The organism is Pseudomonas sp. Y3 TE3536 (assembly GCF_053629175.1).
This window is the reverse complement of sequence record NZ_JBRJHU010000001.1, coordinates 5,900,154-6,009,474: the sequence shown is the minus strand read 5'-3', so window position 1 is coordinate 6,009,474 and position 109,321 is coordinate 5,900,154. Positions and strand designations below refer to the sequence as shown.

Below are 109,321 nucleotides of genomic sequence, written 5' to 3'. Positions count from 1 at the left end.
CCGGCTCCATCGGGTTCAGGCGCTGGCCTTCAAGGGGGGGGTGGCGGCAGCCTGTTGCACCAAGGGCAGCACTTCCTGGCCGATGCGCAAGGCTTCTTCCAGGTGCGGGTTGCTGGCCAGAATGAACGTGCTGAAACCCGCATCACGGTATTCGGCCAGGCGCTCGGCGATGTTCTGGTGGCTGCCCACCAAGCCCACGGTCGGGCCGGGCTTGGCCTTGGCGAAGCCGGCCCACAGGTTGCGCGCCAGGATCAGTTCGTCGAAGCCTTGCAAGCCTTGGTGATAGGCCGCCTGGCGAGCGCCGCCGACCGAGTCGGAGCCGGTCACGAAGCCCTTGGCCGAGGCGCTGGCCTTGCCTTCCAGGCGCTCGAACTGCTGGCGCAATTCCCGCCACGCCTGTTCCTCGGTCTCACGGGCGAACAGGTCGACGCGCAGGCCGAAGCGCACGGTGCGCCCTTGTTTGTCGGCCAGTTCCCTGACCCGCTCGATGTGCGGTTTGAGCGTGTCGATCGGCTCGGCCCAGTTGAGGTACACATCGGCGTGGCGCGCCGCCACGTCCAGCGCTGCATCGGAAAACCCGGAGAAGTACACGCCCGGTTTGCGCTCGTGTTGCAGGCCGGGTGGCAGGCTGCCGTTTTCCAGGCGATAGATGTCGCCGTCGTAGGAAAATTTGTCCTGCGCCCACAGGCCCTGGATCACGTCGAGGAACTCACCGGTGCGCTTGTAGCGCAGGTCATGTTCGAGGAAGTCGCCGTTGGCCCGCTGGCTGGCCGGGTTGCCGCCGGTGATGATGTTCCAGTCCAGCCTGCCGCCGCTGAGGTTTTGCAGGATCGCGGCCTGCTGGGCGGCATAGGCGGGCAAGGTCCAGGTGGCCTGGAACGCGATCAGAAAGCGTATGCGGCGGGTTTCGCGGGCCAGCGCTGCGGCAGCGATCCACGGCTCGGGGCCGGTGGGCAGCAAGGCACCCTCGAAACCTGCCAGCTCGGCGGCCTTGGCCACCTGGGCGATGTAGTCGATGTAGGTAAAGCCGTCGCTTTCGCCGTTGGGCAGGCGACCGGGGGCGATGTTGCCGGGGCGGTGCTGCGGGTTGCCACGGTTGTGGCGGTCGGTGGACAACTGCGGGCCATCGGTGCCCAAGGGCAGGCGCCAGAAAAATTCGGTGGTCATGGGGGCTCCTGAAGGGGAGGTTGTGCGGATGGGGAGGGTGGTGCAACGGCTGTGCCATGCGTGGCGTTGGGCTTGTGCGGCGGGGGCTTGCGGTGCAGGAGAGGGGCGGGGTGCTGCTGTGGCAGCAACCGGGAAGCAGTGGATGCTGGGAGAGCAGCATGGGGGCTGAGGGGAGGGGGGCAGGGCTTGGGGTTTGCGGTGCCTGGGAGATCGAGCGCCGCCCGCGCGGCGCATCGCGAGCAACGCTCGCTCCTACGTTTGTTTCGGGCCAATCATTCCTGGGGCAAACGCGCGCGACCGCCTTGGCGCATGGCTCGGTATCGCGTCGAAAAAACAAGGCGTTCGCGCGCGCCTGTCACAGGCGTTATTGGCCGAAAACAAACGTAGGAGCGAGCGTTGCTCGCGATGCGCCGCGCGGGCGGCGCTCGATCTCCCAGGCGCTGCACCTCCCAAACCTTACACCTGGCGGCGCTCGATCTATCAGGCGCCGCACCTCCCAAGCCTTACACCTGGCACGACTCGCCCCTCTCGGCCACAACCTCCCCGGCACTGCGCAGGTAGGCCTCATACAACGCCGCATAAGCCCCACCCCGGTCAATCAGCTCGGCATGCGCCCCTTGCTCCACCACCTGCCCATGGCGGACCACGGCGATGCGGTCGGCATCGCGGATGGTCGCCAGGCGGTGGGCGATGATGATCGCCGTGCGCCCTTGGCACAGCCGCCGCAAGGCCTGCTGGATACGCCGCTCGGTGTGCACATCCACCGCCGAGGTGGCCTCGTCGAGCACCAGTACCGCCGGGTCGGCCAGGTAGGCGCGCACCAGGCACACCAGTTGCCGTTGGCCATGGCTCAGGTGCGCGCCCAGGGGCCCGACTTCGGTGTGGTAGCGCTGCGGCAGGCGCTCGAGCACTTCGTCTGCCCCCAGTTCGCGGGCGGCTGCCACCAGGCGTGCATCGTCGGCACCAGGTGCTGCCAGGCGCAGGTTGTCGAGGATGCTGCCGCTGAACAGCACGTTGTCCTGCAGCACCACGCCGACGTTGCGCCGCAGGTCACGCTGGGCCAGTTCGCGCAGGTCGATGCCGTCCAGTTTCACGGCGCCGCGTTGCACTTCGTAGAAACGCGTCAGCAACTGCACCAAGGTACTTTTGCCATGCCCGGACGGGCCGACGATGGCCAACACTTCACCGGCGCGGATGTGCAGGTCGAGGCCATCGATCACCGGGCGCGGGCCGTTTGGGGTGTAGGCGAAGCCCACCTGTTCGAAGTCCACCTGGCCGCGTGCCCTGGCCAGCGGGCGGGGTGATGGCGGGTCGAGTACCTGTGGGCGAGTGTCGAGCAGCAGGAAGATCCGCTGCGCCGACGCACTGCCGGTGGCATAGCGCTCGAACAGGTCCGACAGCTCCTGCAGTGGCCCCAGGAACAGGAACACGTAGAACAGGCTCTCGGCCACCTGGCCGACAGTGACCTTGCCTTCGGCCAGGCCGTGGGCGCCTACCAGCAGCAATACGGCCATGCCTGCCGTGCTCAACAGTGCCGTGAACGGCGCGAACCAGCCGGCGCGCAGGCTGCCGCGGATCAGGGCCTGGTTGAAGTCCTCGAGCATACGCCGGTAGCGCGCCTGGTTTTTTTGCTCTTGGCCACATTGCTGAATCAAGCGCACGCCGCTGACGCTCTCGACCAGGTGCGCGGTGAAGCGGCTGCGCTGTTCGGCGACCTTGGCCCAGTTGCGTTGCGACACCCGTTTGAAGCACCAGGTGGCCAACGCCAGCAGTGGCACCGTGGCGGCCAGGCTGTAGAAGAAGCTCGGCTCGATGCGCCACAGCATCACCGCCGCCAGGCCGCAGCGCAGCAGGGCGCCGAGCAGCTCTGGCGGGCCTTGCACCAACAACGGTTCGAGCGCATCGACATCGCGGTCAACGCGAGAAATGATGCGCCCGGCGCGGGTCTGGTCGAAGTAGCTCACCGACAGCGCCTGCACGTGGGCAAACACCTTCACCCGCAGGTCGTTGAGCACGCGGATCGCCGCCCGCCCGGCAATGAACTGCGACACGCCTGCCAGCAGGAAGCGCCCCAGCCAGCTGGCCGCCAGGCCCAGGCCCAGCCACAGCACCAGGCGTTCGTCCAGCAACCAATGATCAGCGCTGGCCACCAACCCCTTGTCGAGCAGCTCGCGAACGAACCAGGGCCGCAGGAACACGGTGAACACCAGCAGCAGTTCGATGCCGATCACCGCCAGAATCTGCCGGCGAATGGGCCGCAGCAGCGGCAACAGGCGGTGGAACATGCCACGGTCCAGGGCCTGGCGCGCCAGGTGCTGCTCGATCTCGATATCGCTGGGGGCCTTGTTGGGTGCATTACTCATGGTCGATCCCCAGCAGGTCGCGGTAGTGGGCATTGTTCGCGCTCAGCTCGGCATGGGTGCCACTGGCGCTGATGCGGCCGTTTTCCAACATCAGTACCCGGTCGGCCAACAGCAGGGTCGAAAGGCGGCTGGTGATCAGCAGCAAAGTCGGCCCCTGGCCCGTGTCGCCGCGCAGGCGGCGGATGTTGTGCAGCACCTGGCGCTCACCCAGGGCATCCAGGGCGCTGGTGGCGTCGTCCAGGCACAGGATGTCTGGCGCACCGAGCAGTGCGCGGGCCAGGCACAGGCGCTGGCGCTGGCCGCCGGAGAGGGTCACGCCACGGTCGCCCAGCGGCGTGTCGAGGCCATGGGGCAAGCGTTCGAGTACATCGTCTGCCGCCGCCAGGCGCAGCCCTTCGCGCAACTCAGCGGCGCTGGCATCGGCTGCCGCCAGGCGCAGGTTGGCCGCCAGGCTGTCAGAGAACAGGAAGCTTTCTTGCGGCAACACCTGGACGCGTCGGCGCAGGTCGGCCAGGTCGAGCGCGCGCACATCCTGCCAGCCCACGGCGTCACTGCCGACCAGCACGGCGCCGCCTTGCACGTCGGCCAGGCGCGGCAGCAGGCTGGCCAGCAGGCTCTTGCCGGTGCCCGTGGCGCCGACCAGTGCCACCACCTCGCCGGGCTGCAGGGTCAGCGAGCAGTCCTGCAAAATGGCGCGCTCGCCCGTGGGGGCGCAGACGCGCACCTGGGCCAGTTTCAGGCCCAATGGCCCAGGGGGCAGGGTCGCCTGGCCGCCAAGGATCGCCGGTTGCTCGTCCAGCAGTTGCCAGATGCGCTCGGCACTGGCGCGGGCATCGGCGAAGGTCTGCATGACCCGGCCGATGCCTTCGATACGGAACACCAGCGTGGTGGCCACCAGCAGCGAAGTGACCAGCTCGCCGATGCCCAGCGCGCCCGCCGCCACGCGATGGGCGCCGTACACCAGGATCCACACATGCCCCAGCGCCACCACCGCCTGTGGCAGCGGGATGCGTGAGCTGGCATAGGCCAGGGCCGCGCGTGCGTGGCCGGTGAACACGCCAACCTGGTGGGCGAACCGCTCGATGCGCTGGCCCTCCAGGCCGAACGCTTTGATCACGCGCACGCCACCGATGCCTTCTGCCAAGTCCTGGCTGACCTGGTCGTAGGCAGCGCCCACGGCGCGATCGAGCGTAACCAGGCGATCGGTCTGCACGACGAACAGCCACAGCCCGGCCCCGGTCAACAGCAGCGGCACCAGGCCGAGCAGTGGGTCATACCAGCTCAGCAGCCCCACGGCTGCCATCACCACCAACGGCGTTTCGATGATCTGTCGCCAGAAGGTGATCAGCGCATCGCGCACCTTGTCGGCGTCGCGGGTGGTGCGGGTAACCAGTTCACCCATGCCGTGGCGCCAGTGGTAGCCCAGGTGCAGGCGCTGGACCTGCGTGAGGATGCGTTCGCGCAGGCGCGTCAGCAGCGCCTGGCTAAGCACCAGCGACAGCACCGCGGCGGCGTATTGCAGCACACCACGGCCCAGGGCGATGGCCAGCAGCAGCCATAGCCAGTGCCAGGCCACGGCGGCATCCAGGCCGCCCTCGGGCAGGCGCACCACGGCGCGGCCAGCGCTGACATCGTCGATCGCGTGGCCGATCAGCCATTGCTGCCAGACCAGGCCAAGGTTGCCGGCGATGTACAAGGCGGTCACGAGGGCGAAGCGCCAGGGCATTTCACGGTAGATGGCCAGGGCGCGAAGAAGAGGGTGGTTCATGTAGAGGCTCGGTACTGGGGCTGCTACGCAGCCCATCGCAGGCAAGCCAGCTCCCACAGGTACGGTGGCGTGGCTTGGTGTGTGGGCGCTGGCTTGCCTGCGATGGGCCGCGCAGCGGCCCCCAGGGTTAGGTTCAACGGCGCGTTGCGCCCTGGGTTTCCTTGGCATTGAGCACGGCGGTGTACTCCCCTGGGTCGGCGCCATTGAGGTAGTAGTTGCCGACGTTGTGCAGCCGCCAGCGAATGGGGTCATGGGTGGTGTGCACCCGGGCGTTGCGCCAGAAGCGGTCGAGGTTCCACTTGCTCAACGAGGCACTGGCCCCGAGCAGAGAAAACAGGTCGCTGGAGATCTTCAGTGACGCCGCATCGGAGTGGGCGCGGGCAGTGGCCACCGAGAGAATCAGTTCATCCTGCAGGGCTTTGTCCTCCGGGTCGCGCTCATGCGCGTCGAACACCCGTGCGGCATCGCGCAGTACCGACTCGGCACCGCGCAGCGCCACGGCGTACTCGCCAATCTGGCGAATCACGTGCGGCTCGTCACTGGCGCGGTCCACGCCACTTTCCACCCAGGCCCGGGCATGCTCGCGCAGGTAGTCGACGCCTGCCTGCAGCGCGCCGGCGGCGATGCCGGTGTCGATGGCGGCATGAAGAATCTGCGGGAAGGTCAGCCCTGTGCGCTTCATCGGGCCGGTGCGCCGCGACAGGTAACGCTCGTCCAGCACGATCTCGTCGAAGTTGACCGTGCCGCTCACCGAGTTCTGCTGGCCGAAGGCCTGCCAGTCATCGACCAGGGTCAGCCCAGGGGTGTCGCGGTGCAGCAGCACACCGACGCCGCCGTCTTCGCTGGCGGCCGTCAGCGAGATCCAGTCGGCCAGGTAAGAGCCGGTGGAGTAGAACTTGCTGCCATTGAGCACCAGCTTGCCATCGGCGCGGCGCTCGACCCGGGTTTTCAGGGCGAACTTGTTCTTGCCGCCCACCTCGGCCAAGGCATTGCCGAAACGCTTGCCGGCCAGTACGTCGGCGATCAGGCGGTCGCGCACGTCGTCGGCGTAGCTGGTGAAGATGCCGCGCAGCATCACGTTGTGGATCTGCAGCAGTTGGCCGACACCGCCGTCGGCGGTGGAGATCAGGCGCACGGTTTCGACGATGGTTTGCACCGAGGCGCCAAGGCCGCCGAATTCGGCTGGTACGGCGATGGCGGTGAGACCGCTGCTGGACAGCAGGTCGGCCTGGCGGCGCGGCAGCTGGCCGTTGTTGCTGGGGTCGGCGGCGAGCACGGCGATTTGCGCGGCGACCTCTCGGGCGGCGGCGATGGCTTCGTCTTCGCTGGTCAGGCGGTGGATAGGGCTGGGTTCGATGGCGCTCATGGGTCGTCTCGCAAGGGTCTTCAAGGGCCAGTGCGCCTGCTTCGCGGGCAAGCCCGCTCCTACAGGTGAAGTGCCGGTTTCAATGGCAATGAAGGACCTGTGGGAGCGGGCTTGCCCGCGAATGGCTGCACCGCGGTCCCATAGCCTTGAGCAAGTTCTTTGCCATGACTCACCAGGCCCCGTGTTGCTTGGCTTCGGGCCGCGCCTGCTGCCCCAGCAACAGCCCGCCTGCTGATCTGGCAGCACCCCGCCCGCAATCCTGCTCCGTGCCCAGCACTCAACGCCTGTAAACGACACTCAAGTCCCCGTAAATCAAGGCCTCCAGCGGTTGGCACGCACGCTGCAATAGCGCTTTCACGACGCCCAAGGAGCCACCCCATGACACTCGCTACTGCCGCAACGCAAACCGACGACCCCACTGCCCTGGACCGCATCTGGTTTACCCGCTGCCCGGTGCCCACCGCTTCGGGCATCGCCTACAAGCTGGGCTGGCTGGACGAAGAATTCGCCCGCGACGGCCTGCCGGTCTCGACCCTGCAGGAAACCCGTCAGCTCGGCCATCACCACTACGATCACCAGCTCCCGGGGCTGTTTCGCGAAGGCGGCAACGTGCCGGCCTTGGCCGCCCGTGCAGCAGGCTCACCGAGCCGGCTGATCGGCCTGACCTGGATCGAGGAATGGCAGACCATCCTGGTGCGCCCGGACTCAGGCATCCGCAACGCCGCCGACCTGCGCGGTAAGCGCCTGGCACTGCCGGCCTGGGGTGACAGCCGCCCCGGTAGCATCGCCCGGGCCATGAGCCTGCACGGCTACAAAGGCGCCCTGGCCTCGGCCGGCCTGCACTTGGACGACGTGCAACTGGTGGAAGTGGCGCTGCTCGACCAGGCCAGCGCCGCCACCCCGCAGCTGGGCCTGCAGCGCCTGTGGTCGGGCCTGGATTACCTGGCGCGCGGTGAGGTCGATGCCGTCTACGTCAAGGGCGCGGCCGCTGCCGATGCGGCGCGTCGCCTGGGCCTGGTGGTGGGCGTCGATCTCGACCTGCTAGCCGACCCGCGCCACCGCATCAACAACGGCACGCCAAGGCCGATCACCGTGCACCAGAGCCTGCTCGACAACCACTTCGAGCTGGTTGCGCGCTTCCTGGCCCAGACCCTGCGCGCTGCCGAATGGGCGGCCGGCAACCGCGATGCGCTCAACAGCTTCCTCGAGGACGAGACCCGCGCCGGCAGCCAAGGTGTTGCCGAAGCCTATCGCGGCGCGTTCCACACCACCTTGGCGCCGGACCTGTTCGAGCAACGCCTGGCGTTTCTGGGCACGCAAAAGGACTTTCTCTACCTGCATGGCTTCCTCGAAGCCGACTTCAGCATCGCCGACTGGGTCGACCCACGGCCCCTGCAGGCTGCCCATGAACTGCTGGCCCAGCGCCGCGCCTGACTTTGCATCCGCCTCCGGAGATTGAACATGACCGTACTGATCAACGAACGCCCCGTCACTGCCGAACTGCACGCTTTCATCGACCAGGTGGTCGCCGAAGCCGAAGCGGCGTTTACCGTATTCCGCGAGACCAACACCATCACCGCCAATGGCACTGTCGGCTTCATCGAGCGTGTGCCCGGTGAAGACCTGCTGGTGTCCGTCAACTACGGCGGCCCGTGGAACCACCGCAAACCGCTGCAGGCGACCGTGACCGACTTCTCCGGCAACGTGATCGTCGGCAAGGGCAAAGGCGGGCTGGGGCGCTACACCAAACTGTTCCAGACCCACGCTGACATCACCACGATCTCGCATGTGCACAGCCCGTACCTCGGCGCCTGGGCCCAGACCCACCGTACTTTGCCGTTCCACTATGTGCCGGTGCAGCGCTATCAGCTGGCGCGGGAGCTACCGGTGTACATCGACCGGCGCCAGGCCGAGGTGGACTTCATCCTCGACAAGATCGCCGAAAACCCGTTCAACCTGGCCATTCTCGAAGCCAATGGCGGCTCCACGGTGTGGGGTAAGCAGGGGCTGCGTGCGACGGCCGAGTTCATCCTGCTGTTGGAAGAAGGCGCGCAGATTCAGCTGCTGGCCGATGCGCTGGGCGGTTCGCGGCCGTACGGGCCAGGGGTGCTGACGCAGCAGTGGAAGATGAGTGGGTTGTACGAGCGCGCTACCGAGCTGGGGCTGGTGCCGGGTATCGATCGGCGCAGCTGATTCGCAGTTCCAAGCCCACCACGCCCTCCTTTGTAGGAGCAGCCTTGTGCTGCGAAGAGGCCAGTCCAGGCGCAGCAACTGTACCTGCGGGCCGGCCTCTTCGCAGCACAAGGCTGCTCCTACAGGGGGACGAGTGACAGCTCGATATTTCACTTCAAGCAAGGACCACTCCCATGGCAGTAAAAATCCTCTGGTACCTCACCACCCCCGACGGCCCCTATCCCTGGGAGCCCGAAGGCCGCTGGAAAATCGACTTCGAGCACCTCAAGCAACTGGCCATCGCCGCCGATCGCCTGGGCTTCTACGGCTCGCTGCTCGGCTCCAGCCCCAACGAAAGCCTTGCGGTATCAGCCGCCCTGATCGACGCGACGTCACGCCTGCGCTTTCTGGTCGCGCAACACCCAGGCGAGCTGTCGCCTGCGGTGTTGGCCAAGTGGGCACTGACCTTCGACCAGTTTTCCAGCGGCCGCTTGCTGTTCAATGTGGTCAACGGCAACGACGCCGGCTTGGCCACGCTGGGCGTGCATTACCCACACGATGAACGTTACGACTTCAGCCTGGAGTACTGGCGCGCGTTCCAGGGCTTTTACGCGGGTGAAACGGCAGGCTACGACGGCCGTTACGTCAAGCTCTCGCCACGCTCACCTGCGGCTGCCAGCCACCCCTTGGGCGGTTGGCACCCACCCAAGCAAAAGCCTGGCATCCCGCTGTGGGGCGCGGGCACATCGGCGCCAGGCGTGGCCCATTCGGTGCAGTTACTCGACGTCTACCTGAGCTTTGCCGATACCCCGCAAAAGCTCGGCGACAAGTTCCGCAGGGTGGCCGCCGAGGCAGCAAAAATCGGCCGCGAGCTGACCTACGGCACACGCCTGCAAGTCATCGTGCGCGAGACCGAAGAAGAAGCCTGGGCGCATGCCGAACGCCTGCTGCAGCGCACTTCGCTGGCCACCGCCCGCGCGGCCATCGAGCGTCAATTGCCGGCAGGGCAGACCCTGGACACCTACGTTAGCGACGACCCGCGCATTCAGCGCAACCTCGACAGCATTCGCGCCGGGCGCCTGCCCACTGCCCGCGAGCTGGAGATCTACCCCAACGTCTGGCTGGGCCCCAGCCTGTTCGGCTTCAACATCCTTGGCCCGGCTGCGGGTACCTACCTGGTCGGCAGCGCCGAACAGGTGGCCGAGCGCATCCGCGAGTACGAAGCCCAAGGCACGTCGGCGTTCATCCTGTCGGGCTTCCCGCTGATCGACGAAGCCCACCGGGTGGCCGACCTGCTGTTCCCGCTGCTCGACCTGGACCACGGGTTCGAGGTGCCGCGCCTGAGCGCCCGCACTAAGCCGACCGTGGCCCAACCGGCGTAAGGAGAGGGTGATGAGTGAGTTTTCGCGCCGGGTGTTTCTCGGCAACAGCCTGGCCGTCGGGGGCGGCCTGCTGCTCGGCGGCGGGCTGCTCAGCGGCTGCGATAGTGGCGCGCCCGCTGCCACGGCTGGCGGTATCGCATTACCCGCCACGCCGGTGCGCGGTGGGCGGTTGCGCGTGGGCATCATCGACGGAGACCAGGCGGGCAACCTCGATGCGCACAAGCCGGTGGGCGGCGGCATCATCCGCGGCTGGGCGCTGTACGCCAAGTTCTGGGAATGGAACCCGGATGTCAGCACACGGCTGGCCTTGGCCGAGTTCGCCGAGCCGAATGCCGATGCCAGCGCCTGGACCATCCGCCTCAAGCCGGGGCTGGAATTTCACCATGGCAAAAGCATCACCGCCGACGACATGCTGTTCTCGATCCTGCGTTTGACCGACCCGCAGTTGGCCTCGCCGTTTGCCGGGCTGGTCGGCGCCATCGACCGTCAGGCGCTGCGCAAGCTGGATGCGCGCACGATCGAGATCCGCTTCAAGCAGGGGCAAAGCTTCTATCCCTTGGATGAAACGCTGATCAGTTTCGGCGGCATCGTGCCGACCGATTATCATCCGTTGACCAACCCGGTCGGCGCCGGGCCCTACAAGCTCAAAAGCTTCATCCCTGGCCAACGCTCGCTCTACACCCGCTTCGAAAACTACTACAAACCCAACCGTCCTTATGCGGATGAGCTGGAGATCATCGAATTCAAGGACCAGGTCTCGCGTGCGGCGGCTTTGCGCGCAGGGCAGATCGACGTGGCCAGCGGGGTGCAGGCCGAGCACAGTGCCTTGCTCAAGGCTGACCCGCGCCTGCGCTTGTACGCCTCGCCCAGCACCTCGTTCACCGGTTTCAACCTGAACCTGGCCAAGGCGCCATTCCAGGACGTACGTGTGCGCCAGGCGTTCCGGCTGCTCGCCGACCGGCAAGAGCTGGTGGCGCGTGGGCTCAATGGTTTCGGCCGTATCGCCAACGACCTGTATTCGCCACACGACCCGACCTACAACCACACGATCGCCCAGCGCCCGTACGACCTTGATCAGGCCCGTTCACTGCTGCGCCAGGCCGGGCAGGACGACTTGCGTGTCGAGTTGACCACCACACCAGGCCCAGGGGTGAACGCGGCGTTGGTGTTTGCCCAGCAGGCGCAGAAGGCGGGGGTGCAGGTCAAGGTCAACCAGGTCGACGGCTCGGTGTTCAATGGCCCACAGCGCGAGCAGTGGCAGCTGTCCCCGGGTTCGACGCCGGCCCGCGGTTTCCTCGCCTCGGCGCTGCACAACGATGCGCCGCAAGCCATCTACAACCGCAGCAATTTTCACGACCCACGGTTTACCGAACTGTACGGCCAGGCGCTGGCGCAGCCCGACCTGGAGCGGCGCAAGGCCTTGGTACATGAGGCCCAGGTAATCCAACACGAACGTGGCGGGCTGTTGATCTGGGGCTTCTCGGACGTGCTCGATGCAGCGTCCGCCAAGGTCGGCGGGCTCGCCCCCGAACAGACCACCTTCGCCTCCTGGCGCTTCGACGAACTCTGGTTGAACCATGCCTGATCACGCTCACCGTTCCCCACGTACGCCGGCCTGGTTGGCTTGGTTCATTGGCCGTCTCGGCTACGGCCTGCTGACCGCCTGGGTCATCAGCCTGGTGGTGTTCATCGCCACCCAGGCGCTGCCCTCGGACCCGGCGCGGGTCATCCTTGGCCCCGATGCGCCACTGGACAGCATCGTGACCTTGCAGCGCCAGCTGGGCCTCGACCAGCCGATCCTGGTGCAGTACCTGCGTTGGCTGGGGGCGGCATTGCGCGGTGACCTGGGCCTCTCGCTGGACTCGCAGGTGCCGGTGGCACAGCTGCTGTTCGGGCGGCTCGGCCACACCCTGGCCTTGCTGGCCGGCGTGCTGGCGCTGGTGGTGCCACTGGCGCTGACCCTGGGCGTGAGCCTGGCGCTGCGCCGTGACCGGCCGCTGGACCGCTGGGGGTTGTCGGCCTTGATCCTGTTGAAGGCTACGCCGAGCTTTCTATTGGCCATCGGCCTGGTGCTGTTGTTTTCCATGCCCGGCATGGGCTGGCTGCCGGCGGTGTCGATCCTCGACCCGCAATTGCCCTTGTGGCGGCAGTTGCCATCGTTGGTGCTGCCGGTGGTTGCCCTGAGCCTGTCGGCGCTGCCTTACCTGACACGCATGGTCCGCGCCTCGATGATCGAGGCGCTGGAGTCCGACTACGTGGTGGCCGCACGCTTGCGCGGTATACCGGAGCGGCGCATCGTCTGGCGCCATACCTTGCCCAACGCCCTGACCCCGGCCATCCAGGGCGTGGCGCTGACCCTGCGCACGCTGGTCGGCGGCGCGCTGTTGGCCGAAGTGATCTTCAGCTACCCGGGCATCGGCACGGCCCTCAATGCGGCGATCCAAATGCGCGACCTGCCGATGATCCAGGGCGTGGTGCTGGTCATCACCCTGGCTGTGGTGCTGATCAACCTGCTGGCCGACCTGCTGACTGTTCTGCTCACCCCCAAGCTGCGCACTGCGCGCCGGGTCAAGATGATCCGCCGCAACCGGCGCGGCATTCGCCCGTGGTGGCGACGCGCACGCCGTACACCTGCCCAGGAGGCAACCCATGACTGAGACCCGCTGGCTGGCCGACCCGCAGGTGCGGCGCGGCGCCGTGATTACCGCGCTGGTGATGTTGCTGGCGCTGCTGGGCCCCTGGCTTGCGCCGCATGCGCCGACGGCCATGGTCGGGCCGGTGTATGGGCCGCCGACTGCCGGTGCGCCGCTGGGGCATGATTTTCTTGGCCACGACTTGTTGTCTCGCTTGCTCAGCGGGGGCGTGTCGGTGCTGTGGATGTCGGTGGCGGCGGCCACCCTTGCGCTGGTGGTCGGCGGCAGCCTTGGGTTGTTGGCCGGTTTTTCGCGCCGCCGCCTGGACCAGGCGATCAGTTGGGCGGCGGATGTCTCGCTGGCTTTTCCGGACCTGATTCTGGTGCTGCTGATCGTCTCGATGCTCGGCCGTGCGCCGTGGCTGATCGTGTTGACCGTGGCCATCGCGTTTACCCCAGGGGTCGTGCGCCTGGCGCGTGGCAGCGCGGTGGCGGTGGCGGGCCAGGAGTTCGTCGAGGCGGCGCAGATGATGGGCTACTCACGTTGGCGCATCCTGTTCAGCGAAATCCTGCCGAACATCCTGACGCCGCTGCTGGTGCATTTCGGCAACATGCTGACCTGGGCGGTGGGCATGCTCTCGGGCTTGAGCTTCCTGGGTTATGGCGTAGCGCCGCCGGCGGCGGACTGGGGGCTGATGATCAACGAAAACCAGGCCGGCCTGCTGGTGCAGCCCTGGGCAGTATTGGCACCGGCGCTGCTGATTGCCGTGTTCGCCTATGGCACCAACATTCTGGCGGAAGGTATCGGCCGGGTCAGTGCACGTATTGGGGAGAAGCAACCATGACGGCGGCGTTGAAAGTCGACAGCGACGTGTTGCGAGTCAGCGACCTGCGGGTGGAACTGGCCGGGCAGGTCGATGTGCTGGCCGATGTCTCGTTCAGCCTGGCGGCGGGAGAGATCGTGGGGTTGGTGGGCGAGTCCGGTTCGGGCAAGACCACCCTGGCCACGGCCTTGCTGTGCCATGCGCGGCAAGGTGCGCGGATTACCGGCGGGCGCATTGCGGTGGCGGGGCAGGCGGTGTTGGAGCTTGAGGGCGAAGCCTTGCGCCTGGCGCGGGGCGGGTTGGTGGGCTACGTCGCCCAGGACCCGGCCACAGCGCTGAACCCGGCTCTGCGCATAGGCGCCTTGTTGCGTGAAACCGTGTTGGCGCATCAGCCCAAGCTGACTGCACATGCATTGCAGCAACGCATCAATGAGACCCTGGTGGATGTCGGCCTGCCAGACGACCCAGCCTTTCTGCGGCGTTTTCCTCATCAGTTGTCCGGGGGGCAGCAACAGCGGGTGATGCTGGCACTGGCGTTTGTCCTGCGGCCGAAACTGATCGTGCTCGACGAGCCGACCACGGCGCTCGATGTGACCACCCAGGCGCATGTGCTGGAAACCCTCAAGCGCCTGTGCCGGGGGCACGGTGTGGCGGCGTTGTACGTGACGCACGACCTGGCCGTGGTGCGCGACCTGGTTGACCGGGTGATGGTGATGTATGCCGGGCGGCTGGTGGAAGTGGCGGGGCGCGAAACCTTGTTCAAAGCACCGGCACACCCTTACACCCGTGCCTTGCTCGCGGCCATTCCTGATATTGCCCGACGCCAGCCGCTGCAAGCCATTGGCGGCCATGCGCCGGCGCCGGGGCAGCGGCCTGCGGGCTGCGCGTTTGCCCCTCGTTGTGCCAGGCGACGTGCCGAATGTGCGGTGATCGAGCCTTCGCTGCTGGCGTTCGAGGGCGGTCAGCAAGTCGCTTGCCTGGCGCCCTACCGTGAGCCGCTGCCCCTCGGCGAGCAGGGTGTCGAGGTAGCAGCGGTGCCTAGTGCAGAGGTGTTGCTGGAGGTGCAGGGGCTGGATGTGGCTTACGACCGCCAAGTGCTGTTCGATGTTTCACTGCAGGTAGCGCAAGGCGAATGCCTGGCGCTGGTGGGCGAGTCCGGCTCGGGCAAGACCAGCCTGGCCAGGGCCATCGCAGGGTTGGGCGAGAACGTTCAAGGGCAACTGCGTTACGGCGGCGAGCCGCTGGCGTTCACCGCGCGTCAACGGGATGCGCGGCTGCGTCACCAGATCCAGTACGTGTTCCAGAACCCCTATCGGGCGTTGAACCCTCGGCAGACGATCGCGCAGACCCTCAGCGCGCCCTTGGCGCATTTCTTCGCTGTACGTGGCGATGAGGCGCGTCATCGGGTCGAAGCGGTACTGGCGCGGGTGTCGCTGCCGGCGCGTGTGGCCGATCTGTATCCGCACAGCCTGTCAGGGGGAGAACGGCAGCGCGTGGCGATTGCCCGGGCGTTGATCTGTGAGCCACGGCTGTTGGTTTGCGACGAGATTACCTCGGCGCTGGATGTGTCGGTGCAGGCGTCGATCCTCGCATTGCTGCGGCGTTTGCAGCGTGAAGGGCTGACCGTGTTGTTCGTCACCCACGACTTGGGCGTGGTGCGGGCGATAGCCGACCGGGTGTTGGTGTTGCGCCAGGGCAGGGTGGTGGAAGAGGGGGCGGCTGAGCAGGTGCTTGGGCGGCCGGTTGATGCCTATACCCGGACCTTGGTGGCGCATTCGCCTAGCCTGTCAGTAGGTTGAATTCTGCTGACGCGATCTCTGTAGGAGCGGCCTTGCGTCGCGAAAGGGCTGCGCAGCAGCCCCACGATCTAAGCATCGACGCCTAGATTGCTGGGGCCGCTTCGCGGCCCTTTCGCGACACAAGGCCGCTCCTACAGTAACGGTGCGCACAGGTTGGGGTATCACCCGACAAATCGCGCCTGCCGCCGCCGCACTTCCTCGCGCACCGCCGGAATCACCCAGCGCCCGTAATCCACCGTGTCGTACAACGGGTCATACCCGCGGTTGAGGAAGGTGCTCACCCCCAAATCGACATAATCCAGCAACGCCTGGGCCACGGTCTCCGGCGTGCCCACCAGCGCGGTGGTATCGCCATAAGCCCCCACCGCCGTCGCCGTCGGCATCCACAATGCCCGGTCATGCCGGTCCGCCCGGGCGGCGGCGGCGAGCAGGCGTTCGGAACCGGTGCCCTTGATGCGCTTCTGCCAGGGGCTGTCCGCCGCAAACTGCGGGTTGGCCTTGATCTGCGCGAGGATCTGCTCCGCGCGCTGCCAGGCCAGCTCCTCGGTGGCACCCAGGATCAGCCGCACCGACAAGCTCACCCGTGGCGCCGCCACGCCAGCGGCACTCGCCGCAGCCTTGAGCTTGGCGATCTGCTCGGCGACGCCGCTCAGCGGTTCACCCCACAGGGCATACAGGTCGGCATGTTTGACGGTGATCTGGTAAGCGATGTCGGACGAGCCTCCAAAGGAAATCGGGATATGCGGCTGCTGCAGCGGCTTGACCGGCGAAAAAGCGCCCTTGATGGTGAAGTAGCGGCCTTCGAAGTCGAAGGGCTCTTCGGCAGTCCAGGTGCGCCGGACAATCTCCAGGTACTCGTCGGCGCGCTGGTAACGCGCGGTCTTGTCCAGCAGGGTGTCGCCTTCTTGCGGCTCGGCCGTGATGCCGGTGATCGCATGCAGGCGAATGCGCCCGCCGCCGGTGGTGTGGTCGAGGGTGGCGAATGCCCGCGCGGCCACCGTCGGCGCGGTCAGGGCAGGGCGGTGGGCGATCATGAAGCCGAGGCGCTCGGTGTGCGCGGCCGCATAGGCGGCAATCTGCAGGCTGTCGGCACTGCCTGGGCCGCTGGCGATCAGTACCCGGTCGAAACCGGCATGCTCATGGGCGCGGGCGTGGTGGCGGATGAACGGCAGGTCGAAGTCGGGCGAGCGCACGCCGCGGGTCTCGGACCACTGGCGGGGGAAAATCATGCCGACGAATTCAATGGACATGGCGATGGCCTTTTATGTTGAGGAAGGGTCAGAACTGGTAATCGACCTGGGCCAGCAAGGTGCGCCCAGGCATGGGTTGCAGGAAGGTATTGGTCGAGCCGGCCAGGCCGCTGACGAAATTCAGTTCGTCGGTGACGTTGAGCATGCGCAGCGTCACGCCCCACTGTGGCTGGCGGTAATACGCGGCAAGGTCGAGGTTGTATTCGTCGGGCACCTTCACCGTCTTGCTCAGGTTCAGGTACCAGCTGCTGGTCCACCAACCAGAGAGCTCCACGCCGAACCCGGAATCGAAGCGGTAATCGACATAGCCGCCGGCGTTGTACTCAGGGATCTGCACCGCATCGAACTTGCCGGACGGGCGCTGGTTGAGGCTGTTGTTGTCGCCGAACACGGTGCCGTTGTCGGGGATGAACCCGGCCGAGGCGAACCCGGCCTGGCTGGTGAACTCGTTGTAGGCACTGATGCGGCTGAGGTTGAGGCCGCCGCGCAGGTGCGGGTCCTGGTAGCGCAGGGTCGCTTCCCAGCCTTTGACGATCAACCGGGCGATGTTGTTGTTGCTGTCTGGCGACTGGTCGCGCGCCTGCTTGTAGGCGGCCAAGGTGAAGAACAACTGGTCGGGCATGGCCTCGACCTTCAGCCCCACTTCGTGCAGCACGCTAAGGCTCTCGAACGCCAGCGGGTTGAGCAGGTTGGCCCCGGCGCCACTGCCCCAGCCCAAACCATTGGTGAAGAACCCAGTGTTGACGGCGAGGGAGCGGTCGAAGGTGTAGTACAGGGTGCTGTTGTCGGTGGGTTTGAAATAGGGGCTGACCTGTACTGAGAACAGCCGGTAATTGTCCGAGTCCTTGCGCGGGTTGCCGCCCGCGAGCACGAAGGGGTTTTCGATACGGGCATCGATCCAACTACGGCTGGCCCCCACGTTCAGCCCCACGCGCTCGCCTAGGCGCAGGTTGTGCTGGCTGAACAGGGTTTGGGTGGTCCAGGTGCTGTCGGCGGTGTAGGGCGCCACCGATTCAGCGTACAAACCGTGCCCTGCCGGGTATATGGCGGGCAGGTTGAGCCAGCCATAGTAATTGGACAACTGTGGCACGCCGGGCTGGCCGATCCAGGCTCCGTTGCCACCGGCGGGGTTGCGCCCACTCAGGCCGAGCAGGTCGCCAGGGTTTTTCAACGTCGGGTCGAGGGTGAGGTCGTAGGCGTTGATGGTGGAGCCAAAGTTGTTGTTGGCGGCGATCGACTCGTTGGTCTCGCGGCGGTAGATCAGCCCGGTGTTGCTGTCGTCGACCAGCGTCAGGCCGCCCAGCTGCCATTGGCCACGGGCGCGGAACTCGAAGCGGTTGTCGAAGATGTCGTCCTTGCCCTGCACCTGGAACGCGCCCACCGCGTCGGTGGTGTCGGTGGAGTGCTGGTAGAAAGTGCTGTTGGCCAGGGTGATCGACGGGGTCAGGTCGCCCTCGACGCGCAGTTGTGTGGTGAAGCGCCGCGAGCGGTTCTGGTCCTGCGCGCGCTGGCCGGTCTGTGATGACAGCGAGGTCTGGCCATTGCCTGCCAGCGACGGGTCGTACACCCAGCCGCGCAAGCTGCCTGGGCTGGCCTGGGTATTGGGTGAGGCGCCCTGGAAGCTGCCATCGACCACCTGGTACTGGCCCTGCGCGTTGCGCTGGCGCTGCACCCAGCCGAGTACCTGGGCATCGCTGGCACCCGATGACAGCACCGGCGACCACAGGCTGTTGCCGTTCTGGATGATCGGCGTGGCGCGCCCGGCGTTGTACCTGCCGTGGTCGACCAGGTCTTGGGTGGCGCGGTTCCAGCCGTGGGTGATGTTGTAGTCGTAGTAGTCGTCGTAGGCGGCGTTCCAGTCCACCCGCAGGTTGTCGTTGCGCCAGGCGAGGGCGCCGTAGAACGCGTCGAAGTTGTTGTCGACGTTGTCGTAGAAGGTTTCCTGTCGCTGGCGGGTGATGCTGACCCGGTAGGCCAGGCTGTCACTGAGGGGGCCGGTGTTGTCGATGCTGAATTGCGTGGCATCGCGTGATTCGCCGTCGGGGATCCAGCTGCCGATTTCGCCACTCAGGCGGGTGCGGAAGCGGTTGAAGTCGGGCTTCTTGCTTAGGTAGTTGATGTAGCCGCCGCTGCCACTGACCGAGCCGTAGGTGACCGACGAGGGCCCGGCGACGATGTCGGCGCCTTCGTAGGCGTTGAAGTTGGCGGGGTGGCGTACGCCGTAGGCGCGTTGGCCATCCTGGAACACCTCGGAGCTTTGCCCGCGCATTTGCGGGGCGATGCCGGCGTTCTGGCCGCCGCCTCGGGTGATGCCGGGGGCGTACTTGACCAGGTCGTCCGAGCTCTGGATCGGGTCGCGGGCCAGTTGCTCGGCGTTGATCTGGGTGACCGAGCGTGGGGTGTCGAGGACTTTGCTTTCCAAGCCGCCGTAGATCGAGGCCGGTGGGCGCGTGGGCAGTGCGTCGTCGTCGGCCTGTTCGGCTTGGACGGTGACGGTTTGCAGTTGCGTGTCCTCGGCGTAGGCCAGCGGTACGCTGGCGGCCAGGATGGCCAGTGCCAGGGCGCTGGGCTGGAATGTCGGGTGCAGCAAGGCAACGCGGAGCATGGGGCTGAGCCTCGTTCTGTTCGGGAATGGGAAAAGCGAGGGCGCAGCCGCGCCTGCGGTTATTGGGTGCCTATGGCGACTGCCGGGGGCGCTATGCGCCCCTTGTGGGAGCGGGCTTGCCCCGCGAATACGGGCAAAGCCCGTGCCATCCACTCGAGGTGCCTGCTTCGCGGGGCAAGCCCGCTCCCACAGAAAATTGTGCTGGCCCAGCGTTTAGCGCTTGAGCCACAGGCTCTCGAACCGCCAGGTACTGAACAGCGACTGCTCCGCCTGCGCCCCACCGACCCGTGTGCTGACACTGTCGAGCAAATCGGCAAAGCCCCAGATCAGCATGCCGCCGCGTTCGTACTGGATGCGTTGGGCGCGGTGCACCAGGGCTTTGCGTTTCTCAAGGTCGGGCTGGGCCATTGCAGCGAGGAAGGCCTCGCTGAATGCCGGGTCGTGGAAGTGGGTCTTGTTGGCCACGGCGAACGGCGCGTCGGTATGAATGGCGCTGGCCAGAAACGGCGCACCGATGCTGCCCCCAGTGCTCAACGTCCAGTCGTCGCGTTGCGGCCCCTGGAACGTCGCCAGGTCGACTTGGCGCACCGTGATCGTCACGCCGATGCGCCGTGCCTGTTCGGCCAGCACCAGGGCCGAGGCAAGCCCAGGCCCTGGGGTCGTGACCAGTTCCACCTGCAGGCCTTCGTGGCCCGCGTCCTTGAGCAATTGCGCCGCCCGTTGTGGGTCATGCGGCCGTGGCCCGAGGCTGTGGTCGAAGGTGGGGTCGAAAGGGGCGTACAGGTCGTTGGCCACCCGGCCCTGGCCATTGAGTGCCCGGCGCACCAAGTCCTCTCGGTCTGCCAGCAGGCGAAACGCCTCACGCACCCGCGGGTCGTCGAAGGGCGCTTTGGTGGTGTTCATGTCGAACGACAACCAGTTGCCGCTCACCGACTTCAGCAGGCGCAGGCGTGGGTCGGCCTGCAGCACTTGCAGGTGCTCGGTGGACATGACGTTGGCCATGTCGATCTGCCCGGCGCGCAAGGCCGCCAGGCGGCCGGTCTGGTCCTTGAAGTCGATGATCTCCAGTTCATCGGCATACGGTTTGCCGGGCTTGTAGTAATTGTCGAAACGGGGTGAACAGCGAGCGTTGGCCCGGGGTGAAACTTTTGAGTTTGTAAGGGCCGGCACCGACCGGGTTGGTGACCGGGTGGTAGTCCACCGGCACGATGCCGCCGAAGTTGACCCACGTCTCGGGCAACGGCAGGTAGCTGCGGCCTTCGCGAAAAGCCAGGCGCACGGTGCGATCGTCGAGCTTGACCAGGTTGTCGCGGTCGACCCAGTGCAGCAGCGCCGCATAGGGCGAGGCCAGCTGCGGGTCGGTCAGGCGCCTGATGGAGAAGATCAGGTCGTCGGCGTCGATGGTCTTGCCGTGGTGAAACTCCAGCCCAGGCTTGAGCCGCAACGTCCAGCCGCTGGCGTCGGCATTGGGCTCGGCGAACTCGGCCAGGGCCAGACGCGGCTGCATCTGCTCGTCCCACTCCCACAGCTTGCTGTACAAGGCAAAGCCGCGGACGATGCCGCTGCCGACCGGTTTATGGGCGTCGAGGTTGCCGCTTTGGTTGCCATCGATGATGCCAAGACGCAGGCGCCCGCCATGGCGTGGCTGGTCGGCGACCGCGTCGCCAGGGCTGTCGCTTGGGCCACAGCCCGCCAGCAACCCGCCGGCCAGTACGCCGGCATGGCCAATGAAGGCGCGCCGGCTCAATGGGTAACCGTCCCAGGCCATGGCGTCAGCCCCCGTTGCTGGCGTGCAGTTGCACGGGGGTGGGCGCCGGGCGGGCGAGGGCGGCGCGCTGGCCACGGAAGTGCGGCAAGATGTGCTCGCCGAGGCGGTAGGCTTCTTCCAGGTGCGGGTAGCCGGCAAGGAAGAACAGGTCGATGCCGATGCCGTGGTACTCGCGGATGCGCGCCACCACGTTGGCATAGCTGCCGACCAGCGCGCAGCCTGGCGGGATGCCGATATAGCCGAAGCCGGTCCACACGTTGGGGTGGATGAAGAAATCGTCGAAGGCCTGCTGCTCGTCCTTGTCGCTGTAGCCGTGCTCGTAGCTCAGCTTGCGTGCGGTGCGCAGGCCCGCGTGGGCGGCGCGGGCCTTGACCGTGCCCTTGGCCACGCCTTCGTCGAAGAAACGTTTGGCCTCGGCCCGCGCGGCCTCTTCGGTCTCGCGGGCAATCACGTCGATGGACAGGCCAAAGCGAATGTCGGTACGCCCCCACTTCAAGGCGCGAGCGCGGATGTCGGCGATCAGCGCGGCGATCTCGTCCGGGTGTTCGGCACGCATCAGGTAGAAGTCCGCATGCTTGGCGGCGAACTCGCGCGCGGCCAGCGAAGAACCGGCGGTGCAGATCAGCGGCAGCTCGGCTTTTTTCAGCGGCCCGCGCAGCCCGCCGCCCTCGGCACGGTAATAGGTGCCCTCGTAGTGGAATTGCTCGTTGTGCCAGTAGCCGCGTACCACGTCCATGAACTCGGTGGCGCGGGCGTAACGTTCGTCGTGGCCCTCGAAGTCGCCGACCTGGCGCTGGATGGCGTCGGAGCCGCCGTTGATGATGTTCCATACCAGCCGGTTGCCGGTGGCGCGCTGGTAGGTCGCGGCCTGTTGCACGGCCACCCAGGGCGTGTAGTGATAGGGCTGGAACGCAGTGACGAATTTGAGCGTGCGGGTTTCCCGTGCCAGCAGCGAGCACACGGTCCACGGCTCTTCGCCGGTGGGCGCATTGACCATCAGCGCGCCGCCGAAGCCGTTGATTTCCGCAGCGCGGGCGATTTGCCCGAGGTAATCGATGTAGGTGAAGTGATCACCTACCGCGAACCCGGAAACCGCACCGCTGCTGTCGCCACCCGCGTGCCAGTCGCCGCGGTTACGCGGGTCGCCAGGCAGGTACTGGGTTTCGCCATGCAGTGGCAGGCGGGTAAAGAATTCGATGCTCATGGGGTGGCCTCCTTACTGGACGCTGGGGCTGCAGTTGGGCGTGACCGGCTGGCCGCTGATGACCTGGCGGGCGAAGGGGATCGAGTCCTTGAGTGAGGCGTTGACTGTTTCGCTATGGCCCAGGCCTTTGTACAGGTGACCCTGCACCACCGAGCCGGCCTTGCAGGCATCCTGCATCAGTGCAACCTGGGTCGCGGCGGCAGGGGTCTTGTCCTCGGCACCGGTGCCGATGAAGATCGGCTGGGCCAGTTTGAGGGTGGGGTACGACACTTGGGCCAGCCACGGTTTGAGCTGGTCGCCCTGGTAGTCCTTTTTGGCGTTGGCGGGGGTCAGGCCGGTGCCGACCACATCACTGACCAGTGCCGACAGGCAACTGGTGCGCGCCTGCTCGAACAGCGGCAGGGCCTTGTCGGTGTAGAAGTCGCGCGGGTCGATGCTCGGGTCGTACTGCTGTGCGGCGAGCAAGGTGTAGAAGCCGTAGGCCAGGGCCGGGTCGACCTTGTTCTGGTCCTGCTCACCGACGTTTTTCGACCCCACGGTGTAGATCACGCCGGTGCCGATGCTGCCCTTGACCCCCAGTTTGGGTGCATAGGTTGCGGCATAGGCACCGGCTGCAAAGGCACCAGCGCCACCCTGGGATTGGCCGATGATCAGGACCTTGTCAGCCAGCCCCGGTACGCCGGCGACCACGGCCTTGGCGGCATCGAGAATGCCATAAGCGGCCATGCGGTTGTTCAGCAGCGGGTGGCCACCGGGCACACCCAGGCCTTGGTAGTCGGTGGCGACGATGGCATAGCCCTCTTCGAGCCAGCGGTTCAGGTACTGCACATCGCGGTAGGAACGCCCGGCCCAGGACGGTGCGCAGATATCCGCCACCCCGACGGTGCCGTGGCCCCAACTGGCGACCGGCCAGCCACCGGCGGGCGCCGGGCCCTTGGGAATGAACAGCGCGCCAGAGACCACGATTGGCGTCTTGCCGTCGATGCCGTCCAGCGAGGTGTAGAGGATGCGCTGGGCACTGGCGGCGTTGGGCAAGCTCAGCGCTGAGTCCAGCGGCTCGCTGCGCAGCAGTTTACCGGGGGTGGCCGGGATTGCCTTGGACCAGGTGTAGAAGCTCGAAACGCGGCCGTCGCCTTGTTGCGGGTCGGGTTTGGGGGCGTAGGTGTCGGCGGCCAGGGCGCCAATGGAAAAGGCCAGGGCACTGAGGCCGAAAACGATGGAAACAGGCAATTTCATGGAAGATGTTCTCAAGGTTGTTGGCTGATTTGAGCGTCCAGGGACGGCCAATAGTGGGTGAGCTGCAGGTCGATCAGCGCCTGGCGGGTGAAGCCTGTGGCCAGGTCGCTGCTGATGTCGTAGGGCGTGCGGATCAGGCGGTTGGCCAGGGCGTATTGGCCCAGGGCGTCGTAGTGGGCTTTGAGTTGGGCATCGCTTTTCGGCGCCCAGCGCGCTTTCCAGGCCACCGGGTCGTCCTGGTCATCGCGGCGCAGCACGCTTTCGGCCACCCCGGCGCGGGACGACAGCGCGTAATAGGCGTCGCGGTTCTGCGCTTGGGAGATCCACCAGGCCGCGCGCACCCAGGCCGTGGCCACCAACTGCGTGAGGTCGGCGTGCTGCTGCACGAAGCGGTCGGTGCCCCACAGGTCGGACACCAGCCGCCAGTCGTTGGCGCCTTGCTTGGTCGACCAGAGGATCCGCGCCACGCCTTTGTCTTCCAGGGCGTAGGCTTCGTTGAGCAGCACGGCGGCATCGACCTTGCCGGCCGACACGGCGGCGGCACCGACCTGCGGGTTGAGGTTGGCGATCTTGAAGTCGGTCAGCTTGAGGCCCTGGCTTTCCAGGAAGTTGCTGAAGGCAAACTCCCATGGCCGCCCGCGGTGCAGGGCCAGGCGCTTGCCTTTGAGGTCCTGGATGCTGCGCACCGCAGAGCCGCTGGGCACCACCAGGTAGATGTTGTTGCCGCTGCCACCCGGCACGATCAGCTTGCCGGGCACTTGGCCGGCGCCAGCGATGACCGAGGGCAGGTCGCCGCGTACGGCGAAGTCCAGGCTGTCGTTGCTGAAACCTTCGTTGATTTGTGGCCCGGCGCCGGCGTGGGGCAGGGCGGTCCATTGCAGTTTCACGCCGCGGGCGGCCAACTGCTGTTCGAGCCAGCCGTCTTCGATCACCCGCCCCGGGATGCCCCCGAAGACCGGCGCGCCGCCTTGGGTGAAGGCAACGATGGCGATGCGCACCGTTGCCGGTGGTTCGGCGGCCAATGTGGTCAGGCTGAGTAACAGGCCGCCCAACAGGGCCAGGCCGTGACGCCAGAGTGTGTTCATGTGCGGCTCCAAACAAGGGTTCAACAGGTCTGGGCCGCGTGCTGCAGCGAACCAGGCATTGCCAGGCCAGGAGCGAAATGCATGCCAGTCTTTGAAAAGGTGGCTGCAGGCCTTTAACGGCGGGGCCTTCAGCACATGGGAGGGTCGCGGCGGGCAGCCCAGCCTGCTGATCGGCACGCAGGGCAGTGCTGGCGCGTTGCTGCTGCAGCAGCAGTCGGCTGCTGGAAAATCAAATATTCAAAAATGGAATATATAAAGATGAATTAATAATTTTTTGATCTAATTTGTTTCGGGCACTATGGGGCTGCGCGTCAATTGCCAGGAATGCCCCCATGTCGCTGATCACCCACCCTAATGCCCGAGAGCTGACCAAGTCGGTACGTGCCACCGTGCTTGTGTTCAAGGACCCTCGCTCCCAGGAGCTGCTCAGCCGTATCGAGCGCCTGGCGCCCAGCGAGGCCAATACCCTGATCATCGGCGAAACCGGAACCGGCAAAGAACTTGTCGCTCGCCACATCCATCAGCTGAGCCGCCGTGGCCGCGAACCGTTTGTGGCGGTGAACTGCGGTGCCTTTGCCGAAACCCTGGTGGAAAGCGAACTGTTCGGCCATGAGAAAGGGGCGTTCACCGGTGCCACCTCGAACAAGGCCGGTTGGTTCGAGGCGGCCAATGGCGGCACGCTGTTCCTCGACGAGATTGGGGACCTGCCGTTGAACATGCAGGTGAAGTTGCTGCGGGTGCTGCAGGAGCGCGAAGTCGTGCGGCTGGGCTCGCGTACACCGATCCCGATCAACGTGCGCCTGGTGGCTGCGACCAACGTCAACCTGGCCGACGCCGTGGTGGCAGGGCATTTTCGCGAAGACCTGTTCTACCGCCTGCACGTCGCCACCATCCGCCTGCCACCGCTGCGTGAGCGGCCCGGCGACATCCTGCCCTTGGCCGAATTTTTCATCGAAGAGCATTGCCGGCGCCTGGGTTATGAACGTGCGTCGCTCAGCCCGGATGCCGAGCGCAAATTGCTGGCCCACAGCTGGCCGGGCAACATCCGCGAGTTGGAAAACGCGATCCACCATGCCTTGCTGGTATGCCGCTACCAGGTGGTAGCGCCCGCAGACCTGCACCTGGTGGACATGAGGCCGCAAGGTGCGGCCCAGGTGTACGCCACGCAGGCCAACGCCCCGGCCGCGCTCGCGGCGCCGCCTAACCTTGAAAGCGCCTTGTTGGCGTTGTTCGAGCAGAACGTGCCGAACCTGTATGAGCACATCGAGGAGACGGTGTTCCGGGCGGCGTATCGGTATTGCCACGGGAACCAGCTGCAGACCGGGCGGTTGTTGAACATCAGCCGCAACATCGTGCGGGCGCGGCTGGAGAAGATTGGCGAATTGTCGAAGGCATGAGGTGCTTGTATCGGGGCTGCTGCGCAGCCCATCGCCGGCAAGCCTGGCTCCCACAGGTACTGCACATGGCTTGAGGTCTGTGCAGTCGAGGTGGGAGCCCGGCTTGCCGGCGATGGGCCGCCTAGCGGCCCCGATTTGGCGCGGTTATTTGATAAAGCGAACCTGGCTGTTGATCTTCTCGATCACCGCCCCTTTGCGCGCGTTGAAGCGGGCCTTGTTCTGTTCGAACAGGTTATTGCCCTTGGTGTCGATGGAAATGATCAGCGGGCCGAACGCCCGTACCCGGTTGACCCACAGGGTTTCAGGCATCCCCAGGTCTTGCCACTCGGCACGTTCGATCTCTTCTACCTGCGTTGCAGCCAGCACCGCACAGCCCCCTGGGAACACCGCATGCACGGCTTTGTTTTCCAGGCAGCCGGTGGTGGTTTCCGGCCCCATGCCGCCTTTACCAATGATCAGCTTGACGCCGGTTTGCTCGATGAACTGCTTTTCGAACTTCTCCATGCGCATGCTGGTGGTCGGGCCAATGGACACCATCTCGAAACTGCCATCGTCTTTTTTGCGCACGATAGGCCCAGCGTGGAAGATCGCACCGCCGCGCAAGTCAACCGGCAACTCTCGCTTGAGCTCGATCAAACGACGGTGCGCGACGTCGCGGCACGTCACCAACTGGCCGGTGAGATAAACCACGTCGCCGACATTGAGGTTGGCCAGGTCTTCGTCTTTGATCGGGGTGGTCAGGATCTTTTTCACAGTACTACCCCTTCGTGCGAGAGGATGTCGTAGGACAGGTCGGCGTTGATGCGGATCTTGCCGCGGCGGTGCGCCCAGCAACCGGTCGATACCGCGACGCCAATGGTCGAGGGGTGACGCGCGGAAGACTCGATGTTCACGCCCATGACACTGCTGTTGCCAGTCAGCCCCTGCGGGCCGATGCCGATTTCGTTGAGGCCGTCTTCCAGAAGCTGTTCCATCATGGCGGCGCTTTCGTTCGGGTGGCTAGAATCGACCGGGCGCAGGATCGCCTTTTTCGACAGGCGCGCAGCGGTCTCCACCGAGGTCGACACGCCAACGCCAACCAGCAGGGGCGGGCACGCATTGACGCCTCGCGAAGTGATCACGTCGAAAACAAACTCAGTGACCCCTTCATAACCCTGGCCTGGCATCAGTACCTTGGCCGAGCCTGGCAAGGTGCAGCCACCACCGGCCATGTACACATCGACAATGGCGTAGTCGGCATCCGGGATGATTTCCCAGTCCAGCCACGGGATCTTCGAGCCGGTGTTGGTGCCGGTGTTCTTTTCGATGAAGGTTTCTACCGCGTTGTGGCGCAGCGGGCCCTTGATGGTGGCCTCTTTGGTGGCGTTTTCCAGAATGCCTTCAAGCTCGCTCAGTAGCGGGAACCTGGCCCCCGCCGAGATGAAGTACTGAATGACCCCTGTGTCCTGGCAGCTGGGGCGGTCGAGTTTGTCGGCGTACTCCTGGTTGTCGGCCATCGAGTCATACACGGCAATGGCCAGTGGGTTGGTTTCTGCGGCGCGCAGTTTTGCGGTTTTCTCCTTGACGTCTTTGGGCAGGCGCTTGCCGATATAGGCGGTGAACTTCGCCATCACGTCGGTGAGCGATGACACGGCTGATTCTTTATCCACGGTTTTTTCCTCACTGCATCACAAGGCTGATTGTTCGATGTCTGGGTGTTCAGGGGGCCAGGGTGCCGCTGGTGCTGGCCTCCCTGTGTAGAAGCGGGGTGTGTAGCTGAGCGGCCTCGGGTTTTTCGGGTTCTGCGGGTAGCTGGCCGTCCAGCACCTGGGCCATGCGCGGTTTGTCCAAAGCGCCAACCCAGTGCGCGATGGCCACGGTGCCGACGGCGTTGCCGATGGTGTTGGTGATGGCGCGGGCCTCGGACATGAAGCGGTCGACGCCCAGCAGCAGCACCATGCCGGCCACGGGGATGTTGTCCATGGTTGCCAAGGTCGCGGCCAGGGTGATGAAGCCGGAGCCGGTCACACCTGCAGAGCCTTTGGAGGTCAGCAGCAGCACGCCCAGCACGATCAACTGGTCCATCAGCGTCAGTGGCGTGTTGGTGGCCTGGGCGATGAAAATGGCCGCCATGGTGTAGTAGATGCATTGCCCGTCCGGGTTGAAGGTCAGGCCGGAAGGGATCACCAGGCCCACCACCGGTTTGGACACGCCGACCTTCTCCAGCTTGTTCATCAGTTGCGGCACCACCGACTCCGATGAACTGGTGCCCAGTACGGTGAACAGTTCTTCCTTGAGGTACTTGAGGAACTTCCACAGGCTGAAACCGGACAGCCGAGCGATGGCGCCCAGCACAATCACCACGAACAGGAAGCAGGTCAGGTACATGGTTGCCATCAGCTTGCCGAGCGAGACGATCGAGCCCAGCCCGTACTTGCCGACGGTAAATGCCATTGCACCGCAGGCCGCGAGCGGCGCCACGCGCATGATCATGCCGACGATAAAGAACATGCCGTGGGAGAACGCTTCAAGCACATCGACCATCGGTTTGCCGCGCGGGCCCAGGTGCGAGAGGGCGATGCCGAACAAGGTCGAGAACAGCAGGATCGGCAAGATCTCATTCTTGGCAAAGGCATCGGTCACGCTGCCGGGGATGACATGCAACAGAAAGTCGATGAACCCGCCCGAGCTGTTTGCAGCTGCCGCGGTGTAGGTGGAAATGCTTTTGGCATCGAGGGTGGCCGGGTCGACGTTCATGCCTTGCCCAGGCTGTACAAGGTTGACCACGACCAGGCCCAGCACCAGGGCAAAGGTGGACAGTACTTCGAAGTAGATCAGCGCACGCACGCCCACGCGGCCGAGCTCTTTCATGTTTTCCATTTTGGCGATGCCCAGCACCACTGTGGCGAAAATGATCGGTGCGAAGACCATCTTGATCAGTTTGATGAAGGCATCGCCCACCGGCTTGAGGTCTGCGCCGACCTGTGGCCAGAACACCCCGATCAGTACCCCGAGGGTTACCCCGATCAGCACCTGCACGTACAACTTGCCTAACACTCGCTTGGCCATTGCCGTCTCCGAATTATTGTTGTGAGTCGGTTCTTGTGGCGGCTGGGCTTATCGGTGGCGGCAGGCAACACCTGGCCGTGGCAGCTCGATAGCCCAGATTTTTTAGGGTTAATCACGCAGGGCCAAGGTAATGGTTTTTCAAAAACCGTGTAATACAATGAAATTCAACTCATTGTTTCCTTCAGGTTAATTATGAACCCAGTGTCCGAGCTGGCCTTTTTCACCCAGCTCATCCGCGTGGGCAGCTTGGCTGCCACCGCGCGTGAGATGAACCTGACCCCACCTGCGGTCTCCAAGCGCCTGGCGCAATTGGAACAGCGGCTGGGTGTGCGGTTGCTCAACCGCACCACGCGCAGCATCAGCCTGACCGCCGAGGGCGAGACCTACCTGGTCAATGCCCGGCGCATACTGGGTGAGATCGAGGAGATGGAGCGTCAGGTGTCCAGCAGCCGCGCCGAGCCCAAGGGCCTGCTGCGGGTCAATGCGCCGTTGGGCTTTGGCCGTACCCATGTGGGGCCGGCGATTTCATCGTTTGCCAAGCGTTACCCCGAGGTGGAGGTGCAACTGCACCTGACCGATCGGCCCATCCAGCTGCCCAATGACGCAATCGATGTGGCCATCCGCTTTGGTGAACTGCCTGACTCGCGCCTGATCGCGCGCAAGATCGCAGCCAACCGCCGCAGGCTGTGTGCCGCACCCAGCTACTTGGAAGCCTGCGGCACACCCGAGGTGCCCAAGGACCTGGCTGCACACAATTGCATCGTGTTACGCCAGAACGATGCCGCCTTTGGCGTCTGGCGCTTGAGCCGTGGCAAGCAGTCAGAATCGGTCAAGGTGCGTGGAAGCCTGAGCACCAACGATGGTGAGGTGGCGTTGAACTGGGCGTTGGAGGGGCAAGGCATCCTGATGCGGGCCGAATGGAACCTGGCGGACCACTTGCGCAGCGGGCGCCTGGTGGAGGTGTTGGGTGATTACCAGACACCGCCGGCGGATATCTACGCGGTTTACCTTGAGCGTTTGAACCTGTCCGCGAAGGTGTCGTGTTTCATCGAGCACTTGAGGGCGTTTTTTAAAAGCCATGCCGATGGGCCGGAAGACAGCTTGGCGGCATGGCAGTAGCGGCATGAATGAAGCCATGAATGATGTCGCGTGAATGAAGAGTTGCACAGCGTTGGATGGCTCATGTTAAATGAGAGTCATTATTAAAGACGTCCTGACCGGTTCACCCCATGTCCTGCGCTGACCCTTCCCTGCAAAAAACCGTGCATACCCTCTACGCGGAGCACCATCCCTGGCTGTGCGGTTGGCTACGTAACAAGCTCGGGTGTGTCGAACATGCGGCGGACCTGGCCCAGGACACGTTCATCCGCGTGCTGACCCTGCGCAAGGCGGCCGAGCTGCGCGAGCCACGGGCGTACCTCTCCAGCATCGCCCGTAGCCTGATGATCGACATGTTCCGCCGCCGTGCTGTTGAGCAGGCCTATTTGGAAACGCTTGCCGCCCGCCCCGAGCAGGTCGACGTCTCGCCCGAGGCGCGTACGTTGATCATCGAAGCGTTGATGGAAATCGACCGCCTGCTCGACGGCCTGGGCGCCCGCACCCGGGAGATTTTTCTGATGGCCCAGCTGGATGGCTTGAGCTATGTCGAGATCGGGCGGCGCCTGGATATTTCGGTTACCACCGTCAAGAAGCATGCAGTGCGGGCACTGACCCATTGCCTGATGCTGGCTGAGGACTGAACCGTGGCCGGGGCCCCGCCACTGGATCGGAACGTGCTCGAAGCCGCGGCGAGTTGGTATGTCGAGTTGCGCTGCGATGCCGATGAACGTACGCGCGCCGCGCATCAGCGCTGGTTGCTCAGCGATCCACTTCACCGGCAGGCCTGGGAGCGCCTGGCGCGCTTGCAGGGCACGTTCGAGCACGTGGCACCGGGCATCGCTCGGCCAACCCTGAGCAGTGCCAGGGCCAAGCGCCGCGAAGTGCTCAAGGTGATGTCGATTGTGCTGGCTGCGGGTGGGGCAGGGGGGCTGGCCTGGCACGAGGGGGGCATCGCGCGGTTGATGGCCGACCAACGCACAGGGGTTGGCGAGCGCCGTTCGCTGCGCCTGGAGGATGGCAGCCGCTTGCAGTTGAACACCGCCACCGCTGTCGATATCCGTTACACCGCCCAATGGCGCGCCTTGCACCTGTTGGGCGGGGAGATCCTTGTGCAAACCGCGCGCGACGCGCAGGCCCGAGCGTTCATCGTGCACACCGTACAAGGCAGCATTCGCGCCCTGGGCACGCGTTTTACTGTCCGCTGTGATGCTGACGTCACGCGGGTTTGCGTGCTGGAACATGCCGTGGAGGTACGCACGGCGCACTCGCTGGCGGCCGTGCGTGTCGAGGCCGGTCAGCAACTGGTCTTTCGCGCGGATGAAGCCGGCGTGGTACAGCCCGCGACAGCGCTGGCGGATGCCTGGACCCGCGACATGCTGGTGGTGGACGACTGGCGCCTTGCCGATGTTGTTAGCGAACTGCAACGTTATCGGCCCGGCCATCTGGGGTGTGACGCGGCCGTGAGCGAGCTGCGCCTGTCCGGCGCGTTTCAGCTGGGCAATATCGATACTGCCCTGGACAACCTCACCCGCACCTTGCCGGTACGCATTCGGCGGTTCAGCCGGTTCTGGACGCGGGTCGAGGCTGTTTGAGGGCTTAGGGGAGAAGGTGTTCGCTCAGCATTTTCAGCGCCTATGAGATCGAGCGCCGCCCGCGCGGCGCTTCGCAGCACAAGGCTGCTCCTACAGTTGTTTCGGGCCAGTCGCGCCTGTGCGCAGGAATAATTGGCCCGAAAAAATGTAGGAGCAGCCTTGTGCTGCGAAACGCCGCGTGCGGCGCTCGATATATGCCTCACATCAAAACCAAAAGCAGGCACTCTTTTACCCAAGGGGGGTTATCGATTTCAATTCTCATTCGACTTGTTAAGTAGAGGCGCATCAGACGCCGTAAAAAACTGCCGCAGGGCGAAAGGAATACCCATGCTCCCTTCAGACACTCGCAACCCCGTTATCCTCATCAACTGTGCCAAAAAACCCTTGACGCGGGCGGTCAATCGCGCGCTGTTCAGCATCGCGCTCGCGACGCCTCTGGCTGCGGCGATGATCGCCCCGCCAGCCATGGCCCAGACCCGTGTCGAAGCCGCATTCGACATCCCGGCCGGCCCGCTGGGCGCTGCGCTCACCCAGTTCGCGGAGGCGGCGGGGGTGACCGTGTCGTTCGAGCCGTCCTACGTGCAGTCGTTGAAGTCGCCAGGCTTGCATGGCCGCTACAGTGCCGAGGCCGGGCTGCGCCAATTGCTGGTAGGCAGCCAGTTGCAGGTTCTGCGCCAGGCCAATGGCAGCTATTCGCTGTTGCCCATGGTCGGGGACGCGTCGACGCTGCAACTCGACAGTACCAGCATCACCGGCACGTCCGTGGAGTCGGCCTACGGGCCGGTAACCGGTTATGTCGCCACCCGCAGCGCGACGGGGACCAAGACTGATACGCCGATTCTGGAAATCCCGCAGGCCATCAACGTCGTCACTGCTGACCAGGTACAGGCCCAGGGCGCGCGCAACCTGACCCAGGCATTGCGTTATACGCCGGGGCTGGCAACGGGGGGGTTCACCGATCGCAACAGCATTGCCGACGAAATCACCAGCCGCGGCTTCGCCCCGACCCCGCTGTACCTGGATGGCGCGTACCTGCCGTATGCGGGCAGCCTGGGCGGCGCGCCACAGATCGACCCCTATACCCTGGAACGCATCGAGGTGCTCAAGGGCCCATCGTCGGTGCTCTACGGGCAAAACCAGCCGGGCGGGCTGATCAACATGGTCTCCAAACGCCCGACCCGCGAGCAGCGCAACCAGGTCAAGCTGGGTGCCGGCAGTTACAACCGGGCCAACGGTGCGTTCGACACCAGCGGCCCATTGGATGAGCAGGGCACGTTCACCTATCGCCTGGTCGGTGTGGCTGACAAAGGTAATGAGCAGGTGGCGCACACCCACAGCGAGCGCCTGCTGCTGGCACCGAGCCTGACCTGGGCGCCGAACGAAGACACCGCCCTGACGGTGCTGGCACAGGTGCAGCGCGACGACGGCCTTGCCGACTACCAGTCGCTGCCGATGATCGGTTCGCTCAAGCGTGGCCCGACGGGCCAGCGCATCGACCGCGACTTCTTCTCGGGCGACTCGCACTACAACGATTACAAGCGTAACCAGTACATCTTCGGCTACGACTTCAGCCACCGCTTCAGCGATGACCTGGCGCTACGTTCCACAGCGCGCTACACCGATGTGCGTGACCGCTACAAAGGCTTCTACCTGCGCAGTTTCGTTACGGACGACGAGGGGGTGGATTACACCCGGGCCAACCGGGTCAAGCTCGACTGGCGCCAGCACAATATCGCCTACACCCTCGATAACAATCTTGAGTACAAATTCAATACCGGCGCGCTGCATCACACCACACTGGCCGGCGTGGACTACCGCCACTTCTCCCGCAAATACGATGGCTACAACGCCTACAACGTGTTGCCGGTCGACCTCTACGGCAAGAACAACTACGACACCAGCAGCGTGACCCCTGTGCTGGACACCCAATGGGACAATACCGTTCGCCAGACTGGGGTGTATGTGCAGGACCAGATCAAGCTCGACCAGTGGATCCTGACCGTTGGTGGCCGCCAGGACTGGGCAGAAATCGACAACAAAGACCTGCTGGCCAAAAGCATCGCTTCACAGCGTGACAACAAGTTCACGGGCCGTATCGGCCTGACCTACGTCACCGAGTTTGGCCTGGCGCCTTACGTCAGCTATTCCCAGTCGTTCTTGCCGACACTGGGCACGGACAGCGCCGGCAAGTCGTTTGAGCCGACCGAGGGTGAACAGTACGAAGTGGGGGTTAAGTATCAGCCGGTCGAGGGCACCTTGCTCACCGCGTCGCTGTTCCAGGTCAAGCAGAAGAACGTGCTGACTCAGGACGACGACAACCCCCAGTACCAGGCGCAGGACGGTGAGGTGCGCTCGCGTGGCGTTGAACTTGAACTCAAGTCCACCCTCGACAACATCGACGTGCTGGCGGCAGCCACCTACATCGACTCGTTCTACACCAAGAGCAACTACGGCGACCAAGGCAACCGCAGCGAGTCGCAGGCGCCGGTATCGGCGTCCCTGTGGGTGGATTACCACTTTACCCAGGCCATGCTCAACGGCCTCACCTTCGGCGCAGGTGCCCGCTACACCGGCCGTAAACCGGGTGATTCATCCAACTCGTTCGACGTGCCGGCCTACGCGGTGTATGACGCTACCGTCAGCTACGACCTGGGCAAATTCGACGCGAGCCTTCGCGGTTTGCAGGCCAGCCTGAATGTACAGAACATCTTCGACCGCGAGTATGTGTCGGACTGCAACTACGCGTTCGGTTGCTATTACGGCCAAGAGCGCGTGGCGTCGGTGGAGATGACCTACGATTGGTGATCGGGGGGTAGCCATGACCGGTGTTCGCGGGTTCGCGTGCGAACACCCGCCTCACGAGAGGAATTTGACAAAGATGAGCTCGGGATCGCCCTCATCCAAGTTGTCGATCTGCCCGCTCCTGATGAAGCCCAGTTTGCTAAGAAGACCCTGCATCGGAGCATTCGATGCATTCGTCGAAGTGAACAACTTGCTACCCCTGCATTGCGCCTCCAATGTCCGCATGATGGCTCCGGCAATACCGCGGCGGCGTGCCGACTCCCTCACCACGACCAGCGCAATGAAGGAATGGTCGTAGAAGGCGTCGTTGAGCACGCCGTACCCCGTCAGTAGCGAGGCATCGTGCGCGTCCGCAGCTACCCAGCATTGGCGACTGGCGATTGCCTGGGCGATGAAGGACCGCCGTTGCGGCGCATGCCGGGCAATGGCGTCCAGCGCTATAAGCGCATCGACGTCTTCGGGCTGAGCGAGGCGTGGGGTTGAGTGCAAATCCATTGTGCGGGCTGCCATGGAAGGAGAGTGGCGAGTTTAGCGGCGAAGACGAGTAAGCTGCGAGCACTCATCCGATTTGATCTATAAAACGCTATACAGCGTTTTTTGAATCAAATACGATGCATTTATCGGATTCTTCAATTAATGCACTGTATATGATGCGTGGCGATATGGGCGACCTAGGGCTTCTGATCAAAAAATTGCGTAAAGAGGCAGGCCTTTCCCAAGCGCAGCTTGCTCTACGGCACGGCATGAGCCGCGCGACCATCTCGGGGATTGAAAACAATACGATTGCGGAGGTCGGGATTCGCAAGGTTGCAGCGATCCTGGAGGGATTGGGGTATGAGCTGACGGCTATACCCAAGCGTCGACGCATGACGCTCGACGAACTAAAATCCGCAAGTGTCCATGATCATGGTCGCTGATCGTTTGTATATTGGTGCCAGCGGTGTGGCCGTCGGCACGCTCGGGCGCAGCGAGGCCAATACGCGCGATTCGATCTTCTCCTATAACGGGGCGGTCGCTCAGGAGCAAGCAGTCTCGCTGACCATGCCAGTACGTCTTGAGAGCTATACCTGGGAATACGGAATCCATCCACTGTTCGAAATGCACATCCCTGAGGGATACCTCAGAGACGAACTCGTGCGGCGTTTCAGCAAGTCAGTACGCGGTTTTGACGACTTCGCCTTGCTCGGTATCGTTGGTCCGCACCAGTTGGGCCGTATCAGCATCGCCCATCAAGTAAATGGCGAGCCGCTGCCGGGGGTCAAGCTCGCCTCGTTATTGATTCATGATGGGGCAAAGGATCTGTTTGATGATCTGATGAGAACTTACGCGTCGTACTCCGGGGTGTCAGGTGTACAACCTAAGGTATTGGTACGTGACATTGGCGATGCCGAGGTCGAGGTTGAGCGGCTCACGCATCGTGGTGCCACGCACATAGTCAAGGCGTTCAACGAATCTGACTTCCCGCAACTGGCGGCGAATGAGTTTTTTTGTATGCGGGCAGCATTCTATTGCGGTCTAGAGGTCCCTGAGTTTCAACTCAGTCAGCATGCAAGGTTCCTGGTTGTTAAGCGGTTCGACATCGGCGATAGCAACTACCTCGGCTTCGAGGACATGTGCGTGCTATCCGGCTGGGGGACAAGAAAGAAGTATGACGGCAGCTACCAGGGCTGCGCACAGCTGATCAAGTCCTACGTCACGCCTAGCCGAGTGACCAAGGCGCTGGAGGACTTTTTCATCATGGTGGCGCTTTCTGCGGGTATTCAGAACGGCGACGCGCATTTGAAGAATTTTGGTTTGCTCTATGAAAACTGCGCTGAAGACGCCGACATCTGGCTCGCACCGGTTTACGACCTAGTGACGACAACCGTGTACAAAGCCAATGACATCATGGGGCTGTTGCTGGGAGGGTCCAAGGCGTGGCCGAAGCGCAAGATGCTGGTTCAGTTCGGGCGTAGCGCCTGCAATTTCACAGAAGCCCGCTGCAACGAATTGCTCGGTAGAGTGCATACAGGGATGAACTCTGCACTGGCGGAGATTTCCGAGTACCGAAACCACCATCCTGAATTCGAGGTGGTTGGGGCAAAGATGGAAGCTGCGTGGATCGCGGGGATGGCTAGAAGTATCAGACCTTAGCATTGCATCGGCGGTAGCCTCGATGCGGGTCATGCAGGCACTGTTTTCAGCAAACCGCAGTGCTAGCACCACGTTATACTCGGCGCTTTTTGCCCATGGCCGGAGACCCTTATGCGCCAGGTTTTGCTCATCGTCGATGTTCAATCCACCTTCAGCCCGCCCGAATGGCTGGTCGACGGTTTGCGGCGGTTGTCGGCGAATATCCCGACCATCGCCTCGGTCGAACTGCACGATGAGCAGGCCACGCCGTTCCAGCGTCAATTGGGCTGGCACCCGGCAGCCGAGGACGAGAGCCTGGTCGAAGCGGACCAGGTGTTCGTCAAGCATGGCTACGGGCAGACCGTCGAAACCCTCGAATACATCAAGCAACTGGGCGTGGAGCGGGTGCTGGTGTGCGGCATGCAAACCGAAACCTGCGTGCTGGCTGCAGGCTTTGCGTTGTTCGATGCGGGGCTCACGCCAACCCTGGTGACCGACATGACGGTAGGGTCGTCGCTGGACAGGTCCGGGAAGATGGGCATCGACCTGTGGAAACACCACTTCCGCCAGGTGACGACGTCTGCCGAGGTGTTGGCCGCGCTGGCGATGTGAGCACAGGAAGTGCAATCATTTTGCTATCTTTCTACGCCAATGAGTATCATTGTCGATTAATGACGGCCTCGATACACCTGGATTGAGAAGGATCTCCATGCTGAAACAGTCTTACCTTGTCGCTGTGCTGCTGCCGCTTGCAATGAGCTGGTGTGGCTCGGCGCAAGCCTTCACCGATGGCACTGACCGCTCCGTGACCTTGGAAAAGGTCGAGCAGACCTTTGTCGTGCAGAAGGATGGCAGCCACCGCCTGGACGTCGACAGCGTCTTGCTGATCAATGACGAGCGCGCCATCAAGGCCCGCGCCCAGCAGCCGGTGAGCTTCAACCGCTCGCTGGAAACCTTGGAAGTGATCGAGGCCTACACGCAAAAGCCCGATGGGCGCAAAGTGCGGGTGGATGCCGCGCACATCAAGGAACAGCAAGAGCAGGCGTCTGTGCAGGCGCCGATGTTTCAAGACAGCGTCAACAAGGTGATCATCTTCCCTGAGGTCGCGGTGGGGGATCGCCTGGTTCTGCATTACCAGCGCAACCGTGTCACGCCGCTGTTCCCGGGGCAGTTCGAAGACATCACCGTGCCGGAATTCCACCCGGTCGGGGAGTTCACTCTGACCTACGACATGCCCGAGGACATGCCCCTGCAAGCGGACGCGCGCAGCTTCAAGGCGTCGATGCCAGCGGCTGCACCCGGGCGCAAGGTCTACCGCTGGGATTACGTACCGGCGGACCGGGCGCGGATCGAAGCCAGTGCGGTGTCCTACCTGGACTACGGGCACTATCTGGCCGTCTCGACCTTCACCGATTTCAAACAGTTCGCCGAGGCCTACCAGGCACGGGCCAAGGTCGAGGTCACGGCACCGATCACCGAGTTGGCGCACCGCCTGACGGCCCATTTGCCTACCGCACGGGAAAAGGCGCTGACGCTCAGCGACTGGGTACGTGAGAACATTCGCTATGTCGCCGTGTATGTCGGTGCCGGTGGGGTGGTGCCACATGCCGCGCAGACCGTGCTGGACAACCGCTACGGTGATTGCAAGGACCATGTGGCACTGCTTGAAGCGCTGCTGACGGCGGCGGGTATCAAAAGCACGCCGGCCTTGATCAACCTGGGCAATGCTTATGTGTTCCCCAAGGTCCCTGCGCTGGGGGTGTTGAACCACGTGATCACCTACGTGCCGAGCCTGGACCTGTATTTGGACTCCACCGACCCTTCGATTGCCGCAGGCTACCTGCCGCTGGGCACCTTGAACAAGCGCGTGCTGCTGACTGCCACAGGCGAGTTCGGGCGTACCCCGGCCATCCAGCTCAACAAGGTGTCCAGCGAACTGAAGTTCAAGGTCAACGGCAAGGGAGCGGCGGACTTCACCAACGTTGCCACCGTGCAAGGCTGGGCCAGCGAGGTCAGCCGCTATGGGGTTAAATCGATGAAGCCGGCCGACCGTGAACTGCTCGTCGAAAAAGTGCTCGGCGCCTATGGGCAGCGCGGCAGCGGCACGTTCGAGGTACGCCCGCCGAGCGCCAGTGGCGAGTTTGTCAGCACCGTCGATGGGCGCACGGAAAACCTCGTCAACCTGCCCGGGCCGGTGGGGGTGGTGGCCTTGAGCAGCCTGGCAGGGGGCATCTCGCAGAACGTCTACAGCTTCGCAATGGAAAAGGAACGCAGCCAGCACTTCGTGTGCATTTCCAACGACACCGTGGAAACATCGCGCTTCGAATTCCCACCGGAGGTCAGCGTGCTGGCAATCCCCAAGCAGGTGCGTCTGCAAGACGCCAATGTGGAATACAGCGCGCGTTACGCTCAGGAGGGGAATGCGGTGGTGATCGAGCGGCACTTCAAGTTCAGCCGCCCGAACGTGGTGTGTTCACCCGAGGATTTTGCCGCCATGAAGCCGACGCTCGAGGCGATGGTCAAGGACCTGCAGAGCCAGATCATCGTGCAAGCGAGCTAGCCCCCAGGTCGTACGCCAATAGCAACGCGCCTGGCTTACTCGGCCGCCAAGCGCCCCTTCACCCGGTCAGCCTTGTACTGCATTGCCACTGCTGGCGCAGGCTTGGCTGCACCGGTTTCCAGCCACTGGCGCATGCGGCTGGCATCGGCAAAGTGGGTGTACTTGCCGAAGGCATCGAGGATCACCATGGCCACCGGGCGGTTGTCCATGCGGGTCAACAACACCAGGCAGTGGCCAGCCTCGTTGGTGAAGCCGGTCTTGGTCAGCTTGATGTCCCAGTTGCTCTTGTTCACCAGATGGTCGGTATTACGGAAGCCCAAGGTGTAGTTGGGCGCCCGGAAGGCCACGGTCTTCTCGCGGGTCGTCGACAGTTCGCTCAGCATCGGGTACTTGCGCGACGCCATCAACAGCTTGGACAGGTCGCGGGCGCTGGACACGTTCTGCGTCGACAGGCCAGTCGGCTCGACATAGCGGGTGTGCGCCATGCCCAGGCTGCGGGCCTTGGCGTTCATGGCCTTGATGAACGCCGGGTAGCCGCCGGGGTAGTGGTTGGCCAGGCTGTTGGCCGCACGGTTTTCCGACGACATCAGGGTAATCAGCAAGGTCTCGCGGCGGTTCAGCTGGCTGCCCAGGCGCACCCGCGAATACACACCCTTCATCTCCGGGTTGTTGGCGATGGTCATGGTGAGCATTTCATCCATGGGCAGCTTGGCGTCCAGCACCACCATCGCCGTCATCAGTTTGGTCACCGAGGCAATGGGCACCACGCGGTCGGCGTGGCTGGCATACAGTTCCTGATTGGTGTTCAGGTCGATCAGCAATGCGCTGCCCGAAGCCAAGTGCAATTTGGCCGGGTCACGTTGCACCTGGGCCGGGGGTTGTGCAGCAGCAGTCGACGGAAGGGTCGCGGTACCTGTGAGCAACAGCAGCAGGCTGAGGATGGACAGGGATGTTTTCACGTTGAGGCTCACTAAAAGTTGGTATGTCGTTGGCTGTGCAAGGGTTTTCCCCCAAAAAACCGCTGCATTGTGGAGTATGGCCTAAACCGTGTCGAATGCCTTATGACTAAAGGGCGTAACGTGAACGAAATTTAATCCTGTACCAATTCTGTACCAATTACCTGCTGTTCAAGCTTGGCCAATTCGGACCAATCGTTGGCTGAATTCAGCCACTTCGCGTACGTCGTCAACAGCACCTGGACCGAGTGCCCAAGCTGCCCCGCGATGAACGCAGGGTTCATCCCAGACATAAGGCACATCGTGGCATATGTGTGCCTGCAGTTGTACTGAGGACGCGCAGGAAGCTTCAATGCCGCGATAGCCTCATTGAAGTGTACACCGGGAGTATCAGTGCCCTTCATGTACGGCGATGAGCCGGAAGGCTGAAAGACGTAGGATGACTCTGTAGAGACTCGGCGCTTCTGTCTGGAACGATAGTGTGCGATCTCCTTTGCCTTGGCCAGGGCGCCCAAAGCTCGACTGTTGAGCATGACGGTTCGGGTGTACTTCGTCTTTGTTCGTTCCACCACTTGCTTTTCCACCACGATCCGGCAGACGTGTGCCGTCCTCTTGTCGAAGTCAATCTCGTCCCAACGCAGCGCCATGACCTCTCCAGTGCGCAAGCCAGTGTAGAAGGCAAACTCATAGAACGCGGCGAATACCTGGTTGCATCGGGAGAAGTTCGCATACATCCACGCGATCAGAGCATCAGCTTCTTCCACCGTGAACGGGTCCACCTGCTTCTTGTTCTTCTGAGGCAGTTGGATTGCAGCAGCCGGGTTCCTGTCTACCACCTCGTCATACACTGCTGCTCGGAACATCGCCTTTACCCTGGCGATAGCGGCGCGTTTGACTGTCGAACTCTTCCACTGGGTCTTTGCGACTACCTCCCTCAGCACCATCGGTGTAACTGCCTTGATCGGCAGCGTTGCCAGATGGGGCATCCAATAGTTGTTCATTAACCCCTTGTAGTTGACGCGGGTGTCGTGCACCACTTCCAGGCTGTTTAGCCAGGTCTGGGCGTACTCGCCGAACATGATTTCATTCACATGCGCGAGATAGCTGGACGTGGGGAATAGCTCGGCATACCGCTTCTCGTCCAGTACCCCGTGTTTGGCAAGGCTGATTACTTGAGCGCGTAAATCGGCTGCCGCTTTGATCCCCTTGGCGGTTTGGGGATGCGCGAGAGTTTCGGACCGACGCTCACCGTTCCAAGTAAAACGGATCCGGATGGATTTACCGATGAGTTCGACTCCAGTGGGTAGCCCCAGCTTCCTTCCAGCCACGCTTCATATCTCCTGATGCTGTAAAAAATCCGGCCGTCGATCTTTTTCCAGACCCCCTCGGGGATCACGCCGCGGCTTCGCTTACCTTCCAATGCGCGCTTGGTCGTTCCGACCAGCTCTGCCATCTTCTCCTCAGGGACCTTGTCGGATACATAGGCCACCGGCTGGCGATCTTCGTTTTGCATAATGGTCTCCACGCCGCCGGTGGCGGCAGGTTGGTGGTCAGGCGGGGATCTTCTCGAGCACGGCGTCAGCCACCTTGATAGCGGCCTGGGCGTCGTCGACGTAGGCGGGCGTGAAGCCTCCGGCGTAGTGGATCACTCGTTGGCAGGCATCCAGTTCTTTGCGCACCAGGCGCAGCGCCTGCACCAACTCTTCCTGCAGAGCGCCCTCGGCGCGGCCGACATCCCAGAACTCCTGACCCCAGTGGCCAGCAGGCGGAGGGTTGCTGTTCTGCTTGCGGAAAGCCATGGCTCCGAGGATTGCGTCACAGAGCAGGCGCTTGTAGATGTTCTCGCCATCGAGGCTGAGGCCACCGCGACGACGCAGAGTGCTCACGACCTCGTCGACGTTGAGGCCGCTGTCCTTGAGCACAATGTCGAGCTCTGGCTTGCCGGCGGTGTAGATCACTAGGGCCAACTTGGCATCAGGCCAGAGGTCGGCGGCCAGGCGCTCCAGGCAGTCGTTCGCGGTGTGGTGGAAGCGTTCTGTTGCGGACATAGGTCATCCTCGCCCGCGCATGTCGGCGGGTTCATGTGATTAAATTGGAGCTCTAAAGGAGAGGTGATATGGGCAAGGAAACCAGGAAGCCGTTCGGCTACGTAGCGGTCACACTGATACCCACTGGTATCGGGTTTGTAATTGGCGGTCTGCTGTCAAAACAGCCTGCATGGATATACAGCGGCCTTGGCTTGGCTATACCGGGGGTGTTGCTGGCTGCGACGCACTTCTTGGCGGTGCGTCGGCGGGCTTGAGTTTTAGGGGATGCGGCTTTGCTTTTGGCTGCAATAGCGCTTTTAATCCACCCCTCACCATAACTAGAGGGATCTTGAAGTGAATGATTGGGTGGACTTTTTCGAGGATTTTCCGGAATACGACGATTCCGATCTTAGTAGCAAAAAAATGGAGCCGGCTTTGGATAGGGAGCTGGTCCAGCACAGGAAGAACGAGAGGGACGAAGTTCAAGCAATGCTTGATGCCGCTCTTCTTCAGAATCCTCTGAAGAAAGTAAGGTAGTTCGAGCTTGGGCGTCCGCATTAATGGGTTGCGGACGCGACCAGTTCCTTCGGCACCTGGACGGTATCGCCGAGCTTGGCTTTGACCAGTCCTCGACAGAAGGCAATTAGTGCAGTTGGGCCATAGCACCAGAATCCGGACCTTCCCGGGCCGGAGCTGTATCGGAAGGCTTCATCAGCCAGGTGGGCCTCGTAGTGCAGACCGCCATTGTGCTTGTCGATCAGCGGGCCGCCCTGGTCCCAGTTAGTGGATGGTCGAAACCCGAAGCCTTCGGATGCGCCGCGAATGCTCACGCTGGTGAAGACGCCCCGGGGACTGATAATCGTCAGGTGGTTCTCGGTGTCCTGCTTGTAGCCTTCGGCCATGGCCACCGCCCAGTCCAGCGGCGCACCGATTAGGTTCGATACCCTCACTTCGATCAGGTCGGTCATGGCAGTACCTTCAGGCCTTTAGCCTTGATCGAAGCAGTGAGGTGACCGAGATACTTCGGGAAGACGAATGACTCACCTTCCACATTCTCAAACTGCTCCCAGTACTGCTGGCTTTTCATGTCGGGCATTTGGATGACTACGGCCTCGCGCGAGGCCTGCCAGCCCTTCTGGAACGACTCCCAGTCCGCCTGGGCCATCGGGTCGATGTAGTTGTTGCCCTTCGGAGGCTGGCGGCGATGGTCGCGGGAGTTGGTGCGCTCGAAGGCCTGGCGCATTTGGATGACCTGAATGGATTCGCTCACAGCTGATACCTCTCATCAATCCAGCGCCCAGGCGCCATAGCGGGTGTAGGTTCGGGTTGGGTTTCGTGCGGGGAGAGCTGGCGCTCGTTGCCGGCCTGCAGCTGGCTGTCGGGGATGCAGCTGATGCCGACCCCATTGAGCAGGTAGCAGGTGACGCCGCGCTGGCTGTCGTGCTGCACGTCGATGACGTTCTCGGTTGCGCTGGCGCCGGTGGCCAGCAGCAGGAGGCAGAGGGCAAGGCGGGTCATCTGTTCACCTCCACACTAGGCATGTGCTCGTCTGCCAGCGCCTTGGCTAGGCCTACGGGCCACCAGTAGAGCGGGCGCTGATAGCGCGGGTTGTAAGTCTCGCGAATGATCAGGCCCTTCTTCTCCAGGGCTTTGAAGGTGGCGAGCACCGCCGCCGCAGCAATCCCCAGTCGCTCGCCTACCTGCCAAGTCAGGCCGCCAAGGCCAAACACACACGCCTCGTCCCCCTTCAGAAGCTTCTCGCAGTCCTGCTGGTAGAGGTGGGGCGTCTTGCTGCGGTAACGGACAGCGTTGCCCTGGCCGATATCTCGCAGGGTTTCGAGAACATCTTGCTGGCGCTCAGTGAGCTTCATGGCTGCACCTCAGCGTTGTAGCGCTTGTAGTCCTCGCCGAACTCCCAGCAGTAGGTCGCCGGCCATGCGCCTGGCGTGCCTTCCTCGACGAATACGTATCGGTGCGCAAACTCGCCCGATCGGTCCGGCACCGTCTTACACCATTTGTGCTGCGGGCCGCCCAGGAACCAGCCTGGGCATTTCTTCACGGCTTCAGCCATGAACACATCGAGGTCGTGATGGCCCTTGCTCATTGCGATGTAGGTGTCGCTGCCGACGCTTTGCACCTCCAGTGGATACTGTTTTGCAGGCATGGTCGTTCCTTGGCCGCCATATCGCGGCAGTTAGTTGTACAATATATTGATTTTGTAGAGGTTATTCGGCCGGTGGTCCGATTCAGCTCACAGTTCGGCCTTTACCGGTTGTGCACTGGTACCGCTTCGCTATGGTGGTCTTTGGCCCTAAACAAAAAGACATCAGTCCTAGGAGGCGGCATGCGCATGCGCGGCGACGTTTATTGGCAGTGGTCGGACCCAACCCTGCACCACCGGGACCATGACGAAACTCTCGATGACGGCACGTTTATCGATGTGCAGGTCCGGCTGTCTCGCACGGGCAACACGCAGATGTTCATCGGCGTCTATGCGGCTTCTGGCGCTGCGATCCACGAGGAAGCTTTCGACTCCCGCCCAGGCGAATCGATGACCAGGGCATTGGCCTGGGGTGTAGGGCGTGCCCGCCGGATTGCCACTGAAGGTCTGGCTGCAACGGAAAAGATTGCGGCCTGCTCGAAATAGAGGGGAGAGGGGTTAGAGCTGGGTGGAGTACAAATGTGCTCCAGTCAGGATTGCTAGATTTTTAGCTCCGTCGCGCCGCCGCACGCATCGCAGGGTCGATCAGTCGGATGTTCAATCTTGCAGGGCTGGCACGACCAGGTAGGAGCGCTCAGCTCTGCGCTGGCGGATAGGGCGGCGTCTATGCTCGATCCCCATTCGCGTAGCAACTGTTCAGTAGGCATGACGCACCCGTTGCAATGGTCGGCTATTTCACGCAGCAACGCAGTCTGCTCAGCCAGCTGGGCGCGAAACCGCCCGCGTTCATCAATTAAACGAGCTGCATGAAGGCGATGGCTCTCCCGCGCCCTCTCAACCTCGCCATGGTCGGCGCGGGTGTAGAGCGGCCCGAGCTTGCCGATTTCATCGAGGCATGTGCGCCATCCATCTGCGTAGCCCTGATCCCAGTCGTGGCCCATGCTCAGCTTGGCCTTGCAGACCGGCAGCACCACGGGCTCGCCTGGGTGCTGTTCGACTTCGCCAGTGAGTGGTCCGAACGGAATCATTGGTAACCCGGTCGCCGCCGCATCCCTCTCTGCCTCTTCTTTGGTCCACCAGATGGCAGTACCAACCATCCAGGCTATAGGCTCGGGGTGGGGCTGCGGTTCTGGATGCGTTTTGCGGTAGCCAGCCAGGAACAGCAGGTAGTCGCTGTGGGTGCGCGGGTCTTCGAAGCCGGTGCTTTCCTTGCGCAGCTCAGCCTCGCCCAGGCCGAGCGGGTTGAGCCTGATGAACACATCGCGTGGGTCGGTGTTGCTGAATCGCTTTTCTGCGGGCATGGGGAGACCTGTGGGTGCTGGCTTTGGGCCATGATTTTAGGTAGCGTTGTGGGACAAGCGCAGGGTGACAGTGCGCATTTTTAAAGACTAATTTTTCGGCTAGGCAATATCGCCATAGGAGGGCAATAGCAAAGTGAATTTTACCGATTTGTTAAATATGCCAGATGGAACTGAGATCTCGAAAAGGTCGCTCTTTGATTTGATTCAGTTCTCCAAAGTGCCCGGATCCGCCCACTGGTCCGGAGAGTCTTCGATAATTAATAATACCCCTCAGCAAGGTATTAATTGGGTAGGTGAGATTCCTGCGCTTGGTGGCGTGTTGGTCAAGGTTCGTTCTGGTAGTTATAAGCATGACGGATGGATCGGTGCAGGAAGGGAGCTATATCGCTACTCGTTGAAAGCGCGCAAGGGTGTTATATCTCTAGCAGAAAAAGCCAATCGTGCTTTGCTCAATCAGCCAGATTTTGGCTATCCGGTACTTTTGTATAGTGAGCAGAAAACTAATTGGATATTTGAAGGGGTTTTCGGAGTGAATGAATGTGCGGACGAGTATGTGGTGCTTGGACGTCGCGCCCCTGCGTCAGATTTTATCGATAAACCTACCCAAAGCTTTTTGGAGGGTGGCAAAAAATTTGTTAACCACTTGGTGTCTGAACGCAATGCTCAAGTGGTGAAACTGCTGAAGGCAAATGGCTCGTGCTTGTGCGAAATATGCCAAGAAGATTTTCAGGAAAAATACGGCATCCCGTACATCGAGGCTCACCATAAGATTCCAGTATCAAATCTAGCGTCAGAAGTAGCAGTGACGCTGGAAGACCTTGCCCTGTTATGTTCGAATTGCCATTCAGCAGTGCATTCCTATATGCGTGAAGGTCTGCAAAATTATGATGAGATAAAGGCTGTAATCATGGGGATACTGACGTCAAAGACTTGATCAGTCTATCGCCTATCCATCGCACAATTGCAACTGGTTTACTGTTGCCCAAAGCTTTGTATCTGTGGGCGGCTGGGCAGTCTAGCGCGCTATAGCCGTTCCAAGGTATTGCGGTGTAATTGTCCGGAAATCCTTGGCATCGCTCCCATTCGACTGGTGTGGTTCTGCGCACGCCTCCGGACTCCAGTACATATGCCTCTCGGTCATCGAGAGCGCCTCCCCCTTGAGCCGTGAGAGTAGGATGAAGTGCGAACTTCTCCGGCCGTCCCGGCGGGCTATCCCGGCGAGGGCCTTCTCGCTCAAAAAGTACTTCGAGGGGATCGAACCCTGTTCGAGCACTTGCGACAACGAACACACGGCGGCGTCGTTGGGCCAGGCCGAAATATTGGGCATCCAGAACCCGCCATGCGACTGTTCGCGTGGGTCCATACACACAACCAGCGTCCTTCCATTTGCCCCCTGGCGGTTGGAGTTCTTCGGATTCGCCCACCAGGGCGCCGAGGAAGCAGCCAAACGCGTTGCCTTTGTCGGAGAGGACGCCGGGGACGTTTTCCCAGAGGCAGACGGCCTCGGGCTCGCCGCGCTTTGTTCGAACATGGTCAATTGCATCGAGCAGCTCCACGTATTTGATGGTGAGCGCGCCGCGGGGATCGGCCAGGCCTTCGCGCATGCCGGCCACGCTGAAGGCTTGGCAAGGTGTGCCGCCGACCAGCACCTCGGGCGCCGGGATCTTGCCGGACAGCACCATGGCTGCCAGGCGGGTCATGTCGCCGTGGTTCGGCGTATTCGGGTACCGATAGGCCAATACCGCGCAGGGGAATGGCTCGATCTCGGCGTACCAGTCGGCAGTCCAGCCCAGCGGATGCCAGGCCTCGGTCGCAGCTTCAATGCCGCTGCAGACGCTGCCATAGCGCATCGCTATCATGTATTCTCCGGTCGATAGATTAGGAGGATGTATGGACATTCGGGAATCATCGGAATTAGAAGCGCTCAAGCTAGAGCGTAAAAGAAGAGAAACTGATCAATACTTCGCAAAAAGGCGGCGGAGGAATCAAGTTGTCTTTTTAACTAGCTTGTTTGTTGCGGGCATGTTTTATGTTTCTGCTGCAGCGCGCTATGATCGGTTTTTGGGAATAATCCAGTTTCCAGATGAATACTCGTTGTTGGCTTCATATTCTTTGTTGCTTTTTGCACTTGGGTTTACTCTTTATTTTTATGTTCAAGGCGATTCGTTTTGGCGGTTTCCAAAAAAACAAGCCCCTAGAGCTTTAGCTCCCGATGTGAAGAGTAGCTTTGAGGGGAGAATCAATGAGCTTGAGTTTCATGTGAATTCATTGGCGACTGCTTTCGCAGGGCAACATGCTTCAAGTCGAGACGATTTTGTAGGCGAAATGGCCGATCTCATAAAGAGTAAGGCGCATGCTGATCTTTTGGGGCAGCTGGAGGATCAGGTTAGTAGAGCGGCCGGAATTGAAAGAGCACTGACTCCTATCCGTGAAGCATATGATTTGGCTAGGGCTCGACTTGTGTCGGAGGTCGAAGCTCTAGGTCGTCGAGGGACGGTGAATTTGGTATTTGGTGTTGTTACAACTGCCGGCGCATTGGGGATTTTGATGTCATTAGCCCTTAATACAATAGGCCCAGATGCATATAGGGTTTTAGTACCAGACAAGAATTTCGATATCGTTGTGCTGGCAATAATGTTTTTGCCAAAATTGTCGCTAGCGATTTTTGTTCAAGTTTTTTCACTATTTTTTTTGAGGCTGTATAAGGCAGGTTTTTCAGAGATTAAGTTCTTCCAGAATGAGCTTACTAATCTAGAGGCTAAGTATCTGGGTTTGGTTTCAGCAGTTGTTTCAGATGACGAGGAATCTGTTCGCGAAGCTAGTAAAGCGCTGCTAGCCGTAGAGAGAAATCACGTACTATCTAAAGGGCAGACTACGATAGAACTAGAGAAGCATAAAATTGAAAACCAAAGCTCATCGGAGGTTATAAAATTACTGCCGAAAATATTACATCGACGTAACGGAAATTAGTGTAGGAGTCTGTATACGTCGCGTACCGGGATAGCCGTTCAATGAGAGGCGCTGGCGGGCAGAACCGGAGAGTCAGTCGTCGTGGCCGTAGTGGAAGTCGTAAGCGTCGACTTCCTGGTACTGGACCTTCACGCCGCTGGTGTAGAGGTTCAGCAGTAGAGCGTCGAGGCCAAACTTGGCGCCGAGGAAGAGAGTTTTCGACGGGTCGTAATCGTTGATCTTGAGGCTGTAGCACTGGCCTTCTTTGTTGAAGTCCATCTGGATGGCGCACGCGTATTTCGACGTGCGCTCCTCGGCATCCACATACAGGTGCCAGTAACCGGCGCAAATGCCCTCTGTGGTTTCGACGATGATGGTGGGGCGATCCTCGCCGCGGCTTTCGTCGCGCCCACCAAGGCCTTTCGTGATCTGGTTGAGCAGCTCCGTCAAGGTGATGCTTTGCGGGAGAGGCTTGATCATCTCGGCCAAGCGTTCTTGGATGGCCTGTTTCACCGCCTGGTTCTGCATGTCGCCCAGCATGCCCGAAACTGTCTTCACTACCAGGTCGCCGAAGCGGCCAACGTCCTCGATATCGGTCGGCATTACGCCTGCCAGCTTCTCCTCGAGCAGCTCCTTGAACTTCGAGCGGTAGTTGAACTGAGATTCGACGGCGCGCTTCACCGTGTCTTCAACGTTGCTCTGGATGATCGGCTGCAGCTTTTCAGGGCTCAGCGCAGCGGCTACCGACTCGGCTACGATCCCTTCGATGTTGATGTCGAGTTGCATGGTGTTTCTCCTGGGCATGCGCCGCCCTCCGTGGCCGGATGCGGCATGGTGGCAATTTGGTGTTGGATGAGGTATCAGGTCGTACCGGCGATGGGCCGGTAACAGGAGAGATAAGAGATGCTCGGGGATATCGGGACGATTGAGTCTTCGTCAAGAAGCTCACACAAAGGGGTTGGATTCACAATCAGGTTTTTCAAATACCCGAATGGTTATGTGACTGAAATTGAAGTCGACGGCCTGCGCTCCAGAAAAGACCACGACAATTGCTGGAAGACCAAAGATGAGGCCCACCGCGCAAGTACTGAGCTTGCTCACAAGCTGATCGAAAACAAGTAGCAGTCGTATAGCCACTCTCCGCGCCCCAAAGTACTCCCTAGGGGCGCGGATTCGATGGTTATTTCGCGTCGAAGGTGCCCAGGGACAGTTTCGCGGCGGTACAGACCTTGTCGTCGAGAACGGCCTTGAACTCTTGGGCGATGGCTTCGCGCTGGGCTTCTTCACCAATCCAGCGCAGTTTCAGCACTGGTTGCGATCCGCCGGTGATGACGGAAACGCGCAGGCGAATCACTTGCTCACCCAGGCCTTCGAACGGAATAACTTTGAAGTCCAGCCAGGCCGGCAGGGTTTCTTTGCTGCTCGCCTCGATCTGGTCCATGGTGCTGCGGCTGGCGCGGGTCTCATCGACGGCGTGATCGCTCTCGGACGATGCCTTCACGGTGATGGTGCGAACTGCGGCGATCGCTTTGGCGATGCTCATGGTCTGGCCATTTTCATCGGTGGCCGCCAGGTGCTGGTTCCAGTCTTCGATCCAGTCGCTCATGGCTTTTTGCACCAGGCTCTGGCCGCATACTGCCTGGACGGCGGCGAACGCAGCGGAAGCCTTGAGGCGCAGCACGGCGCGGTCATCGGCATGGCCTGGCTCTTCGGCGGTGCCGATGTTGAACAGCACGATGCAGCTCATGTTGTCCTGATCGATGAAGCCGCGCGCCGCTGGCGCCGAGCGCTCGACAACGTATGCGCTGTAGTCAGCCAGCGAGTGGGTGGCGTAGGTACCACGGAAGCGGTTGCGGCCGGCCTGGAAGCGCTCCAGGTCAACCACATTGAAGTTCTGCGGGAGGACGGCCACTTGGCCGAGGGCAGGCAGCTTGATGCCAGCTGCAGCGACGGCGTTTTCTTGGATCAGTTCGAGAGCTTCTTTGCTGAGGGACATGCGCTTTTCCTTGTAGGTGCTGTGAGTTACGAGCGTGGGTGTACAGGTGCTTCGTCACGGGTGAAGAGCTGGTCGTGTTTTTCGGGGAACAGAGAGATGTTGCCGCCGGTACCGACGTACATCGGCGTGTCGAGGCTGGTGTTCTCGCTGCGCGTGCCGCGCTTGGTAGGCACCTTGTAGTCGAGCTTGTGCTTGATCTTCACCTGGTGGGAGTCGCCGATCTGGCTGAAATCCAAGGTGATGGTGATCTTTCCGGCTTTGCCGTGATCGACAACGCCCGCGGCTACCTCGGAGAGGGCGTGGCCAATCTGGCTGGCGAAGGCGCCACCATTGAGCTCCTGCAGGAACTCGGTGGTGTCAGTGGGCTTGGACATTGCTGTGTCTCCTGATGAACGATGCCGCTGGGCGGCAGATTGATGTGTTGCTGGCGCCGGCCGTGTCGGGCGCGTGCGGTGGTTCGGTTCATGCTGCTTTCTGCTGATTCCAAGCCCCGACAGCGGCAAAGATCTTTGCGGCCTCTGCTTCGTCGAGCGTTGTGTCGGTTGGAATGGCGATCCAGCCGGCCGCGACCAGGTGCTTAGGGTTGGCCGTGGCCCGCAGGTCGGTGTAGGTGGCCTCGATTACGTCGGTCAGGTGCTCGGCCCGGTAGTTGCCCTGCGGCGCGACCTCGATTGACTTGTGATACCGCTCGCCAAACTCCGTTCGGCACAGCACGCTCAAGTAGATGGTCCAGCGGTGCGGGATGTCGCACACGGCATCAACCACCTGGCGCACGCAGATCTGCTTGAGGTTCTTCCAGTTGACCAGCACCTGCTGGCCGCTGGGGTCGATGTTCACCACGGCGGCGTGGTTGGCCGAGACCAATGCCCTGCAAGTTCGCTCCAGCCGGGCGCGCATGTTGTGTGGCTTGCGCTTGCTCATTGCATGCCGCCTTGCTTGCTCGCCGCGCCTGCCTCCATTGCATCCACAAACCGCAGAGCCGCCCGGTAGCTGTAGGCGAAGCCGTGTTTGGCTCCGGTGGCGATCTCCACCACATCCCAGGTCGTGCCGTTACCAGATGCCTGGTAGCGCGGTGCGCCCTGGCTGACCTTGGCATGGGCCTCGGCCCTCACTGACTTGCTGCGCTCGAGCAGGGCCGCGAGCACGGCAAGCTTCTGCTCGAAAGCAGGGTGCATTGCTGTCTGCATGGGTGATCCTCGGTGGGGTCAGGCGTGGTATTCGAAGGCTTCGGCCTTTCGAACGATTCGGACTTGGGCGGTGCGGCGCTCCGGCGCGCGGCGGTCACGGCGCATGGGGTCGCTGTCGTCGATCACCGCGTGCATGGTGATGAGGGCTGCCAGGGCGATGCAGATCGGGCTGATGATCTGCTGCCGCATAGCCTTGGTGACCGCCTCTATGCGGCGGCCAGCCTCAAGCTTGAAGAGCGCGGCCTCGATGCGGTTGGCCACGGTGCCCGGGCTGACTGCCATTTCCCGGGCGATTTCTTTAGTGGTGAGGCCTTGGGCCACCCACAGCAATGCTTCGAGCTCACGGGGAGCCAGCGCCTTGCCGAGCTGGCCAATCCATGAGCCGCAAGTGATCGTTTCCATGAAGTGTCCTCGGTGGGCTGCATTGGTCGTGACGCTCGCTGCCGCGTACCTCCCGGACCAGGGGAGGGCGAACGTCACGACCAATTCAGCCGACTTAATGTGCATGGAGGTGAGTGTTACGAACTGTAAAGCGCACGATGGTGCGCCTTAATGGCTTCATGGGTGTGTGATCTGGCCGGTACTGCACTCTTCCGGCTTGCCCGTAGTTCAGGGAACGGGTACGCCCGGCGCGCATCAGCCTGCGCATTCAGATCACACACCGATGCAGCCTGGTGATGGGGAACCAGGTGGATCGGGCAGTTTTTGTCAGGCTGACGTGGAGCAGTCTTCGAAGACGGCGCGCTCAAGCTCCATGCATTTCTCGTAATGAGCCATCGCGATCGGCATGTGATAGCTATCCAGAGGCCATTTACTGACCTTGCATCCTTGACCTGCCGGGCAGTGGAAGACGAACAGCTCTCCTTCGTTCTTATCCATCTCCAGGCTCACTTGGGCGCCGCTATCGAAGCGGTCTTGGATAATCGTGGTCATCGCTAATTGCTCCAGTGGATTCCCCCTGATGCGCCCCACTTGAGGCGCACCGGGGAATCGTCTGGCGTCACCGCCTCAGATGGCAGCTATGCGCTCATTGCGTTGGCCTTGGGCTTCCCTCGCATCGCCTTCAATCTGAATACGGCGGTGGTCGCTGGGGATCATGTTGCTCCGCGCTTGAGTGCAGCCCGTTGGCCGGCTGAGTAGGGGCACGTATGCGCGGATTGCCGACCCGTTTTGTCGGCTGGTCTTAATGCTTCATTGGCACGTTCCTCCTATGGTTTTTGATCCGCTCCATGCTCGTCGCCGGGTTTCCCCACCACTGCCTGCTGCAGCTACTGGCTACGCATCAGGTGGCTCGCATGGTTTGGCGTCCTCCCATGGGGGAGTCCGGCAGCTATCCAGAGGCTGCGTGGTCGACGACTTAGCTTGTCCCGACCCAGGTAATGGCCTGGGTGCGTCGAGGTGGTCACGTCTGGTTGTGTAAAGAGCGGAGGCTGCCTTGGCTGCCTATAACCTGTGTTATGGGCTGAATAATAACTCAGGTTTTCACCATGTCAATAACTCAAGTTATAAATCCGACCAAAAAAAAGCCCGCGATACGCGGGCAGATACTCATGCTTCAGTGAATTCGCGCCAACCAATACGGATCAAGCCTGACTCCAGGGTCTCGACCTTGATGCCTGTCGTCTCTTCCAGGTCAGCGATCAATCGCCGCCAGTCTGATGTGGACTCGTCCTGGTTGGGCCGCACCTCGACAAATTGCCTTTTCTGCACGTGCGGCGAGGCGATTGCTTGTTGAATGCGGTGGCCGAGCCGCTCATAGGAGAGGGAGGGGGAATGCGAGAAGGCAAGTTGAAGCATGGTCTGAGAACTCCTTTTGCTGTACGTATATACAGTTATCCGTTGCGCTCGGAGTTTTCAATACCTTGTGCAGGAATTTTTACCGGCGGTGAATTCACGCAGGCGAAAAAAAGCCCGACACGCGCCGGGCTTCTACGAGGAGAGGCGATTAGAGCTTGATTGTGGCTCGCACCACCACCCCTACGATACGACAACCTTCCATGCACATTTCCATTGGGTAAGCAGGGTTGAGTGGCTTCAGAAACCGTCTGCCTCCATCCTCAACTAGTTTCTTGAAGGTCGCCTCATTACTGTCTGCCAGCTTGGCAATTACCAGCTTGCCGGGTGTGGCCTCGGCTTCCGTATCAACCAGGATGAGCATGCCTTCTGGGATGCTTATTCCAACCGGTGAGGTCATCGAGTCCCCTTTTACCTCCAGCCAGAATGCGGCCCCCTTGGAGTCGTAATCAGACATCTCGTAGCGATCGGAATATCCGGGCGGAAACGGCTCGACTGCCTCTGCCCAGGCCCCGGCCGCCACCCAGCTGATCACTGGATATCGAAAAGATTCAGGCTGCTCCCCGAGCACTCGAACGTTGCTGGCTTCGTGAGTAGTCCCTTTCCCAGTCGCCAGCCATTCAGCTGTAACCCCAAGCGCCCGGGCAATCTCGAGCAATTTTTTAGAAGTCGAGTTACGGCCACTTTCGAGGTGCTGAATCGTGACCTGGCTTACCCCCGACTTCTCGGCCAGCTGGGCTTGGCTGAGGCCAAGGGCTGTCCGGCGTTCAAGGATTCGGTCTTTGAGCATTTCGGCAGGTTTGTTCATGTCCGCAAGGGTAAAACACACGTTATTACTCATCAAATAACATGTGTTTGCCTTATCTATAACTTGAGTTATCATCGAGTGCACGATCCATTGAGGCACGCAGACATGCCGAACACAGAAAGACCAATTGACGAGGTCGTTCGATTGGCCGGCGGCCAAGCAGAGCTGGCCCGAAGATGTAACACGAGCCAACCGCGTATTTGGCAGTGCGTACACCGGAACCAGAAGGTCCCGGCAGATCTGGTGATCCCGTTTGAGAAGGCAGTTGGCGGTCAGGTGACTCGCCATCAGCTGAGGCCAGATCTTTATCCCTCGGAGGATACGGCCGCCTTGTGATGAGCATTGTGCATCTGAAGGCCTTTCGCCAGTAGATGACCGAAACACCTGCTGATCCATCCAGTACCTGAATCGCAGGCATAAAAAAACCGGGTGGCAGCCCGGCTTCTTCAACAGCAGTTAATCGAGGTCGATTATGCACCGCATGGCCGATGCAGGCAATACCACGCATTCCACGTCAGTTTTTGGCATCTCGCCAAATCTGACGCGTCAGGCTGTCAGTCATGGAGGGCGTTCGTAATGGCACGTATCCGCACCATCAAGCCTGAGTTCTGGACCAGTGAGCAGGTCATGGAGTGCTCGGGGATGGCTCGACTCCTGTTCATCGGGATCTGGAACTTCTGCGACGACGCAGGCAACCATCCGATGTCCCCCAAGACCATCAAAGCTCTCGTTTTCCCTGGCGACGACATCACCGCGTTAGCGGTGGAAGGGCTGCTCGCTGAGCTGGTATCGAACCGACTGATCACCATCTACGAGGCAGCATCGAAGCAGTACCTCCACGTCAACGGATGGCACCACCAAAAGATCGACAGGCCTACGGTAAAGCACCCTGAATTCGTTGAGCCATCTCCGAGCACTCGCCGAGGAGTCGGGGAAGGCTCGCCTAGCGGTGACCGAGGCCTCACCCCCGGAAGGGAAGGGAAGGGAAGTAATACACACTCTCCGCGTGAGCCGTTCGCGATGTTCCTCGAATGGATTCCTGACCAGGCTCAGCTTGAGGCTTACGCCAAGCGCTCAGGGGTGGCCATCGAGGAGTTCTCGGAAAAGGCCATTTCGGGCTTTGTCGTCCATCACGACGCGAAGGGGCTGGCAAAAACCGAGAGCCAGTGGATCGCCGATCTGGTCGGCTGGAGAAAGCGCGATATTGCGAATGCAGCGAAGGTCGTTCCTCTGAGGGTGGGGCCTGGTGGTCTGCAGCTCGACGACAGTGATACGTCGTGGATCGAGCAAGGAAGCGCCCAGTGAACCCAGTCGCAGTTGTAACTCATGGCCTGTGGGCCAAGGTTCAATCCGGCCAGCACGTCCCTGCTGGATACGAGCTGCCCGATGACGTGAAGGCAGAACTCAGCCGGAAGACAGCGAAGGTGATCAACGATCTGTTCCGCGATCTACGATCGATCTGCACCGCCTGGAAGCAGGCTTGGCCAGACCAGGCCACATACGACGCGTCCAAACAGCAATGGCTGACCGCTTTTCTTGAGGCCGGCATCTGCAATCCCGAGCAGTTGCAGTTTGGGTTGATGCGCTGCCGCCAGTCGGGTGCAGCGTTCATTCCGCCACCCGGTGAGTTCATCCAGTGGTGCCAGCCGTCGCCCGAAATGCTCGGCCTCCCAGCATTGGCGGCCGCTTTCCGCGAGGCAACTCGCAATGCACATCCTGCTATGGCTGGCAGGGGCAAGTGGAGTCACGACGCGGTATGGCACGCGGCCAAAGAATGCGGCTTTGAGAACCTTAACAAGCTGCCGTCCGATGCCAGTTCGAAGCTGTTCGAGCGCAACTACAGCATTGCGGTTCGTCGGCTGATGGCTGGGGAGCCGCTGCAGAAGATGCCACTAGCCCTTCCCGCAGAGGTTGCCGCACGCAGCACCCCGCAAGTCGGAAACTCTGCCCTAGCCGCCATGCGTGCCCGCTTGGCGGGGCGCCGATAAATAAACCTGCAAGGAGGCGATCTTGTGCGCCAAACAAAACTGACCAAGGCCGCCCGTGGCCGGGAGTGCCAAGTGCGCATCCCGGGTGTGTGCAACGGCAACCCGGAAACCACCGTTCTGGCGCACTACCGCATGGCCGGAACCTGCGGCGTGGGTCGCAAGCCGAACGACCTGCAGGGCGCCTGGGCCTGCAGCGCCTGCCATGACGCCTGTGACGGCCGTAGCCGGCAAATCGACCGTAGCACTGCCCGCCAGTACCACGCCGAAGGCGTGATGCGGACGCAGGCTCAACTGATCAGCGAGGGGGTTCTGGTCGCATGAATGCTCCCGCCCTTCGCCCGTACAAGTCCAAGGTTTCCCGCGCCAAGCCCGTGGACAGGGAAGGGCAGGAACAGGCTGCCCTGCTCGAAGAGATCCAGCTGCGCTATCCCGAGGTGTTCGAGCTGATCTACCACGTCCCGAACGGCGGTCACCGGCACAAGGGCGTGGCGCTGAAACTCAAGGCCCAGGGCGTGAAGGCCGGCATCCCCGACCTGGTGCTGACCATGGCCCGTGGCGGGTACTTCGGTCTGTACATCGAATTCAAGGCGACCGTTGACCCGGCGCCTGTCTCCTCCAGCCAGCAAGCGTGCATTCGCCGGCTGAACGACCAAGGCTACCTGGCCGTTGTGTGTCAGGGGCATTTCGACGCCATGGAGTGCCTGAGGGCGTACCTGGCCCTGCCTAAAACGGAGGTTGCAGCATGACCAACACCGCCGCTGTGAAAATCAGCGATGCAGAGATTCGCCGGCAGGCCGCCGGTCAGGTGCGCGACCTGCGTGCCCTGGGCAATCACGGCCTCTATTTTCGGTTCCACCGTTCCCGGGAGCGCGGGTCCTGGTACCTGATCCACAAGGGTAAGTGGAACCTGATCGGCTCGTACCCAGAACTGAGCGCCGCCAAGGTGGCCGCGGCGCTGCCGGATATCCGTCTGCGACTGGAGGCTGGTGAAGGGTCGAGCTTATCGAGCTGGGTGCTGACTGGTGAGCTGCTGTCCTGGTTCGCTGAGCGCATGTCCCGTGACCGCAACCTGTCGGGCAAGCGCAAGAGTACGGCGGCGTCGGCTATCAAGCAGCACCTGGTGCCTCGCTTGGGCGAAATCCCGCTGGCCCAAATCGACAAGGCGCTGCTCGATCGCGAACTGATGTGGCCACTGCAAGAGTCGCTGTCGATCGACTACGTGCGCCTGGTGTTCCAGCTGCTGGCACTGGCCTTCCGGCAGGCCACCAAGCTCGGCCTGCTCAGCTCCAATCCCATGGCCGGCATTCGCTTTGGCGACTTCTCGAAGGCCAAGGTCACGGTCAAGCCGTCGCGGCTGCGCGGTGTGCACCTTGAAGACCTGATGTCGCGCATGAAGAGCACCCTGGCGAACCTCCCGCAGCATGGCGTACTGGCCCTGATGATGCTGTGCCACGGTACCCGGCTGGGTGAAACCCGACTGGCCCGCTGGAACCACATCAGCCTGGCCGAGCGGGAGTGGTTCATTCCTGCCGAGCACACCAAGACCGGCGTGCAGCACCGACTGCCACTGACCGACCAGGTGCGCTTACTGCTGATGGCTTACCGCGAGATCCAGCGCAAGCAGGGCTATGACGGCCAGTTCCTGTTCCCGGGCCGACAGGGCAAGCCTATGAGTGAAGCGAAGGCCTCTGCTGTGTTCATGGTCATGGGGCAAGGCGAATGGACCAGCCACGACCTACGCAAGCTGGCCCGTACCGGCTGGGCTGACCTGGGTGTTGACCACCTGGTGGGCGAGCTGCTGATCAACCATGCCATGGGCCACAACGTGAAGGTGTACATCCAGTCCGACGTGATGGCCCGCAAGCGTGAGGCGCTGGAGAAGTGGCACGCACACCTTGATCAGAAAGGTTTCGAGTCGGTTCACGGCTTGACCGGTGATAGATCAATGGATTCATGGATTCTCTCGCGGGCCGCAGAACGTGCGGGTTTCGACGGATTTCCGGTATCCACCATAAGCGAGGATTCGAAATGAAGAAAGACGACAAGATCCGCGCAGAGTTCGAGCGCCGCTTTCCGGTTCCGGATGGCATCAAATGGGACCAAGCAGTTGGCGATTACGTCGTGACTTGCAAGGGCTGCTGGATGGCTGCCGAGGAAGCGGTCTTCCAGGCCCGCAGGGAAGGCTGGTGGGCATCCCGTGAAGCGCTGAGCGTCACTAATCCGTTCCCCGTCCAGATGGGCGACCCAGACGCGGCTTGGGCGCGAGAGGTGGCTGGGAAATCTTTGCGAGCCCAAGGGCTGAAGGTGGTCGATTAATGAAGAAGCACGGCCCAGCCTTCAAGAAGGCCGTGATCGAGTTGGCTCAGTGCCCTTTGTGCCGCGGGAGAGCGGTCATCAAGGGTGTGTTTCACGAACTGCCATGCGACCACTGCAATGCCTCGGGCTGGGTAGTGGCTGCAACCGGCGAGGCCCTGGCCCTGGATGAGCTGGTGATCCAGCTCAGCCTGAAGCTCCAGGCCGCGACACGGCAGATCGAGCACTTGAAAAAACCTCAGGCATCCGGGCCAGAGGTGACATATCAGGGAAGCAACCGGCTCGGCGCCGGCGGCACCAATTACACCGGGGATTAAGGGGGAAGGACATGAAAAAACGAACCTACGTAGACAAGGCCCTGGGTGACACCGCGTACATGCTCGAGCAATGGGGCTGGTGGCGCATGGACGGCATGGGCTTGCCGCAGTATGTGTGCCCGCTGTATGCGCTTATGAAGGAGCACGTTCCAGCGGAAGGAGGACTCAAGCAATACGTGATCACGGATGACCTCGCCCTAGCGGTAGACGGCGCCGTAGCCAGGCTGAACAAGCGCAACCCGCAGATGGGCGGCTTCGTCTGGCTGTACTTCGGTGCTAAATGGCCGGCGCTGCGGATCGCCCGCGAGCACAAAATGGGTGAAGCCAAAGCGCGCGAGCTGATCAACACTGGAGTAGCCTGGATCGATTGCGCTCTTGAGCGGTTGCGCGAGGCTGCATAAAAAGCTTTCCGCGCGGATAAACACCTGTTTTCATAGCAGCGTGTCCAGCTTGCAAGCAACGCGACACAGTGAACCCCCAGCATAGAGCTGGGGTTTTGCATTTTTGACCTGTTCGAAGCATGCTCATGCGCCAATTCGCAAGGATTTGCACAGTGGCCTCAAAAATCGCTTTGGAAGTTGAGACGCTCCATCAGGTTGTGCTAGAGATGCTTGGAAGTGACAGCCCTCTAGATTTTGATCACGCACTACCTTTGTACTCTGACGCATTAACCGATAAGCAGATTGAAAGCATTCAACGTCTGCTCGAACAGAAGCTGGTTCATCTCCCGGGCAGACATGTACCTGTCGTCACTCCTATACCTGCGGTCGATGAAGGACAGGCTCCTGTGCTTAGGGTCAGGTTCTTAGGGCCTTATTTGAAAGAGCACTATGACGAGGGGTGGCACGTTGATGTCCCGACCGACGCTTGCTGGTACTTCATGACGGCTAACGAGCGATCGGCAGTGGATCTATGCCGCTACTGGAATACTCCTCGCAATCGTGAATATCTGGAGTCGGTACGGCATGAAGTTGGAGTAGAACGCGCCACCCTTCGACTCTGCCTTTTGCGTCTACGCGACAGCGGGATACAGATCAAAAAGTTTGGGTACAAAAGTGACGGTATCTTCGAAGACCTTTAGGCGGCGAAGGACCAAAGCTGCCTAGATGTTTCGATATTAGCTCGACAAGTTAAATCTTCCATAAGCCTCGGCATCCGCCGGGGCTTTTTCGTTTTCGGCTCCACCACACCCATCGCCCCGAGTTGGGAGTGCTGTTGGGGCCGAACCTACTCCGCTCCCCAAAAGGGAGGAACCGAGATGCCGAACATGCCCGAGAAGGATCCTGGCCTGTGGGCCGCTGTGCTTGCCTGGGTGCTGGCTCACCAGCCTCAGCTGTATGCCGCAGGCCTGTCGGTCGCGATTGCTGCCCTCCGGGTGGTTTATGGCGGCGGCACCCGACGACAGATGTTTCTGGAAGGCGCGCTCTGCGGCCTCATTACCTTGGCCTTGGTGCCCCTGCTGGAATGGATGGGATTGCCTCAGGGCATGGCCACCTTTGCTGGTGGAGCAGTCGGTTTCATGGGAGTGGAGAAGCTTCGCGGCTACTCCGACCTATTCCTATCTCGTAAGGCTCAGGGGTAAGCAGATGATCACGTTGACCGACAGTAACGGCCTCAAGCGTTATATAGCTCCCGCAGCCATCGCTCGTGTGGACGAAGCCTGCACGAGCAGTCAGTGGCACGGCATCTGCGCCATTGTTCGCACGTTCGATGGTCAGGTGTTGGAGGTTAAGCAGCGGGCTGACGACATCGCTCGGCTGATCAGTGGGGCGAAAGGCTGATGGCCAGACTCAAGACGCTCGGATCTCGCGTCAAGGAGAGCGCAGGCTCAAGGATTAAGGTGATGACGCCTGGCAGCTGGCGTAGCGGAATGACCAGCTCCCAGCGTGGGTACGACTACAAATGGCAGAAGGCCCGCGAGCAGTACCTCAACGACAATCCGCTCTGCGTCTTCTGTGAGCGGAACGGCCGCACTGCCGCTGCAAAGGTCGTAGACCACATCGTTGCACACCGCGGTGACATGGTTCTCTTCTGGGATCAGACCAACTGGCAGAGCCTCTGCAAGTCTTGCCACGACTCGGTCAAGCAGGCCGAGGAGGCAGCTGGCCTGGGCGGCTGAGTCTCCGCAAAACGTCGAAATCCATCCGAGCGGCATGAGGCACGGCAATGACGTGCTGCGAAAGGGGTAGGGGGGTCAAAAGCTAAGGATTCTCATCTAGCTAGACCGCCTCCGACCCCACGTACACATTTTTTCCCGTTTCAGGAAAAGTTAACCATGGCTTTAACCGACAAGAAGCGGCGGTTTGTTGACGCTTTGTTGTCGGGGGCCACAAATCGCGAGGCGGCGCTCGCCGCCGAATATTCCGAGAAGACTGCGTCCCAAGCGGGCTCCAAGCTTGCGAAGGACCCCGATGTCCTTGCAGAGGTCGGGCGCCGCTTGAAGCAAAAGCAGGCTTCCAGCACCGAGGTTAAACCCTCTCGAAAAGTTAAACCCGAACAGCCGCAGGTTCAGCAGGCCGATGAGCTGTCGCTAACTGAGACCGACGATCCGCGGGCCTTCCTGACTGAGCTGATGAACGCCGAAGGCGCCGACATGCGTATGCGGCTGGAAGCGGCCAAGACGCTGATGCCTTATGTGCACGGCAAGGTCGCCGACCAGGGCAAGAAAGAGCAGAAGGCCGAGGCCGCCAAACAGGTCGGTAAAGGCAAGTACTCCCAGGGCAAGCCACCCCTTTCCGTAGTGAAGAATTGACCTATGCGATGGACAACAGCCTGCCCGGATTGGTGGAGGTGCCTGGCTGCGGGCGAATCAATCATCCCTGAGCCGCTGTTTCCAGACGAAGCTGAAGCCGGCCTCGATGTGTTTAAGGGGCTGAGGATCGTCGATGCCCCGGGCAGCCCCACCATTGAGGCCGCCTGCGCCCCTTGGGTCTTGGCGTTCGCCGGGGCCATCTTCGGTAGCTACAACAGCGAGACCGGCGAGCGTCTGATTCGGGAAGTGATGCTCTGCATCCCGAAGAAGAACAGTAAATCTACGATCGCTGCAGGGATCATGCTAACAGCGCTGATCCGCAACTGGCGTCTTTCGGCTGAGTTCATCATCTTGGCGCCGACCAAGGAGATTGCCGATAACTCGTTCATCCCGGCCAAGGACATGGTCAACAATGACGATGAGCTGAAAGCGCTGTTGCATGTCCAGCCGCACCTGCGGCTGATCACTCATCGCGAGACCGGCGCCACCTTGAAGGTGGTGGCTGCGGACAGCGATGTGGTGGGCGGCAAGAAGGCGGTCGGCGTCCTGATCGATGAGGCCTGGCTATTCGGTAAGAACCCCAAAGCCGCTGACATGATCCGCGAGGCCACTGGCGGTCTGCTGTCGCGACCAGAAGGCTTCATCATCTGGTTGACGACCCAGTCGAACGAGCCGCCGGCTGGCGTGTTCCGCTCCAAGCTCAACTACGCTCGCGGCGTGCGTGATGGCCGGATCGACGACAACCGTTTCCTGCCGATCATCTATGAGTTCTCTCAAGAGATGATCAAGAGCGGCGAGGCGAGGAAGCCTGAGAACTTCCACCTGGTCAATCCCAACATCGACTACTCGGTTGACCGACCTACGCTTGAGCGCCTGTTTATGCAGGCTGAACTGGACGGCGAGGCTGAGCTACGCGGCTTCCTGGCCAAGCACCTCAACATCGAAATCGGCCTCGCACTGATGTCCGACGCCTGGGTCGGCGCGGAGTTCTGGGAGCCCCAAAGTACAAGCTGGCTCAGCCTTGATGAAATCCTCACGCGATGCGAGGTAATCGATGTTGGCGGCGACGGTGGCGGTTTGGATGACTTGCTCGGTCTTGCAGTGATTGGGCGGGAGTCTGGTACCCGAAGATGGTTCCACTGGGCTCACGCCTGGGCCCACCCCTCCGTCCTAGAACGGCGCAAATCTGAGGCACCGCGCCTCCGGGACTTGGAAAAAGCCGGTGACCTGACGATTGTCGAGCGTATCGGTGATGACGTGGAGCAGTTCGCAGCCATTGTTGCCCGCGTCAATGCAACTGGATTGCTGGATAAGGTGGGGCTCGACCCGGCAGGGATCGGCGCAGTTCTTGATGCCCTGGCCGACGCAGACGTTGAAGAAGACAAGATCGTCGGTATTTCCCAGGGCTGGAAGCTTACCGGTGCAATCAAGACCACTGAGCGGAAGCTCGCCGAGGGCACCTTGTTGCACTGCGGCCAGCCGCTGATGGCTTGGTCATGCGGCAACGCCAAAGGGGTGCCCTCGGCGAACGCCTTCCTGATCACCAAGCAGGCCTCGGGCACGGCAAAGATCGACCCGCTGATGGCTACATTCAACGCCGTTTCTCTGATCAGCCTCAATCCTGAGGGGCGCGGGGGAATGGACAACTTTATGGCTGGCATTCGGGACCCACTGATCGCATGAACGCATTTCATATTTTCATCGCCTGCGCAGTGGTCGCTTTCTGCTTGGCATGCAGCGGGGTCTGGATGCTGGCTGGTACCGGCTGGGCTTTGCTGGCCGGATCGCTGAGCTTCTTCTGCATCGCTGGCTTCATCCGCAAAGGGCTTGTCAGTGATTAAAACCCTATCCCAGGCTTTAGGCGCTGCTGCCACCAAGCCCTCAGCCAGTATGAGCGAATGGCTGGGCAAGACCATCAAGCTGTCGGATGGCGGTTTCTGGAGTGCCTTTAATGGCGCCCAGTCCAGTAGTGGTAAGTCAGTCAGCGTCGACAAGGCCATGCGCTTGTCCACCGTGTGGGCATGCGTCCGTATCATCTCGACCTCGGTAGCCGGCTTGCCGCTGAGCATCTACCGGCGGATGCCCGATGGTAGCCGAGAGAGTGCCCGTGATTTCCCGCTGTACGACGTTGTGCACAACAGCCCCAACGAAGACATGGCTGCCTTTCATTTCTGGCAGGCAGTCGTCGCCTCGATGCTGCTGTGGGGCAACGCCTACTGCGAGATCCATCGCTCCGCTGGGCGCGTCATTGCCCTGGACTTCCTGATGCCGTCGAGAGTCGACCTTGAGTTCGACGACGATGGACGACTCAGGTATTTCTTCAGGCCCCGAAAGGGAGCGCGCCGAGAGATCCAGCGGCAGGACATGCTTCACATCCCAGCCTTCACCCTGGATGGCCGAGTTGGCCTTTCTGCTATTCGGTACGGCGCGGATGTGTTCGGTTCTGCGATGTCTGCAGATGATGCCGCCAATAGCACATTCCGCAACGGCATGATGCCCACAGTCGCTTTTTCGGTCGACAAGACGCTTAACCCGGCTCAGCGCGTCGAGTTTCGTGAGTACGTTAAGACAATCTCCGGGGCATTGAATGCCGGCAAGAGCCCAGTACTTGAGCAGGGCGTGAAGCCGGAGATGATCGGGATCAACCCTGCCGATGCGCAGTTGCTGGAGTCGAGAGGGCATAGCATCGAGGAAATTTGCCGATGGTTCGGCGTTCCGCCCTGGATGGTGATGAAGACCGACAAGGGCAGCAACTGGGGGACCGGCCTGGAGCAACAGCAGATCGCGTTTCTTACGTACTGCATCATGTCCTTCACAGCGCCGATCGAGCAGTGCGTGAACAAGTGGTGCATGACGGCGGTTGACCGGATCAAATTCTACGCCGAGTACTCACTTGAAGCGTTCCTGCGTGCGGACAGCGCCGGTCGGGCAGCCTATCTCAGCACGATGGGCCAGAACGGCTACCTGACCCGAAACGAAGGGCGGCGGAAAGAGAACCTTCCAAGCATGCCAGGTGGCGACGTGCTGACCGTGCAATCGAATCTGGTGCCGCTGGACCAGCTGGGTAAGCAAGACGATGGGCAGGCCGCAAGGGCCGCTCTGATGAACTGGCTCCAACAGCCCGAAAAGTAAATCACGGGAGTAATCCATGAAGCACAAGATCCAGTCTCGCGGCCTGCGCAGCGAGATGAGCCCGCGCGCGCTCGACAAATGGAATCCCGCGATCCAGGCGGCCGTCGAGAACACCTCAGACACCATCACCGTGTACGGCGTGATCGGCGAAGACTGGTATGGCGAGGGCGTCACGCTGAAACGAATCGACGCCGCCTTGCGGGCGATCGGCGAGCGTGATGTCACCGTCTACATCAACTCGCCAGGCGGTGACATGTTCGAAGGCATTGCCATTTACAACCGCCTTCAAGAACACAGCCACGAGGTCACCACCAAGGTGCTCGGCATGGCGGCGAGCGCTGCTTCGATTGTCTTCCTCGCGGGGAATAAGCGAGAGGTGGCCAGCAGCGCCTTCCTCATGATCCACAACTGCTGGACCTGGCTCGCCGGCAATCGCAACTACCTCCGTGATATCGCCGACGATATGCAGGAGTTCGATGCCGCGATGGCTGACCTCTACGCCGAGACGAGTGGGCAGTCGGCGGAGGACATGGCCGAGCTGATGGACGACGAAACCTATATCCGTGGTAAGCGCGCCGTGGAGCTTGGCCTGGCGACTGGGGTGTTGTCTTCCAGCGAAGTTACCGAACGCGAAACCGAGGACGCGGCCCAGAACAATGCGCTCAAGGCCATGGATGTCGCTCTGGCCAAGGGGGGGATGCCTCGATCCGAGCGCCGCGAACTGTTCGCCAATTTCAAGTCCGGCATGCCTCGCGCTCCCGGCGGGGGCACGCATAACGCTGCCTCGACCGATAAGCCCAGCGCTGTCGCGCCAGACCTCTCCGCCTCTCTGAGCGCGGCAACCAATCTCCTCAATTCTCTGAAAGGAAAGTGACCATGGACTTTGAAGCCCAAGTCAAGGAACTCAACGCCAGCCTCAAGGGCATTGGCGATCAGATCAAAAGCCAGGCCGAGGCGACCGAGAAGCAAATCAAGGCTTCCGGTGAAATGAATACCGAAACGCGTGCCAAGGTCGATGAACTGCTGACCAAGCAGGGCGAGCTTCAGGCGCGCCTGGGCGAGGCAGAGCAGAAACTGGTGAATGCAAGCCGGGATCGGAGTCATCAGGAAGAGCCGCAGAAATCGGTAGGCGCTCTCGTGATCGAGAGCGAAGAAATGAAGGACATGAACTCGTCCTTCCGTGGTTCCCGCCGTGTCTCCGTGCCGCGCGCGGCCATCACTACCGCAACCGGCGGTGACCTGGTGCAGACTCAGCGCTTGCCGGGGATCATTGCCCCGCCTCAGCGCCGACTGACCGTCCGCGACCTGGTCGCGCCAGGTACCACCGAATCGAACTCCATCGAGTACGTCCGTGAAACCGGCTTCGTCAATAACGCCCGCACTGTGGCGGAGAACACTGCCAAGCCGTACTCCGACCTGACCTTCGGCCTGGCCACGGCGAACGTGCGGACCATCGCCCATTTATTCAAAGCCAGCCGCCAGATGCTGGACGACGCTAAGGCACTGCAGAGCTATATCGACGGTCGTGCACGCTACGGCCTCACCATGGCGGAAGAAGCTCAATTGCTTTACGGCAACGGCACTGGCGTGAACCTGCAGGGCCTCATGACCGTTGCTCAACTGTACGCCGCCCCGGCTGGTGTAGCTGTAGTGGGCGAGCAGCGCATTGACCGCCTGCGCCTGGCGCTGCTGCAGGCCGAACTGGCCGAGTTCCCATCCGACGGCATCGTGCTCAACCCGATCGATTGGGCGGCCATTGAGCTGACTAAGGACGGCGAGGGGCGCTACATCATCGGCCAGCCTCAGGAAGGCACCAACGCGAAACTCTGGAATCGCCCTGTGGTTTCTACCCAGGCCATGACACAGAACGACTTCCTCGTCGGTGCGTTCAAGCTCGGCGCCCAGATCTTCGACCGCATGGAAATCGAAGTGCTGATCTCGACTGAGAACGGTGATGACTTCGAGAAAAACATGGCAACGATTCGCGCTGAAGAGCGCCTGGCCTTTGCCATCTACCGCGATGAAGCGTTCGTTACCGGTCCGCTGATCACTCCTTAATTCCTTGCGCTGGGGCGTCAGGAATGGCGCCCTACAGGAGTATTCCCATGGCACGTAAACAGGAAAAACCAGAGTCCACGGTTGAGCCGAAGGATACTGCCTCGACCACTGAATCGAGCGGCAGCCAGCCTCAAGATGGAGCGTTGTCCCTTTCGCCTGGTGAAGCCGCCTTGCCAAATCCTGGCGAGGCGGGCGCTCCCGCAACTCATCCAGGCTCGGGCGCAGAGCAGACACTGCCAGAAGCACCGGCAGACTCGGGGGCCGAATCGGGTGTCGCTGCAGGCGACCTGGGCGCTAGTGCCGGAGCTCCCGCTACGGAAGCGGGGGCATCGGTAGATGAAGGCCAGAGCGGGCCGACGGTGATCGAGGCTGGCGACGATACCGACCAGCCAGCTGCAGGGGATCTGGTTGCAGCTAACCCAAATCCAGTGACTCTTCAGATCTACCCGATGCGGTCCTACATGGATGATGGCGAGCTGCGCCGCCGGGGCGGTCCAGCCTATGTGGTGCCACGCCGGCACGCAGAGGAGCTTGTGCAGCGAAAGTTGGCATCGCTCGAACCGCTGAAGGAGTGAAGACATGCCGGTGATCAGTTTGACCACAGCCCGTCATCACCTGCGAGACCCTGACGATGATGACGAGTACCTGGAGCTTCTGATCGAGGCGGCCGAAGGGCAGGCGGTGGACTATCTGAACCGTCGTTTCTACGCCGACCAGCAGGCGCTGGATGAGGCTGTCGCCGCCGGGGATGCTGGCGAGTCTCCCATGGTTTGCAACAAGCAGATCAAGGCTGCCTGTTTGCTGATACTCGGCCACCTTTACGCGAACCGTGAGGACGTTGTGATCGGGACCATTGCCACCGAACTGCCCAAAGGCTCGGTGGCGCTCCTGACACCTCACCGGATCGGGTGGGGCGTATGAGGGCCGGCCCACTGCGTAATCGCTGTCAGGTGGCGTTCCCTCATGAGGAGCGGAACAAGTCTGGCGGCGCGACGGTGACATGGCTGCCGGCGACTCCGCCCGTCATGTGGGCTGAAATCCGCACACCTAGCGGAAGGGTGGCACCAGTAGCTGAGAAGCTGGCGTCTGTAGTTACCGCCGAAATCATCGCCAGGCCGCGCCCCGACATAGCTGCCGGCTGGCGGATCACAAGGCGCGGGGTCACTTACAAAGTCGAAGCTGTTCTGCCTGACAACGACAATTCGCTGATGAGGCTTCTTTGCTCATCGGTGCCAAACCCATGAGGTGAACAATGAAAATTCGAGCACTAGGCCCGCTGACGGGCGCATCTGGTGAGCGTGAGAAGGGCGAAGAGTTCGAGGTCGAAAAGGCCTATGGCGAAGGCCTGATTGCCCGGGGCTACGCTGAAGCCGTCACCGACAAGGCCACGAAGCCAGCGAAGGCTGATCCGGCCAAGGAGTAGGGTATGGCGCGCCGGTCGAGCATTCGCGGCGACATCCGGCTACGCCGGACGCTGCGCAACATCCACAAGACGATGGACAACGAGTTGCAGCCCGCGATGCTGGAGGCGGCGAACCGCATCCTGGAGACCCAGCGTGAGTTGATGCCCAAGGACACCGGAGCGGCCGCTGCAGCGCTCAGGGTATACGTTTCGCCCAGCGGTTTAGATGCCCAGATCGGCATTCGTGGCAAGCGCGACAACCGGCGGTTCTTTTACCTGCGCTTCATCGAATACGGTACTAAGGGATATACCGGGGGCAAGCGGGCCGGTGACCGAAATCGGCGTGTCACCAACAAAAGCGATGGCACCCACTTCTTCGGCAAGTACCCGGATATCCCGGCTAGGCCGGCTCACCCGTGGCTGCGCCCATCTATCCAGGTCAACAGGGAGCATGTCTTGGCTGACATCAAGGCCGCCGTGAGCCGCACGCTGCGCAAGGCAAGCCAGGGGGTAGGCAATGGCTGATCCATCACTGGCCCTGCAGGAGGCCATCTTTGCCAGGCTTCAAGCCGAGGTCAGCTGCCCGATCTATGACGGCGCGCCGCTGAACGCCGAAATGCCGTACGTCTCAATCGACCGGGAGGTCTCAGTCAACAGCAGCCCGATCTCGGGCCGCAAGCGCGAAACGCGACTGCTGTACCTGTCGGTCTGGTCCGATGCCGTTGGCCAGGCTGAGGTTAAGTGCATCAACGGCGAGGTTATCGCCGCCCTGGATGAGCGCCGGCTGCCGCTGGAAGTCGGCCGCGCCGTCTCCGTTCGGGTCGAGCAGGCCGACGCCCAGCGCGATGCCGACGGCATCACCTACCAGGGCTCGATCACCGTCCGCGTAATCACTACCCACTGAATCACCCACTGGCCGCACTGCGGCTTCTATCCAACGTGGCTTTGGAGGATCACCCATGCCCGCAGAAGACAACCTCAATACAGCCGCCGGCTGCCGCCTCTTCATTGGCGGCAAGACCGGTGCTACCACCAAAACCGAGTTCGAGGCCGACACCTACGTGCGTGTTGGTGAAATCGAAGATCTCGGCGAGTTCGGCGACACCTTCAGCAGCGTGACCTTCGTCTCGCTGGAGGATGGCCGGGTTCGTAAGTACAAGGGCACGGCTGATGCTGGTGACATGACCCTCACGGTGGGCCTGGATAACGGTGACGCCGGACAGAACGCCGTCAAGACTGCTCACAAGGATCGCAGCAAGGGCGATTACAACATCAAGGTCACCCTCAACGACGGCGACCCTGATTCCATCCCTGCCATCAGCCCGACCACGTTCTACTACCGCGCGAAGGTGATGAACAACACCGTGGCCGCCGGCGCTGCTGACAACGTGGTGCGCCGCAATATCACCCTGGGTATCAACTCGGAAATCCTCGAGTTGCTGCCGGCCCCCGTCACCCCATAAGCGCCCGGGGCTTTGGCCCCGGCCTCACAGGACCTGACCCATGAACAATACGCTGTACGGTACCGTTACCGTCACACTGGGTGACGAAGAGTACACCCTTACCCCAACTCTGAAGGCTGTGCGGGCTATCGAGAGCCGCTTTGGCGGCCTGCGCGGTGCTTCCCAGGCAATCACCGCACTCAGTGTCGAAGGTTGCGCCATCATCCTGGTGGCCGGCGCCGGCCTTGACGAGAAGGCTGCCAAGGCCGTGCCAGAGAAGATCTGGGAGCACGGCATCCTCGACGCAGCGCCGCAACTGAATAAGTACCTGGTTGCGTTGTACAACCCGCGCGGCAAAGACCCGGGAAACGACCAAGCCGGGACGGCGTAAGCGTCATCGAAGGCGGAAGTTACGTCGACCGGCTGTACTCGATCGCAACGGGCTGGCTTGGCTGGCAACCCGATGTGGCCTGGCGAACGCCGCTGCCCGAGCTGTTCATGGCGTTGGATGCCAGGCTCGAGTGGTCGCAGATGACCAATCCCTTCGGCAAAGGAAAGGGGCAAGGGGCCAAGCCGAAACCTAGCGCCTCGGGCGTGGCCGACAAGCTGCGCCAGGCGCTGACCGGCCGAAACGCATAGCTCAACACCCGCTTCGGCGGGTTTTTCGTTCTGGAGAATTACATGGCCGACCAACAGGTCCAGGGGATGCTGGTCCAGATTGAGGCGACCACTGCTCAGTTGCGTCGAGAGCTGGCCAATGCGGATCAGCTGGTCGCGCGGTCATCCCAGGCGATTGATCAGAGTCTTGCCAAGGTCGACTCAGCTTTTGATCGAGCCGGCGCCGCGGCGCAGCAGGCCGGCACTCTCGTCCGTGGTGCATTTGCGGCGGTGGCAGGGGCTGGTCTGATCGGCGGTATCATCCAGCAAGTCGACGCCTATGGGCAGATGGCTGACAGGATGAAGGCTGCAGCCGGTAGCGGGGGCGAGTACCAGCTGGTTCAAGAGCACCTGCTGCAAACTGCCCAGGAAACTTATCGGCCTCTGGCTGAAGCCCAAGAGCTATACATCCGCACTGCGGACGTAATGCGCAGCCTGGGCTTCAACACCCAGCAGACTTTGGACATCACCGACAGCTTCAGCTATCTGTTGGTAACCAACGCCGCAGCGGCTGATAAAGCCGGCTCTGCGCTGGATGGCTACTCGAAGGCACTGCAGACCGGCAAGGTGGAGGCCGATGGCTGGGTATCGATTCAAGACGCCATGCCTACCGTGGTCGGCGCGATCGCCACAGCCACAGGAAAGAGCGCTGAGGAAATTCGCAAGCTGGGGGTTCAAGGCAAGCTATCCCTCGACGACCTGAATGCCGGCCTGCTGAAGACGGTTGAGGTGAATCGCAAGGCCGCAGCTGATATGTCGACCAGCGTCCAGGACGCGATGGTCAACATCAGCAATGCGATCGGCAGCTTTCTTGCCGGTATGGAAGAGCGCACTGGCGCGGTGGCCGGCCTGTCGAGCGTGCTTATCGCTCTGGCCGACAACGTTGAGTTGGTCGCTGTGGCAATGGCTGGAGCTGGTGTAGCAGCTCTGACCAACTACGTAATAAAGGCCGGCCTTGCGATGAAGGCCGCAATGGCTGATCGCGCCGCGAGGATTGCACAAGCTGACGCGGTATTGCAGGGGGCGATAGCGGATCAGCGGAAGGCTCAGACGGCCACCATTCTTGCTGAGCGAGAGGCGATTGCGGCGCGCGGTACCGCAGTTCAGACCCAAATGTCCCTCCAGCTCGCAACAGCGCGGACAAAGGAGGCTGCTGCAACTGCCGCTGTAGCAACAGCCCAGTCTGGATTGAAGGCCGCTTCGGCTGGTCTCCTTGCAGGCCTGGGAGGCCCCATGGGGTTGGCGATTCTGGCCGGCACCACGGCGGCAAGTTTCCTCCTGCTTCGCGACAATGCGGACCAGGCTGGGGTCAGCCTGGAGGACATGCAAAAGCCCGTATCCCAACTGCGGGAGGAGTTCCAAAAGCTCAACCGGGACCAGCGCGAAGCTGCCCTGGTGAAATGGCAGCAGGAGCAGATTAACGCCACGGACAAGGTCAAGGATGCCTACGGCGATCTTGCCCAGGCCATCCGCTCTGCGACAGTGACAGCGCCTGTTCGCGACTCGGGTGGTCAGTACAACAAGCAGCTGGCCGAATACCAAGGCGTCATAGACCGGCTGAATGAGGCTCGGTCCTCGGGTGCAGACCTTGCCCCTATCCTCAAGGAAGTGGGGTCTCGCCTACAGTTGCCGGCGGCTACGTTGCAGGGGTGGATCACCCAGGCGGGCGCCGTCAGTGATGCTGACCAGCGTTCAGGCCTGATTGCTGAAACCTTGCGCGTTCTCACCGGGGTTACCAAGGAAAACACGGTAGCGACCGAGGCGAACAATGCCGCGAAGACCGGCATGAGCAGTGCCGGTAAGACCTACCTTGAGACCCTCCAGAAACAGCTCGGCGGCCTGCAGGACAACAACGACGCGATCAAGACGGCCAACCGCTATATCGCTGAGAATGCTGACCTCACCGAGACCGATCGGCTGGCGATCCTGTCGGCAGCAAGCGCCATTGAGGCGCAAAAAAAAGCCAACGACAAGGCCAATAAGGCCAAGCGTGAGGGGGAATCCAAGTCAGAACAGGCTGCGAAAAAGCAGCTGAAAGACTTCGACACGACCGAAGAAGGCTACAAGCGTCAGATCGAGCTGATCAACACCACGGGCGACAAGCAGAAGGACGCCACCGAGGTCGCCAAGCTGTCCTTCGAGTTGCAAGAAGGCAAACTCGGCAACCTGTCAAAGGTCCAGCAGAAACGGCTACTTGAGCTGGCTGCGGAACTGGATGCACTGAACAAAATCAAGAAGGCCAACGAGGACGACTTGAAACTTAGTGCGTTCAGGGCGGCCCAGCAGGCCGGAACCCAAACGGCTGCCAACGGATATGCCCAGGAGCTTGCCGGCATCGGCATGGGCGACAAAGCCCGAGACCGTATGCGCGCTGACCTGGCGCTGCGCCAGAAGTACGTAGAAGACCTCCAGACCCTGAATGAGCAGCGAAACACTGGTCAGCTTGCCCCTGAGCTGTATGCCAGCGAAACACAGGTGCTTCAGGAAGAGCTCGGTAAACGGCTACAGGCGCAACAGGACTTCTACGCGGCGGTAGATGAGCAGCAAACCAGCTGGATGAATGGGGTCCATGAGGCCTGGGCAAACTTCGCTGATGATGCGCAGAACTATTCCGCCCAGGCAGCCGATGCCACCACCAACATCTTGGGAAGTGCTCGAAGCGAACTGAGCACCTTCATGACCGATGTCGCCACCGAGACTGAAAGTGCTGGTGATGCGCTGGCCAACATGATTGGCGGCTTTGCCGAGTCGGTGCTCAACGCGTTGGCGGATATGGCCGCGCAGTGGCTCATCTATCAAGGCGTCCAGCTCCTTGTCGGCAAGACAACCCAGGCAAGCGCCGCAGGAATGATGGCGGCGAACGCCCAAGCGACCGCGTTGCAGGCTGGCTTGGCTGCTTTCGCTTCCACTGCGGCCATTCCGATCGTAGGCCCGGCCCTGGCACCAGGTGCAATGGCCACCGCGCTCACCATCGCCAACCCGCTGGCCTCGGCCGTGGGCATGACCGCGATGTCGGGCGTGGGCTTCATGGATGGCGGCTATACGGGGCACGGCCGCAAGGATGAGGTCGCCGGCCCGGTGCACCGAGGCGAGTACGTGTTCGATGCCGAGGCAACTGCGCGTATTGGGGTCGGAACGCTGGAGGCCATCAGCGACGGCCGTGCTGCCTTCGTTGGCGGCCCCGGCAGTTCTTTGGCGCCCCCTGCTGATTCAGTGGCCTCGGGCGGGCCGGCACCGGCTCAGCCCGCTCCCCAGGTCAACCTGTATGAGGATGCTAGTCGCGCAGGGCAAGTTCAGATGTCAACGGGCCCTGATGGACGTCAGATCCTTGATATCTGCGTGGCAAACATCCGCCAAGGCGGTGTGCTGGCCAAGGCCTATGAACAAACCTATGGGGCAAAAAGGGTGGGGCGATGACCGCGATTGCAACGCTGTACGCCTCTGGCGGCAAGGCGTGGATCATTCCGACCCTTGAGCTTCGCTGCCCAGCCTGGCCGGCGCCGATTTACCTCTGCGCTGGCTTCGATGATGTTGTGGCCACGCTAGAAACAGGCGCCAAGGTGAAGTTCACCGCGTCTGCCTTCGACGCGGCGCTGCCAAAGCGCGACGACAGTGGTAGCCAGACGCTTACCTTTGCCATAGACAACGTCACCGGTGTAGCTCAGCAACTGATCGACAAGGCGTTAGAGGCCCGGCAGAAGATCACCCTGGTGTTCCGGATCTTCCTCTCGTCCGACCTATCCGCACCTGCAGAGAAACCGTACCGGATGACCGTGCTCAGCGGGTTCATGGAGGGAGCCAGCGTGCAGCTGCAGGCTGGTTATACCGACTACATCAATTTGGCTTGGCCAAGGCGCAAGTACACCTTGAGTTTCGCCCCCTGCCTTAGGTACGTGTGATGTTCGACAGCTACTTGGCCGCCACCTACGAGGATGGCGGGCGCGGCCCTGCGCGCTTCGATTGCTGGGGGATGGCCAGGGCTGTACGCCATGAGGTGTATGGCCTGCGGCTACTGCCGAGCTGGGGTTATGTCCGAAACACCATGCCGATGGAGTTCACCCGGGCAGTCAACCATGAGGCCGCCGGCATGGAGTGCTGTGAGCCGGAGGTGGGTGCCATCGCCTGCGTCTGGCGGGGCGATATCTGCATCCACGTTGCGCTGATCGTTGAGGCAGAAGGCCGGCTGCATGGCCTGGAAATGAAGCCCAGCGGGGCGACCATCAAGCCGCTTCGGCGATTTCAAGACCAGTACCTGAAAGTGAGTTATCACCGTGATCGAATTCTACCCGAGCAAGCTTGAGGGCTCTCCCCTGGAGCGCCACAGAACCGACAAGGTGATGACGATCGAGGGATGGCTGCAGCGCAATGTGCCAGGGTATGTGCCGCGCTCGGCGCCGCCCATCAGCATTGAGGTGAACGGCGTTTTCATTTCACCCGACCATTGGAACAAGGTCGAGTTCTCCCCGCTGGACACCGTTCGGATCTATCCAGAGCCCAAGGGTACTGGTTTGGAAGTGGCTGTGTGGGCCGTGGTGGCTGCTGTGGTGGCGGTCGGCGTCATCATGCTCACCCAGAGGCCGTTGGCTACTCCAGCCAACAAGTCGCAGTCAGGGCAGAGCCTGAACCTGGCAAAGACCACCGGTAACCAGGTAAAGGTGGGGGACATCATCCGGGAGGTTGCCGGCCGCACACGTATCTTTCCCGACTACCTGGTGCCGCCCAGGCACTCCTTCGTCAACGAGACGGAGCAGTGGGTGGAGATGCTGTTGTGCATTGGCGTCGGTGAGTTCGAGATCAATCCCACCGATGTGAAGATTGGCGATACGCCCATCGCATCGCTTGGCAGCTCCGCCCGGTACCGTATTTATGGTCCCGGCGAATCGCTGTCTGCCGAGCCGGCCCGCCTGTGGTGGCACAACTCTACCGAGGTCGGGTCGACCAGCACCGGCGGGGCAGGGCTCACGCTCACTACCACCATCGCAGTTGCCCAGCAGTTCACCGGGTCTTCGGTGCTGGTGGCTGACAAAGTGCTGACCGTCCCGGAAGGCGCCGGCTGGTTCCCGTTCGGTTGGGAAAGCGGAATGATCGCCCGCATCGAGGTGCCTTACCCGTACACCTTCACCGCGCCAGTTGATGGCAGCGCCACAGTGGTAAGCGGCCCACACATCCCGATGCTTAAGCCTTCCGTGGGTATGCGCATCGAGATTACAGGCGCCAATGCCGGCGAGTATGTTGTTGCCAGCTACACGCCAGCGGTTCCTGGAACGCCAGCAGTACCGGGCAGCGCCTCGACGGTCACCGGCAATGCTGCCCCGGCGCGCTTTAACTTTGACGTGACGCCGCTAAGCTTCACGATTTCCCGCGGGGCGAGCGACTTCCCAGTGTCTTTGACCACCAGTACCGTCAATCTCGCGGGGCTGGTGTCAGCTGTGAATGCGTCCCTGGCCGGCACGCCGTTGGTGGCCAGTGCTGTGGGCGGGCGCTTGCGGATTGCTGAGCAGGCTTCCCCATTTGCCGGAACTGCGCTGACGGTGACTGGCTCGGTGGTAGATATCCTTGGGTCGGCTCCAGCGTTTGTGACCGGTGTGAAGACCGAAGCTGCCACGGTAGGCCAGTACGCGCAGATGACCATGGAGTACGACGGTGGCGCGCCGGCGGTCGGTCTCCAGACCGGGGAGCTATTATCCTCCATCGGATTCAGGGGCATGCGGTACCGCATCACGGCGGTTTCTGACGACTCGGTGGAAGATGACGAAGAAACCCCTGAAGACGAGAGCCATGGTCCTTCGGCAATTACCGTTGCCCGGATGACCGACACCGGTGCCATCGATGCGGCCTGGGGCGGTTTCGATGCGCTGCAAACCAATGGCGTGACCGCCGTCCTCGATGGCTCTACCACCGAAGGCGACTGGGCGGGCCCCTTTGTGGTCTGCCCGGACGGAGAAGAGGTGCGCCGGGTCGAGCTGGACTTCTTCTTCCCAAGCGGGTTGATCCGCTATACGGAAAAGAACGGCAACCAGCGCCCAGTCAGCGTCAGGGTTGAGGCACAGTATCGTGATGTCAGCACGGCCGGAGACTGGACGTCTGTGTTTTGGACGTTCACCGCCACTCGCCGTGACCAGATCGCTTTCACCAGAGCCATCACCTTTCCGGCCTATATGCGAGGGGAAATCCAGGTTCGTCGAATCGGCGAGGAGTCGACCGCCAACACCAGGCAGGATCGCGTGCAGTGGTATGGCATGAGGGCCCGCATCGACAAGGCGCCTACCCGCTACCAGGGCGTCACCACCATCGCTGTGTACGCGCGCGGTGGCACCAAGCTTTCAGCTCAGTCCGAGAACCAGGTGTCTGTTATTGGCACGCGGAAGCTTCCGGTGCTGGTGAATGGGGCACGCTCCGAGCCCATTGCTACCCGCGATATTGAGCCGTGGGTTCACTACGTTTCGACGGATGCGGGCGCTACTGATGATGACGTGGATACCGAGGAGTTCTCCCGCTATGACGCCATCTGGCGCGCCCGAGAGGACTTCTTCGACTTCGCTGTCGAGGAGGTAGGCACGGTCAAGGAAACTTTGAATGATGCGCTGAAGGCTGGTTATGCAAAGTTCACGCTGGAGCGCGGCCAAATTACCCCTGTTCGGGATGAGCTGCGCACCCAAATCGGCAAGATGTACACGCCACTGAGCATGACCAGCTCTTTGAAGCGCGCATTCACGCTTCCGGCTCCTGACGACTACGACGGAGTGCTCATCAAGTACCGGGACAGTAAGACCTGGGCTGAAGAAACGGTGAAGTGCAAGCTGAGCAGCGACTCCTTCCTAAGGGTTCAGGAAATCACGCTCGCTGGTGTCACTGATCGCGATCGCGCCTGGCGCTACGGTATGCGGCAGCGCCGTGCGCAGGTATACCAGACCAAGAGCTACAGCTGGAGCACAGAGCTTTCGGCCCTGAACAGTGGGTATCTCAGCTACGACGCCGTGGCAGACGATATACCTGGTTACGCCCAGTCCGCGGTGATGGTCGCCTTCTCCGAAGAGGAAGGGCCGGTGGTCATCGAGAGCAGCGAACCATTCACCTGGGAAGCCGGAAAAGCCCACGTCCTGGCTGTGCGCAGGCCTGACGGCTCGGTCAGCGGGCCTTGGGCTGCTGCAAGGCTGGACGATTATCGAGTGGTTATTCCAACGATCGACTTCGAGCCTGATCTCTCCCAGGAGATAGAACCGCCGCATCTGCTGTTCGGTGTATCGAACAGGTGGTGCTATCCGGTGATCGTCACTTCTATCGAGCCGGGGGATTACTCGGCCGACATGGAGGCGGTCAACTACGACGCGCGTGTCTACGCGGATGACGACAACTTTGCCCCTGAGGATGCCTGAGGATGCTTTCTGTTCCGGATGGTCTCCCCTTGCCTGTGGGAGATGGCTACGGATTCAAGCCCGTGAGCCCGATAGTCAGGACAACGATGTCGAGCGGCCGAGCCATGCAGCGCCGAAGATTCGGCAGCGTGCCCACGATTTTGCCGGTCTCCTGGCTGCTCTCTTCGGCCGAGGCGCAGTTGTTTGAGGGCTGGTGCAAATGGGGCATCGGATGGGCGGACTGGTTTCTCTGCCCGCTTCGAACACCGCTGGGGCTGAAGCCGCACCGCGCTAGGTTCACCGACATCTACACGGGACCCGAGTTTGCTGGCGATGACCTTTGGCGCTACACGGCCACCCTCGAAATTTATGAGTTACCCATCGTTGATGAGGCTGAGTTCACGTCATTGCTGGCCGGCATGCCGATCAAGGTGATGACCGCCCAGCTGCGCGCCCTGCTGGAACGTTGGTACACACGTTCTTGGCCCGGCGCATCGGCTACCTAATTCCCTGCCCACTTCGGTGGGCTTTTTTTTGCCTGGAGTAAACATGAGCGGAGCCGAAGACCTCGCGCGCTTGACGGAAACGATCGACAAGGCCAACGAGCTGATGCTGTCCGATCAAATCAAAATGGTGGACGTTGGAGGTGGGGTGCAGCGTCCGACGAACGCCAAGGTACTGGCCGACCTGGCAACCCAGATGAGTGGTGCGCTCATCTACACCAGCACTGCCCTGGGCCTGGCTGGCACTCAGCCTGACGGCTATTTCAGCGTGATCTCTAGCAGTGCGCAGGAGTACGTCAACCTCTACCGAAACGAGAGCGGTACGGCAGCCTTCATCGCCACATACCCGAGTGCGCTGGCTACGCAAAATGCTGATGCCATGGCGCGCACCGCACTCAGCCAGACCCCGCCGCGCTCCCTCGATGACGACATGCCATGGGCGATTGTGGATGAGTTCTTCCGAGCGATCCTCGGCGTTAAAGCCAACGGTGCTGTGCACGCCATTCTCGACACCCTGCCAGGCCTCGACCTGCTCGGCGACTACGCCTGGGCGGTGGTCGATTCACAAGGCGTGGTGCTGCTGGGCATCAAGTGGAGCGGCGAGGTGGTCACGTTCGGTCAGAGCACTGGCGCCGTGGCCGCATACGCTGACGGCCCGGTGGGCGGCCAGGATATATGGGTGCTGGTCGACGGCACGCCATACCAAGTCACGTCCAGCGGCGACAACTTTTCGCCGCAGGTATCGAGCGGGCGGCTGTCTTACATCCGTCGGGGCTCCAGCGTGGCATCGGTTACCGTGGACGTGCCAGTTCCGGGGTCTGTGGCGCTGTTTGTCCAGGTGCTGCTGCATATCATTGGATATGGTCAGTCGCTGTGTATGGGCGACACCAGCGTGGTCCAGACCACCCAGCCGCCAACTGCTAACCGACTCTTGACCATCCAAAGTGGGGTCATGCTGGCAGATCAGGAAACGACCCTGACCGAAGCAATGGTGGTCCCGTTCAAACCTCTGGTCAGTGTGGTGCGCGAGGTTCCGGTGGTCCAGCTCTCTGGCCAGCTCAACCGCCTGCGTGGAGTACCGTCAAACGCAGGGCTTCTCACCAGCGCCCACGGCCGGAACGGACGCACTATCGCTCAGCTGAGCAAAGGGTCACTTTATTACAGCAATCTCCTAACGGCGGTGACGTCATCGAAGGCCGAAGCAGCACGGCTGGGGCTGGCGTATCGGGTGCCTTTCGTTGACTGGATCCAGGGTGAGGCTGATCGGAACATGGACCAGGCAACCTACCTGGCGGCTCTGCTCCAGCTCCAATCAGATCTGGACACCGATATCCGTGCGGCGTCAGGCCAGGGCGAGCCGGTGCCGATGCTGCTGGACCAGATCAGCAATTTCACCAACTACGGGCTTGTGAGCAGCTTCGTGCCGCTGGCGCAGTTGCAGGCAGCTCTCGACTACCCAGACCGGTTCGCTTGCGCAGGCCCGAAGTACTGGGTGCCTAGCAATACGGATGGCACGCACCTGACCGGCGACAGCTACACCCGCATTGGCTGCATGCATATGCGCGCAGCAGAAGCCCTGATCCGCGGTGGGCGCTGGCTGCCAACGCATGCCATTTCGGCAGTCCGGACAGGTGCCGTGGTTGTCGTTCGATTCCATACCCCGTCCGGGCCGCTCACCGTCGACACCGGCAACGTCAGCGACCCTGGGAACTGGGGCGTTCGTTACGTGGACGATGCTTCGAGCGCGAGCGTTGTGAAGATCCGCCTGCTTGGCGAGAACCTGCTGGAGGTCACGCTCAGTGCGGTTCCGACCGGTGCAAACCCATACATCGGCATTGCCGACGCTGGCGTTGCTGGTCAACCACTTGGCCCGACTACCGGCGCGCGTGCGTGCCTCCGCGATAACAGCCCTGACCGAGACGGCCAGGGTCGGCCTGTTTACAACTGGGCCTGTCACCAGCGCATCGCGGTTCAGGCCGCTTAATACCGATTATCGACTGAAGGAACAATTCAATGGCTGGTCAACTAATCCGCCTACCAGGCGTTACTGCCGCTGCTGCCGCTGGCGCCCCACGAATCATCATGACTGCACCTGACGCAGTAGCCGCCAAAGTTGCTTCGCTCAAGCACGTTATGAGCGTCCGTAGCATGACGGCCCTGAGCGGGGGCGGCGTGGCAGGCCGTTGCCGGCTCACTGGCAAGCTGCTAGTCCCGATGGGTGTCGATGTCGCCCGCTGGCAGATTCTGACATTGGGCGGAAGGGCTGCCCTTTATTCAGGGCCTGCGGCGTCTGGCGGTCAAGGCGCCGCGGCCTCTATTGCGCTCCCGGCAGGAAGCCTTACCCAGTCATATACGGCAGTAGGTGCGTTTGCTTGGGATGCCTCTGATCGGGCTGGCAACTACCTGACCAACTTCGTAGTTGGCTTCGACGCGGGTGCACCTACTCGACGGCTGTTCCGCGCGTATGGGCAGCAGTACGCAACGGTTGAAGCCCGCAACAACCTGGCATCAGGTTCTGGCGAGTTCACCTCTGTCTATGAGCCAATTCCGCTGACGGAGTGGGGAATCTACGTGGTGGACTACAACCACGAAACCCGCGTGATCTCACTTTCCATCAATGACGCTGACACCTTCACGCAGCGTACTGAGGCGGTTGCAACGCCCACTCCTTCTGCTGCTGCCTATCTGGAAATCGGTTACCACAACAGCGTGAACGCCCTGCGAAATTCGAAGGTCGGCGATCTCTATACCTTTGGTGAGTCACTGCTTTCAACTGAGTTGGGGGCTGCGCAGCTCAAGGAGCTGGTCGCTGAGCTGAAAACTTACTACAGCATCGCGTGATCACAGCTTTCACCAGATAGCCGCCACCAGCGGTTTTTTTGCTTGAAGTTCATGCAGCCCGCCTTGTGCGGGCTTTCTTTCGCCTGGAGAAACCATGTCCATACCGCGCGGCGTACGCAACAAAAATCCCGGCAATATCGATTTCAACCTCCGTAATGCTTGGCAGGGACAGCTCGGCCTGGAAGTGGGCGTGGCGAATCCGCGCTTTGCCCGCTTCGACGTGGCCGAAAACGGCATACGCGCCTTGGGCAAATTGCTCATCAACTACCGGGACAAGGACGGCCAGCCGGGTGTGGGCGGCCTAGGCATCGACACCGTGCGCGAAACTATCAGTCGCTGGGCGCCCGGTAATGAGAATGACACTGAGGCCTACATTGCAGCCGTGGCGCGGAAGCTCGGCGTCAATGCCAATGACGTAATCAATATCAAGGATGTGAGCACCCTGCGCGTGGTAGTCGGCGCGATAATCGCCCATGAGTGCGCGAACTACCGCTACCCTGACGCAGTGTTCAACGAAGGGATTCGGAGGGCCTTGGCATGACGTTGCTGGGTGCGGCGCAGCTCAATGGGCGGTTCGGCCTGTTGGCCCTGGCAGTTGGCCTTTGGGTTGGAGGTCGTAGTGCCTGGGTCTGGCAGTCCAATGAATACGGCAAGCGACTATCCGATCAGGCTGCAAGCTATGTTCAGCAGTTGGCGGATAAGGATCGGGCTTATGGCCGTGAACGTGATTTGGCTGCGGCGGCAGCTCTCCAACACATCGCACAACAGAAAATCCAGCGAAATGCCCTGGAAGCACGCCTGCAGCTGCAGCGCAATGCACATTGGAAGGAGATGATCAATGCTCAACAAACTCAAGATGGGCTGCGTGACAGGCTTGCTACCGCTGATTTGCGCCTGTCAGTCCTTATCGACGCCGGAGCCGTTGCCGCTCCAAGTTCTTTCGGTGGAGTGCGAGAAACCGCCGGTACCGGAGGCATGGTTCATGGAACCGTACGCGCCCAACTTGACCCGGCGTATGCTCGACGAATTGTCACCATCACCAACGACGGCGACCGGGGGCTGATCGCACTGAAGGCCTGCCAAGCCTACGTCCGCGAAGTCACTAGATGAAAAGGCTAGCTGGGTAGATGCGCCACCCTTCGGCTGCTCGCCCAATCCGCAGGCACTTCTTACAAGTCCAGCCGTGGCCTCTGTTGTTTCGAACGGATAGGTAACTGCGCTTGGCCAGAAATTCTCGTAAGGCCTTGTTATACCCTTTGTTTATACTTGCGTTTCTACTATATTAAGGACTGCATCTTCCTCGAAATCTAAGTTCGAGGAAGATGGCTGCATCCGATTACTGGGCTTGGTTGAAGGTGGTGACTATTGTTTTGCAAGATGTGTTTTGAAGTGGGGTGGGAGCAATTCTGCTAGAGTTGTATGCTCATCGCTAACCCATGCGCGGACTGTATTGTACCCAGTAATACCCGAAGGGAGCTTCTCTCGAAGCATCCATTCAATCAGATAGCGGTCATCGCGGGTAAAAGAGTCATGAGTCGCGATAATTTCCCTGATCATCTCAATGACTTCAACGACATTATTGCGATTGAAGCGGCGCGTGCTAGTGTGAGTAAATGTACTAGTGGTGCTGTAGTCGTCATAGTACAAATCATCTGGCGTAATTTCAAAATCTGTAAGATTTGTGTTCATGTGGAGTTTTTCACTCAACAAAGATGTTTAAGGGCGAACAGGAAATCCGGGCGTAGTAATGCTGGCCTTTTGGTGTGCATGCTCAAATTGTTGAGTTTATGATGGCCTTATATTCATCGGGTGTACCGCAAAAGATTATTTCAGAAGACGGGATGAGCTCGTAACTAACTTTTAAATTGTTGCTAATCAGATAGTTATAAAGCGGCGCGATATAAAACTCACCTTTAGCTTTTAGGTCGTTTTTGACACTATGTTCAAATGCGGAGTTGTAAGTCGCGACAGAATTGAAATAATACAAACCGTTGCTGCAAAGATCAGATATTCGTTCTTTCTCAGTGGTCTTGATAACCGTGTTATTAGGTCCTGGAAGTGCGAAAGACCAGTGAGAGCCTTCTCCTTTGAAAACCTCAAGATATCCCGCGTCAATGCTTTTTTCGGACTTTTTAAAGCCTGGCCTGAAGGTGTCAATATTGAAGATGTAGAGTGGCTCATCGGAGCTGAAGAAGCTCCCAGCTCTGGAGAGCCCTTGATATACTGTGTCGGCCTGCCCTTGAGTTTCTTCATTAAACTCTACTATAGAGTAATCACGAATCCCCATTTCTTTAACGCTTTTTTCCACATATTCTGCAGCATTGAAGTCCGATCTGACGAGGAATAGAAATTTGTCAGTCAAAAAATACTGTTCGAAGGAACGAACCGATCTCTCAAATACGGATTTATCCTTAATAGTCAGTTTGTATTTTGGTTGGTTGTAACCTTCTTTAAAGAAGCGACTGCTCTTGCCAACCATTGGAATAATAAACATTTAGTTAGCCTCTAACAGGAATTGGTCATACAGCCGAAAAGCATTGGCGAAAAGTGCAAGCTGCCTGTTTTCGTTATCCGCATGTAGTGGCAGCATAGACAGGAATAATAGAATGGTTAACGGCATATAGTCTGCCGCAAAAGTGTTTGGCAGCAGTTGCTCGTCAAGATATGCGCTTTGAAGTTTGTCAATCCGGTCGTCTTTGAATATTTCAAAGGTGAAGTTAAGGTCTCCAGTCTCTCGAACGCTAAAGGCACCGGCGATTATGAAATCATATAGGCCAATGATCGAGTGATTAGCTTTCGCGATGTCATAAGCGACATCCCCGTAGAGCGTGAACTGCTCATTGAAGTCAATGGCTCTGGGGTCAATAAGTTTTAGCATGTCCGCGCGTGAGTCATAAAGCATATTGCTAAAGCACAGATCGCCGTGCAGTATGCCAGGCAGCATTGGTTTAGCCAAAGCCAGGCTAATACAATGTTCCATTACCTCGCTTATAGATGGCATTTTTTTGCCATTTAAGGTGACGCTTTGGTGCATGTTATAATTCTTGGTGTCGCAGAAAGACACAAGACGCTTGGCTGACTTTCGAGCTATTAAATCCTGGCGGCCTGCTTGTACGTGGCTCAATTGTTCTGCCGGAAAGTTTTCGGTGCAGGCCTGAAGCCAAGATTTAACATGGCGAAATATTTTTTTCCAGAAAAATTTAGGGTTATTACCGTTTACGAAAAGTTCGTTCAGAGGTGCTAGATACAAAAACTCAATGACGTAGAAAGGCTTCCCATCTTTAAGGCCTTGGTCCATCAGCTGAGGCACAAAGCCTTTGAGATCAACTGGTAGCGATTTGAACCAAGTTCCTTCTGCCACAATTTTGTGATGGGGAGTGCCACTTTTGTACACATGTGTATCTGTGATTTTTAGTTCATTAAACGAACGTTGAGTTGTGATCTTTGCTCTTGTCTTGTAAAAGGTATTGATGTGCCCTAGGTCAAACCAGTTATCTAACAAGATTTTTTCTGTAGGATAACTCTCAGAATATCCGCGAACAGCACCTACAAAATCACCGCGACAAATAGTTAAATTCTTTATTAGGCTTTGCGGGTTGGAGAATGCAAAGTAACCGCACCAAACCAGTTCGTCGCTAGGATTGGATTTTTCTACTTCCCAGTTGTAATAGTCCTGCGTAGAGGCAAGCGCTAGGAGATTATCTCCGACAGGTACCTGTGGGAGATATGTGTCACCGTGCAAAATTCGGACGGGTGTATTATTTGCCCCGATAACATTCAGAGAGAAAAGAATAGAGTCGGCAAGACTTAGCCCGTCGGGAACCTTCAGTACGCTGATTTCAAGGCTGTCTAGGGTTCGAGAGTCTTGCACCGATACTGCGTGGCTTTCGGGTATGGAAAGCCAGATGGTCTCACTAGGGTATGCCTTTTTAATTGCCGTAGCTTGGAGTGTGAATAGGCGTTTGTTCCCCACTGGAAGAAAGGCGGGGGGTAGCTTGCCGAACTCAGCCTGAAATTCGGCGTCAACATATGCCGCTGATGTAATCAAGATCATGCAGATTTCTCCAAGCTCAAAAGCTCTCGAATTTCTTCATAGCTTTTGTTCTTGAATTCGGAAGGGCGGATTGCCTTGTCATCGACGTAAAAGCCTTCCATGCCGCACCATGGTTTCGCGACGATGATTTCATCGTACGGAACGGAGTGTTTGTTAAGCCATTCAATAATGACTGGCAACGTATTGGCGTTGATCTTTCCAATGTCACCGTTGTAAGTACGCATGTTCCGACTCGTACTAATCGCAATGGTAAAACCCATCTCGCGGTATTCATGGAGCTTTTGAATTACACGTAGATCCGGCGTGCTGTTTTTGTAGTCGCCATTTATGGTTGAGCAAATTGTATCATCCAAATCCATAATTAGGCGTTTCATTTCTTGTTGAATTCCTTTAAAGCGGTGAAGAAGTCAAGTGTTGTTTGGTTCTGACTAAGTTCTTTAGCTTCTGCCGTAAAGTCCTCGGTCAATGCCGTTGAAAAGTCAGGTGGTGAAGCCTGGCTGTTTACTAGATTCATGTCTCTCTTTATAAGAGTATTGACAGGTTGGAGATGGTTGTCTGTCATCCAACCCAAGATCAGATTATGCGCACGCATAGATGGTATCTGAGGGAACGGAGACAAGCTGTTACTATCCACAGACGCTGCCCAGAGAGATGCCATAGTAAGGGCGGGAGATCTTTGGGCATACCAGAATTGATCTTGAGGGCCCCATTCTTTTGAAAATTCCATCGCTACGTCGCGGGAGTTGAGATCCTCTAAAATAGCAAATGTAAGTTTATTTTGTAGGAATACATCTGGACGGCATCTGATAATGTAGTCATAACGAAAACCGTTTTCCTTTTCATGCTCTACGGCTAGCTCATGTGCTTTGTAGATGCCGTATATCATTTTTGCTTGGTTGGGAGCGCCTAAAGAAAGGAAATGATTTATATCTATCCCTGACTCCGAGAAAACAGTTGCATCGTTATCTAAAAGAACTTTAGTGAATTTTATTTCAGGCGGTAGTTTCTCTATTTCGAAACTTGAAAGTGAAGCGGTGTCGAGCTTTTCAAAAGTTTTGGGGAACTTTGTTTTAAAGTATTTTTTTGAGCGAATGGCAGGCGGGCATTTGGAGTGAATTTCTTTATTGAAAGTTCTCATTACCCATTCGTCACCAGCGCCGCCAAGTCCTGGCCAGTCTTGCATCATTGTCCAGGAGTGAAGGAATACATCCGCACCTAAAGGTTTGACGATATTCTCGTATATGCTCTCGATGGCTAAACTGCCGCATCGATATATGCCGGACATGCATACTGCAACCCTCGGCTTACTATCCCAACCGAGTTTTTTTGAAGTGGTTGGTTTTGCTAGCTGTTTGCGTACGATGTCAGAAACTAAACCGTATGCTCGCTCTGCGCCACGGTACCTAGACTTCTGAACTGCAATGTTGCCTAACAATTTCTGGAGGTCGTTATGACCCAGTTGTGGGAAGATAATGGTGTCTTCACACGTGAGTACACGCAAGCAAATGTTTCTAGTAATGTAGGCTCTACGAATCGCCGAGAGATTTTTAAAGTTTGAAAGATTGTTGAGCGTGACTTTGCTGATGTTGGTTTCTTTCGTTTTTGACCATAACTGGTTCAAGGCGTAGGTTAAATACATCAATGTTTTCGGATTTTGATCGCTCTGAAAAATATCGCCTTTTTTTGACAGTATATGATTTTCGAGAACAGTCGTGTCTTTGTAGCGGGAAAGACTCAATAGTTCGTGATCAATGCCTGTTGCCTTTCCAGGTTGATTTTCGAAAATGGGTAAGATTTCCGACTCGTAGATATCAAGTAAAATCTTTGCGTTGCCACTTTTCGCATACTTAGAGTCTGGGTCTTTGGCTAAATCTTTTAAGTTGTAGAGGCCGACCTTGCAAATGAAAAAATGAAGGTTTTCAAGAAGCCCTAAGTCAGCAAGGAGCACACAAAACTCCAGATGTTTTTCAGTGCTTTCTGCATGCTGCTCATAAAGGTTAAGAAGTAGCTCAAACTCCCAGTTGTTAGTAAAGCTGTGTACAGTTGAATCGAATCTTGCCGCGTCCATTGGGTATTCCGTTATTCCAATTCAACAGCCATATGGCCGAATTTGTGTCCAGTTAATTTTATTAAATTAGGCGTTTAGAGGTTTTTTGGTTTGTTTTTTCATCTTAAAATTTCACAACAATACCACATCGGGAGGCATTGTGGCTAGTTTTTTTGATTTATTATTTGTGGGCTGCTGGCACTTTTTAAAAGCTTGACGTCAAAAAGAAGTACTGAAAAAAGAAGTGCTGAAAAAAGAATACTACTGGCTAATTATTAATTGAAGTTTTGAACTGAACTGAAATGGTGATTTTTTGGTCTTGACGGCTGCGGTGGACCAGGCAGAGGTTGCCCCATAGCTGAAGGAAGCGCCTTTACACTGTCACCGCGATCCAGTTCGGGCGGCGTATGGTTTAAATAGGTCGGAACAGTCATTGGCAAGCGGTCTGCGCCCCAAGAACAGCATTAGAGTGCAGGTCCAGCAAGAAGCGAAGGGTAGCAAGGTATGAATAGAGAGAGCGATTACTGATGCTGGCGCCGATGCTGCTCGCCAGTGGTTGAGCAGTGAGGCCACCAACCTAGCTGCCACCGTCAGTTTCCCCTGCACGGATACCGCCGCTATCGCCCCAGGCCAGACAGCCGCCCGCGCCGCATGGTGCTCTCCGACCTGCTCAGCCGGTCTGTCGCAACGAATCGAGATCTGGCGCAGGCTTATGACCGAGCCAGGATCGCCGGGCAGCAGTGCGAGCGCGAATACGACGCCCTGAGATTCGCAGGCAATAGGACGGTTAGCCCTCAATAAGCTCGACGAAGTCTACCTCTTCTGAATAGTAACCGTTCGATTCACCAAACCAGCGAAGAACCACCATCCCCTTCACAGTGCCGATTCGGTAGAAGGTCCAAGTCTGACTGAGCTGCGTTAGCCGATCCTGCACGTCATCAGGCGTATCTGGGCTTGTGGACTTTTCGGCTAGTGTGATTGGTGATCCCACTATGTCAGAAATGTCGCCCTCAACGTCGTCAAGCGATACTTCCTCGGAGCAGAGATCATAGTGATGCATTCTGAACAATCGACCGCAGGCAGCGAGCAGCGTGATCATGCTAGAGCCTTTCTCGGCCTGAAGGACCTCACTGAGGGTGATACCTATGAGTTGATCAAAGGCGATCGGGGTTTCCTTGGGCATGCGAGATCCTCAGAAGTGTTCGTTAAGTATAATCCCTGCCGGTACCCCATAGGCGAGAAAGCCACCTGTATCACCATCGCTACCCAGCAGCGCAAGGCAGGAACCTCCGCCGTCGTGGTGCTCGGGGGATTGCTTGAAGAGGCTGACCGAATGGCGGGCGACCTCGCGACAGCGCTTGAGCGAAGCCGAATAGCTGGCTTGACCTGCGAGGCGGTTTTTTACCGCATGAAGGCCCCATAGCATCGGCCTATGACTGCTGCCGGCCTGCGCAAGACCAGCAGCTTGGAGGTTAAGGTGTGTGCGCCCCTATCCGGCCGAAGACAGAGAGTTGGATAAGAAAAAGTTAGTTTCGGCAATAAAGTGTTTTCGCGAAGGTAGGCTATAGCTCTTGGTTAAGTTTGTAAGCGTATTTGTACGGGGAGGCGGGGAGTTTCGGGTTTCTGAATTTAGGTCTACCAGTCATCTTAAATTGACTGCCTATCAAGCCAATTAGAGTAGATGTTAAACCATTGCCACCAATACTCTGTTCAAATGCCCAGCCAGCACTTCCTCCATTGAATGCCTTGATTATGTCGTAATTTAGCGATGCCGAAAAGTCAGAAATGTGAACAGGGAATTGCCACTCTCTAGCTACTCTGCGTAAATCCGAGCATGCGAATTCTAATTTTCCCTTCTGATTTATGAGCTCTTGATGCGAATCGGAGGATCCTTTTATTTCAGCTACAACATCATCAAGGTGAGCTCGGAAAGCTAATAGCTCGGACCTTCGTTTGGCCTTGAATTCTAAAATCTCAGCAATAGGCACGGATCTTTGTGGAATCGGAACGGAAGATAATAAGGAGATGTATAGATCTTTAGTTGTTGGTTCTTCAATAGATTGTGCATGGACAGCATTCTCACCTTGCCCAATAGCCCAAACGCCCGGGTCAGACTCTTCCAGTAGCTGAAGAGCTCGATATGGAGCTTCCTGCACAATGTTAAGGACATTGCCGTAAATCTGTATTTCTGGGCGATGCAGTATTCCAATCTTCTCGAGGTCTAGCGCGTCTTCGCATCCGCAGTAGTCGAAGGGAAGGGAAGGCCAGCATAAGCGATCCCAGAACATAAGAGAAAACCGTAAGTCGACTGGGTTTAAAGTTCCGGTGATATCTAAGTCTTGTCCATTTATTACTGTCGGCGGACTTATTATCAGGCCCCTGACTGTCGGTCTTTTCGGCTTTCCATAGAAAGGATCTGTTAGTTTTCTTGTCTTGGCTTGTCCCATTTAATCATGCTCGCGTGTCGTACAAGCGATAGAAAATAACACTCTGATCAGATACACGCCAGAGTGCGAGCCATACCCGAAGGCTGATAAAATTCTCTGCTCACAACCCCCTAGATATGGCTTGGGGGCGGAGGACGAGGTTTGCAGTGATCTGTTATGAACTGATTCGCTCGGTAGGTGGAGGTGAAGATGGACAAGCGCACTTTCATTGGCATGGTTGAGGCGGGCGAGTCGCTGATCCAGCAGGCTATCGACGCCATGCGTGAGTATCATCAAGCCCAAGACCGTGGCGCGCCGCCTGAAGAGGTCAAGCGTCTATGCCTATTGGCGGATTCGCTATACCAAGCGGTTATCGATTACCAGTTAATCCAAGCAGGGCGGGCACCGGCTACCATTCAGTGATGGCCTCCTCAGGATGGAACCCCTATGAAGTGTAAGCCGCCGATCCTTTTCCCTGATCATCCCATGTACACCGACGCTGTAGAGGCATTGAAGCGTTATCATGAGGCGCAGGCTTCGTATGAACCGGCGGAAGAGGTGGAGCGTCTTCGGATGATCGCAGAGTTGCAGTTCCAGGCGGTCACCGACTACCAGCTCAGAGCTCTGGGTCGCCCTGGCGGTTCTGTTCACTGACGGGCTCAATCAGCTCATGGCCTTGGTTCTTAACATTCCCCACCGCCTTGCCAACTGGAAACCATTGGAAGTCCTGTGCCGGCCGGCATCCAACATCGACAATGGCTTCCAAGCGTTCGCCTGATGTGGCTGGATCCAGCCATTCCCTTGCGGTTTCAGGCGAGAGCACCAAGGGCTTTCTGTCGTGGATGTCGACCAAGCCTTGATCAGCTGCGGCTGTGATGACGACGAATCCATCCCTCTCATCTGGCTCCAGCCCCTGATGTACTTCTGCGAGCGCGGCAAAAAATAGCGGTCCGCCATCGGCGCTCGTGATGTAGTAGGGCTGCTTTCGCTTCGGGTCTGCAAGATCTGGAACCCATTCGAACCAGCCATTTGCAGGCGCCAAGGCTCTGCCGTTTGGCCATAACCCCTTGAAGAATTTTCCCGTCACTACCGTCTCGGCCCGAGCATTGATCGGATCCGGGCGCTTCCCCTTCGCCCAGAAAGGCGACCATCCCCACTTGACCCGATCCACGCTCACTCCATCCCCAACATGGCGAACGATTTCCACGCGAGTGGACGGCGCTACGTTGTATCGGTTGATTGGCTCATGCTCATAGCCATTTATCACCACCAAATCCAGCGATAGCTGGCGCAGATAGTGATCCATCGACTCGTAGATCGAGTACCGTCCGCACATCTTCCACCTCTCGCCCGTCAGAAAATTCACCGCCCAGGATTGACCGAGCACCCGATGCCAGATTTACTGTATATGCATACAGTCTGCATTGGACCTTCCGTCATGACCATCACATTTTTGGGGACGCCTACCGGCGGTACCGAATCGCTACCGCTCTATTCGTTCCACGTCCCGGCCGGATTCCCTTCGCCTGCAGCGGACCATTTGGAAGGTCATATCTCCCTGGATGAGCTATTCGACCTCCGCGCGCCCCATGTATATCTAGTGAAGGTGGAGGGCGATAGCATGCAGGGGGCTGGAATCTACTCGGGCGATATCGTCATCGTAGACCGCGGCCGCGAAGCCGAGCATGGCGATGTGGTGATTGCCGCTGTGAACAGCGAGCCGGTGTGCAAGCGTCTGCACCGACGCGACGGCGTGGTGATCCTGAAATCGGAGAATCCTTCCTACCCACCGAGGTATATCATGGAAGGCGACGAGCTCGTCATTTGGGGTGTTGTACGTTACAGCGTTCGCGACCATGCGCAGTGACCAGGTGTTCGCGCTGATCGATTGCAACTCGTTCTACGCGAGTTGCGAGCGCGTGTTTAGGCCAGACTTGGCCAAGACCCCGATCGTGGTACTAAGCAACAACGATGGCTGCGTGATTGCCAGATCGTATGACGCCAAGCCTTACGTGAAGATGGGTGAGCCGTACTTCCAGGCGAAGGACAAGCTGCGCCGGTACGGCATCATGGCCTTTAGCAGTAATTACGCACTGTATGGTGACATGAGCGAACGCGTCATGACGCTAATCGAGTCGATGGTGCCCACCACCGAGATTTACAGCATCGACGAGTGTTTTGCAGACCTATCGGGTATTCAAGAAAACCTGACTCAGTTTGGACGAAAGCTGCGGTCCAAGATTTTCCAGTGCACCGGCATCCCCGTGGGTGTTGGCATCGCCGGCACAAAAACACTTGCCAAGCTGGCCAACTACACCGCCAAGCGCTTGCAGGCGCAGACCGGCGGCGTGGTCGACATCACCGATCCATTCAAGCGCGATTGGGTGCTGCGGAACACCGAGGTGAAAGAGGTTTGGGGCGTGGGCCGGCGAATGACCGCCCACCTCGAGGCGATGGGCATCCACACGGCGATGGATCTGGCCAAGGCGGATGCCAGAACTTTGCGACAGAAGTTCAGCGTCGTGGTGGAGAAGACCGCTCGGGAACTGGCTGGCACGCCCTGCCTGGAGCTGGACGAGGCAGAACCGCCGAAGCAGGAGATATGCTGCAGCCGGATGTTCGGCAAGCGGCTGACCGAAATGGCGTCGATCAAGCAGGCAGTGGCCACCTACGTTGGCCGCGCAGCGGAAAAGCTCCGTGCCCAGGGATCGGTGTGCAAGCGCATGCGCGTCAGCATCCGCACCGGAATGTTCAACCCGGACGAAGCACACCACGCCCAAGGGGCATTGATAGAACTCCCGTACCCAACCTGCGACACCCTGTTGATGACTCGGCTGGCCACCGATGCGGTTGCCCGGATCTTCAGGCCCGGGTTTCGGTACAGCAAGGCTGAGGTGCTGTTGATGGATCTGCGGCAGCCAGGCGAGTTTTCAGAGGACTTGTTTGCGCTCAAGCAGTCGGTGACATGTGATCGACTGATGCAGGTGATGGATAACATCAACGAGCGCTGGGGGAGGGGGACAATGCGGGCCGCCAGCGTGCCAGCGACACCGGACTGGGGTATGAGGAGGGAGATGATGAGCCAATCGTACACGACACGGATCGATCAGCTGTGGACGGTCAAATGTTGATGTTACCGTCGGCTTGGCTAGCCGAACTCAATGACCAATCTGCCTTACTAGCCGATCCTGACGGGCGAGCCGCAGTGCTTGCGGAGCTCGCAATGTCTGCGTACCGACGGACCGACGTTGACGCTGACCAGCTAGCCGACATGCTGGAGTTTTCCGAGGCGGCCAGGCTCTGGGCGTTGCTCGATCAGGAAGAGGTAGCTTGAGCTGAATTCGGGCCTGAGGGTGAGGCTTCGCTGTCTAAAACTGCTCGAAAGCTTCTCGGTTTTACTGGGTGAAAGTCGCTGAAATTGGCCGAACCGTATTAGACAGGCCAGATGTACAGGCCGCTTGGGGCGCGGCCTGGGTGTCGAATCTCACGCTACTGCTGCATTACCGGTGGTGGGCCACTTCATTTAGCCGCAGAGGGAGCGATTGAGGTAACAGGCCCTTCGACGGCGCGTAAGCAAATCTGTGAGGCCATGAGGCCTACACCTCGATTCCCCTGAATGAACTGGGTTGACCCTGCAGGCAGGAGTGCCCATGAATAGCCCACGTACCCGCCGTATGAGTTTTTGGCATTCACCTCCACACACCACGAGTCTTTAGATTTATCCCTGGCATCGCCTCGCGCATCGGCTGTGATGAAGTATGTCTGCCGAAATTGTGCGGAGTCAGGATCTTTCAAGTCGTGAGCGATCATGGTTTTAGCCTGGGCCTCAGCCTCTGCAGTCATTGGATAACGGTACAGAATTGTGGGGGCGGCAGGTTTGGTTTGTTCCGTTGGTGTAGGTGTTGCACACCCTGAAAGTACGAGCAGCAGCACGGTGAAAAAGCCCAGCTTCATGACATGGTTCCATAGCGATGGTGGCGTTGTGATGGTATCTCAGTAAAGCCATATCGAAGTGTCAAATAGGTAAAAAATCAGTTCCAAAACTGAAACCGCGGCCCTTTGGGTATGCTGCCTGTAGCCGTGCCGTTTCGTGTTTGTTTTGGAATCGATTTCCCAGGCCATGCCGCGCGGATTGGGCACTTGTACCACGGTCTTGAAATCCGCTGCCTGCCCGGCAGATCTCGTACCAATTTTTGTACCAATGGATGTGTTTGGGAGTGGGATGCAGTGTGGCGGGGAGGGCTGGAACGCCCGTAAATACGGGCTTTCCTCACTTTCGTAAACTCGTCAAAACGCGGAAAACATCTGTGGAGTATGGTCGAAGTGCTGTCGATTGCTCGTTGAAGCGACCCGGCGAAATGAAAAAAGCTTCATGCTGGATCGGTTCTGCCGCCTCCGCTCGTCGGATCACACGGGCAAAAAAAGACCCGCCAAGCGGCGGGCCATAAGGTAGGGAGCAACGCACAACAAATACTGTCAAGCGACCAGGGTATCTGGCTGCAACTGGTCGGCCAGGGCTTGAGCCGAGGCGCGGCTCGCCAAGGGGCCGCTCACGGGTTCACCGTTACGCACCAGGTACCAGCAGGCCAGCAGGCCCTGCTGGCGCAGTGAAGGGGGGACGGCGCTGCCGACGACGGACATGATCTGGATAGTGGCCATGTGGACCTCCTGTAAAACATGGCCCTACCTTACGCAGCGGCCGCAGCGGTTTGAAATTAACTGAGTTGATAGTGATCATTGGTTTTATCAACGATCACCAACGGGGTGGCCCGTAGTACACCGGGGGCGGGCCGTAATAAGGGCGATAGCCCGGTGGCGGCGGGGCCGGTGCATAGTAGGGCTGGTAGTACACCGGCTGCGGCGGCGGCTGTACGTAGACCGGCTGCGGTGCGTAATAGACTGGCTGGCGCTCCACATACACGGTGCGATCACGCCCGCCATAAACCGTTGCCCCCACCACGGCACCGACCACCGCCGCGCCGAACAGCGGGCCGGGTCCATACCAACCACCGCCACCACCATGGCCACCATGGGCAGCAGCTTGTCCGCTGATGGCCAGGGCACCGACCAGCAGGGCGATTACGGGAATGTGACGGTTCATAAAGCGTCCTCGCAGGGCAACCCCACAGATGGGGTCCTATTACTATGACCCCTGCCTCTGTCAGCTGGGCACAGGGAAACGGTAAAGGTTGTGTAAGGGACGACAAGCGGCTGCGTCTGATACGCTGAACAAACGATTCAGTTCTGAAAATGGAGCAGGTTATGTCGACAACTCCCAGCAGAGACACGGTGCTGTGCATCTCCTTGGCCGGGCGGCCCGGCACCTTCGGCGTGCGTTTTCACAACCACCTCTACCAACAGTTGGGGCTGGACTTTTATTACAAGGCCATGAGCACTGACGACCTGCCCGCGGCGGTCGCAGGCATTCGTGCCTTGGGCATTCGCGGGTGCGGGGTGTCGATGCCTTACAAGGAAGCCTGCATGGCCTTGGTCGACGAGGTGGACCCGTCCGCTGCGGCAATCGAGTCGGTCAATACCCTGGTCAATACCGGTGGCCATCTGAAGGCCTACAACACCGATTACCTGGCGGTTCGGCAGTTGCTGGCGCAACACGAGGTCGCCCCGGCGACTGCGTTTGCTCTGCGCGGCAGTGGTGGCATGGCCAAGGCGGTGGCGAGTGCCTTGCGTGACGCGGGCTTTACCCAGGGCACGATCGTCGCGCGCAATGAACAGGCGGGGCGGCAACTGGCGGATGTTTGTGGTTATCGCTGGGTGGCCGAGCTCGGAGACCTGTGCCCGCCGATGCTGATAAACGTGACGCCGATCGGCATGGCCGGCGGGCAGGAGGCCAACGCGCTGGCCTTTAGCGAACAGGCCATTGCGGCAGCCGAGCGGGTGTTCGATGTGGTGGCCATGCCGGCGCAGACGCCGTTGATTCGCCGGGCCAAGGCATTGGGCAAGCCAGTGATCACGGGCTTGGAGGTGATTGCGTTGCAGGCGCTGGAGCAGTTCGTGCTGTATACCGGCGTGCGCCCTACGCATGAGCAGGTGAAGGCGGCCGTCGCACACGCGCGCGACCCTCTGTAGGAGCAGCCTTGTGCTGCGAAGAGGCCGGTGCAGCGATCCGAGATGGATGATCCTTGTACCGGCCTCTTCGCAGCACAAGGCTGCTCCTACAGGCGCCGCATTGTGCAGCATCAGTTAAAACGCTTTGTGCCCCTCGTCCAGTTGCTGATCCACCAGCGCACGGCCATGGGCCAGCGACACATGCTGGGCATTCTCAAGGTCTGAGAAGAACTTCATCGGCATCGGGATGCGCTTGCTGGTGTGCCCTTCAGGGTCGGTGATCAGGCAGCCGGCGGCATAGGGCAGGGGGGAGTCGGGGTGGGGCATCACACTGGCGGTGATGGTGTACTTGCGGTGCTCACAGTGAAGAGATTGCATCGTCCTTACCTCGCTGTGCTTATGAAACGGTTACCTTCATATACCACAGCAAGGGGCCGGGAGTTCCCGGCCCGACGAGCGAATAGCGTTGTGCCTCAGCCTTTGAGTTCGGTCGGCTGGATCACTTCGACCCAGTAACCGTCCGGGTCCTTGACGAAGGCCAGGTGATTCATGCGGCCATCCGCCAGGCGTTTCTGGAAGGGCACGTCGAGTGCTTCGAAGCGCGCACAGGCCTCACGCACATCCGGCACCGAAACGCAGATATGGCCGAAACCGCGTGGGTCGGTGTTGCCGTTGTGGTAGGCAAAATCGGCGTCGTTTTCGGTGCCGTGGTTGTGGGTCAGCTCCAGAACGCCTGGGATCGACTTCATCCACTGGTGGCGCGCGGCGTCATCGGCAGGGATCTGCGCCGGGTCGACCAGGGCCAGGAAGTACAGGCTGAAGGCGGCTTCCGGGAAGTCGCGCTTGTCCACCAGGCGGAAGCCCAGAACACGGGTGTAGAAGTCCAGCGACTTCTCGATGTCCTTGACCCGCAGCATGGTGTGGTTGAAGACGAACTTGGAGGTGGCGGCATCCGGCTGCGCGGTGACGCCAGGCAGGGTTTGCAGATCGTGCAGGCTCATGGGAACTCCTGAGACGGGGCCGGTGCGCGGCACCGGCAAAACAGACAGGCTGGCCATGATACGGCAGTGAAGCGATTGCGCAAATGAAAGCGCCCTGCACGAGGCAGGGCGCTTGAATTAGAGGCCCGCATGTGCGGGCGCGTGGGGTCGCTAGTCCTTTAGCTGTCTCGATACTGAGCCAGCGCTTGTGAAAAAAGTGTGAAGTCCATGTGGACGTTTCATCAGCGTACCCAGCTTTCAACGGTGGCAGCGCCGTACTCTTCTTTCCAGGCTTTCAGCCCGCGATGGTTGCCGCCTTTGGTCTCGATCAGCTCGCCCGTATGTGGGTTTTCATAGACCTTGACCACGCGTGGGCGGCGCTGTTGTTTGGGGGCTGCGGCAGCAGGGCGGGTGGCAGCCTTGGGGTCGAGGATGGCGATGATATCGCGCAGACCCTTGTCATAGCTTTTCATCAGGCCGACTAGTTTCTGCTCGAATTCGATTTCGCGTTTGAGGCCGGCATCCTTTTTCAGCGCTTCCAGTTGAGCCATTTGTTCCTGAAGCGCTTTTTCGGCAGCACGAAACTCTGCAAGTCTGGACACTGTAATCACTCCTGTACGTCTTTCGTGGCAGGGCGTGACGAACATTGAAGAAGAACAAAACGCCGGCCACGGGGGTGGGTTCCGCTGTTCGCTGATATCGAGTGTAGTCATTCATCGCTACTGGGTAAACTGCAAACTTTTTATAAGTAAGCACGGAACTTTACGGGTTTTCCATGCGCCAGTTTGTGACGACTTCGACGGGGCTGGCGAATGGCTCTAGACCAAGGTCCAATAGCCCGGAATAGAGCCTTTGAGCGATCATTTCAGATGATGCTCGGCCATTGTTCGAGCGTGTCGCAGTACCGCAGCAGGTGTTTGCTGCAGGTTGTTTTTCGCCTTTCTTTCTGGATATTTCCTCGCATGTTTGCCCCCCTCCCTCACGCCCCTGGGCGCCGTGTTGCCGGCCTGTTCCTTTTGTGTGCCGGCGTCAATGCCCAGGCCGCCGGTTTTCTTGAAGACAGCAGCGCCAAGGTCGAAGCGCGCAATGTCTACTTCAACCGGGATTTCCGTGACGGCCATAGCAGTTCCAGCCAGGGCGCGTCCAAGCGCGAAGAGTGGGCGCAAGGCTTTATTCTCAATGTTCAGTCGGGTTATACCCAAGGGCCGGTAGGGTTTGGCGTGGATGCGCTGGGCATGGTCGGCTTCAAACTCGACTCCAGCCCTGCGGACAGTAACAGCGGCCTGTTGCCGTCGTCTGGCCATGATCCACGGCACTCGGCCGATCAATACGCGAAGATGGGCTTGGCGGCCAAGGTCAAGGTGTCCAGCACCGTGCTCAAGTACGGCTCGATGATGCCGGATGTACCGTTGCTCAAGTACAACGATGGGCGCTTGTTGCCGACGATGTTCCATGGCGCGATGCTCACCTCTGAAGAAGTGCACGACCTGAAGTTCACCCTGGCCCGCCTGGACAAGTACACCGCACGTGATTCCACCGATCGCCAGGACATTCGCGTGCACTGCAAGAACAAACGCTATGCCTGCGACATCGAAGCCGACCACTTAGACCTGGCAGGCCTCGATTACCGTTTCAATGACCGCGTCAGCGCTCAGTATCAAGTGGCCAAGCTTGAAAACATTTATCGCCAGCACTTCCTCGGTCTGGTGGCTAGCCAGCCGCTGGCGGTAGGCAGCCTGTCGGCCGACCTGCGCGTGATCAAGAGCGACGACATCGGCAATGCCCGCGCCGGTGACATCGACCACCGCGCCTTCAGTGGCATGCTCGGCTACAGCCTGGGCGGCCATAAGGTCAGCGCCGGCTGGCAGCGCATGTACGGCGAAAGCGCCATGCCTTACCTGGATGGCAGCAACCCGTACCTGGTCAACTACGCCCAGGTCAACGACTTTGCCGCCGCCCAGGAGCGCTCCTGGCAGCTGCGTTACGACTATGACTTCAAGGCACTGGGTGTGCCTGGCCTGACCTTCTTCACCCGTTACATCAATGGCGATCACATCAAAGTCCCGGGCAGCACGGCCGAAGGCAAGGAATGGGAACGCGACACCGAGTTCAAGTACCAGGTGCAAAGTGGCACGTTCAAAGACGTCAGTGTGCGCCTGCGTAATTCCACCTACCGCAGCAACTATGAGAAGTGGGCGCGTGATATGGATGAGACCCGCGTCATTGTAAGTTACAACTTTTCTGTGTGGTGATATACGTGAGCCCAGGCTTGTATGACCTGGGCTCACCCCGCAGGGCTGATGCTTATCCTTGCGCCGTTAGCGCACAGGCCTGTAGGTTGGCTCAGGTGCCACAGCCTTGAAACATATTTTTCAGATCAAGGGTGGCATCCTGCCCATCCACAAGTCCGGCGGATTGGTAACGTACGTGAATACGCGTGTTCATGAAGTTGTCTGGTTCCGGAAATAGAATTTCACGAGAGCGACTTCCTTGAGCAGCGCCCCTAAGCTCACTTATGAAATTGCCTTGAAGCGTATAAAGCGCAACACGGAACCAGTAGTTGCCCGGCGCATAGTTAGGGTAGGGCGGGCTCCATTGAATGCGGAAGCTATTGTTGGGGTTGCCGGGTTCCCCTAGGCTCACATAACACACGTCTTTCGGGGACAACAGCGCATTCAAGGTAGTTGCTGTGCCGTCGTACGTCTTGACGGGGGTAGCACTGCCACTGTCATACACGCGAATGCGGTAGTTGTAGCGTGTGTAGGGCGTCAGGTTCTCAATGGTTACCTTTTTTCTGTTGTCTGAGCGCACGTACGGCTGCCCATCAATCGAAACTTCGAAATGGGAGATGTCGCGGTCCCGTACATGAAGTAACGGTAGTGTGAAGTCTAGCGATTCGGGCCAGGGTAAAATGGCCGGCTCTGGTACATAGAATCTAATAGGGATTGTCAAAAGGGGGCGCGTCAGCAGGGTATTATCCTTTGCCTGCTTAACCGTGAACGCATTGGCTTGAGGGTCAGCTTCACCGACCAAAAAGGTTTTAAAAATAGGGGAGCCAGAGTCCAGAACAGGCACATCACCCACCTTGCCTCGAAGGGCAAGCTCGTGTGTATGGCCCATGAAGATGGCCAGCACCTTGTATTTGTTCACCATTTCCTCGAACCGCGTTCGCTCGGCTGCGCTTCCCCATTGGCTGTCTGCGGTGGGGTGTCGATGCATGTTGATAATAATCAACTTGCCGGCTTCGTCAGCAATTTTTAGCTGGCTCTCCAACCAATCGAGAGAGGGTTTGATGTGAACGGTTTTATCCTCATAGTTAAACCAGCCGCTAAAGCTTTTTTTATACGCAAAATGGTTGTGTAGTTGAATAAACGCGAAATCTCCGAACGTTTTTCTGTAGGCCATGCTGCCGTGATATTTTTGCCAGGTAGGACTGTCATCGCCTTCTTGGTACTGGTCAAAAGCGTCCACATCCCAGCGCTTTATATCTTCGGTCAAGTGGGTGACGACGGAGAGCATGGCGCATTCATTGAGGCCGCAACTGTCGACGTTATTTTCATAGTCATGATTGCCCAGTCCATAATAAGTGCCAGGCAGCATCCGGCTACTCATGATGTTCCATTGGTACCGGTGGCCAAACTCAGTCACGTCGCCGTTGAGTATGATCGGTATGCCACCCCCATAGGCGTCTCGATAGGCCGTGATGGCAGCATTCTGCGCATCCAGAAGGGGTAACGACTCCCCGGGGTAATCAGAACCGCTGGGGGAGCGTGGGTATTGAGTGTCTGATTGGAAAACGAAGCGTTGCGTTACGGTGTCGACTTCTGCAAGCGCACAATTGTTAAGATACCCTGACAACAATAGGGTGCTTAGAAATACACGAGCGAGGGGTACTCGGCGTTTTTTAAGACTGAGCATATTTTAATCTCTTCGCGGAAGGTAGGCGAATGGTGAGTGCGCAGTCTGATAAAAGCCTGAGCCCTTTATAACTAGGAGTTGTAAGGGTTGACAGATTAAAAATTCTAATGATGGGTAGGGTGATTGGCGGTCGAATATTCAACAAGAAACAGGTCAAGACGATGAATACGATTTTACTAGTAGGAATCGGCGCCGGTGACCCGCGCCAAATTACCCTTGAAGCGGTCGAAGCACTCAGGCGAGCAACGGTTTTCTTCGTGCTTGATAAGGGCGGGGAGCGGCAGGCGTTGGCTCGAGCCCGCAAGGCCTTGGTCGATCACTATGTGCAGCCCGGCAGTTACCGGTGGGTACAAGTAGAAGATCCCTTTCGTGATGCAGATGCTATGGACTATGTCGCCGCCGTACAGGACTGGCACGTCCGTCGGGCGAGTCTGTATTCACGCCTATTGAGCGAGGAGTTGGGCCCCGATGATGTTGGCGCCTTTCTTCTCTGGGGCGACCCGAGCCTGTATGACAGTACGTTGAGAATTATTGAAAAGGTTCGTGAGCTGGGTGTGCGCGTACAGGTGGAGATTATCCCTGGCATCAGCAGCGTCCAGGCCCTGGCGGCCCGCCACCAAGTACCGCTCAATCGCATCGGTGAGCCGCTGACTGTACTGCCTGGGCGTCGCCTTGCCGAGCAGGAGCGTATCGACAATGTGGTGGTGATGCTCGACGGGCAGTGCGCGTTTGCCTCGCTGGATGACCCGGGTTTGATGATTTACTGGGGGGCTTACCTGGGCACCACAGATGAGGTGCTGATTGCCGGGCCATTGCAAGCGGTGAAGGCGCAGATTCAGCAAGTGCGAGAGGAGGCGAGGACGCGCAAGGGGTGGATCATGGACACGTATCTGTTACGCCGCGAACTGTAGCTGGCTGCCGCCCCCACAGTCGTTAAAGACCTGTGAGAGCAATTGTCTGGTGGTGCTTGCGCCGACCTTATCGCTGGCAAGCCAGCTCCCACAGGTGCGGCGCTAGCCTTTGAGGCTACACAGTTCGGGTGGGAGCGGGCTTGCCCGCGAAAGCCGCCACGCGGGCATCAGGCCGTACCGAGTATGTCCACCACCTTGTTGCGCAATTGCTCGATGCTGAACGGCTTGCCAATCAGGTGCATGCCTTCCGGTACGTTTACGTTCTCGGCATAACCGCTGGCAAACAACACCGGCAGCAGTGGACGAAGTTCGCGTGCGCGTTGCGCCAGCACTTCGCCGCGCATGTCCGGCAGGCCCACGTCTGTCATCATCAGCGCCAAGGCCTGCGCAGGGTCTTCGAGCACCCGCAGTGCTGCGGTGGCGTCTTCCGCTTCGATGACCGTGTAGCCCAACTCGTCGAGCACTTCGACCATCAGCATGCGTACGATGTCGTCGTCTTCGACTACCAGAAGATGCATGGTTTGGATCCTGTGAAAATGAATGTCTTTATTCTGTACGCCGGTCGACGGCAGAAGTTCCCGAGGATACCGATCCCTGCAATCAGATGGAACGATTCGCGCCTGCAACCTTCAAATGCTGGCTAAATGCCCTGCCAGAGCCAGCAAAGCTGGTTAGACTCGCTATTACCGGTGAGCGCGGCGGCAGACAATTATAACGGTCTTGGTGCCACACTTTTTCATGGATTCTTTTCGCTCGGGCGTTTTCAGATGATTCAAGTAGCCTCGATTGACCAGCAAAGCTTTCGCAAGCTGCTGAGTCGCAATATCGGCCTGCCCCTTGGGGTCGGCCTGCTGGGCGCAGTGGCGTTCGTCGCGGTGATCAACTACCTGCTCTCGGCCATGCAGTGGGTCGAGCATACGGACCGCGTGATCGGCAATGCCAACGAAACGGTCAAGCTGTCGATCGACATGGAAACCGGCATGCGCGGCTTCCTGATCACCGGCGACGAACGCTTTCTCGACCCTTACGAGGTGGCCAAGCCGAAAATTCTCGGCAGCCTGCAGACTTTGCGCGGCATGGTCGAGGACAACCCGCAGCAGGTTGACCGTATCGATCGGCTGTTGGCCCTGCAAAAGGCCTGGAATGACTTCGGCAGCGAGATGATTACCCTGCGCCGCAGCGAGGGCAATTACCAGGCATCGATCGGCAATGGGCGCGGCAAGCGCATCACCGATGAAATCCGCAAGGAATTCGAAGGCCTGATCGACACTGAACAGCAACTGCGCATGGCCCGCAACGAGAAAGTCAGCTCGGTCACCGTGACCGCGATCTCGGCCTTCGTGCTGTTCATCGTCGGCCTCAGCGCCTTGCTGGCCTACCTCGGGCGCCGCGACCTGCTGGCGCTGTCGAGCAGCTATGACGAAAACCTGCAGGCCCAGCAGCGTGCGGCCGAGCGCCTGGAGCACCAGGCCTGGTTGCGTAATGGCCAGACCCAGTTGGCCCAACAGGTGCTGGGGCAGCTGACCCTGCCCATGCTGGGCGACAATATCCTGCGCTTCTTTGCTACGTACTTGGGCAGCGTGGTGGGCGCGGTGTATGCGCGCGACGAACATGGCCGCCTGGTGCGCGTGGCCACCTATGGCCTGAGCGCCGAGGAGCAGGCCCGTGAGCAGATCAAAGGCGACCACGATGGCCTGTTGGCCCAGGCCGTGCGCGAAGGCCGGCTGTTGTGCCTCGACGACCTGCCCGAAGACTACTACCGCCTGAGCTCGGGCCTCGGCAATGGCTTGCCGCGCAGTGCATTGCTGATGCCCGCCACCGATGATGGGCAGATCAATGGTGTGATCGAGCTGGGCTTCCTGCGCCCCTTGCAGCCGCGCGATGAAGAGCTGATGGAGCGGGTCGGCGGCAACCTTGGCATGTCCATCGAGAGTGCGCGTTATCGCCAGCGCCTGCAGGAAGTGCTGGCCGAGACCCAACAGTTGAACGAAGAGCTGCAAGTGCAGCAGGAAGAGCTGAAAACCGCCAACGAAGAACTCGAAGAGCAATCACGGGTGCTCAAGGAATCCCAGGCCCACCTGGAAACTCAACAGGCCGAGCTTGAACAGACCAACGAACAACTGTCCGAGCGCACCGACGCCCTGGACCGCAAGAACGATGAACTCAGCCAGGCCCAGCAAGAGTTGCAGGCCCGCGCCGACGACCTGCAGCGTTCGAGCAAGTACAAGTCTGAGTTCCTCGCCAACATGTCCCACGAGCTGCGCACGCCGCTGAACAGCTCGTTGATCCTGGCCAAGTTGCTGGCCGAGAACGGCGAAGGCAACCTTAGCGCCGAGCAGGTCAAGTTCGCCGAATCGATCTACTCGGCGGGCAATGACCTGCTGAACCTGATCAACGACATTCTCGACATCGCCAAGGTCGAAGCCGGCAAGCTCGAAGTGCGCCCTGAGACCACTCAGCTGGAGCGCCTGGTCGAAGGCCTGCGCGGCATGTTCCTGCCGCTGGCCGAGCACAAAGGCCTGGCCTTCGAGGTCAAGGTCGAGCCGCAGGTGCCAGTGACGCTGTTCACCGACCGTCAACGGCTGGAGCAGATCCTCAAGAACCTGCTGTCCAACGCCATCAAGTTCACCGACCACGGTCAGGTCAGCATGACCATCAGCCACCAGGCGGGTACCGGCATCATCTTCGCCGTCCGTGACTCTGGTATCGGCATTGCCGCCGACCAGCAGCAGGCGATCTTCGGCGCCTTCCACCAGGTCGACGGCAGCAGCAACCGGCGTTATGGCGGCACCGGCCTGGGCCTGTCGATTTCGCGTGACCTGGCGCACCTGCTGGGCGGGCAGATCAACGTTGAGAGCAACCCGGGGCAGGGCAGCGTGTTCAGCCTGGTCATGCCCGAACGCTACGAACATGAGGGCGAGGAAGTCGAGGCCCTGAGCCTGCGCCCTGCGGTAGACACTCTGCCGCCAGCGCCCAAGGCGTCCAACGCCGTGGCGCCGAAACTGCCAGCACCGACCTTTGCCGATGACCGCGAGCGGGCCCCCTTCAATAACCGCTGCATCCTGGTGATCGAGGACGAGCCGAACTTCGCCCGCATCCTCTTCGACCTGGCCCACGAGCTGGGTTACAGCTGCTTGGTGGCGCATGGCGCCGACGAGGGCTTTGCGCTGGCGTCCCAGTACATCCCCGATGCCATCCTGCTGGACATGCGCCTGCCCGATCATTCTGGCCTCACCGTGCTGCAGCGCCTCAAGGAGCTGGCCGGCACGCGGCATATTCCGGTGCACATCATTTCGGTGGAGGATCGCGTCGAAGCGGCCATGCACATGGGCGCCGTGGGCTACGCGGTCAAGCCGGCCAGCCGCGAAGAACTCAAGGAAGTGTTCGCCCGCCTGGAAGCCAAACTGACCCAGAAGCTCAAGCACATCCTGCTGGTGGAGGACGACGACCTGCAGCGCGAGAGCATTGCCCGCCTGATCGGCGATGACGATGTCGAGATCACCGCCGTGGCCATGGCCCAGGACGCCTTGGCGCTGCTGCGCGAGAACATCTACGACTGCATGATCATCGACCTCAAGCTGCCCGACATGCTCGGCAACGAGCTGCTCAAGCGCATGACTGCCGAGGACATCCGGTCATTCCCGCCGGTGATCGTCTACACCGGGCGCAACCTCACCCGCGAAGAAGAAACCGACCTGCTCAAGTATTCGCGCTCGATCATCATCAAGGGCGCCCGTTCGCCGGAGCGCCTGCTCGACGAAGTGACGCTGTTCCTGCACAAAGTCGAATCGCAGTTGTCCCATGAGCGCCAGCGCATGCTCAAGACCGCGCGCAGCCGCGACAAGGTCTTCGAGGGGCGCAAAGTGCTGCTAGTGGATGACGATGTGCGTAATATCTTCGCCCTCACCAGTGCCCTGGAGCACAAGGGCGCCATCGTCGAGATCGGCCGTAATGGGCGTGAAGCCATCGAGCGCCTGGAGCAGCATGACGACATCGACTTGGTGCTGATGGATGTGATGATGCCGGAGATGGACGGCTTCGAGGCTACCCGGCTGATCCGCCAGCAACCGCGCTGGCGCAAGCTGCCGATCATCGCCGTGACCGCCAAGGCGATGAAGGATGACCAGCAGCGTTGCCTGCAGGCTGGCGCCAATGATTACCTGGCCAAACCGATCGACCTGGACCGCCTGTTCTCGTTGATCCGTGTATGGCTGCCGCAACTGGAGCGAATTTGACTAGCGAGCGCAACACCGACATCGAGATCCGGCTGCTGATCGAGGCGATCTACCTCAAGTACAGCTACGATTTCCGCAACTACTCCGGCGCTTCGATCAAGCGCCGGATCCTGCATGCCCTGCGCCAGTTCGACTGCCTGACGGTGTCGGCGTTGCAAGAGCGGGTGCTGCACGACCCGGGCATGTTCATGCAGTTGTTGCAGTTCCTGACGATCCCGGTCAGCGAGATGTTCCGCGACCCGAGCCACTTCCTGGCCCTGCGCAACGAAGTGGTGCCGCTGTTGCGGACCTGGCCGTCGATCAAGATCTGGGTCGCGGGCTGCAGCACCGGTGAAGAGGTGTACTCGATGGCCATCCTGCTGCGTGAGGAAGGCCTGCTTGAGCGCACCATCATTTATGCCACCGACATCAACCCGCATTCGCTGGACCGGGCCAAGCAGGGTATCTACTCGATGCAAAGCATGCGCGAGTATGAAGAAAACTACCGCCTGGCCGGTGGCCGCCGTGACTTTGCCGAGTACTACACCGCCGCCTATGGCAACGCCATCATGGACAGCAGCCTGCGCGACAACGTGACCTTCGCCGACCACAGCCTGGCCACCGACAGCGTGTTCTCCGAGACCCAGCTGGTGTCGTGCCGCAATGTGCTGATCTACTTCAACAAAGACCTGCAAGACCGGGCCTTGGGCCTGTTTCATGAATCCCTCTGCCACCGGGGCTTCCTGGTGTTGGGCAGCAAGGAGTCGGTAGACTTTTCGGCCTACAGCCAGCGTTTCGAGCCGCTGGTGAAGCCGGAACGGATCTACCGTAAGACATGAACGGCGCACGGGCAGTGGTGATGGGGGCCTCGGCTGGCGGTGTGGCGGCCTTGTTCCAGGTGCTCGGTGCGCTGCCGTCGGCGTTCGCCATCCCGGTATTGTGCGTGCTGCACTTGCCGGACGGGCGGCACAGCCAGCTGGCCGAGGTGCTGCAAAGGCGGCTGCAGCGCCCCGTGCGCGAGGCCACTGACAAGGAACGGATCAGCGCTGGGATGATCTACGTTGCTGGGCCGGGGTACCACCTCTCGGTGGAGCGTGACCTGACGCTGTCGTTGAGCCAGGAAGCGCCGGTGCACTTCTCGCGCCCGGCCATCGACTTCCTGTTCATGTCGGCGTCCGATGCCTACGGCACCAGCCTGCTTGGCGTGCTGCTGACCGGTGCCAATGAGGATGGCGCCGCGGGCCTGGCCTACATCAACAACAATGGGGGCCGCACGATTGTTCAGGACCCCCGCGACGCACAGGTCGCGCTGATGCCGGAAGCCGCCTTGGCCCTGCACCAGCCCGACCATATCCTTACTCTGAGTGGTATCGGGCAATTGCTCGCGACCCTGGAAACAAGCGCATGCTAAGCCACACCATCGCCAAACTGCTGATCGTCGACGACCTGCCGGAAAACCTGCTGGCGCTCGATGCCCTGATCCAGGGCGAAGACCGCGAGGTGCACCAGGCCCAGTCTGCGGAAGCGGCGTTGTCGCTGCTGCTCGAGCACGAATTTGCGCTGGCCATCCTCGATGTGCAAATGCCAGGCATGAATGGTTTCGAGCTGGCCGAGTTGATGCGCGGCACGGAAAAGACCAAGAACATCCCGATCGTGTTCGTCAGTGCGGCGGGGCGCGAGATGAATTATGCCTTCAAGGGCTATGAAAGCGGGGCCGTGGACTTTTTGCACAAGCCGCTCGACACCTTGGCAGTGAAGAGCAAGGTCTCAGTGTTCGTCGACCTGTTCCGACAGCGCAAGGTGCTTGGTCGGCAACTGGAAGCCCTGGAGCGTAGCCGTCAGGAGCAGGAGGTGCTGCTGGGCCAGTTGGAACTGGCGCGGTGCGAGCTGGAGCATGCAGTGCGCATGCGCGACGACTTCATGTCGATCGTCTCCCACGAGGTGCGTACGCCACTCAATGGCCTGATTCTGGAAACCCAGCTGCGCAAGATGCACCTGGCACGGGGCAACCTGGAGGCCTTCAGCGCAGACAAGCTGCAGGCCATGGTCGAGCGTGACGAGCGGCAGATCAACAGCCTGATCCGGCTGATTGAAGACATGCTGGACGTCTCGCGCATCCGCACCGGCAAGTTGTCGCTGCGGCCCAGGGTGTTCGATATCGGCCAACTGGTGCGCGGCCTGGTGGAAAACTTCAGCGCCCAGGCCACCGCGCTGGAAACCCATATCGCGCTGCAACGTTGTGAAACGTTGCAGGGTGAGTGGGACGAATTTCGGATTGAACAAGTGGTGGCCAACCTGTTGTCCAATGCCTTGCGTTACGGTGAACGAAAACCGGTGCAGGTGCGGGTGTTCGCTGAGGACGGCATGGCCTGGGTGCAGGTGCAGGATCACGGCATTGGCATCAGCGCCGTCAACCAGCAGCGCATTTTCCAGCAGTTCGAGCGGGTCGCAGCACACCAGGCCAGCGGCGGGCTGGGGTTGGGGCTGTACATCTCCGAGCAGATCGTCCAGGCCCACGGCGGGCGGATTCTGGTGGACAGCGAGGAAGGCGAGGGCGCCACATTCACGTTGCAATTGCCGCTGGCAACGTTCAAAGAACAAAACGACCAGGCGCGGGCAACCTCTGCGTAAGCCTGGGGTCAGATGGCCAACTGTAAGAATTTCAAGGCGTTATCATGAGTGAAGATGCACAAGATGTGGTGCTGGTGGTCGAGGACGAGCCGGCGATTCGGATGATTTTGCGCGACTACCTGGCCGGCGAGGGGTATCACGTGCTGGTGGCCGAAGACGGCGAGCAGGCGTTCAAGATCCTGGCGAGCAAGCCGCACCTGGACCTGATGGTCACCGATTTTCGATTGCCAGGGGGCATCTCTGGGGTGGATATCGCCGAGCCCGCGGTAAAACTGCGGCCGGAGCTGAAGGTGATTTTCATCAGTGGCTACCCGGCGGAGATTCTCGAATCGGGCAGCCCGATCACGCGCAAGGCGCCGATCCTGGCCAAGCCGTTCGACCTGGATACCCTGCACGAGCAGATCCAGGCCCTGTTGCGCTGAGGCTACCCGGATGTAGGAGCAGCCTTGTGCTGCGAAGAGGCCATTGCAGCCACAGAAAAGCTGGTGCCCATGCCGGCCTCTTCGCAGCACAAGGCTGCTCCTACAAAAGCGTGCGTGATTGCAGCCACAGAAAAGCTGGTGCCCATGCCGGCCTCTTCGCAGCACAAGGCTGCTCCTACAAAAGCGCGCGCGATTGCAGCCATAGAACACCAGGTGACGATGCCGGCCTCTTCGCAGCGCAAGGCTGCTCCTACAAAAGCGTGAACGTTAGCGCAGGGTTCGCTCAATGCCTCCTAGCAACAGGCTTTCCATCAACCCCAGCCCTTCGCCTTCCGGCAGGCGCCGCGCCTGCAGCAGCCCTGGCAACTGGTTGAGCAACGTCGCCAGCACATGCGCGGTCGCCGCCAGTGCTTCGCCTTTGAGGCTTGCCCGCGGTGCAATCAGGTGCAGCACCCCGGTTTCGTAACGCCTGCGCAGCAGCAG

121 protein-coding genes and 2 pseudogenes (1 of these 123 running past the window's edge) are annotated in these 109,321 nt (G+C 60.2%); 73 read left to right on the top strand and 50 right to left on the bottom strand.

Features of this window, described 5'->3' with window-relative positions; all coding sequences use genetic code 11:
• Positions 1–15: 15 nt before the first annotated feature.
• From AB7M33_RS26915 to AB7M33_RS26900, 4 genes are all read right to left on the bottom strand, one after another.
• Positions 16–1,167, bottom strand: a complete 1,152-nt coding sequence (locus AB7M33_RS26915) for an LLM class flavin-dependent oxidoreductase (protein ID WP_099429813.1) — start codon at positions 1,165–1,167, stop codon at positions 16–18.
• A gap of 503 nt (positions 1,168–1,670) precedes the next feature.
• The gene (locus AB7M33_RS26910; protein ID WP_454244085.1) at positions 1,671–3,530 is read right to left on the bottom strand and encodes an ABC transporter ATP-binding protein; all 1,860 of its coding nucleotides are present in this window, start codon (positions 3,528–3,530) and stop codon (positions 1,671–1,673) included.
• Entirely contained in the window at positions 3,523–5,298 is a 1,776-nt protein-coding gene (locus AB7M33_RS26905; RefSeq protein WP_454244084.1) for an ABC transporter ATP-binding protein, read from the bottom strand. Before AB7M33_RS26905 ends, AB7M33_RS26910 begins: the two co-directional genes overlap by 8 nt.
• Before the next feature lie 133 nt (positions 5,299–5,431).
• Positions 5,432–6,664 (bottom strand): acyl-CoA dehydrogenase family protein, encoded by a 1,233-nt coding sequence (locus tag AB7M33_RS26900; protein ID WP_454244083.1) that lies wholly within the window; start codon positions 6,662–6,664, stop codon positions 5,432–5,434.
• 378 nt (positions 6,665–7,042) lie between these two features.
• Between AB7M33_RS26900 and AB7M33_RS26895 the strand changes: the two genes are divergently transcribed.
• The 7 genes from AB7M33_RS26895 to AB7M33_RS26865 all read left to right on the top strand — a co-directional run bounded on the left by AB7M33_RS26895 (position 7,043) and on the right by AB7M33_RS26865 (position 15,473).
• Complete coding sequence (locus tag AB7M33_RS26895; protein ID WP_454244082.1) at positions 7,043–8,098, top strand: ABC transporter substrate-binding protein; 1,056 nt, start codon at positions 7,043–7,045, stop codon at positions 8,096–8,098.
• A gap of 27 nt (positions 8,099–8,125) precedes the next feature.
• A complete protein-coding gene (locus AB7M33_RS26890) occupies positions 8,126–8,857 on the top strand; it encodes a class II aldolase/adducin family protein (protein WP_027593757.1) in 732 nt (243 codons plus the stop codon).
• Positions 8,858–9,030: 173 nt separating this feature from the next.
• Entirely contained in the window at positions 9,031–10,218 is a 1,188-nt protein-coding gene (locus tag AB7M33_RS26885) for an LLM class flavin-dependent oxidoreductase (RefSeq protein WP_454244081.1), read from the top strand.
• Between the two features lie 10 nt (positions 10,219–10,228).
• The gene (locus tag AB7M33_RS26880) at positions 10,229–11,803 is read left to right on the top strand and encodes an ABC transporter substrate-binding protein (protein ID WP_454244080.1); all 1,575 of its coding nucleotides are present in this window, start codon (positions 10,229–10,231) and stop codon (positions 11,801–11,803) included.
• The gene (locus AB7M33_RS26875; RefSeq protein ID WP_454244079.1) at positions 11,796–12,875 is read left to right on the top strand and encodes an ABC transporter permease; all 1,080 of its coding nucleotides are present in this window, start codon (positions 11,796–11,798) and stop codon (positions 12,873–12,875) included. Before AB7M33_RS26880 ends, AB7M33_RS26875 begins: the two co-directional genes overlap by 8 nt.
• Positions 12,868–13,695 (top strand): ABC transporter permease, encoded by an 828-nt coding sequence (locus AB7M33_RS26870; RefSeq protein WP_186703315.1) that lies wholly within the window; start codon positions 12,868–12,870, stop codon positions 13,693–13,695. Before AB7M33_RS26875 ends, AB7M33_RS26870 begins: the two co-directional genes overlap by 8 nt.
• Positions 13,692–15,473 (top strand): dipeptide ABC transporter ATP-binding protein, encoded by a 1,782-nt coding sequence (locus AB7M33_RS26865; protein WP_454244078.1) that lies wholly within the window; start codon positions 13,692–13,694, stop codon positions 15,471–15,473. Before AB7M33_RS26870 ends, AB7M33_RS26865 begins: the two co-directional genes overlap by 4 nt.
• Before the next feature lie 161 nt (positions 15,474–15,634).
• Here the strand turns inward: AB7M33_RS26865 and AB7M33_RS26860 are convergent, their stop codons facing one another.
• The 6 genes and pseudogenes from AB7M33_RS26860 to AB7M33_RS26835 all read right to left on the bottom strand — a co-directional run bounded on the left by AB7M33_RS26860 (position 15,635) and on the right by AB7M33_RS26835 (position 24,621).
• Positions 15,635–16,723, bottom strand: coding sequence for an LLM class flavin-dependent oxidoreductase (locus AB7M33_RS26860; protein WP_454244077.1), 1,089 nt, complete (start codon positions 16,721–16,723; stop codon positions 15,635–15,637).
• Between the two features lie 28 nt (positions 16,724–16,751).
• Entirely contained in the window at positions 16,752–19,328 is a 2,577-nt protein-coding gene (locus AB7M33_RS26855) for a TonB-dependent receptor (protein WP_454244076.1), read from the bottom strand.
• 213 nt (positions 19,329–19,541) lie between these two features.
• Positions 19,542–21,096 (bottom strand): annotated as a pseudogene (locus AB7M33_RS26850) (ABC transporter substrate-binding protein).
• A gap of 4 nt (positions 21,097–21,100) precedes the next feature.
• Entirely contained in the window at positions 21,101–22,300 is a 1,200-nt protein-coding gene (locus AB7M33_RS26845) for an LLM class flavin-dependent oxidoreductase (protein ID WP_186703476.1), read from the bottom strand.
• Between the two features lie 12 nt (positions 22,301–22,312).
• Positions 22,313–23,536: a lipase family protein gene (locus AB7M33_RS26840; protein WP_099429799.1), complete on the bottom strand. Its 1,224-nt coding sequence runs from the start codon at positions 23,534–23,536 to the stop codon at positions 22,313–22,315.
• 11 nt (positions 23,537–23,547) lie between these two features.
• Positions 23,548–24,621: an ABC transporter substrate-binding protein gene (locus tag AB7M33_RS26835; protein ID WP_275750539.1), complete on the bottom strand. Its 1,074-nt coding sequence runs from the start codon at positions 24,619–24,621 to the stop codon at positions 23,548–23,550.
• On the opposite strand from AB7M33_RS26835, the gene AB7M33_RS26830 reads away from it, so the two are divergent.
• Both AB7M33_RS26830 and AB7M33_RS26825 read left to right on the top strand, forming a co-directional pair.
• Positions 24,620–24,877 carry a hypothetical protein gene (locus AB7M33_RS26830; RefSeq protein ID WP_275750541.1) on the top strand — a complete coding sequence of 86 codons (258 nt, stop codon included), beginning with the start codon at positions 24,620–24,622 and terminating at the stop codon, positions 24,875–24,877. The genes AB7M33_RS26835 and AB7M33_RS26830 overlap by 2 nt on opposite strands.
• A 76-nt stretch (positions 24,878–24,953) precedes the next feature.
• Positions 24,954–26,018, top strand: coding sequence for a sigma-54 interaction domain-containing protein (locus AB7M33_RS26825; RefSeq protein ID WP_099429798.1), 1,065 nt, complete (start codon positions 24,954–24,956; stop codon positions 26,016–26,018).
• Positions 26,019–26,162: 144 nt separating this feature from the next.
• Here the strand turns inward: AB7M33_RS26825 and ttdB are convergent, their stop codons facing one another.
• The 3 genes from ttdB to AB7M33_RS26810 are packed head-to-tail and all read right to left on the bottom strand — an operon-like array spanning position 26,163 to position 29,066.
• A complete protein-coding gene (gene ttdB / locus AB7M33_RS26820; protein WP_027593743.1) occupies positions 26,163–26,771 on the bottom strand; it encodes a L(+)-tartrate dehydratase subunit beta in 609 nt (202 codons plus the stop codon).
• Positions 26,768–27,667, bottom strand: a complete 900-nt coding sequence (gene ttdA / locus AB7M33_RS26815; RefSeq protein ID WP_238212120.1) for a L(+)-tartrate dehydratase subunit alpha — start codon at positions 27,665–27,667, stop codon at positions 26,768–26,770. The genes ttdB and ttdA overlap by 4 nt, the downstream gene beginning before the upstream one ends.
• Before the next feature lie 49 nt (positions 27,668–27,716).
• The gene (locus AB7M33_RS26810; RefSeq protein ID WP_265967397.1) at positions 27,717–29,066 is read right to left on the bottom strand and encodes a dicarboxylate/amino acid:cation symporter; all 1,350 of its coding nucleotides are present in this window, start codon (positions 29,064–29,066) and stop codon (positions 27,717–27,719) included.
• Positions 29,067–29,258: 192 nt separating this feature from the next.
• Between AB7M33_RS26810 and AB7M33_RS26805 the strand changes: the two genes are divergently transcribed.
• The 4 genes from AB7M33_RS26805 to AB7M33_RS26790 all read left to right on the top strand — a co-directional run bounded on the left by AB7M33_RS26805 (position 29,259) and on the right by AB7M33_RS26790 (position 34,561).
• Positions 29,259–30,185, top strand: coding sequence for a LysR substrate-binding domain-containing protein (locus AB7M33_RS26805; RefSeq protein WP_027593740.1), 927 nt, complete (start codon positions 29,259–29,261; stop codon positions 30,183–30,185).
• 110 nt (positions 30,186–30,295) lie between these two features.
• Complete coding sequence (locus AB7M33_RS26800) at positions 30,296–30,805, top strand: sigma-70 family RNA polymerase sigma factor (RefSeq protein WP_027593739.1); 510 nt, start codon at positions 30,296–30,298, stop codon at positions 30,803–30,805.
• 3 nt (positions 30,806–30,808) lie between these two features.
• The gene (locus tag AB7M33_RS26795) at positions 30,809–31,756 is read left to right on the top strand and encodes a FecR domain-containing protein (protein WP_454244075.1); all 948 of its coding nucleotides are present in this window, start codon (positions 30,809–30,811) and stop codon (positions 31,754–31,756) included.
• Between the two features lie 327 nt (positions 31,757–32,083).
• A complete protein-coding gene (locus tag AB7M33_RS26790) occupies positions 32,084–34,561 on the top strand; it encodes a TonB-dependent siderophore receptor (RefSeq protein ID WP_454244074.1) in 2,478 nt (825 codons plus the stop codon).
• A 51-nt stretch (positions 34,562–34,612) separates the two neighbouring features.
• Here the strand turns inward: AB7M33_RS26790 and AB7M33_RS26785 are convergent, their stop codons facing one another.
• A complete protein-coding gene (locus AB7M33_RS26785) occupies positions 34,613–35,053 on the bottom strand; it encodes a GNAT family N-acetyltransferase (protein ID WP_265967394.1) in 441 nt (146 codons plus the stop codon).
• 167 nt (positions 35,054–35,220) lie between these two features.
• Between AB7M33_RS26785 and AB7M33_RS26780 the strand changes: the two genes are divergently transcribed.
• From AB7M33_RS26780 to AB7M33_RS26765, 4 genes are all read left to right on the top strand, one after another.
• The gene (locus tag AB7M33_RS26780; RefSeq protein WP_027593735.1) at positions 35,221–35,475 is read left to right on the top strand and encodes a helix-turn-helix domain-containing protein; all 255 of its coding nucleotides are present in this window, start codon (positions 35,221–35,223) and stop codon (positions 35,473–35,475) included.
• Positions 35,459–36,691: a type II toxin-antitoxin system HipA family toxin gene (locus AB7M33_RS26775; protein WP_454244073.1), complete on the top strand. Its 1,233-nt coding sequence runs from the start codon at positions 35,459–35,461 to the stop codon at positions 36,689–36,691. Before AB7M33_RS26780 ends, AB7M33_RS26775 begins: the two co-directional genes overlap by 17 nt.
• A gap of 111 nt (positions 36,692–36,802) precedes the next feature.
• On the top strand, positions 36,803–37,282 hold the full coding sequence (locus AB7M33_RS26770; protein ID WP_027593733.1) for an isochorismatase family cysteine hydrolase: 480 nt from the start codon (positions 36,803–36,805) through the stop codon (positions 37,280–37,282).
• A 97-nt stretch (positions 37,283–37,379) separates the two neighbouring features.
• Positions 37,380–39,230: a DUF3857 domain-containing transglutaminase family protein gene (locus tag AB7M33_RS26765; RefSeq protein ID WP_265967391.1), complete on the top strand. Its 1,851-nt coding sequence runs from the start codon at positions 37,380–37,382 to the stop codon at positions 39,228–39,230.
• 35 nt (positions 39,231–39,265) lie between these two features.
• Here AB7M33_RS26765 and pbpG read toward each other — a convergent pair whose 3' ends face one another.
• From pbpG to AB7M33_RS26725, 8 genes are all read right to left on the bottom strand, one after another.
• Positions 39,266–40,189 (bottom strand): D-alanyl-D-alanine endopeptidase, encoded by a 924-nt coding sequence (gene pbpG / locus AB7M33_RS26760; protein ID WP_027593731.1) that lies wholly within the window; start codon positions 40,187–40,189, stop codon positions 39,266–39,268.
• A 131-nt stretch (positions 40,190–40,320) separates the two neighbouring features.
• Positions 40,321–41,514, bottom strand: a complete 1,194-nt coding sequence (locus AB7M33_RS26755) for a tyrosine-type recombinase/integrase (RefSeq protein WP_454244072.1) — start codon at positions 41,512–41,514, stop codon at positions 40,321–40,323.
• A 222-nt stretch (positions 41,515–41,736) separates the two neighbouring features.
• Positions 41,737–42,234, bottom strand: coding sequence for a hypothetical protein (locus AB7M33_RS26750; RefSeq protein ID WP_454244071.1), 498 nt, complete (start codon positions 42,232–42,234; stop codon positions 41,737–41,739).
• Positions 42,235–42,770: 536 nt separating this feature from the next.
• Entirely contained in the window at positions 42,771–43,181 is a 411-nt protein-coding gene (locus tag AB7M33_RS26745) for a phage protein NinX family protein (RefSeq protein ID WP_454244070.1), read from the bottom strand.
• Positions 43,178–43,483 carry a hypothetical protein gene (locus tag AB7M33_RS26740; RefSeq protein ID WP_454244069.1) on the bottom strand — a complete coding sequence of 102 codons (306 nt, stop codon included), beginning with the start codon at positions 43,481–43,483 and terminating at the stop codon, positions 43,178–43,180. The genes AB7M33_RS26745 and AB7M33_RS26740 overlap by 4 nt, the downstream gene beginning before the upstream one ends.
• Positions 43,480–43,731 (bottom strand): hypothetical protein, encoded by a 252-nt coding sequence (locus tag AB7M33_RS26735; RefSeq protein WP_454244068.1) that lies wholly within the window; start codon positions 43,729–43,731, stop codon positions 43,480–43,482. The genes AB7M33_RS26740 and AB7M33_RS26735 overlap by 4 nt, the downstream gene beginning before the upstream one ends.
• Positions 43,728–44,084, bottom strand: a complete 357-nt coding sequence (locus tag AB7M33_RS26730; RefSeq protein ID WP_454244067.1) for a hypothetical protein — start codon at positions 44,082–44,084, stop codon at positions 43,728–43,730. The genes AB7M33_RS26735 and AB7M33_RS26730 overlap by 4 nt, the downstream gene beginning before the upstream one ends.
• Positions 44,081–44,377, bottom strand: a complete 297-nt coding sequence (locus AB7M33_RS26725; protein WP_454244066.1) for a hypothetical protein — start codon at positions 44,375–44,377, stop codon at positions 44,081–44,083. The genes AB7M33_RS26730 and AB7M33_RS26725 overlap by 4 nt, the downstream gene beginning before the upstream one ends.
• 180 nt (positions 44,378–44,557) lie before the next feature.
• On the opposite strand from AB7M33_RS26725, the gene AB7M33_RS26720 reads away from it, so the two are divergent.
• A complete protein-coding gene (locus AB7M33_RS26720) occupies positions 44,558–44,860 on the top strand; it encodes a hypothetical protein (RefSeq protein WP_186702670.1) in 303 nt (100 codons plus the stop codon).
• Between the two features lie 53 nt (positions 44,861–44,913).
• Here the strand turns inward: AB7M33_RS26720 and AB7M33_RS26715 are convergent, their stop codons facing one another.
• On the bottom strand, positions 44,914–45,675 hold the full coding sequence (locus AB7M33_RS26715) for a hypothetical protein (protein ID WP_454244065.1): 762 nt from the start codon (positions 45,673–45,675) through the stop codon (positions 44,914–44,916).
• Between the two features lie 133 nt (positions 45,676–45,808).
• On the opposite strand from AB7M33_RS26715, the gene AB7M33_RS26710 reads away from it, so the two are divergent.
• The gene (locus tag AB7M33_RS26710) at positions 45,809–46,609 is read left to right on the top strand and encodes an HNH endonuclease (protein WP_454244064.1); all 801 of its coding nucleotides are present in this window, start codon (positions 45,809–45,811) and stop codon (positions 46,607–46,609) included.
• On the opposite strand, the gene AB7M33_RS26705 is transcribed toward AB7M33_RS26710, so the two are convergent.
• Positions 46,581–47,534 carry a DNA cytosine methyltransferase gene (locus AB7M33_RS26705; protein WP_454244063.1) on the bottom strand — a complete coding sequence of 318 codons (954 nt, stop codon included), beginning with the start codon at positions 47,532–47,534 and terminating at the stop codon, positions 46,581–46,583. The two genes, AB7M33_RS26710 and AB7M33_RS26705, sit on opposite strands and share 29 nt — an antisense overlap.
• A 31-nt stretch (positions 47,535–47,565) precedes the next feature.
• Here AB7M33_RS26705 and AB7M33_RS26700 point away from each other — a divergent pair, with 31 nt between their 5' ends.
• Complete coding sequence (locus AB7M33_RS26700; RefSeq protein WP_454244062.1) at positions 47,566–48,645, top strand: hypothetical protein; 1,080 nt, start codon at positions 47,566–47,568, stop codon at positions 48,643–48,645.
• Between the two features lie 72 nt (positions 48,646–48,717).
• Here the strand turns inward: AB7M33_RS26700 and AB7M33_RS26695 are convergent, their stop codons facing one another.
• Positions 48,718–49,410 carry a hypothetical protein gene (locus tag AB7M33_RS26695; RefSeq protein ID WP_454244061.1) on the bottom strand — a complete coding sequence of 231 codons (693 nt, stop codon included), beginning with the start codon at positions 49,408–49,410 and terminating at the stop codon, positions 48,718–48,720.
• Between the two features lie 117 nt (positions 49,411–49,527).
• Here AB7M33_RS26695 and AB7M33_RS26690 point away from each other — a divergent pair, with 117 nt between their 5' ends.
• Positions 49,528–49,746: a hypothetical protein gene (locus AB7M33_RS26690; RefSeq protein ID WP_454244060.1), complete on the top strand. Its 219-nt coding sequence runs from the start codon at positions 49,528–49,530 to the stop codon at positions 49,744–49,746.
• 58 nt (positions 49,747–49,804) lie between these two features.
• On the opposite strand, the gene AB7M33_RS26685 is transcribed toward AB7M33_RS26690, so the two are convergent.
• The 8 genes from AB7M33_RS26685 to AB7M33_RS26650 all read right to left on the bottom strand — a co-directional run bounded on the left by AB7M33_RS26685 (position 49,805) and on the right by AB7M33_RS26650 (position 54,442).
• Positions 49,805–50,620: a DUF2303 family protein gene (locus tag AB7M33_RS26685; RefSeq protein ID WP_454244059.1), complete on the bottom strand. Its 816-nt coding sequence runs from the start codon at positions 50,618–50,620 to the stop codon at positions 49,805–49,807.
• 26 nt (positions 50,621–50,646) lie between these two features.
• Positions 50,647–50,994 carry a hypothetical protein gene (locus tag AB7M33_RS26680; protein WP_014756073.1) on the bottom strand — a complete coding sequence of 116 codons (348 nt, stop codon included), beginning with the start codon at positions 50,992–50,994 and terminating at the stop codon, positions 50,647–50,649.
• Between the two features lie 88 nt (positions 50,995–51,082).
• Positions 51,083–51,541 (bottom strand): hypothetical protein, encoded by a 459-nt coding sequence (locus tag AB7M33_RS26675; protein ID WP_454244058.1) that lies wholly within the window; start codon positions 51,539–51,541, stop codon positions 51,083–51,085.
• Entirely contained in the window at positions 51,538–51,807 is a 270-nt protein-coding gene (locus tag AB7M33_RS26670; protein WP_280046379.1) for a hypothetical protein, read from the bottom strand. Before AB7M33_RS26670 ends, AB7M33_RS26675 begins: the two co-directional genes overlap by 4 nt.
• A gap of 18 nt (positions 51,808–51,825) precedes the next feature.
• Complete coding sequence (locus AB7M33_RS26665) at positions 51,826–52,209, bottom strand: response regulator transcription factor (RefSeq protein ID WP_454244057.1); 384 nt, start codon at positions 52,207–52,209, stop codon at positions 51,826–51,828.
• A 306-nt stretch (positions 52,210–52,515) separates the two neighbouring features.
• The gene (locus AB7M33_RS26660) at positions 52,516–52,740 is read right to left on the bottom strand and encodes a hypothetical protein (RefSeq protein ID WP_454244056.1); all 225 of its coding nucleotides are present in this window, start codon (positions 52,738–52,740) and stop codon (positions 52,516–52,518) included.
• A 615-nt stretch (positions 52,741–53,355) separates the two neighbouring features.
• Positions 53,356–53,604, bottom strand: a complete 249-nt coding sequence (locus AB7M33_RS26655) for a DUF1654 domain-containing protein (RefSeq protein WP_454244055.1) — start codon at positions 53,602–53,604, stop codon at positions 53,356–53,358.
• A 148-nt stretch (positions 53,605–53,752) separates the two neighbouring features.
• Positions 53,753–54,442 carry a LexA family protein gene (locus tag AB7M33_RS26650; RefSeq protein WP_454244054.1) on the bottom strand — a complete coding sequence of 230 codons (690 nt, stop codon included), beginning with the start codon at positions 54,440–54,442 and terminating at the stop codon, positions 53,753–53,755.
• 72 nt (positions 54,443–54,514) lie between these two features.
• Here AB7M33_RS26650 and AB7M33_RS26645 point away from each other — a divergent pair, with 72 nt between their 5' ends.
• The 37 genes from AB7M33_RS26645 (at position 54,515) to AB7M33_RS26465 (ending at position 82,279) form a co-directional block, all read left to right on the top strand.
• The gene (locus AB7M33_RS26645) at positions 54,515–54,745 is read left to right on the top strand and encodes a YdaS family helix-turn-helix protein (RefSeq protein WP_454244053.1); all 231 of its coding nucleotides are present in this window, start codon (positions 54,515–54,517) and stop codon (positions 54,743–54,745) included.
• A gap of 240 nt (positions 54,746–54,985) precedes the next feature.
• Positions 54,986–55,714, top strand: a complete 729-nt coding sequence (locus AB7M33_RS26640) for a DnaT-like ssDNA-binding domain-containing protein (protein WP_454244052.1) — start codon at positions 54,986–54,988, stop codon at positions 55,712–55,714.
• Positions 55,711–56,397 (top strand): replication protein P, encoded by a 687-nt coding sequence (locus AB7M33_RS26635; protein WP_454244051.1) that lies wholly within the window; start codon positions 55,711–55,713, stop codon positions 56,395–56,397. Before AB7M33_RS26640 ends, AB7M33_RS26635 begins: the two co-directional genes overlap by 4 nt.
• A 24-nt stretch (positions 56,398–56,421) precedes the next feature.
• Positions 56,422–56,718 (top strand): DUF1364 domain-containing protein, encoded by a 297-nt coding sequence (locus AB7M33_RS26630; RefSeq protein ID WP_320327680.1) that lies wholly within the window; start codon positions 56,422–56,424, stop codon positions 56,716–56,718.
• On the top strand, positions 56,715–57,143 hold the full coding sequence (locus AB7M33_RS26625; protein ID WP_132841309.1) for a VRR-NUC domain-containing protein: 429 nt from the start codon (positions 56,715–56,717) through the stop codon (positions 57,141–57,143). Before AB7M33_RS26630 ends, AB7M33_RS26625 begins: the two co-directional genes overlap by 4 nt.
• Positions 57,140–58,429 (top strand): tyrosine-type recombinase/integrase, encoded by a 1,290-nt coding sequence (locus tag AB7M33_RS26620; RefSeq protein WP_454244050.1) that lies wholly within the window; start codon positions 57,140–57,142, stop codon positions 58,427–58,429. The genes AB7M33_RS26625 and AB7M33_RS26620 overlap by 4 nt, the downstream gene beginning before the upstream one ends.
• Positions 58,426–58,713 carry a hypothetical protein gene (locus AB7M33_RS26615; RefSeq protein ID WP_454244049.1) on the top strand — a complete coding sequence of 96 codons (288 nt, stop codon included), beginning with the start codon at positions 58,426–58,428 and terminating at the stop codon, positions 58,711–58,713. The genes AB7M33_RS26620 and AB7M33_RS26615 overlap by 4 nt, the downstream gene beginning before the upstream one ends.
• Positions 58,713–59,027 carry a hypothetical protein gene (locus AB7M33_RS26610; RefSeq protein ID WP_454244048.1) on the top strand — a complete coding sequence of 105 codons (315 nt, stop codon included), beginning with the start codon at positions 58,713–58,715 and terminating at the stop codon, positions 59,025–59,027. The genes AB7M33_RS26615 and AB7M33_RS26610 overlap by 1 nt, the downstream gene beginning before the upstream one ends.
• Positions 59,028–59,038: 11 nt before the next feature.
• Positions 59,039–59,428, top strand: a complete 390-nt coding sequence (locus AB7M33_RS26605; protein WP_454244047.1) for an antiterminator Q family protein — start codon at positions 59,039–59,041, stop codon at positions 59,426–59,428.
• A gap of 152 nt (positions 59,429–59,580) precedes the next feature.
• Positions 59,581–60,108 (top strand): hypothetical protein, encoded by a 528-nt coding sequence (locus tag AB7M33_RS26600; RefSeq protein WP_454244046.1) that lies wholly within the window; start codon positions 59,581–59,583, stop codon positions 60,106–60,108.
• Between the two features lie 177 nt (positions 60,109–60,285).
• A complete protein-coding gene (locus tag AB7M33_RS26595) occupies positions 60,286–60,609 on the top strand; it encodes a phage holin, lambda family (RefSeq protein ID WP_392463171.1) in 324 nt (107 codons plus the stop codon).
• 4 nt (positions 60,610–60,613) lie between these two features.
• On the top strand, positions 60,614–60,808 hold the full coding sequence (locus tag AB7M33_RS26590) for a hypothetical protein (RefSeq protein WP_454244045.1): 195 nt from the start codon (positions 60,614–60,616) through the stop codon (positions 60,806–60,808).
• Positions 60,808–61,146 (top strand): HNH endonuclease, encoded by a 339-nt coding sequence (locus AB7M33_RS26585; protein ID WP_454244044.1) that lies wholly within the window; start codon positions 60,808–60,810, stop codon positions 61,144–61,146. The genes AB7M33_RS26590 and AB7M33_RS26585 overlap by 1 nt, the downstream gene beginning before the upstream one ends.
• Positions 61,147–61,302: 156 nt before the next feature.
• Positions 61,303–61,779: a terminase small subunit gene (locus tag AB7M33_RS26580; protein ID WP_454244043.1), complete on the top strand. Its 477-nt coding sequence runs from the start codon at positions 61,303–61,305 to the stop codon at positions 61,777–61,779.
• A 3-nt stretch (positions 61,780–61,782) separates the two neighbouring features.
• Positions 61,783–63,462, top strand: a complete 1,680-nt coding sequence (locus tag AB7M33_RS26575) for a terminase large subunit (RefSeq protein ID WP_454244042.1) — start codon at positions 61,783–61,785, stop codon at positions 63,460–63,462.
• A complete protein-coding gene (locus AB7M33_RS26570) occupies positions 63,459–63,620 on the top strand; it encodes a hypothetical protein (protein ID WP_454244041.1) in 162 nt (53 codons plus the stop codon). Before AB7M33_RS26575 ends, AB7M33_RS26570 begins: the two co-directional genes overlap by 4 nt.
• Positions 63,613–64,911: a phage portal protein gene (locus tag AB7M33_RS26565; RefSeq protein ID WP_099453653.1), complete on the top strand. Its 1,299-nt coding sequence runs from the start codon at positions 63,613–63,615 to the stop codon at positions 64,909–64,911. Before AB7M33_RS26570 ends, AB7M33_RS26565 begins: the two co-directional genes overlap by 8 nt.
• 16 nt (positions 64,912–64,927) lie before the next feature.
• Positions 64,928–65,785: a head maturation protease, ClpP-related gene (locus AB7M33_RS26560; RefSeq protein ID WP_454244040.1), complete on the top strand. Its 858-nt coding sequence runs from the start codon at positions 64,928–64,930 to the stop codon at positions 65,783–65,785.
• A gap of 2 nt (positions 65,786–65,787) precedes the next feature.
• On the top strand, positions 65,788–66,969 hold the full coding sequence (locus AB7M33_RS26555; protein ID WP_454244039.1) for a phage major capsid protein: 1,182 nt from the start codon (positions 65,788–65,790) through the stop codon (positions 66,967–66,969).
• Between the two features lie 47 nt (positions 66,970–67,016).
• Positions 67,017–67,544 (top strand): hypothetical protein, encoded by a 528-nt coding sequence (locus AB7M33_RS26550; protein ID WP_454244038.1) that lies wholly within the window; start codon positions 67,017–67,019, stop codon positions 67,542–67,544.
• Positions 67,545–67,548: 4 nt separating this feature from the next.
• Complete coding sequence (locus AB7M33_RS26545; protein ID WP_454244037.1) at positions 67,549–67,890, top strand: head-tail connector protein; 342 nt, start codon at positions 67,549–67,551, stop codon at positions 67,888–67,890.
• The gene (locus AB7M33_RS26540; RefSeq protein WP_099453657.1) at positions 67,887–68,213 is read left to right on the top strand and encodes a phage head closure protein; all 327 of its coding nucleotides are present in this window, start codon (positions 67,887–67,889) and stop codon (positions 68,211–68,213) included. The genes AB7M33_RS26545 and AB7M33_RS26540 overlap by 4 nt, the downstream gene beginning before the upstream one ends.
• Positions 68,214–68,221: 8 nt before the next feature.
• Complete coding sequence (locus AB7M33_RS26535) at positions 68,222–68,392, top strand: hypothetical protein (protein WP_454244036.1); 171 nt, start codon at positions 68,222–68,224, stop codon at positions 68,390–68,392.
• Positions 68,393–68,395: 3 nt separating this feature from the next.
• Positions 68,396–68,896, top strand: a complete 501-nt coding sequence (locus tag AB7M33_RS26530) for an HK97 gp10 family phage protein (RefSeq protein ID WP_454244035.1) — start codon at positions 68,396–68,398, stop codon at positions 68,894–68,896.
• Positions 68,889–69,275 carry a DUF3168 domain-containing protein gene (locus AB7M33_RS26525; protein ID WP_454244034.1) on the top strand — a complete coding sequence of 129 codons (387 nt, stop codon included), beginning with the start codon at positions 68,889–68,891 and terminating at the stop codon, positions 69,273–69,275. The genes AB7M33_RS26530 and AB7M33_RS26525 overlap by 8 nt, the downstream gene beginning before the upstream one ends.
• 55 nt (positions 69,276–69,330) lie before the next feature.
• Positions 69,331–69,834, top strand: a complete 504-nt coding sequence (locus tag AB7M33_RS26520; RefSeq protein ID WP_454244033.1) for a hypothetical protein — start codon at positions 69,331–69,333, stop codon at positions 69,832–69,834.
• Positions 69,835–69,874: 40 nt separating this feature from the next.
• The gene (locus AB7M33_RS26515; RefSeq protein ID WP_454244032.1) at positions 69,875–70,204 is read left to right on the top strand and encodes a hypothetical protein; all 330 of its coding nucleotides are present in this window, start codon (positions 69,875–69,877) and stop codon (positions 70,202–70,204) included.
• Positions 70,205–70,311: 107 nt separating this feature from the next.
• Positions 70,312–70,452 carry a hypothetical protein gene (locus AB7M33_RS26510; RefSeq protein WP_454244031.1) on the top strand — a complete coding sequence of 47 codons (141 nt, stop codon included), beginning with the start codon at positions 70,312–70,314 and terminating at the stop codon, positions 70,450–70,452.
• A gap of 42 nt (positions 70,453–70,494) precedes the next feature.
• Positions 70,495–73,887, top strand: a complete 3,393-nt coding sequence (locus AB7M33_RS26505; RefSeq protein WP_454244030.1) for a phage tail tape measure protein — start codon at positions 70,495–70,497, stop codon at positions 73,885–73,887.
• Positions 73,884–74,369, top strand: a complete 486-nt coding sequence (locus tag AB7M33_RS26500) for a DUF1833 family protein (RefSeq protein ID WP_454244029.1) — start codon at positions 73,884–73,886, stop codon at positions 74,367–74,369. Before AB7M33_RS26505 ends, AB7M33_RS26500 begins: the two co-directional genes overlap by 4 nt.
• On the top strand, positions 74,369–74,770 hold the full coding sequence (locus AB7M33_RS26495; RefSeq protein WP_454244028.1) for a hypothetical protein: 402 nt from the start codon (positions 74,369–74,371) through the stop codon (positions 74,768–74,770). The genes AB7M33_RS26500 and AB7M33_RS26495 overlap by 1 nt, the downstream gene beginning before the upstream one ends.
• The gene (locus tag AB7M33_RS26490; RefSeq protein WP_454244027.1) at positions 74,742–77,846 is read left to right on the top strand and encodes a host specificity factor TipJ family phage tail protein; all 3,105 of its coding nucleotides are present in this window, start codon (positions 74,742–74,744) and stop codon (positions 77,844–77,846) included. Before AB7M33_RS26495 ends, AB7M33_RS26490 begins: the two co-directional genes overlap by 29 nt.
• A gap of 62 nt (positions 77,847–77,908) precedes the next feature.
• On the top strand, positions 77,909–78,331 hold the full coding sequence (locus AB7M33_RS26485) for a hypothetical protein (RefSeq protein WP_454244026.1): 423 nt from the start codon (positions 77,909–77,911) through the stop codon (positions 78,329–78,331).
• A 43-nt stretch (positions 78,332–78,374) separates the two neighbouring features.
• Positions 78,375–80,312 carry a hypothetical protein gene (locus AB7M33_RS26480; RefSeq protein WP_454244025.1) on the top strand — a complete coding sequence of 646 codons (1,938 nt, stop codon included), beginning with the start codon at positions 78,375–78,377 and terminating at the stop codon, positions 80,310–80,312.
• A gap of 98 nt (positions 80,313–80,410) precedes the next feature.
• Positions 80,411–81,169: a hypothetical protein gene (locus tag AB7M33_RS26475; protein ID WP_454244024.1), complete on the top strand. Its 759-nt coding sequence runs from the start codon at positions 80,411–80,413 to the stop codon at positions 81,167–81,169.
• A gap of 94 nt (positions 81,170–81,263) precedes the next feature.
• The gene (locus AB7M33_RS26470; RefSeq protein ID WP_454244023.1) at positions 81,264–81,710 is read left to right on the top strand and encodes a structural protein P5; all 447 of its coding nucleotides are present in this window, start codon (positions 81,264–81,266) and stop codon (positions 81,708–81,710) included.
• Complete coding sequence (locus tag AB7M33_RS26465) at positions 81,707–82,279, top strand: lysis protein (protein WP_454244022.1); 573 nt, start codon at positions 81,707–81,709, stop codon at positions 82,277–82,279. The genes AB7M33_RS26470 and AB7M33_RS26465 overlap by 4 nt, the downstream gene beginning before the upstream one ends.
• Before the next feature lie 252 nt (positions 82,280–82,531).
• Here AB7M33_RS26465 and AB7M33_RS26460 read toward each other — a convergent pair whose 3' ends face one another.
• The 5 genes from AB7M33_RS26460 to AB7M33_RS26440 all read right to left on the bottom strand — a co-directional run bounded on the left by AB7M33_RS26460 (position 82,532) and on the right by AB7M33_RS26440 (position 87,291).
• The gene (locus AB7M33_RS26460; RefSeq protein ID WP_454244021.1) at positions 82,532–82,858 is read right to left on the bottom strand and encodes a hypothetical protein; all 327 of its coding nucleotides are present in this window, start codon (positions 82,856–82,858) and stop codon (positions 82,532–82,534) included.
• 82 nt (positions 82,859–82,940) lie between these two features.
• The gene (locus AB7M33_RS26455) at positions 82,941–83,663 is read right to left on the bottom strand and encodes a glycosyltransferase family 2 protein (protein ID WP_454244020.1); all 723 of its coding nucleotides are present in this window, start codon (positions 83,661–83,663) and stop codon (positions 82,941–82,943) included.
• Positions 83,664–85,223: a hypothetical protein gene (locus AB7M33_RS26450; RefSeq protein WP_454244019.1), complete on the bottom strand. Its 1,560-nt coding sequence runs from the start codon at positions 85,221–85,223 to the stop codon at positions 83,664–83,666. It lies immediately after the preceding gene.
• A complete protein-coding gene (locus AB7M33_RS26445; protein WP_454244018.1) occupies positions 85,220–85,597 on the bottom strand; it encodes an HAD-IIIC family phosphatase in 378 nt (125 codons plus the stop codon). Before AB7M33_RS26445 ends, AB7M33_RS26450 begins: the two co-directional genes overlap by 4 nt.
• Positions 85,594–87,291, bottom strand: a complete 1,698-nt coding sequence (locus AB7M33_RS26440; protein WP_454244017.1) for a hypothetical protein — start codon at positions 87,289–87,291, stop codon at positions 85,594–85,596. The genes AB7M33_RS26445 and AB7M33_RS26440 overlap by 4 nt, the downstream gene beginning before the upstream one ends.
• 630 nt (positions 87,292–87,921) lie before the next feature.
• On the opposite strand from AB7M33_RS26440, the gene AB7M33_RS26435 reads away from it, so the two are divergent.
• A complete protein-coding gene (locus AB7M33_RS26435; protein ID WP_454244016.1) occupies positions 87,922–88,071 on the top strand; it encodes a DUF2514 family protein in 150 nt (49 codons plus the stop codon).
• Here the strand turns inward: AB7M33_RS26435 and AB7M33_RS26430 are convergent.
• Entirely contained in the window at positions 88,058–88,453 is a 396-nt protein-coding gene (locus tag AB7M33_RS26430; RefSeq protein ID WP_454244015.1) for a DUF7448 domain-containing protein, read from the bottom strand. The genes AB7M33_RS26435 and AB7M33_RS26430 overlap by 14 nt on opposite strands.
• A gap of 51 nt (positions 88,454–88,504) precedes the next feature.
• Between AB7M33_RS26430 and AB7M33_RS26425 the strand changes: the two are divergent.
• Positions 88,505–88,693: pseudogene (locus AB7M33_RS26425) on the top strand (DUF2514 family protein); the annotation flags it as partial.
• Between the two features lie 139 nt (positions 88,694–88,832).
• Here AB7M33_RS26425 and AB7M33_RS26420 read toward each other — a convergent pair.
• The gene (locus AB7M33_RS26420; protein WP_454244014.1) at positions 88,833–89,558 is read right to left on the bottom strand and encodes a DUF6236 family protein; all 726 of its coding nucleotides are present in this window, start codon (positions 89,556–89,558) and stop codon (positions 88,833–88,835) included.
• A gap of 348 nt (positions 89,559–89,906) precedes the next feature.
• On the opposite strand from AB7M33_RS26420, the gene AB7M33_RS26415 reads away from it, so the two are divergent.
• Together AB7M33_RS26415 and AB7M33_RS26410 are read left to right on the top strand one after the other, a co-directional pair.
• Positions 89,907–90,119, top strand: coding sequence for a hypothetical protein (locus AB7M33_RS26415; RefSeq protein WP_454244013.1), 213 nt, complete (start codon positions 89,907–89,909; stop codon positions 90,117–90,119).
• Between the two features lie 24 nt (positions 90,120–90,143).
• On the top strand, positions 90,144–90,350 hold the full coding sequence (locus AB7M33_RS26410) for a hypothetical protein (protein ID WP_454244012.1): 207 nt from the start codon (positions 90,144–90,146) through the stop codon (positions 90,348–90,350).
• Here AB7M33_RS26410 and AB7M33_RS26405 read toward each other — a convergent pair.
• Positions 90,313–91,032 (bottom strand): SOS response-associated peptidase family protein, encoded by a 720-nt coding sequence (locus tag AB7M33_RS26405; protein WP_454244260.1) that lies wholly within the window; start codon positions 91,030–91,032, stop codon positions 90,313–90,315. The two genes, AB7M33_RS26410 and AB7M33_RS26405, sit on opposite strands and share 38 nt — an antisense overlap.
• Before the next feature lie 102 nt (positions 91,033–91,134).
• Between AB7M33_RS26405 and AB7M33_RS26400 the strand changes: the two genes are divergently transcribed.
• Complete coding sequence (locus AB7M33_RS26400; protein ID WP_454244011.1) at positions 91,135–91,563, top strand: LexA family protein; 429 nt, start codon at positions 91,135–91,137, stop codon at positions 91,561–91,563.
• A complete protein-coding gene (locus AB7M33_RS26395; RefSeq protein WP_454244010.1) occupies positions 91,553–92,827 on the top strand; it encodes a Y-family DNA polymerase in 1,275 nt (424 codons plus the stop codon). The genes AB7M33_RS26400 and AB7M33_RS26395 overlap by 11 nt, the downstream gene beginning before the upstream one ends.
• 388 nt (positions 92,828–93,215) lie before the next feature.
• On the opposite strand, the gene AB7M33_RS26390 is transcribed toward AB7M33_RS26395, so the two are convergent.
• The 3 genes from AB7M33_RS26390 to AB7M33_RS26380 all read right to left on the bottom strand — a co-directional run bounded on the left by AB7M33_RS26390 (position 93,216) and on the right by AB7M33_RS26380 (position 94,797).
• On the bottom strand, positions 93,216–93,650 hold the full coding sequence (locus tag AB7M33_RS26390; protein ID WP_454244009.1) for a hypothetical protein: 435 nt from the start codon (positions 93,648–93,650) through the stop codon (positions 93,216–93,218).
• A gap of 522 nt (positions 93,651–94,172) precedes the next feature.
• Positions 94,173–94,355 (bottom strand): hypothetical protein, encoded by a 183-nt coding sequence (locus AB7M33_RS26385; protein WP_454244008.1) that lies wholly within the window; start codon positions 94,353–94,355, stop codon positions 94,173–94,175.
• Between the two features lie 94 nt (positions 94,356–94,449).
• Positions 94,450–94,797 carry a hypothetical protein gene (locus AB7M33_RS26380; protein WP_099429790.1) on the bottom strand — a complete coding sequence of 116 codons (348 nt, stop codon included), beginning with the start codon at positions 94,795–94,797 and terminating at the stop codon, positions 94,450–94,452.
• A 161-nt stretch (positions 94,798–94,958) separates the two neighbouring features.
• Here AB7M33_RS26380 and AB7M33_RS26375 point away from each other — a divergent pair, with 161 nt between their 5' ends.
• Positions 94,959–95,783, top strand: a complete 825-nt coding sequence (locus AB7M33_RS26375) for a shikimate 5-dehydrogenase (RefSeq protein WP_454244007.1) — start codon at positions 94,959–94,961, stop codon at positions 95,781–95,783.
• A 114-nt stretch (positions 95,784–95,897) separates the two neighbouring features.
• On the opposite strand, the gene AB7M33_RS26370 is transcribed toward AB7M33_RS26375, so the two are convergent.
• From AB7M33_RS26370 to AB7M33_RS26360, 3 genes are all read right to left on the bottom strand, one after another.
• Complete coding sequence (locus AB7M33_RS26370; protein ID WP_454244006.1) at positions 95,898–96,140, bottom strand: hypothetical protein; 243 nt, start codon at positions 96,138–96,140, stop codon at positions 95,898–95,900.
• Between the two features lie 95 nt (positions 96,141–96,235).
• Positions 96,236–96,763: a lactoylglutathione lyase gene (gene gloA / locus AB7M33_RS26365; RefSeq protein ID WP_027593726.1), complete on the bottom strand. Its 528-nt coding sequence runs from the start codon at positions 96,761–96,763 to the stop codon at positions 96,236–96,238.
• Positions 96,764–96,984: 221 nt separating this feature from the next.
• On the bottom strand, positions 96,985–97,344 hold the full coding sequence (locus tag AB7M33_RS26360; RefSeq protein WP_238212287.1) for a histone-like nucleoid-structuring protein, MvaT/MvaU family: 360 nt from the start codon (positions 97,342–97,344) through the stop codon (positions 96,985–96,987).
• 360 nt (positions 97,345–97,704) lie between these two features.
• Between AB7M33_RS26360 and AB7M33_RS26355 the strand changes: the two genes are divergently transcribed.
• Positions 97,705–98,994: an OprD family porin gene (locus tag AB7M33_RS26355; RefSeq protein WP_454244005.1), complete on the top strand. Its 1,290-nt coding sequence runs from the start codon at positions 97,705–97,707 to the stop codon at positions 98,992–98,994.
• A gap of 91 nt (positions 98,995–99,085) precedes the next feature.
• On the opposite strand, the gene AB7M33_RS26350 is transcribed toward AB7M33_RS26355, so the two are convergent.
• Entirely contained in the window at positions 99,086–100,660 is a 1,575-nt protein-coding gene (locus AB7M33_RS26350; RefSeq protein WP_454244004.1) for a metallophosphoesterase family protein, read from the bottom strand.
• 161 nt (positions 100,661–100,821) lie between these two features.
• On the opposite strand from AB7M33_RS26350, the gene cobF reads away from it, so the two are divergent.
• Positions 100,822–101,571 (top strand): precorrin-6A synthase (deacetylating), encoded by a 750-nt coding sequence (cobF, locus tag AB7M33_RS26345; protein WP_454244003.1) that lies wholly within the window; start codon positions 100,822–100,824, stop codon positions 101,569–101,571.
• Between the two features lie 167 nt (positions 101,572–101,738).
• On the opposite strand, the gene AB7M33_RS26340 is transcribed toward cobF, so the two are convergent.
• Positions 101,739–102,089, bottom strand: a complete 351-nt coding sequence (locus tag AB7M33_RS26340) for a response regulator (RefSeq protein ID WP_265967343.1) — start codon at positions 102,087–102,089, stop codon at positions 101,739–101,741.
• 249 nt (positions 102,090–102,338) lie between these two features.
• On the opposite strand from AB7M33_RS26340, the gene AB7M33_RS26335 reads away from it, so the two are divergent.
• Genes AB7M33_RS26335 through AB7M33_RS26310 form a run of 6 tightly spaced genes read left to right on the top strand, consistent with a single transcriptional unit; the run spans position 102,339 to position 109,102 of the window.
• Positions 102,339–105,806: a response regulator gene (locus AB7M33_RS26335; protein WP_454244002.1), complete on the top strand. Its 3,468-nt coding sequence runs from the start codon at positions 102,339–102,341 to the stop codon at positions 105,804–105,806.
• Positions 105,803–106,624 carry a CheR family methyltransferase gene (locus AB7M33_RS26330; protein WP_027593720.1) on the top strand — a complete coding sequence of 274 codons (822 nt, stop codon included), beginning with the start codon at positions 105,803–105,805 and terminating at the stop codon, positions 106,622–106,624. Before AB7M33_RS26335 ends, AB7M33_RS26330 begins: the two co-directional genes overlap by 4 nt.
• A complete protein-coding gene (locus AB7M33_RS26325) occupies positions 106,621–107,196 on the top strand; it encodes a chemotaxis protein CheB (protein ID WP_454244001.1) in 576 nt (191 codons plus the stop codon). The genes AB7M33_RS26330 and AB7M33_RS26325 overlap by 4 nt, the downstream gene beginning before the upstream one ends.
• The gene (locus AB7M33_RS26320) at positions 107,190–108,416 is read left to right on the top strand and encodes a hybrid sensor histidine kinase/response regulator (RefSeq protein WP_099429782.1); all 1,227 of its coding nucleotides are present in this window, start codon (positions 107,190–107,192) and stop codon (positions 108,414–108,416) included. Before AB7M33_RS26325 ends, AB7M33_RS26320 begins: the two co-directional genes overlap by 7 nt.
• 44 nt (positions 108,417–108,460) lie before the next feature.
• The gene (locus AB7M33_RS26315; protein ID WP_099429781.1) at positions 108,461–108,838 is read left to right on the top strand and encodes a response regulator; all 378 of its coding nucleotides are present in this window, start codon (positions 108,461–108,463) and stop codon (positions 108,836–108,838) included.
• Between the two features lie 24 nt (positions 108,839–108,862).
• Positions 108,863–109,102 carry a hypothetical protein gene (locus AB7M33_RS26310; protein ID WP_454244000.1) on the top strand — a complete coding sequence of 80 codons (240 nt, stop codon included), beginning with the start codon at positions 108,863–108,865 and terminating at the stop codon, positions 109,100–109,102.
• A 3-nt stretch (positions 109,103–109,105) separates the two neighbouring features.
• Here AB7M33_RS26310 and AB7M33_RS26305 read toward each other — a convergent pair whose 3' ends face one another.
• Positions 109,106–109,321, bottom strand: partial view of a TetR/AcrR family transcriptional regulator gene (locus tag AB7M33_RS26305; protein ID WP_265967340.1) — the 3' portion only. Its footprint extends 372 nt past the window's final position; 216 of the gene's 588 nt are visible here — the last part of the coding sequence; the start codon falls outside the window, past its right edge; the stop codon is at positions 109,106–109,108.

Bases quoted from the DNA above. Each gene is read 5' to 3' on its own strand.
- AB7M33_RS26805 (WP_027593740.1), top strand. From the start codon at position 29,259: ATGAACCCAGTGTCCGAGCTGGCCTTTTTCACCCAGCTCATCCGCGTG.
- AB7M33_RS26550 (WP_454244038.1), top strand. From the start codon at position 67,017: ATGGCACGTAAACAGGAAAAACCAGAGTCCACGGTTGAGCCGAAGGAT.
- AB7M33_RS26440 (WP_454244017.1), bottom strand. From the start codon at position 87,291: ATGGACGCGGCAAGATTCGATTCAACTGTACACAGCTTTACTAACAAC.
- AB7M33_RS26515 (WP_454244032.1), top strand. From the start codon at position 69,875: ATGAACAATACGCTGTACGGTACCGTTACCGTCACACTGGGTGACGAA.
- AB7M33_RS26445 (WP_454244018.1), bottom strand. From the start codon at position 85,597: ATGAAACGCCTAATTATGGATTTGGATGATACAATTTGCTCAACCATA.
- AB7M33_RS26375 (WP_454244007.1), top strand. From the start codon at position 94,959: ATGTCGACAACTCCCAGCAGAGACACGGTGCTGTGCATCTCCTTGGCC.
- AB7M33_RS26840 (WP_099429799.1), bottom strand. From the start codon at position 23,536: ATGAAATTGCCTGTTTCCATCGTTTTCGGCCTCAGTGCCCTGGCCTTT.
- AB7M33_RS26730 (WP_454244067.1), bottom strand. From the start codon at position 44,084: ATGAAGCTCACTGAGCGCCAGCAAGATGTTCTCGAAACCCTGCGAGAT.
- AB7M33_RS26625 (WP_132841309.1), top strand. From the start codon at position 56,715: ATGAATGCTCCCGCCCTTCGCCCGTACAAGTCCAAGGTTTCCCGCGCC.
- AB7M33_RS26875 (WP_454244079.1), top strand. From the start codon at position 11,796: ATGCCTGATCACGCTCACCGTTCCCCACGTACGCCGGCCTGGTTGGCT.
- AB7M33_RS26845 (WP_186703476.1), bottom strand. From the start codon at position 22,300: ATGAGCATCGAATTCTTTACCCGCCTGCCACTGCATGGCGAAACCCAG.
- AB7M33_RS26415 (WP_454244013.1), top strand. From the start codon at position 89,907: ATGGACAAGCGCACTTTCATTGGCATGGTTGAGGCGGGCGAGTCGCTG.
- AB7M33_RS26895 (WP_454244082.1), top strand. From the start codon at position 7,043: ATGACACTCGCTACTGCCGCAACGCAAACCGACGACCCCACTGCCCTG.
- AB7M33_RS26660 (WP_454244056.1), bottom strand. From the start codon at position 52,740: ATGACCACGATTATCCAAGACCGCTTCGATAGCGGCGCCCAAGTGAGC.
- AB7M33_RS26390 (WP_454244009.1), bottom strand. From the start codon at position 93,650: ATGAAGCTGGGCTTTTTCACCGTGCTGCTGCTCGTACTTTCAGGGTGT.
- AB7M33_RS26745 (WP_454244070.1), bottom strand. From the start codon at position 43,181: ATGACCGACCTGATCGAAGTGAGGGTATCGAACCTAATCGGTGCGCCG.
- AB7M33_RS26655 (WP_454244055.1), bottom strand. From the start codon at position 53,604: ATGCTTCAACTTGCCTTCTCGCATTCCCCCTCCCTCTCCTATGAGCGG.
- AB7M33_RS26430 (WP_454244015.1), bottom strand. From the start codon at position 88,453: ATGCCCAAGGAAACCCCGATCGCCTTTGATCAACTCATAGGTATCACC.
- AB7M33_RS26775 (WP_454244073.1), top strand. From the start codon at position 35,459: ATGATCATGGTCGCTGATCGTTTGTATATTGGTGCCAGCGGTGTGGCC.
- AB7M33_RS26545 (WP_454244037.1), top strand. From the start codon at position 67,549: ATGCCGGTGATCAGTTTGACCACAGCCCGTCATCACCTGCGAGACCCT.
- AB7M33_RS26645 (WP_454244053.1), top strand. From the start codon at position 54,515: ATGCCGAACACAGAAAGACCAATTGACGAGGTCGTTCGATTGGCCGGC.
- AB7M33_RS26580 (WP_454244043.1), top strand. From the start codon at position 61,303: ATGGCTTTAACCGACAAGAAGCGGCGGTTTGTTGACGCTTTGTTGTCG.
- cobF (WP_454244003.1), top strand. From the start codon at position 100,822: ATGAATACGATTTTACTAGTAGGAATCGGCGCCGGTGACCCGCGCCAA.
- AB7M33_RS26665 (WP_454244057.1), bottom strand. From the start codon at position 52,209: ATGGAAACGATCACTTGCGGCTCATGGATTGGCCAGCTCGGCAAGGCG.
- AB7M33_RS26680 (WP_014756073.1), bottom strand. From the start codon at position 50,994: ATGTCCAAGCCCACTGACACCACCGAGTTCCTGCAGGAGCTCAATGGT.
- AB7M33_RS26675 (WP_454244058.1), bottom strand. From the start codon at position 51,541: ATGAGCAAGCGCAAGCCACACAACATGCGCGCCCGGCTGGAGCGAACT.
- AB7M33_RS26595 (WP_392463171.1), top strand. From the start codon at position 60,286: ATGCCGAACATGCCCGAGAAGGATCCTGGCCTGTGGGCCGCTGTGCTT.
- AB7M33_RS26640 (WP_454244052.1), top strand. From the start codon at position 54,986: ATGGCACGTATCCGCACCATCAAGCCTGAGTTCTGGACCAGTGAGCAG.
- AB7M33_RS26465 (WP_454244022.1), top strand. From the start codon at position 81,707: ATGACGTTGCTGGGTGCGGCGCAGCTCAATGGGCGGTTCGGCCTGTTG.
- AB7M33_RS26320 (WP_099429782.1), top strand. From the start codon at position 107,190: ATGCTAAGCCACACCATCGCCAAACTGCTGATCGTCGACGACCTGCCG.
- AB7M33_RS26825 (WP_099429798.1), top strand. From the start codon at position 24,954: ATGTCGCTGATCACCCACCCTAATGCCCGAGAGCTGACCAAGTCGGTA.
- AB7M33_RS26880 (WP_454244080.1), top strand. From the start codon at position 10,229: ATGAGTGAGTTTTCGCGCCGGGTGTTTCTCGGCAACAGCCTGGCCGTC.
- AB7M33_RS26905 (WP_454244084.1), bottom strand. From the start codon at position 5,298: ATGAACCACCCTCTTCTTCGCGCCCTGGCCATCTACCGTGAAATGCCC.
- AB7M33_RS26860 (WP_454244077.1), bottom strand. From the start codon at position 16,723: ATGTCCATTGAATTCGTCGGCATGATTTTCCCCCGCCAGTGGTCCGAG.
- AB7M33_RS26615 (WP_454244049.1), top strand. From the start codon at position 58,426: ATGAAGAAAGACGACAAGATCCGCGCAGAGTTCGAGCGCCGCTTTCCG.
- AB7M33_RS26750 (WP_454244071.1), bottom strand. From the start codon at position 42,234: ATGTCCGCAACAGAACGCTTCCACCACACCGCGAACGACTGCCTGGAG.
- AB7M33_RS26590 (WP_454244045.1), top strand. From the start codon at position 60,614: ATGATCACGTTGACCGACAGTAACGGCCTCAAGCGTTATATAGCTCCC.
- AB7M33_RS26780 (WP_027593735.1), top strand. From the start codon at position 35,221: ATGGGCGACCTAGGGCTTCTGATCAAAAAATTGCGTAAAGAGGCAGGC.
- AB7M33_RS26830 (WP_275750541.1), top strand. From the start codon at position 24,620: ATGTGCGGCTCCAAACAAGGGTTCAACAGGTCTGGGCCGCGTGCTGCA.
- AB7M33_RS26540 (WP_099453657.1), top strand. From the start codon at position 67,887: ATGAGGGCCGGCCCACTGCGTAATCGCTGTCAGGTGGCGTTCCCTCAT.
- AB7M33_RS26705 (WP_454244063.1), bottom strand. From the start codon at position 47,534: ATGATAGCGATGCGCTATGGCAGCGTCTGCAGCGGCATTGAAGCTGCG.
- AB7M33_RS26865 (WP_454244078.1), top strand. From the start codon at position 13,692: ATGACGGCGGCGTTGAAAGTCGACAGCGACGTGTTGCGAGTCAGCGAC.
- AB7M33_RS26890 (WP_027593757.1), top strand. From the start codon at position 8,126: ATGACCGTACTGATCAACGAACGCCCCGTCACTGCCGAACTGCACGCT.
- AB7M33_RS26835 (WP_275750539.1), bottom strand. From the start codon at position 24,621: ATGAACACACTCTGGCGTCACGGCCTGGCCCTGTTGGGCGGCCTGTTA.
- AB7M33_RS26455 (WP_454244020.1), bottom strand. From the start codon at position 83,663: ATGTTTATTATTCCAATGGTTGGCAAGAGCAGTCGCTTCTTTAAAGAA.
- AB7M33_RS26520 (WP_454244033.1), top strand. From the start codon at position 69,331: ATGCCCGCAGAAGACAACCTCAATACAGCCGCCGGCTGCCGCCTCTTC.
- AB7M33_RS26715 (WP_454244065.1), bottom strand. From the start codon at position 45,675: ATGCCCGCAGAAAAGCGATTCAGCAACACCGACCCACGCGATGTGTTC.
- AB7M33_RS26380 (WP_099429790.1), bottom strand. From the start codon at position 94,797: ATGAACCGTCACATTCCCGTAATCGCCCTGCTGGTCGGTGCCCTGGCC.
- AB7M33_RS26400 (WP_454244011.1), top strand. From the start codon at position 91,135: ATGACCATCACATTTTTGGGGACGCCTACCGGCGGTACCGAATCGCTA.
- AB7M33_RS26395 (WP_454244010.1), top strand. From the start codon at position 91,553: ATGCGCAGTGACCAGGTGTTCGCGCTGATCGATTGCAACTCGTTCTAC.
- AB7M33_RS26435 (WP_454244016.1), top strand. From the start codon at position 87,922: ATGGTGCTCTCCGACCTGCTCAGCCGGTCTGTCGCAACGAATCGAGAT.
- AB7M33_RS26785 (WP_265967394.1), bottom strand. From the start codon at position 35,053: ATGGATTTGCACTCAACCCCACGCCTCGCTCAGCCCGAAGACGTCGAT.
- AB7M33_RS26790 (WP_454244074.1), top strand. From the start codon at position 32,084: ATGCTCCCTTCAGACACTCGCAACCCCGTTATCCTCATCAACTGTGCC.
- AB7M33_RS26420 (WP_454244014.1), bottom strand. From the start codon at position 89,558: ATGTTCTGGGATCGCTTATGCTGGCCTTCCCTTCCCTTCGACTACTGC.
- AB7M33_RS26350 (WP_454244004.1), bottom strand. From the start codon at position 100,660: ATGCTCAGTCTTAAAAAACGCCGAGTACCCCTCGCTCGTGTATTTCTA.
- AB7M33_RS26530 (WP_454244035.1), top strand. From the start codon at position 68,396: ATGGCGCGCCGGTCGAGCATTCGCGGCGACATCCGGCTACGCCGGACG.
- AB7M33_RS26735 (WP_454244068.1), bottom strand. From the start codon at position 43,731: ATGACCCGCCTTGCCCTCTGCCTCCTGCTGCTGGCCACCGGCGCCAGC.
- AB7M33_RS26410 (WP_454244012.1), top strand. From the start codon at position 90,144: ATGAAGTGTAAGCCGCCGATCCTTTTCCCTGATCATCCCATGTACACC.
- AB7M33_RS26325 (WP_454244001.1), top strand. From the start codon at position 106,621: ATGAACGGCGCACGGGCAGTGGTGATGGGGGCCTCGGCTGGCGGTGTG.
- AB7M33_RS26495 (WP_454244028.1), top strand. From the start codon at position 74,369: ATGTTCGACAGCTACTTGGCCGCCACCTACGAGGATGGCGGGCGCGGC.
- AB7M33_RS26725 (WP_454244066.1), bottom strand. From the start codon at position 44,377: ATGCCTGCAAAACAGTATCCACTGGAGGTGCAAAGCGTCGGCAGCGAC.
- AB7M33_RS26650 (WP_454244054.1), bottom strand. From the start codon at position 54,442: ATGAGTAATAACGTGTGTTTTACCCTTGCGGACATGAACAAACCTGCC.
- AB7M33_RS26355 (WP_454244005.1), top strand. From the start codon at position 97,705: ATGTTTGCCCCCCTCCCTCACGCCCCTGGGCGCCGTGTTGCCGGCCTG.
- AB7M33_RS26525 (WP_454244034.1), top strand. From the start codon at position 68,889: ATGGCTGATCCATCACTGGCCCTGCAGGAGGCCATCTTTGCCAGGCTT.
- AB7M33_RS26765 (WP_265967391.1), top strand. From the start codon at position 37,380: ATGCTGAAACAGTCTTACCTTGTCGCTGTGCTGCTGCCGCTTGCAATG.
- AB7M33_RS26670 (WP_280046379.1), bottom strand. From the start codon at position 51,807: ATGCAGACAGCAATGCACCCTGCTTTCGAGCAGAAGCTTGCCGTGCTC.
- AB7M33_RS26340 (WP_265967343.1), bottom strand. From the start codon at position 102,089: ATGCATCTTCTGGTAGTCGAAGACGACGACATCGTACGCATGCTGATG.
- AB7M33_RS26695 (WP_454244061.1), bottom strand. From the start codon at position 49,410: ATGCAACTCGACATCAACATCGAAGGGATCGTAGCCGAGTCGGTAGCC.
- AB7M33_RS26535 (WP_454244036.1), top strand. From the start codon at position 68,222: ATGAAAATTCGAGCACTAGGCCCGCTGACGGGCGCATCTGGTGAGCGT.
- AB7M33_RS26770 (WP_027593733.1), top strand. From the start codon at position 36,803: ATGCGCCAGGTTTTGCTCATCGTCGATGTTCAATCCACCTTCAGCCCG.
- AB7M33_RS26685 (WP_454244059.1), bottom strand. From the start codon at position 50,620: ATGTCCCTCAGCAAAGAAGCTCTCGAACTGATCCAAGAAAACGCCGTC.
- AB7M33_RS26870 (WP_186703315.1), top strand. From the start codon at position 12,868: ATGACTGAGACCCGCTGGCTGGCCGACCCGCAGGTGCGGCGCGGCGCC.
- AB7M33_RS26370 (WP_454244006.1), bottom strand. From the start codon at position 96,140: ATGCAATCTCTTCACTGTGAGCACCGCAAGTACACCATCACCGCCAGT.
- AB7M33_RS26575 (WP_454244042.1), top strand. From the start codon at position 61,783: ATGCGATGGACAACAGCCTGCCCGGATTGGTGGAGGTGCCTGGCTGCG.
- AB7M33_RS26555 (WP_454244039.1), top strand. From the start codon at position 65,788: ATGGACTTTGAAGCCCAAGTCAAGGAACTCAACGCCAGCCTCAAGGGC.
- AB7M33_RS26700 (WP_454244062.1), top strand. From the start codon at position 47,566: ATGGACATTCGGGAATCATCGGAATTAGAAGCGCTCAAGCTAGAGCGT.
- AB7M33_RS26910 (WP_454244085.1), bottom strand. From the start codon at position 3,530: ATGAGTAATGCACCCAACAAGGCCCCCAGCGATATCGAGATCGAGCAG.
- AB7M33_RS26720 (WP_186702670.1), top strand. From the start codon at position 44,558: ATGCGCATGCGCGGCGACGTTTATTGGCAGTGGTCGGACCCAACCCTG.
- AB7M33_RS26385 (WP_454244008.1), bottom strand. From the start codon at position 94,355: ATGGCCACTATCCAGATCATGTCCGTCGTCGGCAGCGCCGTCCCCCCT.
- gloA (WP_027593726.1), bottom strand. From the start codon at position 96,763: ATGAGCCTGCACGATCTGCAAACCCTGCCTGGCGTCACCGCGCAGCCG.
- AB7M33_RS26560 (WP_454244040.1), top strand. From the start codon at position 64,928: ATGAAGCACAAGATCCAGTCTCGCGGCCTGCGCAGCGAGATGAGCCCG.
- AB7M33_RS26915 (WP_099429813.1), bottom strand. From the start codon at position 1,167: ATGACCACCGAATTTTTCTGGCGCCTGCCCTTGGGCACCGATGGCCCG.
- AB7M33_RS26505 (WP_454244030.1), top strand. From the start codon at position 70,495: ATGGCCGACCAACAGGTCCAGGGGATGCTGGTCCAGATTGAGGCGACC.
- AB7M33_RS26510 (WP_454244031.1), top strand. From the start codon at position 70,312: ATGGCGTTGGATGCCAGGCTCGAGTGGTCGCAGATGACCAATCCCTTC.
- AB7M33_RS26620 (WP_454244050.1), top strand. From the start codon at position 57,140: ATGACCAACACCGCCGCTGTGAAAATCAGCGATGCAGAGATTCGCCGG.
- AB7M33_RS26450 (WP_454244019.1), bottom strand. From the start codon at position 85,223: ATGATCTTGATTACATCAGCGGCATATGTTGACGCCGAATTTCAGGCT.
- AB7M33_RS26405 (WP_454244260.1), bottom strand. From the start codon at position 91,032: ATGTGCGGACGGTACTCGATCTACGAGTCGATGGATCACTATCTGCGC.
- AB7M33_RS26335 (WP_454244002.1), top strand. From the start codon at position 102,339: ATGATTCAAGTAGCCTCGATTGACCAGCAAAGCTTTCGCAAGCTGCTG.
- AB7M33_RS26480 (WP_454244025.1), top strand. From the start codon at position 78,375: ATGAGCGGAGCCGAAGACCTCGCGCGCTTGACGGAAACGATCGACAAG.
- AB7M33_RS26855 (WP_454244076.1), bottom strand. From the start codon at position 19,328: ATGCTCCGCGTTGCCTTGCTGCACCCGACATTCCAGCCCAGCGCCCTG.
- AB7M33_RS26475 (WP_454244024.1), top strand. From the start codon at position 80,411: ATGACTGCACCTGACGCAGTAGCCGCCAAAGTTGCTTCGCTCAAGCAC.
- AB7M33_RS26810 (WP_265967397.1), bottom strand. From the start codon at position 29,066: ATGGCCAAGCGAGTGTTAGGCAAGTTGTACGTGCAGGTGCTGATCGGG.
- AB7M33_RS26605 (WP_454244047.1), top strand. From the start codon at position 59,039: ATGAAAAAACGAACCTACGTAGACAAGGCCCTGGGTGACACCGCGTAC.
- AB7M33_RS26610 (WP_454244048.1), top strand. From the start codon at position 58,713: ATGAAGAAGCACGGCCCAGCCTTCAAGAAGGCCGTGATCGAGTTGGCT.
- AB7M33_RS26900 (WP_454244083.1), bottom strand. From the start codon at position 6,664: ATGAGCGCCATCGAACCCAGCCCTATCCACCGCCTGACCAGCGAAGAC.
- AB7M33_RS26570 (WP_454244041.1), top strand. From the start codon at position 63,459: ATGAACGCATTTCATATTTTCATCGCCTGCGCAGTGGTCGCTTTCTGC.
- AB7M33_RS26885 (WP_454244081.1), top strand. From the start codon at position 9,031: ATGGCAGTAAAAATCCTCTGGTACCTCACCACCCCCGACGGCCCCTAT.
- AB7M33_RS26585 (WP_454244044.1), top strand. From the start codon at position 60,808: ATGGCCAGACTCAAGACGCTCGGATCTCGCGTCAAGGAGAGCGCAGGC.
- AB7M33_RS26460 (WP_454244021.1), bottom strand. From the start codon at position 82,858: ATGAACACAAATCTTACAGATTTTGAAATTACGCCAGATGATTTGTAC.
- AB7M33_RS26690 (WP_454244060.1), top strand. From the start codon at position 49,528: ATGCTCGGGGATATCGGGACGATTGAGTCTTCGTCAAGAAGCTCACAC.
- AB7M33_RS26500 (WP_454244029.1), top strand. From the start codon at position 73,884: ATGACCGCGATTGCAACGCTGTACGCCTCTGGCGGCAAGGCGTGGATC.
- AB7M33_RS26315 (WP_099429781.1), top strand. From the start codon at position 108,461: ATGAGTGAAGATGCACAAGATGTGGTGCTGGTGGTCGAGGACGAGCCG.
- AB7M33_RS26800 (WP_027593739.1), top strand. From the start codon at position 30,296: ATGTCCTGCGCTGACCCTTCCCTGCAAAAAACCGTGCATACCCTCTAC.
- AB7M33_RS26470 (WP_454244023.1), top strand. From the start codon at position 81,264: ATGTCCATACCGCGCGGCGTACGCAACAAAAATCCCGGCAATATCGAT.